Annotated in this window: 106 protein-coding genes (1 of these 106 only partly in view); 40 read left to right on the top strand and 66 right to left on the bottom strand. The window is 61.9% G+C overall.

The window, feature by feature from the left end:
- Positions 1 to 125: 125 nt before the first annotated feature.
- The gene (locus tag DMY87_RS20790; RefSeq protein WP_110793529.1) at positions 126 to 620 is read right to left on the bottom strand and encodes a GFA family protein; all 495 of its coding nucleotides are present in this window, start codon (positions 618 to 620) and stop codon (positions 126 to 128) included.
- Between the two features lies 1 nt (position 621).
- Positions 622 to 2,106, bottom strand: coding sequence for a cysteine--tRNA ligase (gene cysS, locus DMY87_RS20785; protein ID WP_110793528.1), 1,485 nt, complete (start codon positions 2,104 to 2,106; stop codon positions 622 to 624).
- Positions 2,107 to 2,412: 306 nt separating this feature from the next.
- On the opposite strand from cysS, the gene DMY87_RS20780 reads away from it, so the two are divergent.
- The gene (locus tag DMY87_RS20780) at positions 2,413 to 3,660 is read left to right on the top strand and encodes a GGDEF domain-containing protein (protein WP_165826380.1); all 1,248 of its coding nucleotides are present in this window, start codon (positions 2,413 to 2,415) and stop codon (positions 3,658 to 3,660) included.
- On the opposite strand, the gene DMY87_RS20775 is transcribed toward DMY87_RS20780, so the two are convergent.
- The 10 genes from DMY87_RS20775 to alr all read right to left on the bottom strand — a co-directional run bounded on the left by DMY87_RS20775 (position 3,661) and on the right by alr (position 11,840).
- Positions 3,661 to 4,539: a DMT family transporter gene (locus DMY87_RS20775; RefSeq protein ID WP_110793526.1), complete on the bottom strand. Its 879-nt coding sequence runs from the start codon at positions 4,537 to 4,539 to the stop codon at positions 3,661 to 3,663. It abuts the gene before it with no gap.
- A gap of 68 nt (positions 4,540 to 4,607) precedes the next feature.
- Complete coding sequence (locus DMY87_RS20770; protein WP_110793525.1) at positions 4,608 to 5,225, bottom strand: hypothetical protein; 618 nt, start codon at positions 5,223 to 5,225, stop codon at positions 4,608 to 4,610.
- 11 nt (positions 5,226 to 5,236) lie between these two features.
- Entirely contained in the window at positions 5,237 to 5,464 is a 228-nt protein-coding gene (locus tag DMY87_RS20765; RefSeq protein ID WP_110793524.1) for a DUF2188 domain-containing protein, read from the bottom strand.
- A 60-nt stretch (positions 5,465 to 5,524) separates the two neighbouring features.
- The gene (locus tag DMY87_RS20760; protein ID WP_110793523.1) at positions 5,525 to 6,265 is read right to left on the bottom strand and encodes an SDR family NAD(P)-dependent oxidoreductase; all 741 of its coding nucleotides are present in this window, start codon (positions 6,263 to 6,265) and stop codon (positions 5,525 to 5,527) included.
- 35 nt (positions 6,266 to 6,300) lie between these two features.
- Positions 6,301 to 7,791, bottom strand: coding sequence for an amidophosphoribosyltransferase (purF, locus tag DMY87_RS20755; protein WP_110793522.1), 1,491 nt, complete (start codon positions 7,789 to 7,791; stop codon positions 6,301 to 6,303).
- 140 nt (positions 7,792 to 7,931) lie between these two features.
- Positions 7,932 to 8,549: a CvpA family protein gene (locus DMY87_RS20750; protein ID WP_110793521.1), complete on the bottom strand. Its 618-nt coding sequence runs from the start codon at positions 8,547 to 8,549 to the stop codon at positions 7,932 to 7,934.
- Positions 8,550 to 8,640: 91 nt separating this feature from the next.
- Positions 8,641 to 10,044: a DNA repair protein RadA gene (gene radA / locus DMY87_RS20745; protein ID WP_110793520.1), complete on the bottom strand. Its 1,404-nt coding sequence runs from the start codon at positions 10,042 to 10,044 to the stop codon at positions 8,641 to 8,643.
- Between the two features lie 3 nt (positions 10,045 to 10,047).
- Positions 10,048 to 10,362 carry a type II toxin-antitoxin system RelE/ParE family toxin gene (locus DMY87_RS20740; protein ID WP_110793519.1) on the bottom strand — a complete coding sequence of 105 codons (315 nt, stop codon included), beginning with the start codon at positions 10,360 to 10,362 and terminating at the stop codon, positions 10,048 to 10,050.
- The gene (locus DMY87_RS20735) at positions 10,346 to 10,585 is read right to left on the bottom strand and encodes a type II toxin-antitoxin system ParD family antitoxin (RefSeq protein WP_342588665.1); all 240 of its coding nucleotides are present in this window, start codon (positions 10,583 to 10,585) and stop codon (positions 10,346 to 10,348) included. Before DMY87_RS20735 ends, DMY87_RS20740 begins: the two co-directional genes overlap by 17 nt.
- Before the next feature lie 88 nt (positions 10,586 to 10,673).
- Complete coding sequence (gene alr, locus DMY87_RS20730; protein ID WP_110793517.1) at positions 10,674 to 11,840, bottom strand: alanine racemase; 1,167 nt, start codon at positions 11,838 to 11,840, stop codon at positions 10,674 to 10,676.
- Positions 11,841 to 11,926: 86 nt separating this feature from the next.
- Here alr and DMY87_RS20725 point away from each other — a divergent pair, with 86 nt between their 5' ends.
- The 3 genes from DMY87_RS20725 (at position 11,927) to DMY87_RS20715 (ending at position 13,858) form a co-directional block, all read left to right on the top strand.
- Positions 11,927 to 12,790, top strand: a complete 864-nt coding sequence (locus DMY87_RS20725; protein WP_110793516.1) for an AraC family transcriptional regulator — start codon at positions 11,927 to 11,929, stop codon at positions 12,788 to 12,790.
- Between the two features lie 67 nt (positions 12,791 to 12,857).
- Positions 12,858 to 13,559, top strand: coding sequence for an AzlC family ABC transporter permease (locus DMY87_RS20720; protein WP_110793515.1), 702 nt, complete (start codon positions 12,858 to 12,860; stop codon positions 13,557 to 13,559).
- Positions 13,556 to 13,858 (top strand): AzlD family protein, encoded by a 303-nt coding sequence (locus DMY87_RS20715; protein ID WP_110793514.1) that lies wholly within the window; start codon positions 13,556 to 13,558, stop codon positions 13,856 to 13,858. Before DMY87_RS20720 ends, DMY87_RS20715 begins: the two co-directional genes overlap by 4 nt.
- Before the next feature lie 44 nt (positions 13,859 to 13,902).
- Here DMY87_RS20715 and DMY87_RS20710 read toward each other — a convergent pair whose 3' ends face one another.
- Positions 13,903 to 15,408, bottom strand: a complete 1,506-nt coding sequence (locus tag DMY87_RS20710; RefSeq protein ID WP_110793513.1) for a replicative DNA helicase — start codon at positions 15,406 to 15,408, stop codon at positions 13,903 to 13,905.
- 302 nt (positions 15,409 to 15,710) lie between these two features.
- Here DMY87_RS20710 and DMY87_RS20705 point away from each other — a divergent pair, with 302 nt between their 5' ends.
- From DMY87_RS20705 to DMY87_RS20695, 3 genes are read left to right on the top strand one after another with little or no spacing between them, the layout of a single operon-like run.
- Entirely contained in the window at positions 15,711 to 16,166 is a 456-nt protein-coding gene (locus tag DMY87_RS20705) for a MarR family winged helix-turn-helix transcriptional regulator (protein ID WP_110793512.1), read from the top strand.
- Complete coding sequence (locus tag DMY87_RS20700) at positions 16,163 to 17,821, top strand: MFS transporter (RefSeq protein WP_110793511.1); 1,659 nt, start codon at positions 16,163 to 16,165, stop codon at positions 17,819 to 17,821. Before DMY87_RS20705 ends, DMY87_RS20700 begins: the two co-directional genes overlap by 4 nt.
- 20 nt (positions 17,822 to 17,841) lie before the next feature.
- On the top strand, positions 17,842 to 18,888 hold the full coding sequence (locus DMY87_RS20695) for an HlyD family secretion protein (RefSeq protein ID WP_110793510.1): 1,047 nt from the start codon (positions 17,842 to 17,844) through the stop codon (positions 18,886 to 18,888).
- 87 nt (positions 18,889 to 18,975) lie between these two features.
- Here the strand turns inward: DMY87_RS20695 and rplI are convergent, their stop codons facing one another.
- The 4 genes from rplI to rpsF all read right to left on the bottom strand — a co-directional run bounded on the left by rplI (position 18,976) and on the right by rpsF (position 21,469).
- Positions 18,976 to 19,554 (bottom strand): 50S ribosomal protein L9, encoded by a 579-nt coding sequence (rplI, locus tag DMY87_RS20690; RefSeq protein ID WP_110793509.1) that lies wholly within the window; start codon positions 19,552 to 19,554, stop codon positions 18,976 to 18,978.
- 20 nt (positions 19,555 to 19,574) lie between these two features.
- Complete coding sequence (locus DMY87_RS20685; RefSeq protein WP_110793508.1) at positions 19,575 to 20,552, bottom strand: DUF2232 domain-containing protein; 978 nt, start codon at positions 20,550 to 20,552, stop codon at positions 19,575 to 19,577.
- A 183-nt stretch (positions 20,553 to 20,735) separates the two neighbouring features.
- Entirely contained in the window at positions 20,736 to 20,984 is a 249-nt protein-coding gene (gene rpsR / locus DMY87_RS20680) for a 30S ribosomal protein S18 (RefSeq protein WP_003502063.1), read from the bottom strand.
- A gap of 23 nt (positions 20,985 to 21,007) precedes the next feature.
- Positions 21,008 to 21,469 carry a 30S ribosomal protein S6 gene (rpsF, locus tag DMY87_RS20675; protein ID WP_110793507.1) on the bottom strand — a complete coding sequence of 154 codons (462 nt, stop codon included), beginning with the start codon at positions 21,467 to 21,469 and terminating at the stop codon, positions 21,008 to 21,010.
- Between the two features lie 453 nt (positions 21,470 to 21,922).
- Here rpsF and DMY87_RS20665 point away from each other — a divergent pair, with 453 nt between their 5' ends.
- Entirely contained in the window at positions 21,923 to 22,831 is a 909-nt protein-coding gene (locus DMY87_RS20665; RefSeq protein WP_110793506.1) for an RTX toxin, read from the top strand.
- 61 nt (positions 22,832 to 22,892) lie between these two features.
- Here DMY87_RS20665 and DMY87_RS20660 read toward each other — a convergent pair whose 3' ends face one another.
- Positions 22,893 to 23,936 (bottom strand): aldo/keto reductase, encoded by a 1,044-nt coding sequence (locus DMY87_RS20660; protein WP_110793505.1) that lies wholly within the window; start codon positions 23,934 to 23,936, stop codon positions 22,893 to 22,895.
- A 208-nt stretch (positions 23,937 to 24,144) separates the two neighbouring features.
- Here DMY87_RS20660 and fabD point away from each other — a divergent pair, with 208 nt between their 5' ends.
- The 8 genes from fabD to DMY87_RS20620 all read left to right on the top strand — a co-directional run bounded on the left by fabD (position 24,145) and on the right by DMY87_RS20620 (position 33,038).
- Complete coding sequence (fabD, locus tag DMY87_RS20655; protein ID WP_110793504.1) at positions 24,145 to 25,089, top strand: ACP S-malonyltransferase; 945 nt, start codon at positions 24,145 to 24,147, stop codon at positions 25,087 to 25,089.
- Between the two features lie 32 nt (positions 25,090 to 25,121).
- Positions 25,122 to 25,859, top strand: coding sequence for a 3-oxoacyl-[acyl-carrier-protein] reductase (gene fabG, locus DMY87_RS20650; protein WP_110793503.1), 738 nt, complete (start codon positions 25,122 to 25,124; stop codon positions 25,857 to 25,859).
- A gap of 278 nt (positions 25,860 to 26,137) precedes the next feature.
- Complete coding sequence (locus tag DMY87_RS20645; RefSeq protein WP_027507378.1) at positions 26,138 to 26,374, top strand: acyl carrier protein; 237 nt, start codon at positions 26,138 to 26,140, stop codon at positions 26,372 to 26,374.
- A gap of 133 nt (positions 26,375 to 26,507) precedes the next feature.
- Complete coding sequence (gene fabF, locus DMY87_RS20640) at positions 26,508 to 27,764, top strand: beta-ketoacyl-ACP synthase II (RefSeq protein ID WP_110793502.1); 1,257 nt, start codon at positions 26,508 to 26,510, stop codon at positions 27,762 to 27,764.
- 189 nt (positions 27,765 to 27,953) lie between these two features.
- Positions 27,954 to 29,177 (top strand): endolytic transglycosylase MltG, encoded by a 1,224-nt coding sequence (mltG, locus tag DMY87_RS20635; protein ID WP_165826377.1) that lies wholly within the window; start codon positions 27,954 to 27,956, stop codon positions 29,175 to 29,177.
- Positions 29,178 to 29,199: 22 nt separating this feature from the next.
- On the top strand, positions 29,200 to 30,090 hold the full coding sequence (locus DMY87_RS20630; RefSeq protein ID WP_110793501.1) for a YicC/YloC family endoribonuclease: 891 nt from the start codon (positions 29,200 to 29,202) through the stop codon (positions 30,088 to 30,090).
- Between the two features lie 3 nt (positions 30,091 to 30,093).
- Entirely contained in the window at positions 30,094 to 30,741 is a 648-nt protein-coding gene (gene gmk / locus DMY87_RS20625; protein ID WP_110793500.1) for a guanylate kinase, read from the top strand.
- A 116-nt stretch (positions 30,742 to 30,857) separates the two neighbouring features.
- On the top strand, positions 30,858 to 33,038 hold the full coding sequence (locus DMY87_RS20620; protein ID WP_110793499.1) for a methyl-accepting chemotaxis protein: 2,181 nt from the start codon (positions 30,858 to 30,860) through the stop codon (positions 33,036 to 33,038).
- A 70-nt stretch (positions 33,039 to 33,108) separates the two neighbouring features.
- Here the strand turns inward: DMY87_RS20620 and betC are convergent, their stop codons facing one another.
- Entirely contained in the window at positions 33,109 to 34,626 is a 1,518-nt protein-coding gene (gene betC / locus DMY87_RS20615; protein WP_110793498.1) for a choline-sulfatase, read from the bottom strand.
- A gap of 99 nt (positions 34,627 to 34,725) precedes the next feature.
- On the opposite strand from betC, the gene DMY87_RS20610 reads away from it, so the two are divergent.
- Both DMY87_RS20610 and DMY87_RS20605 read left to right on the top strand, forming a co-directional pair.
- On the top strand, positions 34,726 to 35,637 hold the full coding sequence (locus DMY87_RS20610; RefSeq protein ID WP_110793497.1) for a LysR family transcriptional regulator: 912 nt from the start codon (positions 34,726 to 34,728) through the stop codon (positions 35,635 to 35,637).
- Between the two features lie 142 nt (positions 35,638 to 35,779).
- Positions 35,780 to 37,972 carry a methyl-accepting chemotaxis protein gene (locus DMY87_RS20605; RefSeq protein ID WP_110793496.1) on the top strand — a complete coding sequence of 731 codons (2,193 nt, stop codon included), beginning with the start codon at positions 35,780 to 35,782 and terminating at the stop codon, positions 37,970 to 37,972.
- Positions 37,973 to 37,980: 8 nt separating this feature from the next.
- On the opposite strand, the gene rsmA is transcribed toward DMY87_RS20605, so the two are convergent.
- From rsmA to lptF, 6 genes are all read right to left on the bottom strand, one after another.
- Positions 37,981 to 38,808, bottom strand: coding sequence for a 16S rRNA (adenine(1518)-N(6)/adenine(1519)-N(6))-dimethyltransferase RsmA (gene rsmA, locus DMY87_RS20600; protein WP_110793495.1), 828 nt, complete (start codon positions 38,806 to 38,808; stop codon positions 37,981 to 37,983).
- Positions 38,808 to 39,830, bottom strand: coding sequence for a 4-hydroxythreonine-4-phosphate dehydrogenase PdxA (pdxA, locus tag DMY87_RS20595; protein ID WP_110793494.1), 1,023 nt, complete (start codon positions 39,828 to 39,830; stop codon positions 38,808 to 38,810). The genes rsmA and pdxA overlap by 1 nt, the downstream gene beginning before the upstream one ends.
- 17 nt (positions 39,831 to 39,847) lie before the next feature.
- Positions 39,848 to 40,798, bottom strand: coding sequence for a SurA N-terminal domain-containing protein (locus DMY87_RS20590; RefSeq protein WP_110793493.1), 951 nt, complete (start codon positions 40,796 to 40,798; stop codon positions 39,848 to 39,850).
- Positions 40,799 to 40,926: 128 nt separating this feature from the next.
- Positions 40,927 to 43,257: an LPS-assembly protein LptD gene (locus DMY87_RS20585; protein WP_425353518.1), complete on the bottom strand. Its 2,331-nt coding sequence runs from the start codon at positions 43,255 to 43,257 to the stop codon at positions 40,927 to 40,929.
- Positions 43,257 to 44,339 carry an LPS export ABC transporter permease LptG gene (gene lptG / locus DMY87_RS20580; RefSeq protein ID WP_110793492.1) on the bottom strand — a complete coding sequence of 361 codons (1,083 nt, stop codon included), beginning with the start codon at positions 44,337 to 44,339 and terminating at the stop codon, positions 43,257 to 43,259. The genes DMY87_RS20585 and lptG overlap by 1 nt, the downstream gene beginning before the upstream one ends.
- Positions 44,336 to 45,502 carry an LPS export ABC transporter permease LptF gene (lptF, locus tag DMY87_RS20575; protein WP_110793491.1) on the bottom strand — a complete coding sequence of 389 codons (1,167 nt, stop codon included), beginning with the start codon at positions 45,500 to 45,502 and terminating at the stop codon, positions 44,336 to 44,338. The genes lptG and lptF overlap by 4 nt, the downstream gene beginning before the upstream one ends.
- 316 nt (positions 45,503 to 45,818) lie before the next feature.
- On the opposite strand from lptF, the gene DMY87_RS20570 reads away from it, so the two are divergent.
- Positions 45,819 to 47,315, top strand: coding sequence for a leucyl aminopeptidase (locus DMY87_RS20570; protein ID WP_110793490.1), 1,497 nt, complete (start codon positions 45,819 to 45,821; stop codon positions 47,313 to 47,315).
- Positions 47,316 to 47,335: 20 nt separating this feature from the next.
- Positions 47,336 to 47,785 carry a DNA polymerase III subunit chi gene (locus tag DMY87_RS20565; protein ID WP_110793489.1) on the top strand — a complete coding sequence of 150 codons (450 nt, stop codon included), beginning with the start codon at positions 47,336 to 47,338 and terminating at the stop codon, positions 47,783 to 47,785.
- Between the two features lie 36 nt (positions 47,786 to 47,821).
- Here the strand turns inward: DMY87_RS20565 and DMY87_RS20560 are convergent, their stop codons facing one another.
- From DMY87_RS20560 to DMY87_RS20535, 6 genes are all read right to left on the bottom strand, one after another.
- Positions 47,822 to 49,885 (bottom strand): prolyl oligopeptidase family serine peptidase, encoded by a 2,064-nt coding sequence (locus DMY87_RS20560; protein ID WP_110793488.1) that lies wholly within the window; start codon positions 49,883 to 49,885, stop codon positions 47,822 to 47,824.
- A 34-nt stretch (positions 49,886 to 49,919) separates the two neighbouring features.
- Positions 49,920 to 50,312, bottom strand: coding sequence for a type II toxin-antitoxin system VapC family toxin (locus DMY87_RS20555; protein ID WP_165826375.1), 393 nt, complete (start codon positions 50,310 to 50,312; stop codon positions 49,920 to 49,922).
- Positions 50,299 to 50,559, bottom strand: a complete 261-nt coding sequence (locus tag DMY87_RS20550; RefSeq protein ID WP_110793486.1) for a type II toxin-antitoxin system VapB family antitoxin — start codon at positions 50,557 to 50,559, stop codon at positions 50,299 to 50,301. Before DMY87_RS20550 ends, DMY87_RS20555 begins: the two co-directional genes overlap by 14 nt.
- A 67-nt stretch (positions 50,560 to 50,626) precedes the next feature.
- Entirely contained in the window at positions 50,627 to 52,519 is a 1,893-nt protein-coding gene (gene abc-f, locus DMY87_RS20545) for a ribosomal protection-like ABC-F family protein (protein ID WP_110793485.1), read from the bottom strand.
- Positions 52,520 to 52,591: 72 nt separating this feature from the next.
- Positions 52,592 to 53,650 (bottom strand): GGDEF domain-containing protein, encoded by a 1,059-nt coding sequence (locus tag DMY87_RS20540; RefSeq protein WP_110793484.1) that lies wholly within the window; start codon positions 53,648 to 53,650, stop codon positions 52,592 to 52,594.
- Positions 53,651 to 53,770: 120 nt separating this feature from the next.
- Complete coding sequence (locus DMY87_RS20535; protein WP_165826388.1) at positions 53,771 to 54,280, bottom strand: DinB family protein; 510 nt, start codon at positions 54,278 to 54,280, stop codon at positions 53,771 to 53,773.
- Between the two features lie 149 nt (positions 54,281 to 54,429).
- Here DMY87_RS20535 and DMY87_RS20530 point away from each other — a divergent pair, with 149 nt between their 5' ends.
- Positions 54,430 to 55,113, top strand: a complete 684-nt coding sequence (locus tag DMY87_RS20530) for a glutathione S-transferase family protein (RefSeq protein WP_110793482.1) — start codon at positions 54,430 to 54,432, stop codon at positions 55,111 to 55,113.
- Between the two features lie 14 nt (positions 55,114 to 55,127).
- Here DMY87_RS20530 and DMY87_RS20525 read toward each other — a convergent pair whose 3' ends face one another.
- Together DMY87_RS20525 and DMY87_RS20520 are read right to left on the bottom strand one after the other, a co-directional pair.
- Entirely contained in the window at positions 55,128 to 55,676 is a 549-nt protein-coding gene (locus tag DMY87_RS20525) for a YbhB/YbcL family Raf kinase inhibitor-like protein (protein ID WP_110793481.1), read from the bottom strand.
- Positions 55,677 to 55,719: 43 nt separating this feature from the next.
- Positions 55,720 to 56,586, bottom strand: coding sequence for a helix-turn-helix transcriptional regulator (locus DMY87_RS20520; RefSeq protein WP_165826373.1), 867 nt, complete (start codon positions 56,584 to 56,586; stop codon positions 55,720 to 55,722).
- Positions 56,587 to 56,737: 151 nt separating this feature from the next.
- Here DMY87_RS20520 and ndk point away from each other — a divergent pair, with 151 nt between their 5' ends.
- Together ndk and DMY87_RS20510 are read left to right on the top strand one after the other, a co-directional pair.
- The gene (gene ndk / locus DMY87_RS20515) at positions 56,738 to 57,160 is read left to right on the top strand and encodes a nucleoside-diphosphate kinase (protein WP_062274915.1); all 423 of its coding nucleotides are present in this window, start codon (positions 56,738 to 56,740) and stop codon (positions 57,158 to 57,160) included.
- Between the two features lie 175 nt (positions 57,161 to 57,335).
- Positions 57,336 to 57,830 carry an RICIN domain-containing protein gene (locus DMY87_RS20510; RefSeq protein WP_110793479.1) on the top strand — a complete coding sequence of 165 codons (495 nt, stop codon included), beginning with the start codon at positions 57,336 to 57,338 and terminating at the stop codon, positions 57,828 to 57,830.
- On the opposite strand, the gene DMY87_RS20505 is transcribed toward DMY87_RS20510, so the two are convergent.
- Together DMY87_RS20505 and DMY87_RS20500 are read right to left on the bottom strand one after the other, a co-directional pair.
- The gene (locus DMY87_RS20505) at positions 57,823 to 58,365 is read right to left on the bottom strand and encodes a hypothetical protein (protein WP_342588664.1); all 543 of its coding nucleotides are present in this window, start codon (positions 58,363 to 58,365) and stop codon (positions 57,823 to 57,825) included. The genes DMY87_RS20510 and DMY87_RS20505 overlap by 8 nt on opposite strands.
- Entirely contained in the window at positions 58,362 to 58,913 is a 552-nt protein-coding gene (locus tag DMY87_RS20500) for a CGNR zinc finger domain-containing protein (RefSeq protein ID WP_110793478.1), read from the bottom strand. Before DMY87_RS20500 ends, DMY87_RS20505 begins: the two co-directional genes overlap by 4 nt.
- 58 nt (positions 58,914 to 58,971) lie before the next feature.
- Between DMY87_RS20500 and DMY87_RS20495 the strand changes: the two genes are divergently transcribed.
- The gene (locus tag DMY87_RS20495; RefSeq protein ID WP_110793477.1) at positions 58,972 to 59,868 is read left to right on the top strand and encodes a branched-chain amino acid ABC transporter permease; all 897 of its coding nucleotides are present in this window, start codon (positions 58,972 to 58,974) and stop codon (positions 59,866 to 59,868) included.
- On the opposite strand, the gene DMY87_RS20490 is transcribed toward DMY87_RS20495, so the two are convergent.
- From DMY87_RS20490 to DMY87_RS20470, 5 genes are all read right to left on the bottom strand, one after another.
- Positions 59,858 to 60,337, bottom strand: a complete 480-nt coding sequence (locus DMY87_RS20490) for a molybdenum cofactor biosynthesis protein MoaE (protein WP_110793476.1) — start codon at positions 60,335 to 60,337, stop codon at positions 59,858 to 59,860. The two genes, DMY87_RS20495 and DMY87_RS20490, sit on opposite strands and share 11 nt — an antisense overlap.
- 37 nt (positions 60,338 to 60,374) lie before the next feature.
- A complete protein-coding gene (gene moaD / locus DMY87_RS20485) occupies positions 60,375 to 60,629 on the bottom strand; it encodes a molybdopterin converting factor subunit 1 (protein ID WP_110793475.1) in 255 nt (84 codons plus the stop codon).
- A 1-nt stretch (position 60,630) separates the two neighbouring features.
- Complete coding sequence (pgsA, locus tag DMY87_RS20480; protein ID WP_110793474.1) at positions 60,631 to 61,212, bottom strand: CDP-diacylglycerol--glycerol-3-phosphate 3-phosphatidyltransferase; 582 nt, start codon at positions 61,210 to 61,212, stop codon at positions 60,631 to 60,633.
- A gap of 118 nt (positions 61,213 to 61,330) precedes the next feature.
- A complete protein-coding gene (gene uvrC / locus DMY87_RS20475; RefSeq protein WP_110793473.1) occupies positions 61,331 to 63,358 on the bottom strand; it encodes an excinuclease ABC subunit UvrC in 2,028 nt (675 codons plus the stop codon).
- Complete coding sequence (locus DMY87_RS20470) at positions 63,355 to 64,113, bottom strand: SDR family oxidoreductase (RefSeq protein ID WP_110793472.1); 759 nt, start codon at positions 64,111 to 64,113, stop codon at positions 63,355 to 63,357. The genes uvrC and DMY87_RS20470 overlap by 4 nt, the downstream gene beginning before the upstream one ends.
- 366 nt (positions 64,114 to 64,479) lie before the next feature.
- On the opposite strand from DMY87_RS20470, the gene DMY87_RS20465 reads away from it, so the two are divergent.
- Positions 64,480 to 65,142: an outer membrane protein gene (locus tag DMY87_RS20465; protein ID WP_110793471.1), complete on the top strand. Its 663-nt coding sequence runs from the start codon at positions 64,480 to 64,482 to the stop codon at positions 65,140 to 65,142.
- A 73-nt stretch (positions 65,143 to 65,215) separates the two neighbouring features.
- Here the strand turns inward: DMY87_RS20465 and DMY87_RS20460 are convergent, their stop codons facing one another.
- Both DMY87_RS20460 and DMY87_RS20455 read right to left on the bottom strand, forming a co-directional pair.
- Positions 65,216 to 65,812 carry a glutathione S-transferase gene (locus DMY87_RS20460; RefSeq protein ID WP_110793470.1) on the bottom strand — a complete coding sequence of 199 codons (597 nt, stop codon included), beginning with the start codon at positions 65,810 to 65,812 and terminating at the stop codon, positions 65,216 to 65,218.
- 28 nt (positions 65,813 to 65,840) lie between these two features.
- The gene (locus DMY87_RS20455) at positions 65,841 to 66,596 is read right to left on the bottom strand and encodes a ribonuclease T2 family protein (protein ID WP_110793469.1); all 756 of its coding nucleotides are present in this window, start codon (positions 66,594 to 66,596) and stop codon (positions 65,841 to 65,843) included.
- Positions 66,597 to 66,837: 241 nt separating this feature from the next.
- On the opposite strand from DMY87_RS20455, the gene DMY87_RS20450 reads away from it, so the two are divergent.
- Positions 66,838 to 67,779, top strand: coding sequence for a lysylphosphatidylglycerol synthase domain-containing protein (locus DMY87_RS20450; RefSeq protein ID WP_110793468.1), 942 nt, complete (start codon positions 66,838 to 66,840; stop codon positions 67,777 to 67,779).
- Between the two features lie 29 nt (positions 67,780 to 67,808).
- On the opposite strand, the gene DMY87_RS20445 is transcribed toward DMY87_RS20450, so the two are convergent.
- Positions 67,809 to 68,672 carry a 23S rRNA (adenine(2030)-N(6))-methyltransferase RlmJ gene (locus DMY87_RS20445; RefSeq protein ID WP_110793467.1) on the bottom strand — a complete coding sequence of 288 codons (864 nt, stop codon included), beginning with the start codon at positions 68,670 to 68,672 and terminating at the stop codon, positions 67,809 to 67,811.
- A gap of 75 nt (positions 68,673 to 68,747) precedes the next feature.
- Here DMY87_RS20445 and DMY87_RS20440 point away from each other — a divergent pair, with 75 nt between their 5' ends.
- Together DMY87_RS20440 and DMY87_RS20435 are read left to right on the top strand one after the other, a co-directional pair.
- Entirely contained in the window at positions 68,748 to 70,862 is a 2,115-nt protein-coding gene (locus tag DMY87_RS20440) for a molybdopterin-containing oxidoreductase family protein (RefSeq protein WP_245408992.1), read from the top strand.
- A gap of 2 nt (positions 70,863 to 70,864) precedes the next feature.
- Complete coding sequence (locus DMY87_RS20435) at positions 70,865 to 71,464, top strand: NUDIX domain-containing protein (RefSeq protein WP_110793465.1); 600 nt, start codon at positions 70,865 to 70,867, stop codon at positions 71,462 to 71,464.
- Here DMY87_RS20435 and DMY87_RS20430 read toward each other — a convergent pair.
- The 3 genes from DMY87_RS20430 to purM form a co-directional block, all read right to left on the bottom strand.
- Positions 71,461 to 72,402 carry an omptin family outer membrane protease gene (locus DMY87_RS20430; protein WP_110793592.1) on the bottom strand — a complete coding sequence of 314 codons (942 nt, stop codon included), beginning with the start codon at positions 72,400 to 72,402 and terminating at the stop codon, positions 71,461 to 71,463. The two genes, DMY87_RS20435 and DMY87_RS20430, sit on opposite strands and share 4 nt — an antisense overlap.
- 95 nt (positions 72,403 to 72,497) lie before the next feature.
- Complete coding sequence (gene purN, locus DMY87_RS20425) at positions 72,498 to 73,154, bottom strand: phosphoribosylglycinamide formyltransferase (protein ID WP_110793464.1); 657 nt, start codon at positions 73,152 to 73,154, stop codon at positions 72,498 to 72,500.
- On the bottom strand, positions 73,151 to 74,224 hold the full coding sequence (gene purM / locus DMY87_RS20420) for a phosphoribosylformylglycinamidine cyclo-ligase (RefSeq protein ID WP_110793463.1): 1,074 nt from the start codon (positions 74,222 to 74,224) through the stop codon (positions 73,151 to 73,153). The genes purN and purM overlap by 4 nt, the downstream gene beginning before the upstream one ends.
- 239 nt (positions 74,225 to 74,463) lie before the next feature.
- Between purM and DMY87_RS20415 the strand changes: the two genes are divergently transcribed.
- From DMY87_RS20415 to DMY87_RS20395, 5 genes are all read left to right on the top strand, one after another.
- Positions 74,464 to 75,621, top strand: a complete 1,158-nt coding sequence (locus tag DMY87_RS20415) for an AI-2E family transporter (RefSeq protein ID WP_165826372.1) — start codon at positions 74,464 to 74,466, stop codon at positions 75,619 to 75,621.
- Complete coding sequence (gene hdaA, locus DMY87_RS20410; protein WP_110793462.1) at positions 75,622 to 76,329, top strand: DnaA regulatory inactivator HdaA; 708 nt, start codon at positions 75,622 to 75,624, stop codon at positions 76,327 to 76,329. It abuts the gene before it with no gap.
- Positions 76,330 to 76,391: 62 nt separating this feature from the next.
- Complete coding sequence (locus DMY87_RS20405; RefSeq protein ID WP_110793461.1) at positions 76,392 to 78,584, top strand: RNA degradosome polyphosphate kinase; 2,193 nt, start codon at positions 76,392 to 76,394, stop codon at positions 78,582 to 78,584.
- 12 nt (positions 78,585 to 78,596) lie between these two features.
- The gene (gene ppx / locus DMY87_RS20400) at positions 78,597 to 80,117 is read left to right on the top strand and encodes an exopolyphosphatase (protein WP_110793460.1); all 1,521 of its coding nucleotides are present in this window, start codon (positions 78,597 to 78,599) and stop codon (positions 80,115 to 80,117) included.
- A 216-nt stretch (positions 80,118 to 80,333) separates the two neighbouring features.
- Entirely contained in the window at positions 80,334 to 80,855 is a 522-nt protein-coding gene (locus DMY87_RS20395) for a ClbS/DfsB family four-helix bundle protein (protein WP_110793459.1), read from the top strand.
- A 189-nt stretch (positions 80,856 to 81,044) separates the two neighbouring features.
- Here DMY87_RS20395 and DMY87_RS20390 read toward each other — a convergent pair whose 3' ends face one another.
- The 11 genes from DMY87_RS20390 to DMY87_RS20340 form a co-directional block, all read right to left on the bottom strand.
- Positions 81,045 to 82,403: an esterase-like activity of phytase family protein gene (locus DMY87_RS20390; RefSeq protein WP_110793458.1), complete on the bottom strand. Its 1,359-nt coding sequence runs from the start codon at positions 82,401 to 82,403 to the stop codon at positions 81,045 to 81,047.
- An 89-nt stretch (positions 82,404 to 82,492) separates the two neighbouring features.
- The gene (lhpI, locus tag DMY87_RS20385) at positions 82,493 to 84,196 is read right to left on the bottom strand and encodes a cis-3-hydroxy-L-proline dehydratase (RefSeq protein WP_110793457.1); all 1,704 of its coding nucleotides are present in this window, start codon (positions 84,194 to 84,196) and stop codon (positions 82,493 to 82,495) included.
- On the bottom strand, positions 84,196 to 85,206 hold the full coding sequence (locus tag DMY87_RS20380; protein ID WP_110793456.1) for a DUF2891 domain-containing protein: 1,011 nt from the start codon (positions 85,204 to 85,206) through the stop codon (positions 84,196 to 84,198). The genes lhpI and DMY87_RS20380 overlap by 1 nt, the downstream gene beginning before the upstream one ends.
- On the bottom strand, positions 85,203 to 86,180 hold the full coding sequence (locus DMY87_RS20375) for a small ribosomal subunit Rsm22 family protein (RefSeq protein ID WP_110793455.1): 978 nt from the start codon (positions 86,178 to 86,180) through the stop codon (positions 85,203 to 85,205). Before DMY87_RS20375 ends, DMY87_RS20380 begins: the two co-directional genes overlap by 4 nt.
- Before the next feature lie 9 nt (positions 86,181 to 86,189).
- The gene (locus tag DMY87_RS20370) at positions 86,190 to 86,672 is read right to left on the bottom strand and encodes a GNAT family N-acetyltransferase (protein ID WP_110793454.1); all 483 of its coding nucleotides are present in this window, start codon (positions 86,670 to 86,672) and stop codon (positions 86,190 to 86,192) included.
- Positions 86,673 to 86,675: 3 nt separating this feature from the next.
- The gene (rnd, locus tag DMY87_RS20365) at positions 86,676 to 87,821 is read right to left on the bottom strand and encodes a ribonuclease D (RefSeq protein ID WP_110793453.1); all 1,146 of its coding nucleotides are present in this window, start codon (positions 87,819 to 87,821) and stop codon (positions 86,676 to 86,678) included.
- 117 nt (positions 87,822 to 87,938) lie between these two features.
- Complete coding sequence (locus tag DMY87_RS20360) at positions 87,939 to 88,826, bottom strand: MBL fold metallo-hydrolase (RefSeq protein ID WP_110793452.1); 888 nt, start codon at positions 88,824 to 88,826, stop codon at positions 87,939 to 87,941.
- Between the two features lies 1 nt (position 88,827).
- A complete protein-coding gene (locus tag DMY87_RS20355) occupies positions 88,828 to 90,237 on the bottom strand; it encodes a multicopper oxidase family protein (RefSeq protein ID WP_110793451.1) in 1,410 nt (469 codons plus the stop codon).
- Positions 90,238 to 90,335: 98 nt separating this feature from the next.
- Positions 90,336 to 91,574, bottom strand: coding sequence for an MFS transporter (locus DMY87_RS20350; protein ID WP_110793450.1), 1,239 nt, complete (start codon positions 91,572 to 91,574; stop codon positions 90,336 to 90,338).
- Between the two features lie 123 nt (positions 91,575 to 91,697).
- Positions 91,698 to 92,546 (bottom strand): hypothetical protein, encoded by an 849-nt coding sequence (locus DMY87_RS20345; RefSeq protein WP_110793449.1) that lies wholly within the window; start codon positions 92,544 to 92,546, stop codon positions 91,698 to 91,700.
- Positions 92,547 to 92,549: 3 nt separating this feature from the next.
- Complete coding sequence (locus DMY87_RS20340) at positions 92,550 to 92,981, bottom strand: ABA4-like family protein (RefSeq protein WP_110793448.1); 432 nt, start codon at positions 92,979 to 92,981, stop codon at positions 92,550 to 92,552.
- A gap of 104 nt (positions 92,982 to 93,085) precedes the next feature.
- On the opposite strand from DMY87_RS20340, the gene DMY87_RS20335 reads away from it, so the two are divergent.
- Positions 93,086 to 93,688, top strand: coding sequence for a TetR/AcrR family transcriptional regulator (locus tag DMY87_RS20335; protein WP_110793447.1), 603 nt, complete (start codon positions 93,086 to 93,088; stop codon positions 93,686 to 93,688).
- Between the two features lie 91 nt (positions 93,689 to 93,779).
- Here the strand turns inward: DMY87_RS20335 and DMY87_RS20330 are convergent, their stop codons facing one another.
- Positions 93,780 to 94,118 (bottom strand): type II toxin-antitoxin system PemK/MazF family toxin, encoded by a 339-nt coding sequence (locus DMY87_RS20330; protein ID WP_342588663.1) that lies wholly within the window; start codon positions 94,116 to 94,118, stop codon positions 93,780 to 93,782.
- Positions 94,103 to 94,327: an antitoxin MazE-like protein gene (locus DMY87_RS20325; protein WP_110793446.1), complete on the bottom strand. Its 225-nt coding sequence runs from the start codon at positions 94,325 to 94,327 to the stop codon at positions 94,103 to 94,105. Before DMY87_RS20325 ends, DMY87_RS20330 begins: the two co-directional genes overlap by 16 nt.
- A gap of 85 nt (positions 94,328 to 94,412) precedes the next feature.
- Between DMY87_RS20325 and DMY87_RS20320 the strand changes: the two genes are divergently transcribed.
- Complete coding sequence (locus DMY87_RS20320; RefSeq protein ID WP_110793445.1) at positions 94,413 to 94,649, top strand: hypothetical protein; 237 nt, start codon at positions 94,413 to 94,415, stop codon at positions 94,647 to 94,649.
- Positions 94,650 to 94,773: 124 nt separating this feature from the next.
- Here the strand turns inward: DMY87_RS20320 and DMY87_RS20315 are convergent, their stop codons facing one another.
- On the bottom strand, positions 94,774 to 96,654 hold the full coding sequence (locus tag DMY87_RS20315; protein ID WP_165826370.1) for a DUF4209 domain-containing protein: 1,881 nt from the start codon (positions 96,652 to 96,654) through the stop codon (positions 94,774 to 94,776).
- A 403-nt stretch (positions 96,655 to 97,057) separates the two neighbouring features.
- On the opposite strand from DMY87_RS20315, the gene aspS reads away from it, so the two are divergent.
- Complete coding sequence (aspS, locus tag DMY87_RS20305; RefSeq protein WP_110793442.1) at positions 97,058 to 98,848, top strand: aspartate--tRNA ligase; 1,791 nt, start codon at positions 97,058 to 97,060, stop codon at positions 98,846 to 98,848.
- Between the two features lie 287 nt (positions 98,849 to 99,135).
- Complete coding sequence (locus tag DMY87_RS20300; RefSeq protein ID WP_205908200.1) at positions 99,136 to 101,169, top strand: methyl-accepting chemotaxis protein; 2,034 nt, start codon at positions 99,136 to 99,138, stop codon at positions 101,167 to 101,169.
- Between the two features lie 63 nt (positions 101,170 to 101,232).
- On the opposite strand, the gene DMY87_RS20295 is transcribed toward DMY87_RS20300, so the two are convergent.
- Complete coding sequence (locus DMY87_RS20295) at positions 101,233 to 102,426, bottom strand: hypothetical protein (RefSeq protein WP_110793590.1); 1,194 nt, start codon at positions 102,424 to 102,426, stop codon at positions 101,233 to 101,235.
- 210 nt (positions 102,427 to 102,636) lie between these two features.
- Between DMY87_RS20295 and parC the strand changes: the two genes are divergently transcribed.
- On the top strand, positions 102,637 to 104,913 hold the full coding sequence (parC, locus tag DMY87_RS20290; protein WP_110793440.1) for a DNA topoisomerase IV subunit A: 2,277 nt from the start codon (positions 102,637 to 102,639) through the stop codon (positions 104,911 to 104,913).
- A 65-nt stretch (positions 104,914 to 104,978) separates the two neighbouring features.
- Here parC and DMY87_RS20285 read toward each other — a convergent pair whose 3' ends face one another.
- Positions 104,979 to 106,121 (bottom strand): cyclic nucleotide-binding domain-containing protein, encoded by a 1,143-nt coding sequence (locus tag DMY87_RS20285; RefSeq protein WP_165826368.1) that lies wholly within the window; start codon positions 106,119 to 106,121, stop codon positions 104,979 to 104,981.
- A gap of 107 nt (positions 106,122 to 106,228) precedes the next feature.
- Complete coding sequence (locus tag DMY87_RS20280; RefSeq protein WP_245408991.1) at positions 106,229 to 108,289, bottom strand: putative bifunctional diguanylate cyclase/phosphodiesterase; 2,061 nt, start codon at positions 108,287 to 108,289, stop codon at positions 106,229 to 106,231.
- A 169-nt stretch (positions 108,290 to 108,458) separates the two neighbouring features.
- Between DMY87_RS20280 and DMY87_RS20275 the strand changes: the two genes are divergently transcribed.
- Positions 108,459 to 109,502 carry a class I SAM-dependent methyltransferase gene (locus DMY87_RS20275; RefSeq protein WP_110793588.1) on the top strand — a complete coding sequence of 348 codons (1,044 nt, stop codon included), beginning with the start codon at positions 108,459 to 108,461 and terminating at the stop codon, positions 109,500 to 109,502.
- 86 nt (positions 109,503 to 109,588) lie between these two features.
- On the opposite strand, the gene DMY87_RS20270 is transcribed toward DMY87_RS20275, so the two are convergent.
- The 3 genes from DMY87_RS20270 to hemB all read right to left on the bottom strand — a co-directional run bounded on the left by DMY87_RS20270 (position 109,589) and on the right by hemB (position 112,019).
- The gene (locus DMY87_RS20270; protein WP_110793438.1) at positions 109,589 to 110,350 is read right to left on the bottom strand and encodes an arginyltransferase; all 762 of its coding nucleotides are present in this window, start codon (positions 110,348 to 110,350) and stop codon (positions 109,589 to 109,591) included.
- A 124-nt stretch (positions 110,351 to 110,474) separates the two neighbouring features.
- On the bottom strand, positions 110,475 to 110,933 hold the full coding sequence (locus DMY87_RS20265) for an RDD family protein (RefSeq protein WP_110793437.1): 459 nt from the start codon (positions 110,931 to 110,933) through the stop codon (positions 110,475 to 110,477).
- Between the two features lie 69 nt (positions 110,934 to 111,002).
- The gene (gene hemB, locus DMY87_RS20260; protein WP_110793436.1) at positions 111,003 to 112,019 is read right to left on the bottom strand and encodes a porphobilinogen synthase; all 1,017 of its coding nucleotides are present in this window, start codon (positions 112,017 to 112,019) and stop codon (positions 111,003 to 111,005) included.
- A gap of 159 nt (positions 112,020 to 112,178) precedes the next feature.
- On the opposite strand from hemB, the gene DMY87_RS20255 reads away from it, so the two are divergent.
- Positions 112,179 to 112,592: the 5' portion of a DUF6163 family protein gene (locus DMY87_RS20255; protein ID WP_110793435.1), read on the top strand. The gene runs 24 nt beyond the window's last position; only the first 414 of its 438 coding nucleotides appear in the window; it begins with the start codon at positions 112,179 to 112,181; the stop codon falls past the right edge of the window.

The following is a 112,592-nucleotide window of genomic DNA, read 5'->3' as shown; positions in this document are numbered from 1 at the left end:
CTACTCTCCTTATCGCATCGTCATGTAAAGGGTGACGCCGATGATGACGGCGGCAATCAACACGCCCTTGGCGATCAGCCCGTAGAGCAGCCATTTTGGCATCTTCGTATTGGGGTTCGGCTGGGTCATGGCGTGGGCTCCGGCCACTGCTGCGTGTCCCGGTCCGGATGCTGGTAGGACACGACGTCGGTCAGAAAGGGCGCGTCTTCGAGATCATCCAGCGTCGCGCGTTCCGGCAGGGCAGGGATGGCGTCGACGAAGGACAGCTTGCACTCGACGCCGAACTGGATAGTCGGCGGCATCTGCGAGGGATCGTCGAAGGCGCCGGCCGCCAGCGACAGCCCGTCGGGTGCCTCATAGGTCAGCGGTGTGCCGCAATCGCCGCAAAAGCCGCGTTGCACGAAGTTGGACGAGGCAAAGCGCTTCGGCGCGCCCCGCGTCCAGGTGACCTCGGCGTCGCCGACGGCAACGAGCGGCGCGTAATAGGCACCGAACGCCTTCTGGCACATGCGGCAGTGACAGACGGAGACATCCTTCGGCGCCCCCTGCATGCGGAAGCGCACGGCGCCACACTGGCAGCCGCCGGTATGCACTGATCTCTGCACCGCAGCCGAAACCATCTTACCGCTTGACCTCCCAGGTCGTCACCCGCTCGCCGGTCTCCTTGTCCTTGCCGTCCTTGAGCTGGATGCTTTTGGCGGCAAGCTCGTCACGGATACGGTCGGCCTCGGCGAAGTTCTTCGCCTTCAGCATTTCGAGGCGCAGATCGACCAAGGCTTGCACGGCGGCAGTGAGGTCGTCGCTGACTTCGGCCTTCTTGGGAGCAACACCCAGGAGAGCCGCGGACGCAACAAACAACGGCAGCTTCGATGGATCGGCGTTTGCCGCCTGGGCAAGCGCATGCACTGCCTGCACGGCGGCCACCGTGTTGAGGTCGTCGGAGAGCGCTACGAGCACAGAGGCATCCGGGGCCGCATCGCTGGCATCGCCCGCCGGCCATTTCGCCAGCAGACGCTCCGCCTCTTCCAGCCGCTTCACCGAAAAATCAATCGGTTCGCGGTAATGCGTCATCAGCATGGCAAGCCGCAGCACTTCGCCCGGCCAAATCCGTCCACCGAATGTCTCCGTCGCGAGCAACTCGTTGATCGTGACAAAGTTGCCTTCCGACTTCGACATCTTGCGGCCTTCGACCTGCAGGAAGCCGTTATGCATCCACACGGTTGCCATCAGGTCGTTGTCGAAGGCGCAGCAGGACTGGGCGATCTCGTTTTCGTGGTGCGGGAAGATCAGGTCGAGGCCACCGCCATGAATGTCGAACTGGTGCGGCTTGGCCTTGGCTTTCGGCGACAGCCGGTCCTTGATCTCTTCCCAGAGATAGCGGTCGGACATGGCAGAGCATTCGATATGCCAGCCGGGGCGCCCGTAGATCGCATGGGTCTTGCCCTCGAAGCTGTAGCTTGCCGGCCAGCCGGGTTCAGTGTCTTCAGACTGTTTCCACAGCACGAAATCGGCGGGGTTCATCTTGTGGTTTTCGACGGCCACGCGCGCGCCCGCCTGCTGGTCTTCAAGCTTGCGCTTCGACAGCATGCCGTAATCCGCCATGGAGGCGGTCGAAAACAGCACTTCATGCCCTTCCGAACCGGTCGCCACATAGGCATGGCCCATGTCGAGCAACCGCTGGATGATGGTGATCATCTGGGCAATGTTGTCGGTCGCGCGCGGCTCCACGGTGGGCTTCAGGCAGCCGAGAGCGGCAACGTCCTCGTGGAACTGGCTCTCCGTCTTGCCGGTTACGGCCCGGATCGCCTCGTTGAGGCTCATCGAGCCATCGGCGATCTGCGATCCGAAATCGCGCAGGGCGCGCGCGTTGATCTTGTCGTCGACGTCCGTGATGTTGCGCACATAGGTGACGTTGTCTGCGCCATAGGTGTGGCGCAGCAGCCGGAAGAGCACGTCGAAGACGATGACGGGCCGCGCATTGCCGATATGGGCAAAGTCGTAGACGGTCGGGCCGCAGGCATACAGGCGCACATTATCGGGGTCGATCGGTTCGAAATCGACCTTGTCGCGTGTGAGCGTGTTGTAAAGCTTGAGGCCGCCGGCCATGTGAAACTCCCAGAACGAATGATACCCGGCTGGACCGGGTCGTTTGTCATCTGGGTCTATGCAGGAGACGAAAACGGCCAGGCCAGCGAAGCGCTAGCGAATAATGGTCCCGCAAATGATGCAGAGGCGCGTTTTCATGGGCGCTGTTATGGCGCGGGTCCGGGTTTTGGTCAAGGGCGGTTGCGCGCTCAAGGCGAAGCGGCAAGAGGGGGCTGTCCACATTAACACCATATACGGGTAAGCCTTTGTCAATCATGCAGCTCTTATGGTGTGAGGGATATATCACCTGCGGAGATGACCTTCGACATGGAACTGACCCTGCACCTGCCGACGATCCTCGTCGTCCATGGAATGGCGACGCTGATCTCGACGCTTTTGTGTGCCTATATGTGGGCGCGCGAGCGTCCCAATGTGGTGCTTGCCATGCTCGTCCTGGCAGGGGCGTCCACCTGTGCCGGCATGGCCTTGCACGGGTGCCGCACGATCCTGCCATTGCCGCTCGCCTCCGGCGTCGGCCTGGGACTGGCTATCCTGGGGGCGGGGCTCTATTGGCAGGCCGTTGCGGCCTTCGAGGGCAGGGACCTGTCCAAGCTCAAGTCTGGCGCGGGTGGGGTCATCTGGCTCTTCTGCTGGCTTGTGCCGGCATTCCAGGACTCGGTTGCGCTCCGCGGAGCCGTTCTGGGGCTGCTGATCGCACCCTACTGTCTACTCACAGCCCGTGACATCTGGCGGGGACGCATCGCCGAGCCTCTGCCGTCTCGCACGCTTGCGGTGGTCGCCAATGCGCTCAGGGGTCTGGTCTGGTTCCTCGTTCTGCCGCTTTCCCTGTTGATTGCGCCGCCTTATGCGGCGGACGGTGGCAATGCCCACTGGTTTGCGCTCGTTGCGCTGATCAACTCGCTGCTCATCGTCCTGTCCCTGATCTCGCTGCTGATTCTTGCCAAGGAGCGCGACGAGCGGCGCTACCGGCTGGCTTCGGAGCGCGATCCACTCACCAATCTCGCCAACCGGCGCACTTTCGTCATGACAGCGCAGTCCATTCTGGCGCGCGAAGAGGGCAAGGCCGCCCTCCTGTTATTCGATCTCGACCACTTCAAGCATATCAATGATACCCATGGTCATGCCACCGGCGATCAGGTGCTTCGGGCCTTCTCTCGTGCCATCGAGAAGCGCATGCCCAAGAGCTGGATCTTTGCACGGATCGGCGGCGAGGAGTTTGCCTGTCTGCTGCCGAGGGCAAGCGGCCAGCAAGGCTTGGCGATCGCGGAGAATTTCAGGCAAGCGATTGCCGGCATGCATGAAGGCGGCGCGACCCATATCCCCATCACCGTCAGCATCGGCGTCTCGACCTCCTCCGATCCGAGCGTTCAGCTGGACACGCTGCTCGCCGAAGCCGATGCCGCGCTCTACAAGGCCAAGGCGGATGGCCGAAACTGTGTGCGCCTGCATGATCCTGTCGTCATGGTCGAAAGGGCGAGCCTTCAGCTCGAACCGTTCAAGGTCGCGATGCACGGCCACCCTGTGGCCCGCACGCGGCGACGCGGCTCAGTGTGATCAGCGCGCGGACTGCGGACGGCGAAACAGCCCGAGAACCAGCGCGCAGCCGATGATGATCACGACCCCGCCGCAGAGCTGCATCAGCGTAAGCGGCTCGTCGAGCACCAGTGCACCCACCAGAACTGCCACGACCGTCACGACGAATTCCACGCTGATCGCAGCCGTGGCCCCGATGCTTTTGACGAGGCCGAAGTAGAGCACGTAGGTGAGTGCGCTCATCAGCGCCGCCAAGGCGACAAGGTAGAGATAATCGATGGCGGCCGGATGCGCGGGCACGGGCACGAACCAGAGGAGCGGCAGCGTCAGCAGGCCGCCCGCAATGAAGGAGCCGATCGTCACCTCCCACGGCCCGGTGCCCGACAGATGCCGGCTGGCATAATTGCTGCCGAATGCGGCGGAAAAGGTCGAGCCGACCATGGCCGCGCACCCCAGCAGGAAGGCACCCGTGACGGGGACCGCCGGAAAGCCTACGAGCATGACGATGCCGATCGTCCCGAGAGCCAGCCCGACAATTCGCGCCGGCGTTATCCGCTCCAGGCCCCATAGCTGTGCAATGACCATGGAGAAGAGCGGGATGGAGGCAACAAAGATGGCAGCCATGGCCGTGCCGATGAGGGGCGTCGCATAGGAGAGGCCAACCAACTGCCCGGCAACCGTCGTGGCACCCACCATGACAAAGGGCAGCCAGCCGGCGCTGAAATCCAGCCGGCGACGCATCAGCCGCGCGATCACATAGAGAAGTGCGCCGGCAATGAAGCAGCGAAACGTCACCGCCCCGATCCAGCCGAAGGCATCGACGACATGCAGCAGCAAAAGGAAGGAAAGTCCCCACGCCAGAGACAGATAGGCATAGGCGGCAAAATCTCTGGGGGTCATGGGAGGCAATCGATGACTATGGGGGCTGGGCTGGAGTCTTAACGACAGAATCTCCCACCACAAAGCGATCAGTCAGGCTGGCCGACTTCCATCCACTGTTGCATGGCATCGACGACATCGACTGTAGGGTACTCACGAATGTCATCTTCGGACGCGCCTGCATCAAGTTCTCGCGCCCAATACCATTGCTGGAAAACCGCATATCGGCTTTCGATCAGTGTCGCGCCCTTTGGCGGAGCTGCTGCCTGTCGCACGAGCCATCCCCGCACCTTCCGAATGGCGGCCTGGTAATTGCCCCCGTGTGCCTCAATGTCCCAACCCGCGATGTCTGACAGGCATTTCTGATAGTCGTAGCGCTTTTCCTCGAGAACCAGAATGCACTTGGTGGGCAGAGGCGCCGCGCCAAATGTTTTGCAGCCATAGTCGATACCCAGCTCGAATGGCATGTTCATCCGCGCGAATTCGCCTTCGAGCTTAGCCCTGTTCCGACTGAGATCGTGAATTCCGTACTTCGACGTTCTGACGATGTCGTCGATGCGATTCAGTCGATTGATCGCATTGTCGCCATTCTGCGGGGCCAGGCGCGGCTGAAATCCGAGAAAGGTGACACAGAAGGCAATGGCTTGGAGAAGGGGAGCGTAATCGTCGTCGAACGGGCAGTTGATGAACACTGAACGTTCGAACATGGCCTCGTCCGTTAGCCCTTGGGAGGAACCGGATCGTTGCCGAAACTGCTTCGTTCGCGAATGCGACCGTCTTTCCCATGGATGTAAAGCTCGGTACGATTGCTTCGCGCGATTTCACGGGCGGTCTCGATGGCTTCGCCCTGGGTCGGATGAAGGCTAGTGGCGCGGGTCGCGCCTGCGCTTAAAACGCCCCATTTGCCGGACCTCGGAACCACATGCTGTGCTTTTGTCCTTGCCATCGCTCTCATTCGCTCCAACACGCTTCAATATAGTGGAAACGCGTTAGAACTGCCAGTGGCTTACTCCGGCATACGGTAGTCGAGCACCTTGTCTTCGCGCACCACGTAGAGCTTGCCTGTTTCCGTCTGCTCCGGTCCGACCAGTGGCAACAGCTTGGCTGCGACTTCCGAGGGATGCGGCAGCGTGTCCGGATCTTCTCCGGGCATCGCCTGGGCGCGCATGGCCGTGCGCGTGGCACCCGGATCGACGGAGAGGATGCGCAGCGGCAGGCGCTGGGTTTCGGCAGCCCAGGTGCGGGCGAGCGCCTCGACGGCGGCCTTGGAGGCGGAGTAGGGCCCCCAGAAGGGCTTGCACTTGTGCGCAGCACCGGACGACAGGATCAGAACGCGGCCCTGATCGGACTTGATCAGCAGCGGTTCCAGCGAACGGATCAGGCGCCAGGTGGCGTTGACGTTGATCGTCATGACCTTGTCGAAGACCTTCGCCTCGACATGACCGATCGGCGAGATGACGCCGAGCACGCCGGCGTTCAGCACGGCAATATCAAGCTTGCCCCAGCGCTCAAAGATATGACCGCCGAGCTGATCGATGGCCGCCATATCGGCGAGGTCGAAGGGGACCAGTGTCGCCGACCCGCCGACGGCCTTGATTGCATCGTCAAGATCTTCCAGGCCACCGACGGTGCGGGCGCAGGCAATGACATGCGCGCCGGCTTTGGCCAGTTCGATCGCGGTGAAATAGCCGATGCCGCGCGAGGCGCCGGTGACGAGCGCGATCCGGCCCTTGAGGTCGATGGTCATGGAAATTCCTGTCGTATGATCTTTGGTCGTGTGGCTCAGCCGTTGGCGGCGAGCATGGATTCCTTGCGGCCCGGCTTCTCGCTTTCCTTGTCGAGCAGGCGGGTCGGATAGTCGCCGGTGAAATAGTGGTCGGTGAACTGCGGGTTGGCCGGATCACGCGGCTTGCCGCCGACCGCCTTGTAGAGCCCGTCGATCGACAGGAAGGCGAGGGAGTCCGCGCCAATGTATTTCGCCATGGCCTCGATGCCGAGATACTGGTTGGCGAGCAGCTTTTCCGCATCCGGCGTGTCGATGCCGTAGAAATCCGGATGGAAGATCATCGGGCTTGCAACGCGAATATGCACTTCCTTGGCGCCGGCATCGCGGATCATCTGCACGATCTTGAGCGATGTCGTGCCGCGCACGATGGAATCGTCGACCAGAACCACCCGCTTGCCCTCGATCATTGCCCGGTTGGCGGAATGCTTGAGCTTGACGCCGAAGGCGCGGATCTGCTGGGTCGGCTCGATGAAGGTACGCCCGACATAATGGTTGCGGATGATGCCGTATTCGAAGGGGATGCCACTCTGCTGCGCATAACCGAGCGCTGCCGGCGTGCCGCCATCGGGAACCGGTACCACGACATCGGCTTCGACAGGCGCTTCGAGCGCGAGGTTCATGCCGGCCTTCTTGCGCGTGGTGTAGACGTTGCGACCGGCGACGACCGAATCGGGACGGGCGAAATAGACATATTCGAACAGGCAGACGCGTTCCGGCTGCGGCCGTGCCGGCATGCGGGATTCGATGGTGACAGAGCCATCAGGCTGCGTTTCGCAGATGATCACTTCGCCGTTCTTCACGTCGCGCACGAACTTGGCGCCGATGATGTCGAGCGCACAGGTCTCCGAACAGAAGATCGGCTTGCCGTCGAGATCACCCATCACGAGCGGTCGGATGCCGATCGGGTCGCGGGCGGCGATTAGCTTGGTGCGGGTGAGCGCGATCATCGCATAGCCGCCTTCCATCTGCCGGATAGCATCGATGAAGCGGTCGGTGGTCGAGGCATGGCGCGAGCGGGCGATGAGATGCAGCACGACTTCGGTATCGGATGTCGACTGGCAGATCGCGCCGGTGGCGATGATCTGGCGACGCAGCGTCAGGCCATTGGTGAAGTTGCCGTTATGGGCAATGGCGATGCCGCCCTCTTCGAGTTCGGCAAACAGCGGCTGCACGTTGCGCAGCGCCACTTCGCCTGTCGTCGAATAGCGGGTGTGGCCGATCGCCTGCGGGCCGGGCAGCTTCGCCAGCGTCACCGGATTGGTGTAGTGGTCGCCGACCAGGCCCATGTGTTTTTCGGTGTAGAACTGTCGGCCGTCGAAGGAGACGATACCGGCCGCTTCCTGGCCGCGATGCTGGAGCGCGTGAAGTCCAAGCGCCGTCAGCGTCGAGGCATCCGGATGCCCGAGGATCCCGAAGACCCCGCATTCCTCGTGATACTTGTCGTCATGGCTGCCATACACGACATAAGAAGGGCTGAACTGCTTCATGGCGAGGGCCTTTGCTCCGGGGACAGATGCAAGGATGCTGGGCTTCTAACGGCTAAGCCGCCGGTCTGTCCCGATCCGGCGGCGTTGATATGGGAGCTGGTTCGCGCGGCGCCAAGGCCGCGCGCCCATCAGTATTCGTCTCAGGGTGTCGCCGGCTGGGCCGGGGTGTCGTCGGACGGCGTCTGTTCGGCAGGCGCCTGTTCGGCCGGTGCATTGTCGCCCGTGCCGTCGGCCTGCGGCGCTTCGCGGCCCAGAATGCGTTCGCGGATCTGCGGTTCGATGTCCTGCGGGAGAACGGCTTCCAACTTCAGCACGAGCGAATCCAGGAAGGGCTTCGACTTGGCATTGTTCACCCAGTCAGGGCGCTGGCGCACGTCGATCAGCCAGTTCCAGAAAGCGACCGCAACGACCAGCAGCAGCAGGCCGCGCGCCGCGCCGAACAGGAAGCCGAGGGTGCGGTCGAGCGCGCCGATACGGCTGTCGATGATGAAATCGGCGATGCGCGACGTGATGAAGGAGATCACGATCAGCGCGACGATGAAGATGATACCGGCGGAACCTGCAAGTGCGATGCGGTCATCGCTGGTATAGTTCTTCACGTAAGGCACGAGCATCGGATAGAGGTAATAGGCAGCGGCCACGGATCCGGCCCAGCTCGCAATGGACAGCACCTCGCGCGAAAAGCCGCGCACCATCGCCAGCACCGCCGAAAACAGCACGACGCCGATGACGATACCGTCGAAAATCGTAATGGGCATAGACACCAACTCCAAGACTTAGCCGATCGGAACCGGCCTGATTGTCACCGCGATTCCGCCGGAACGCGTGCGTGTCACGCGTCGGACCGGATCAACCATCCTCCTGATCAACTGGCGCTTTCAGCCGGGAGCCGGCGATGCGCGCCACGAGATCGGGCAGGCTGTCCACTTCCCTCCATTTGCCCTTCGAACCCTTGGGAAGGTCCGGTGAGGCAGCCGGCAGGACCGCAGCGGAGAAACCGAGCTTTTCCGCCTCTTTCAGCCTCTGGGCCGTATGCGACACCGGCCGCACCGCCCCTGACAGGCTGACTTCGCCGAAATAGACGCAATCGGCCGGAAGGGCAAGACCGGCAAGCGATGAAACCAAAGCCGAGACAATGGCCATATCCGCTGCAGGTTCGCTGATCCGGTAACCACCGGCGACGTTGAGGTAGACGTCATGCTGCCCCAGCCGCACCCCGCAATGCGCCTCCAATACCGCCAAAATCATGGCAAGCCGTGACGAATCCCAGCCGACCACCGCGCGCCGCGGTGTTCCGAGCGAGGTCGCGGCGACCAACGCCTGCACTTCGACGAGCACGGGGCGGGTGCCCTCCATGCCGGCAAAGACGGCAGCGCCCGGCGCCTTTTCATTGCGCTCGCCGAGGAAAAGCTCTGAAGGGTTGGCAACCTCGCGCAGACCCTTGTCGGACATTTCGAAGACGCCGATCTCGTCTGTCGGCCCAAAGCGGTTCTTGACGGTGCGCAGGATGCGGTAGTGATGGCCACGATCGCCTTCGAAATAGAGGACCGCATCGACCATGTGCTCGACGACGCGGGGACCGGCGATCTGGCCCTCCTTCGTGACATGGCCGACCAGCACCATGGTCGCGCCCGTCTGCTTGGCATAGCGGATCATCGCCTGCACGCCGGTGCGCACCTGGGTGACGGTACCCGGCGCGCTGTCGGCGGTATCGCTCCACAGCGTCTGGATGGAATCGATGATCACGAGATCCGGCCGTTTGCCCTCCGATATGGTGGCGAGAATGTCCTCGACATTCGTCTCGGCGGCGAGCAGCACATCGGTATCGGCAGCCCCCAGCCGCTGTGCCCGAAGCCTGACCTGCGCGACCGCCTCTTCGCCCGAGACATAGATGACGCGATGACCGCGCCTTGCAAGCGCTGCCGCCGCCTGCATCAGCAGCGTCGATTTGCCAATCCCGGGATCGCCGCCGATCAGCACCGCCGATCCGCGCACGAAACCGCCGCCGGTGGCCCGGTCCAGTTCGCCCATGCCGGTCGGAATGCGCGGCGCTTCCTCGATTTCGCCGGAGAGGGATGTCAGCGTGACGGGACGCCCCTTCTTCGGCACCTTGCCGGGGCCGGAGCCAATCCCGCCCATGGGATCTTCCTCGACGATGGTGTTCCACTCGCCACAGCCATCGCATTTGCCCGCCCAGCGGGAGTGAACCGTGCCACAGTTCTGGCAGATGAATTGGGTCTTGGCTTTGGCCATGAATTACGGATCGCTTTCGGGGAAGTCGTTGGGAGATATGTCTTGGCGGCCGTGCATGACGCGCAGCACGGTCAGCGATTGATCGGAGACCCGGACAAAGAAGCGGCGGTCTCGATAGGTGAAAACGCGAATGACATTGCCCAAACCAGGAGGTCGGATGCCAGTGAGCCCGAGTTCGGCAAGGGATTCAATTTTGCGATATAGATCGAGTGTGAAGGTGTCTGCAGATGAAGGGCTGAACTGCGCAATGTGGAAGTAGATCCTTTGCATGTCACGCCGCGCTGCGCTGGACCAGATGACATTACGGCTCGCGGGCATCTTCGAACATACGCTTCATGTCGGCTAAGAAAGCCTCGGCATTTTCATAGGTGTGGACGCGTCCCGCTTCAACGTCATCGATCCCCTCCTGGATGAGCATGCGAAGAGTGGCCTTCTCCTGCTCTCGCAGCAGCGCAAGGCCGGCCGTGATCACCGCGTCAGCGCTCTCGTAGAGGCCAGAATTCATCTGTTCCTCGACAAATTCGGCGTCTTGTTGGCTCAACTGGATGCTCGGCACGGTGGACTCCGTACAGTGACGTAAATGGGATCGCGGGGGAACAATAGCAGAACAAATCGGTCCGCGCCAGTCCTCAGTCGTCGCCCTCGATATAGAGCCGTTCGTAGCGCAGACCCAGTCCTGTCAGCATTTCGTAGCCGATCGTGCCGGCTGCCCGCGCCACATCGTCGAGCGGCATGGAGGGGCCGACCAGCTCGATATAATCGCCGCCGCGCACGGCATTCGGTGCAAGATCGGTCACGTCAAAGATCGTCTGGTCCATCGTCACACGGCCGACGACGGGCACCGGCTTGCCGCCGATCACGCCGTGCGCGCCGGCAAGGCCGGTCTGCCGAAGTGGGATACCGGCGCCGGAGAGATTGCGCAGATAGCCGTCCGCATAGCCGACGGAGGCGATCGCCAGCCGGCTGTCGCGGGAAAGCGTATGGCTGGCGCCATAGCTCACCGTCTCTCCGGCCTTGGCCTCGCGCACCTGCAGGATGCGCGCTTCCGCCTTAATGACGCTGCGCATCGGGTTCTTCACCCCATTGACCGCTTCGCCGCCATAAAGCGCGATGCCGGGACGGGTGAGATCGAAGTGGTAGTCCGAACCGAGGAAGGTGCCGGCAGACGCTGAAAGGCTTGAATCAACGCCTTCGAAAGCCGCGCTAACCTGCCGGAAAGACTCAAGCTGCTGCCGGTTCATCGGCGACGATGGATCGTCGCCGCAGGCGAGGTGGCTCATGACCAGAACGGGATCAAGGCTCGCCGGGCGCGAGACGTCGTCGGTCAGCGCAATCGCTTCTGCCATCGGCAGGCCGAGCCGGTTGAAGCCGGTATCGACATGCAGCGCGCAAGGGTAGGGGCCGCGCTCCGACAGAAGCGCCATCCAGAAGGCCAGCTGCTCCTCCGATGCGATGACCGGCACGAGATCGTTGTCGAAGAACACCTCTTCCTGGCCCGGCCAGATGCCGGAGAGAACGAAGATCCGCGCCTCCGGCGCGTACGGCCTGAGGGTTACGCCCTCGGCCGGCACGGCGACGAAGAAGTCCCGCGCGCCGGCATGGTAGAGCACCTGTCCGACATCCTCGATCCCGAGGCCATAGGCATCGGCCTTGACCACGGCCGCCGTCCGCGCCTTGCCCGAGCGCTTTGCCATGTCGCGCCAGTTGTCGGCGATGGCGGAAAGGTCCACCGTCAGGCGGAGCGGAGCGGCCAGGAAATCGTCCGGCGCGTCGATGATGTCAAATCTGTCGGTCATGATAACTTTGCGTCTTTAGGGCGGGATCGAGCGACCCTAGCACTTTTCTTCAAGACGAAAATGCGGCCGCCGGATATTATGCTGCTATGCACAGTGTTTCGCAGCAGCAGGCGGCCGAAGCCTATCCGGTCTCTAGGATCGAGCGGACGCGCTTCTGGCGTGATGGGCGTTTCCGCGCGATGGAATGCCTGACGGCCTCTTTCATCACCCACGAATTCTCGCCCCATTCACACGACACCTTTTCGATCGGCGCGATCGAGAAGGGCTGCCAGGTGGCGAGCATCCGGGGCACCCGCGAGTTTACCGGGCCAGGTGCTCTCTACCTGATCAATCCCGGCGAAGTGCATGACGGCCAGCCGGGCGAGCCTGATGGATACCGGTACCGGATGATCTATCCGGATACTGAACTGCTGGTGGAGATCATCGAGGACGTCACCGGCAAGGCCTTTCACGGCAGCCCCAGTTTCGGGCGGCAGTTGCTCACCGATCCGGAACTGGCCCGCGCCTTCAACGTGGCGCACCGACGGTTGGAGGATGGGGACACGAGCGCGCTGGAGGGCGAGGAGAGCATGTACTCCGTGCTCGCCACCATGTTTGCCCGCCACGGCAGCGAAATCATTCGCGCGCCCGATTACGGCGAGCCGCTCGCCATGCGCCGCGTGCGCGATTACATCGCCGAACATTTCGCCGAGGAACTGGGCCTGGAAACCCTGGCCAGGGTCGCCGGTCTCAGCCGCGCTCACATGATCCGCGCCTTTCGCAAGCACTATTTCATCACGCCGCATGCCTTCCAGACGGACCTGCGCATCCGCCATGCGCGACATCTGCTGCGTTGCGGCGCAACGCCGTCCGACACCGCCCAGGCCTGCGGCTTTGCCGATCAGGCGCATCTGACGCGTCAGTTCAAGGCGCGCACGGGCCTAACGCCCGCCGTCTTTCGCGCCGGTTGACTTCGGTCACTTTCGTTCAAGACCACGCCGACCAAGCCGGCTAGATCCTCCGCCAACAGGAGGTCCCATGACAGAACATGCATTCCGCCGCGAAGCCATCGACGGCTTTCGCGCCATTCTTCCCTTGATCATCGCTGCGGCCCCCATCGGCTTCGTCTTCGGCGCGGTGGCGACCGGCAATGGCTTGTCGCCGCTGGAGACGGTGCTGATGAGCGCGCTCGTCTTTGCCGGCGGTTCGCAGTTCGTCGCCATGGATCTGTGGAGCCACCCGGCCTCCTGGACGGCGCTCGGCTTCGCGGCCCTGCTTGTCAATCTCCGCCACATCCTGATGGGGGCCTCGCTGGAGCGCAGCCTTGGCCTCTTTCGCCCCTGGCAGAAGCTGCCGACGCTCTTCGTCATGGCCGATGAGAACTGGGCCCTGGCGGAGGCGCGGGCGAGGACGACGGTCTTGACCCCCGCCTTTTACCTGGGGCTTGCCTTGCCCTTCTATCTCGGCTGGGTGGCCTCGAGCCTGGCCGGCGCACTCTTCGGAGCGCTGATCGGCGACATCGCCGTCTATGGCCTGGATTTCGCCTTCCCGGCGGTCTTCATCGTACTGCTGACGGGATTCTGGAAGGGCAGGGAGACCGGGCTGGTGCTGGCCGCAAGTGGTGTTGCGGCACTGACCGTCCACGCACTGGTGCCCGGCGCCTGGTACATCGCCGCTGGCGCGCTCGCCGGCCTCGGGGCTGCCTTTATCCCGCTTACGCAGAAGGAGCAGGTGGCATGACGCTTGATCCGGCAACCCTCGCCACCATCCTCGGCATGATGGCCGCCACCGTCTTCACCCGCTTCTCCGGCGCGTTCCTCGTGCGTCGCCTCAAACTCGGTGCGGGCGCCGAAAAAGCGCTGGCCACCGTGCCGCCCGCCGTGCTGATGGCCGTCGTCGCACCAACGGCCTTTGCCACCGGCTGGCCGGAGACGATTGGATGCGTGATCGTGGTCGTGGCGGCACTCCGCCTGTCCCTGTTGCCGGCAGCAGCGCTCGGCGTCGTCTCGGTGGCGCTTCTGCGCGCTGCCGGCCTCTGACGCAGATGCAGATGCAGAAAGGGCGCCTCGCGGCGCCCTCGATCTCACGGCTCTTCGTATTGAATGAAGCTCGGATCGGCCAGATCCGCAAAGCGGGTGAATTCCGACTGGAAGGCGAGCTTGACGGTGCCGGTCGGTCCGTGACGCTGCTTGGCGATGATGACGTCGGCTGTGCCCTTCACCTTGTCCATCAGCGCTTCCCATTCCGGATATTTGGGATCGGCGAGATCGCGCGGTTCGAGGTTCTTCACGTAATATTCTTCGCGGAACACGAAGAGCACGACGTCGGCGTCCTGCTCGATCGAGCCCGATTCGCGAAGGTCGGAGAGCTGGGGGCGCTTGTCTTCGCGGCTTTCCACCTGACGCGACAGCTGCGACAGCGCAATGATCGGCACGGCCAGTTCCTTGCCGAGCGATTTCAGGCCCGTGGTGATCTGGGTGATTTCCTGCACGCGGTTTTCACCCGCCTTGCCGGCACCCGTCATCAGCTGGATATAGTCCACCACCAGGCAATCGAGGCCGCGCTGGCGCTTCAGGCGGCGCGCACGGGCTGAAAGCTGGGCGATCGAGATGCCACCGGTCTGGTCGATGAACAGCGGCACCTTCTGCATGGTCTGGGAAAAGCCGACCAGCTTTTCGAATTCGTGTTCGGTGATCTCACCACGACGGATCTTCGACGAGGAGACTTCCGTCTGCTCGGACATGATACGGGTGGCAAGCTGTTCGGACGACATTTCGAGCGAGTAGAAGCCGACGACGCCGCCGTTCTTCGCCTTGAAGGAGCCATCCGGCAGAACTTCCGGCTCATAGGCTGCCGCGATGTTCCAGGCGATGTTCGTGGCAAGCGAGGTCTTACCCATACCCGGACGTCCGGCAAGCACGATCAAGTCGGAGCGCTGCAACCCGCCCATCTTCGAATCGAGCGAGCTGATGCCGGTCGAGATACCCGAGAGGTTACCGTCGCGCTCGAAGGCGGCACCCGCCATGTCGACGGCCTGGGCAACAGCATCTGAGAAGGACTGGAAGCCGCCGTCGTAGCGGCCGTTTTCGGCGAGCGCGAAGAGCCGGCGCTCGGTGTCTTCGATCTGCGCCTGCGGCGGCATGTCGAGCGGCGCGTCATAGGCGATGTTGACGACGTCCTCGCCAATCTGGATCAGCGAGCGGCGCAGCGCCAGATCATAGATAGCGCGACCATAATCTTCCGCATTGATGATTGTGACGGCTTCGGACGCCAGCCGCGCAAGATATTGCGCAACCGTGAGATCACCGACCTTCTGGTCGGCCGGCAGGAAGGTCTTGATGGTGACGGGGTTTGCCGTCTTGCCCATGCGGATGATTTCGGACGCCACCTCGAAGATCTTCCGGTGCAGCGGCTCGTAAAGATGTTCGGCTTTCAGAAAGTCCGAGACCCGGTAATAGGCATCGTTGTTGACCAGCAGCGCGCCGAGCAGCGCCTGCTCGGCTTCGATATTGTTCGGCGCTTCCCGGTAGAGCGGTTCGGGGGCCTGAGGCGCCTGCGGGCGCGCAATGTTGCGAACGGCATCGATCATGGTGTCACAAATTTCTTCGTCGTTGGGAGCGTGGCATCAGGGTTTGGCGACCCGCGTCGCCACAGTCAACAAGCGTCTCCCGCCCACTCACGTTTTTCGGGTTGTCCCCAGTTATCAACAGGTGGTTCGGGCGGCACTTGTCGAACGTCCCGGCGAAGCACTTGACGGCTCGCCGACGAATCGCTGCGGCACCCATGATTGTACGACATGGCTGCCATGGCTTCAAAAGACTTGAAAAAACTGGGCCGGCTATTAATTAGGGTGAATATAGATAGCAGCCTAATTAATTTGAGGTACATTCGATGTCCCGTGCATCCCAGAACGAGCAGCTCTTTGACGAGATGTCGGCCTTCAATCGCAAGCTTCGCGCCTTCTTTGATGCGGTCGTGCGCGAGGAGGGGCTGACCTTGGCGCGGGCACGCACCTTGTTCGCAATCAGCCGTCGTGGCCCGCTGACACAGAAAGAACTCGCCGAGGAACTGGAAATCGAAACGCCCACACTCGCGCGTGTGCTGGATGGCATGGAAAAACAGGGTCTCATCGTGCGCAGCGAGGACGCCAGCGACCGGCGCGCCAAGCGCATCGACATGACCCCCGGCGGACGTGAGACGTCGAAGGGCATGCATGCGCTGGCCAGCGATCTGCGCGGACAAATCGCCGAAGACATTTCCGCAGAAGACATCGAGATCGCCCTGTCTGTCGTTCGCCGCCTCGTCCGCAACCTCCAGCGACTGGATGTCGGAAAGGTCCGGTCATGAGCACGGTTGTCGAGCAATCGGGCGGTACAGCCCCCACCGAAGCGGAGCAGGCTCCCGCATCGCCACCGGCGCCGCCACCAGCCAAGCCTCTGTGGCTTGCTGCAATCTACGTCGCTTCCGGGCTCTTGATGTTCATCACCCAGGGCCTGGGTATGAACATCGTCAACGCCAATCTCTATCAGCTGCAGGGTCAGTTCTCCGCAACGGCGGCGGAGGCTGCCTGGTTGTCGGCGGCCTATGTGGCGCCCTATGCAACCCTGTCGCTGGCTCTGTTCAAGGTGAGGGCGCAGTACGGACTGCGGCCTTTCGCCGAATGGAGCATCCTGATCTTCGTGCTCGCCTCGCTGCTCAACCTGTTTGTCAGCGATCTCCATTCCGCCCTTGTCGTGCGCTTCATCAGCGGCTGTGCCGGAGCCCCGATCTCCTCGCTCGGCTTTCTCTACGTCCTTGAGGCCTTCCCGGCGCATCGCAAGCTCAGCCAGGGTCTGAACGCCGCCCTGATGGGCACGCTCCTGGCCGCGCCGATCGCAAGGATGATTTCGCCTGGTCTGCTTGAAATCGACGGCTGGCATGCCCTCTACACGCTGGAAGTCGGTCTGGCTCTCGTCTCCATGGCAATCATCTTCGCCCTTCCGGTGACAGCACCGCCGCGCGCGAAGGTGATCGAGCGGATGGACATCGTCTCCTACTTGCTGATGGCCGTGGGCATCGGCTGCCTTGCGGTGTTTCTCACTCTCGGTCGTCTGTATTGGTGGTTTGAAACCTGGTGGCTGGGCGTGCTTCTCATCTGCGCCATCGGCTTCATCGCCGTCACCGCCCTGATCGAGTCTCGCCGGACCAATCCCATGCTCGATTTCCGCTGGATCTTCTCGCGTGACAATCTGCATATGGCCGCCGTGCTCCTGGTCTTCCGAGCCGTGTCCTCGGAGCAGTCCTCGACCGCCGTCAGCTTCTTCCAGCAGATCGGCTTGCTGAATGATCAGCAATTCGTCCTCTGGTCGCTGGTCCTTCTTGCCTCCATTGGCGGTGCGCTCTTCTGCATGGCGCTGATGTCGTCGCGTTATGTCGAGACGGCCCATGTCATCGCGCTCGCGCTGATCGCCGGTGGCGCCTATCTCGACAGCCAGGCAACCAACCTCACGCGGCCGGAACAGATGTATCTGAGCCAGGGCATGATTGCCTTCGGAGCTGCGATGTTCCTGCCGCCGGTCATGGCCAAGGGGTTCGGCAGCGCGATGCAGAAGGGCTTGCCCTATGTCGTCAACTTCATCGCCATCTTCCTGTTCACCCAGATCACCGGCTCTATGCTGATGACATCGCTGCTCGGCAGCTTCGTCACCATCCGCGAGAAGTTTCACTCGAACGTTCTGGTGGAGAACATCCTTCTGACCCGGCCGGAAGTGGCCCAGCGTGTGAGCCAGCTTGCTGCGGCCTATCGCAAGGTGATCACCGATCCGGCCATCCTCAATGCAGAAGGCCTGACGCTCCTGTCCCAGCAGGTGACGCGTGAAGCCTATGTCCTCGCCTATACAGACACCTTTCTGTTGATCTCCGTCGTCACGACCGCAGCGCTCGCCGTGCTGCTCGTGCATCTCGCCTGGCGCTGGTTGCGGACATCCCGCCGCGCCGCGGGCGAGCTTTCCCCCCAATCCTGATGCCGAACGGACCCTCCGCCATGTTGAAGAAGATATTCACCCCCGCCACCATCCTGATCATCCTTGGCGCCGTGCTTGGCACCTCTCTGGTGCTGTATGCCTGGCGCCTGCCGCCCTTTGCGAGTTCGGTCGAGATGACCGACAATGCCTATGTCCGGGGCTATGTCACCATGCTCAGCCCTCAGGTGAGCGGTTATGTCGTGGAGGTCCCGGTCAAGGATTATGAGACCGTCGACAAGGGACAGCTGCTCGCCCGGATCGACGACCGTACCTATCGCCAGAAGCTCGCCCAGGCCGAAGCGGCGCTCGCCACGCAGAGAGCATCCCTCGACAATTCCCGCCAACAGGAGATGGCAGCCAAGGCTCGCATCGCCTCCAGCGAAGCCGCTGTCGACGCGGTCAATGCTGATCTCCAGCAGGCGCAACAGCAGGCGGAACGGCAGGACAGCCTGATCCGCAGCGGTGTTGTGGCCACGAGCGCGCAGGAACAGGCCCATGCGGCACTCGACCGGGCACGTGCCGGAATGGCGCAGGCCAAGGCTGCGGTCGAGGTAAGTCGTCAGGACCTGCAGACGATCATCGTCAACCGCAGTTCGCTGGAAGCCGCCGTGGCCAATGCGGAAGCCGCAGTGGAATTGGCCAGGATCGACCTTTCCAACACGGAAATTCGCGCGCCGCGCGAAGGCAAGCTGGGTGAAGTCGGCGTGCGCGTCGGCCAGTATGTGGCTGCCGGCACGCAATTGATGGCGGTCGTTCCGCCCGATGTCTGGATCATTGCCAACTTCAAGGAAACACAGCTCGCCGGCATGAAGGTTGGCCAGCCTGTGGAGATCACGGTCGATGCGCTCGAGCGCCAGGTGCTGCAGGGCAAGGTCGAGCGCTTCTCGCCAGCGACCGGCTCGGAGTTTTCGGTGATCAAGGCCGACAATGCCAGCGGCAACTTCGTCAAGATCGCCCAACGGGTCGGCGTGCGGGTGGCGATCGACAAGAGCCAGGGTGCGGCCGCGAGCCTGACGCCTGGCATGTCGGTGGTCGTTCGGATCGACAAGAGCTTCGATCCGGCCTGACTTCAGCGAACGTGTGAGCAAAGAAAAAGCCCGGTCCTGCGCGAGCAGGGCCGGGCTTCTTTCGTCCGCCTTTGAGGGCGGAAAATATTAGCGGTCGTCGTCGCCGTCGATGTCGGCTTCCGGATCGAAGAAGTCTTCCGGACGCAGCGCATCTTCGTCGATGCCGTAGATGGCGTCGGCCGAGGTCAGGCTTTCGCCCTTCAGCTGGCGCTCAGCTTCTTCAGCCGAACGGGCAACGTTCAGCTCGACCGAGATTTCGACTTCGGCATGCAGGTGGATGACAACCTGATGCAGGCCGATGGCCTTGATCGGGGTGTTCAGCTCGACCTGGTTGCGGCCGATGTTGAAGCCTTCGGCAGCCAGGATTTCAACGACGTCACGGGCAGCAACCGAACCGTAGAGCTGGCCGGTTTCGCCAGCCGAACGGACGACGATGAAGGACTTGCCGTTGAGAACGTCGGCAACCTTCTGGGCTTCCGACTTGCGCTCGAGGTTGCGGGCTTCGAGCGTGGCGCGCTCGGATTCGAAACGAGCCTTGTTGGCAGCGTTGGCGCGCAGCGCCTTGCCCTGCGGCAGCAGGAAGTTACGAGCGAAGCCGTCGCGAACCTTGACGGTTTCGCCCATCTGGCCGAGCTTGGCGATGCGTTCAAGCAGAATGACGTCCATGATTTTGGTCCTTTCAGTGGTCAATCAGTGTTGTCTGGAGTGTCGGTTTTGGCCTTGGCGGCCGGGGTCAGGGCAACGGTCCGGCGGGTATCCGACAGGCCGATGATGAGGGGTATGATCAACGGCAGCAGCATGACCGTCGACAGGTAAGCGAGCACGAGGGCCGGCAGGCGCCAGTCCTTGCCGCGCGTGCGAAGATGCATGGAGGCGAAACCTGCCATCAGGAAGCCGGCGCCGAAGGTGCCACAGACGGTGGCGCCAATCATCGCGGGAACGCCGCCGATGAAGCAGCCGATGATGCCGGCGAGGAAGAGGAATACGGCATTGCGGTTCAGGCGCAGCGAAGAGGGGATGTCTTCGCGCGGGCGCTTGCCCCGGCCCGATGCGGAAACGATGCGCTGCGCCACGTAATACATCAGGAACAGCAGCAACACCCAGGTGCCGCCCTGGATGATCGGCAAAAGCACGACCATGGTGCGTTTCAGCTGCTCGAGCGCGGCCGGATCGGGCAGCATGGCCGGATCCTGGCTGTTCATCGCCTGGGTCATCGCTTCGACCAGCTGGTCGGTGAATTCAGGGCCGAAGCCGATGATCACGCCGAGCGCGATGACGGCAAAGGTGACGAAGGCGCAGAGCTGCAGCAGGATGTCCGACAGCGGATACCAGGCCATCAGGTGGTCGGGTCCGCCGATCTCGGATGCCGGACGCGCAAGGCTCGACAGATGGGCGAGCCAGCCGGCGGGCGCAAGCGTGAAGATCGCCATGCCGAAGGCGAACATCGGCGACATGCTGATCATGCCGAGGAAGGCAGCCGTCAGGATGGCGGTGATCGAGGCGGTATTGCCCCAGCCGAGGCCGACAATGAGAACGGGAAGCGCGGAGGCTGCATAGAGGATGGAGGCAAGCGTCGGCTGTGCCGCAGCACCCAGCACGAGCAGGGCGGCGGTAATACCGGCCAAGAGGCCGATCATCAGCAATTTCGCATCCAGTTTATTCAACGTCGCTGTCCTGCTGGTTGAGCAGTTAGGGGAAGGTCTTCATGCCATCCGGCAGGAAAGTCCCCAACATGGGTTTTTGCCTGACGTCGCGGAAGCGCGCCATCTGGCAGTGGTTCCGATCCGCGCCCAACGCGGAAGGGATAACGGCCCGCTGACTCTTAATCAGCGGGCCGTCGGATCAGATTACGCTACGACGTAAGGCAGCAGGCCGAGGAAACGGGCGCGCTTGATGGCCTGGGCCAGTTCGCGCTGCTTCTTCTGGGAAACTGCGGTGATACGGGACGGAACGATCTTGCCGCGCTCGGAAATGTAGCGCTGCAGGAGACGGACGTCCTTGTAGTCGATCTTCGGAGCATTGGCGCCCGAGAAGGGGCAGGTCTTGCGACGACGATGGAAGGGACGACGTGCCTGAGAAGAGGATGCATCAGCCATTGTAATTTCTCCTGTTCTACAGATTACGCGCGGTCTTCGCGCGGACGACGCTCGAAGCCGCCTTCACGCGGGCCACGGTCCGGACGCGGACCACGGTCGCCGAAGCCACCTTCGCGGCGCGGGCCACGGTCATCGCCGTCACGACGCGGACGGTCGTCACGGTCGCGCTTCTGCATCATGGCAGACGGGCCTTCTTCGTGGGCTTCCACGGCGATGGTCATGTAACGAAGAACGTCTTCGTTGATGCGCATCTGGCGTTCCATTTCGTGGATCGCTGCACCCGGAGCTTCGATGTCCATCAGGGCGTAGTGCGCCTTGCGGTTCTTCTTGATGCGGTAGGTCAGGGACTTGAGGCCCCAGTTTTCTACGCGCCCGACCTTGCCACCGTTAGCTTCGATGACACCCTTGTACTGTTCGACGAGGGCATCAACCTGCTGGGCGGACATATCCTGCCGGGCAAGGAATACATGTTCGTAAAGAGCCATGACAGCTTTGCCTTTCTTGCGGTTGTCGTCACCCGGATCCGGCGCTAAGCCTCACAGACTGCTCCTGTGCGGCATGTGCCGCGGCAAGAAAAGCGTTGTGTTCGAGACGGTCGAGAGCGGAGACACGGGAGACCGGAAACCCTTGTGGTTCCTGCTGCAAGCCTTATCAGCCTGCCAGCCCTCCGTTCAGCCACCAGCCAGAGGACCGGGTGTTGTGAACGGCGCGCTTATACGCGTATTCAGGCGAAAAGCAAGGGCAGGGCCGGATTTTCCGCTCCTTGAACCTCGAATGGCACAGCACCGAGAATGCCCGCCGTCTTCTTTACCGGATGCTTACCGCGTTCGACAGACCTGTTTCCCGTGCCGAAACGGCTCCTGTAAGCTTTTCTCAATGGGCGAATGTTAGCTTCGTGTGGAATTCAGCCGCATACGCGGCTTTGGGGGCGAGACCTGATGACGGTCATCAACAGTTTCTATCGCAATCCGAACGCGCTCGTTTACGCGACGCAGCTCTTTTCTGCGACCTCCACTGCCCAAGCGCGGTCTGATGCAGCACCCACATGGTCCCGAAAGGACGACGACATTCCCTTCAGTGAGTCGGCGGGACAGAAGGCGCTCGCCCGCATCGCCGAGATTCTCGCCTTGCGCGATGCACCATCGGGAGAGGAAGCCTCGGTCGACGAAACGCTCGGTTATATCACGGGCGGGCAGGGAACGGTGGGCGATGACAAGCTCACCTTCGACGCCAAGGCCGTCTACAACATCGACTCGGGCGGTGGCGACGACACGGTGACTGCAAAAGCCTCAGCGCTGGTCTCCGTATCCACGGGCGTCGGCAAGGACAGCCTGTTCGCCAGTGCCCGCTATATCGGCGAGATCGATACAGGCGAGGGCGATGATACCCTGAAGCTCTCCGGCGATCTGGTGGTGGACGTGACGGGCGGTGACGGTAACGACACGCTGACAGTGGCCGGCGAGGCCCTGATCGGCATCGACGGTGGTGCCGGCGACGATACCATGACGCTGGAAGGCACCCGCATCTTCGCCTCCGGCGGCACCGGCAATGACACGGTTAGCATCAAGCGCACGGATATGAAGGCCGACAATGCCATTGCCGAATACGGCTTCGCCCGTGGAGACGGTCAGGACACGATCAACACGAATGGCAGCTTGGTCCTGCGCTTCAGCGGATATGATGAGAAGGACGTGAGCATCAGCGTGGATGGAAACACGGTGACCGCGACATTCGCCGGGACGGCGGATCGCATCACGGTGACGCTCGACGGGCCCGCCATGTCCGGTCAGGGCCTGACCTATGGCTTTTCCTTCGATCACGGCCGTACCGTGCTGACGATCGGCTGATACGGCGTGAAAGGCCGGCACCGTGTTGCGCCGGCTCTTTCGGATTGAGCGGAAGACGATCTCAGATCGGCATCGGGTACTCGCGGTGGATCTTGGCGATCTCCTTGAGGATCTCCTCCGACATAGTCACATCCGCCGCATCGATATTCACCTTCAACTGTTCCATGGTGGTTGCGCCGATAATGGCGGATGCCATGAACGGACGCGTCAGGCAGAAGGCGACGGCAAGCGTCGAGGGATCGATGCCATGTTTCTTCGCGAGTTCCACATAAGCCCGCGTCGGCGCTTCCTGCTGCGGCACGAGCCGGCCGCCGATATCGCCATTGATCGAACCGCGTGAGCCTGCCGGCTTCTGGCCGCCGAGATATTTGCCCGACAGAATGCCGCCGGCGAGCGGCGAATAAGCGAGCAGCCCGACATCCTCGTGATGCGACAATTCCGCGAGATCCAGATCATAATGCCGGTAGAGCAGATTGTACTCGTTCTGGATTGAAGCGACGCGCGGGAGGCCCTTCTGCTCGGCCAGCGTCAGAAAAGTCTGCGTGCCCCAGGTCGTCTCGTTCGACAGTCCGATCGCCCGGATCTTGCCGGCCTTGACGCAGTCGCTGATCGCCTCAAGGATTTCGGCGATGTCGTGCTGCGCCTGGGCGCGGTCCTGCTTGTAAGGATTGTAGCTCCAGGCGCCACGGAAGTGGAAATGCCCGCGGTTCGGCCAGTGGATCTGGTAGAGATCGACATAGTCGGTCTTCAGTCGCGACAGGCTGGCATCAAGCGCTTCGCGCAATGACGCGCCGGTGATCGGGCCGCCTTCGCGGATATAGGGGCGGCCGGGGCCGGCAACCTTGGTGGCGAGCACCACCTCGTCACGCTTGCCCGTAGACTTCAGCCAGTTGCCGATGATCTCCTCGGTATTGCCGTAGGTTTCCTTCGACAGCGGCGTCGTCGGATAGAGTTCGGCCGTGTCGAAGAAATTGACGCCACGCTCCAGCGCATAGTCCATCTGTTGAAAGGCTTCGGCTTCCGAATTCTGCGAGCCCCAGGTCATGGTGCCCAGGCAGATCTCGGAAACATGGATATCGGTTCGGCCGAGCCGGTTCATCTTCATGGGGGAATGCCTCAAATAGGAAATGGCCCGGGACGGGCTGGGGGAGATGCTGGAACAAAATAAGGGGAAATTGCCGCACTGCAAGATGGCGAAGCGGTCGAACAGTCTGTGACTTGCCGGGCTGCCGGCAGGGCTCAGGGGCCTGAAAGGCTTGACTCGCATGAGCGTATTGTGAATTGGAGGGTAAAAACCCAAGGGAGAAACGCCCATGACAGTCGCATTCACCTTCCCCGGCCAGGGCAGTCAGGCCGTCGGCATGGGCAAGGACCTTGCCGACAATTTCGCGGAAGCCCGCGCCGTCTTCCAGGAAGTCGATGATGCGCTCGGCCAGAAACTGTCCGACATCATGTGGAATGGCCCCGAGGAAACGCTGACGCTCACCGCCAATGCCCAGCCGGCCCTGATGGCCGTTTCCATGGCTGTCATCCGTGTTCTCGAAGCCAAGGGCCTGGATCTGAAGTCGAAGGTCGCCTTCGTCGCCGGCCATTCGCTCGGCGAATATTCGGCGCTCGCCGCTGCCGGCACCTTCTCCATTGCCGACACCGCGCGCCTTCTGCGCATTCGCGGCAATGCCATGCAGGCCGCAGTGCCTGTCGGTGCCGGTGCCATGGCCGCGATCATCGGCCTGGAGCATGGCGACGTGCAGGCGATCTGCGAGGCCGCAGCCGCTGAAGGTCCCTGCCAGATCGCCAATGACAATGGCGGCGGACAGCTGGTCATCTCCGGCGGCAAGGCCGCCGTGGAGAAGGCCGCAGCGCTCGCCACCGAAAAGGGCGCCAAGCGCGCCATCATGCTGCCGGTCTCCGCACCCTTCCATTCCGCATTGATGGCTCCTGCTGCCGACGCCATGCGCGAAGCGCTGTCGACCGTCGAAAAGCGCGATCCCTCTGTCCCGCTCATCGCCAACGTGCTCGCCGCTCCGGTGACATCCGCCACGGAGATCGCCGATCTGCTCGTGCAGCAGGTGACCGGCCAGGTTCGCTGGCGCGAGACGGTGGAATGGTTCGGCGCCAATGGCGTCACCACGCTTTATGAAATCGGCGCCGGCAAAGTCCTCACGGGTCTCGCTCGCCGTATCGACAAGAACATCAACGGCATTGCCGTCAACGGCCCGGCCGACATCGATGCGGCGCTTGCCGCGCTCAACGGCTGACCGACCCTAAACGATCAACAAGGAACGCGATCATGTTTGACCTGACCGGCCGCAAGGCCCTCGTCACCGGCGCAACCGGTGGCATCGGCGAAGAAATCGCCCGCATGCTGCATGCTCAAGGCGCGACCGTCGGCCTGCACGGCACCCGCGTCGAAAAGCTGGAAGCGCTGGCTGCCGAACTCGGCGACCGGGTCAAGATCTTCCCGGCCAACCTGTCGGATCGCGACGAGGTGAAGGCGCTTGGCGAAAAGGCTGAAGCCGAACTCGAAGGCGTCGACATCCTGGTCAACAATGCCGGCATCACCAAGGACGGCCTGTTCGTGCGCATGTCCGATGCCGATTGGGACAGCGTACTCGAAGTCAACCTGACGGCCGTCTTCCGCCTGACGCGCGAACTGACCCATCCGATGATGCGCCGTCGTTACGGCCGCATCATCAACATCACCTCAATCGTCGGCGTCACCGGCAATCCGGGCCAGGCCAATTACTGCGCCTCCAAGGCCGGCATGATCGGCTTTTCGAAGTCGCTCGCCCAGGAAATCGCCACCCGCAACGTGACGGTCAACTGCGTGGCGCCAGGCTTTATCGAAAGCGCGATGACCGGCAAGTTGAACGACAAGCAGAAAGACGCCATCATGGGCGCCATTCCGATGAAGCGCATGGGCACTGGCGCGGAAGTCGCCTCCGCAGTGCTTTACCTGGCATCTTCGGAAGCGGCCTACATGACCGGCCAGACATTGCACGTCAACGGCGGCATGGCGATGATCTGAGCAGGAAGCCCGGTTCGCCCTTTCCGCCAAAGGCTGTTGACCAAGGTGAGGGGGCGAATTTCTGGCTTTGCGGCGCGCTGAAACCATGTTAAGCGGGCCATGACTGTGAGCAGTCGCTCCGTCTCATGAGCCGAAGTTTATGCTTTTATTTGCATAAACCGCTCTGGGTCAGGGCCGAACGGGTTTGCTGGTGACGCCATGCGCGCTTCACCAGTTGAAGACAGGGCAGGGTGGCCACTACGGCTCCCTCTGATATTAAGAAGGTCGAGGAAACCGACATGAGCGATATCGCAGAACGCGTGAAGAAAATTGTAATTGATCATCTCGGCGTTGACGCTGAAAAGGTTGTCGAAGGCGCCAGCTTCATCGACGATCTGGGCGCTGACTCGCTCGACACGGTCGAACTCGTCATGGCCTTCGAAGAAGAATTCGGCGTTGAAATTCCTGACGACGCTGCTGACTCGATCCTGACGGTCGGCGACGCCGTCAAGTTCATCGAGAAGGCTCAGGCCTGATCGATCACGAGACTGCGGAAGGCGGGTGTTACAGCCCGGACTATCCGCTTGGGCCCGCGTGAAGCGGGCCTTGTTGTATCAAGAGCTTTGTTCAGACTGACTTCGGTCATAACCGTAGGGTGGGCTTGGGACGATGAGACGTGTCGTTATCACCGGTACCGGCATGGTATCTCCTCTGGGATGTGGAACGGAATTGACCTGGCAGCGCCTCCTGGCCAGCCAGAGCGGTGCGCGCCTCGTCACGGAATTCGAGGTCGAGGATCTTCCGGCCAAGATCGCCTGCCGTATCCCCACCGAAGGTGAAGGCGCCTGGAACCCTGACGACTGGATGGAGGTCAAGGAGCAGCGCAAGGTTGATCATTTCATCATCTATGCGATTGCGGCGGCTGACATGGCCCTCAAGGATGCCGGCTGGGAGCCGGAAACCTATGAAGACCAGTGCCAGACGGGCGTTCTGATCGGCTCCGGCATCGGCGGCCTCGAAGGCATCGTCGAAGCCGGCCATATCCTGCGTGACAAGGGCCCGCGCCGCCTTTCGCCCTTCTTCATCCCCGGCCGCCTGATCAATCTCGCCTCCGGCCAGGTTTCGATCCGCCACAAGCTGCGTGGCCCCAACCACTCCGTCGTCACCGCCTGCTCGACCGGCGCACATGCGATCGGCGACGCCGCCCGTCTCGTGGCGCTGGGCGATGCCGACGTCATGGTCGCCGGTGGTACGGAATCGCCGATCAGCCGTATTTCGCTGGCTGGCTTTGCCGCTTGCAGGGCACTGTCGACGGCCCGCAACGATGACCCGACCGCTGCCTCGCGCCCTTACGACAAGGATCGTGATGGCTTCGTCATGGGCGAGGGCGCTGGCATCGTGGTTCTCGAAGAACTCGAACACGCCAAGGCACGCGGCGCCAAGATCTATGCGGAAGTGGTCGGCTATGGTCTCTCGGGCGACGCTTTCCACATTACCGCCCCGTCGGAAGATGGCGACGGTGCCTTCCGCTGCATGACCATGGCGCTGAAGCGCGCTGGCCTCACCGCAGCCGATATCGACTACATCAACGCCCACGGCACGTCGACCATGGCCGATACGATCGAACTCGGCGCTGTCGAGCGCCTGGTTGGCGAACATGCCGAGAAGATCTCGATGTCCTCCACCAAGTCGGCGATCGGTCACCTCCTGGGAGCTGCCGGCGCCGTCGAGGCGATCTTCTCGGCGCTTGCCATCCGCGACAATATCGCGCCGCCGACGCTCAACCTCGACAATCCCGATGTCGAGACCAAGATCGACCTCGTTCCCCACAAGGCGAGGAAGCGTGAGATCAACGTTGCCCTGTCGAACTCCTTCGGCTTCGGCGGCACGAACGCCTCGCTGGTGCTCAAGCGCTACGAGGCCTGATGATAGCGGTGCCGGGACGCGCTCTGCGGCCCGGTGCGCATCAGGTGGATGACGGTGTGGGCGCTCTTGCCCGCAGTGATGTTCTACGGATAGAAATCATGGTGCACGCCCGGCGCTTCGCGTCGGGCGATGACACGGATTTTTGCCGCATTGCTGGCTGAAACAGCCGCGACAGAAAACAAAGAAGGATTGCCGGTGACCGACAACAGCCAGAATGGCGGTAGCCAGAACAACGGTGTTCCCTTTGGTCGCGATGCCGACACGAGCACCGGCAAGGGACCTTTCATTCCGAAGTCCCCGAATGACGCACTGCGCCCGGAGCGCGTGCCGCAGCCGCCGCGTCGTTCGCGCAAGGCACGCAGTCAGCTGGTGATCTTTCTGAACTTCCTGATGACCATGGTGGTCTTTGTCGGCGTGGTCGCCGTCGCCGGCTTCTACTACGTGATGGACGCCTACCAGAAGCCGGGGCCGCTGTCCGCCAACACCAATTTCGTCGTGCGCAGCGGCGCAGGCCTCGCCGAGATCGCCAACAATCTCGAGCGCAACGGCGTCGTCACCGATGCCCGGATCTATCGCTACGTCACCGCCACCTATCTCGACGAAGGCCAGACGCTAAAAGCCGGCGAATACGAGATCAAGGCGGGCTCCTCGATGAAGGACGTCACTGAATTGCTCGAATCCGGCAAGTCGATCCTCTATTCGGTGTCGATGCCAGAAGGCCTGACCGTCAAGCAGATGTTCCAGCGCTTGGCTGACGACACGGTTCTGGAAGGCGATCTGCCCTCCGATCTGCCGCCCGAGGGTTCACTGCGCCCTGACACCTACAAGTTCACCCGCGGCACCAAGCGCGCCGAGATCGTCACCCAGATGGCCGCGGCGCAAGAAAAGCTGATCGACCAGATCTGGGAACGCCGCGATCCGGACCTTCCGGTCAAGACCCGCGACGAATTCGTCACGCTCGCCTCGATCGTCGAGAAGGAAACCGGCAAGGACGACGAGCGCGCCCATGTCGCCTCCGTCTTCATCAATCGTCTCGCCAAGGGCATGCGCCTGCAGTCCGATCCGACGATCATCTACGGCCTCTTCGGTGGCGATGGAAAGCCGGCCGACCGGCCGATCTTCCAGTCCGACATCAAGAAGGAAACGCCGTACAATACGTATGTGATCAAGGGCCTGCCGCCGGGACCGATCGCCAATCCCGGTCGCGCCGCCCTTGAAGCCGTCGCCCATCCGTGGAAGACAGACGATCTCTATTTCGTGGCCGACGGATCAGGCGGCCATGTCTTCGCCGCGACGCTCGCAGAGCACAACGCGAACGTGAAGCGCTGGCGCAAGATGGAAGCCGAGCGCGCCCAGACGCCGCCCGCCACGCTCGACGCGGCGCCGGAAGTCGATCCGGGCGCCGGCAATTGATATAGGCCGAGGGGGCCGGGTTATGACACTGCAATCCATGACGGGCTTCGCCCGGGTCGAAGGCACGTCCGGGCGCTACCGATGGGCCTGGGAACTGCGCTCGGTGAACGGCAAGGGCCTCGACATCCGCTCGCGTCTGCCCCAGGGCCAGGAATACCTGGAAACCGACCTTCGACGTCTCGTCGGCGAGCGCCTGGCGCGCGGCAACCTCCAGGTCGGCCTCTCGCTGTCCGTCAGCGAGAACCGGGTCGAGGCGGTGCTCAACCACGATGCCCTGAATGCCGTGCTGGCGCTGCGCGACCAGCTCGGTCCCGATGTGCTCGACCCGGCGCCGCTCAGGCTCGATACGCTGCTCTCGATCCGTGGTCTCGTCGACATGCGCGAGGCAGTGGACGACGAAGATGCGGTGACCCGACGCGACGCCGATATCCTGGCCGGCCTCGGCGAGGCCGTGACGGCGCTTGCGACCATGCGCGAGACGGAAGGGGCGGCGTTGCGCGCCATCCTCGAAGATCAGATTACCCGCATCGAGACGCTGGCCCTGCAGATCGAGGCCGACCCCTCCCGCTCGCCGGAAGAGATCGCCCGCCGGCTGGAAGCGCAGCTCGCCGGCCTGATGGATACGACGTCAGGCCTCGACCGCGACCGCTTGCATCAGGAGATCGCGTTGATCGCCACCAAGGCGGACCTGCGCGAGGAAATCGACCGGCTGAAGGCGCATGTGACGGCCGCCCGCGAATTGTTGTCGGTCGGCGGTCCCGTCGGCCGCAAACTCGATTTCCTGGCGCAGGAATTTAACCGCGAATCAAATACTATCTGTTCCAAATCCAATGCCGTCGCGGTCACTGCCGCCGGCATCGAGTTGAAGGTCGTCATCGACCAGTTCCGCGAACAGGTACAGAATCTGGAGTAGTCCATGGCCCCTTCGGCACCCGCACTGGTAAAGATCCCGAGGCGTGGCCTGATGCTGGTGATTTCCTCACCCTCCGGCGCAGGCAAGTCGACGATCGCCCGCACCCTGATGGACAAGGACCAGCAGATCGGTCTGTCGGTCAGCGTCACGACGCGTCCGCGTCGCCAGAGCGAGATCGAAGGTGTGCACTACAAATTCGTCTCGCAGCGCGAATTCGAACGCCTGCGCGACAGCGATAGCCTGCTTGAATGGGCGCAGGTGCATGGCAACTACTACGGCACCCCGCGCGAGGCAGTCGAGACCGCCATGGGCGAAGGCCGCGACATGCTCTTCGACATCGACTGGCAGGGCGCCCAGCAGCTGCAGGAAAAGATGTCGGCCGACGTGGTCTCGATCTTCATCCTGCCGCCGACCATGGCCGAACTGCAGTCACGGCTGCATCGCCGTGCGGAAGACTCCGAAGAGGTCATCCAGACCCGCCTCAACAATTCCCGCGCCGAGATTGCCCATTGGCGCGAATATGACTATGTCATCGTCAACGACGACCTGAACGCCGCCTTCGATGCGGTTCAGTCGATCGTCAAGGCCGAGCGCCTGCGCCGCGACCGCCGCCACGGGCTGTTCGATTTCGTTGAGGGGCTGATCGCCTAATTTTTACGCGCCCGGGAAAGCAATTTATTGGCGAGTAAGCTTTAGCTAAAATTAACGACAACCTTTTAGGGTGTTGCGTTGAAAAGTGTTTTTTCGCGCGAGCTGAAAGGTTGGACATGCGGGTCATCGATGTTTCAATAAAGTGGCGTCTTCTGGCCGCACTGGCGGTTCCCCTTGTCGCAACTGCTACATTGGCAGGCGTTGAGGTCCTCAGTGCCATCAGGGATTACTCCCAGGCCGACAATATGGTGTCGGTCGCTGCAGAGATTGGCCACATCGGTGATCTCGTCCATGATCTCCAGGTCGAGCGAGGGCTGACGGCGGGTTTCCTTGGCTCCAAGGGCACCAAGAACAAGGATGCGTTGCAGGCTGCGCGGACCAATACCACGCAGGAAACGCAGGCAGTCGTGGATGTGCTGGCGCAGATCAAGGTGACGGATACCGTGCTTGCGGTTGAGGCCGAGGCGGTGTCTGCCGATCTGGAAAAGCTGGCGCAGAACCGCGCCGGCATCGACGGTCTGGCGCTGACCGGTCCGGAAGCCTTTGCCTACTACACCGCATCGATTGCCGATCTCATGACCCTGGCACAGGATTATTCGCTCCCGCATTCGCCAGAGGGGACCGCCAATGCATTGGTCGCGCATGGCCTGATCATAAATGCCAAGGAACTGGCCGGCCAGGAGCGCGGAATGGGCAATGGCTTCATCACGGCCGGCGCCTTCGACCCGAAGCGCTTCATGGCGTTTGTCGGTCTGGGCGGAGCCCAGCGTGAGCTCATCGCCAAGTTCCTGAAACTCATGCCGCCCGAACAGCGCGACAGCTACCAGAAGACACTGGCAGGAGATGGGCTTTCACAGCTCGAAGAATTCCGCCAGCAACTCATCGCAGGCGGAATTTCCAGTTCTTTGTCCGGTCTGGATGCCGGCGCCTGGTTCGCTCTCGCAACCAAGCAGATCGACCTGATGAAGCAGGTGGAGACGGCGGTTGTTGAGGCGATCGCGGCCGATGCTGCAACACGGGCTGATGCAGCCTGGTGGCGTCTGATGACAGTCGGCGGGTCGGTTCTTGCCGGTTTCGTCCTGACGATCTCGTTTGCCAGCTCCTTGTCCTACACGGTCATCCGGCCGATCGGTATGCTCACCGAAGCGGTCGAGCGCCTGTCGCGCGACGAGATCGATGTCCATCTGATCCACAGCGAAGGCAATGATGAGGTCGGGCGCATGGGGCAAGCCATCCGTCATTGCGTGGCCAACAGCAAGGCGAAGGCTGAGCGGGAGCGTGATGAACAGGAAAAGATCGAGGCGGATAAGCGTGCCCGCGAACGGGCCGCAGAACAGGAACGCGCCGAGCGAGCGGCGGAAATTGCCTATGCGGTTGGCGAACTGGCGGCCGGTTTGGCAGCCTTGGCGCGCGGCGAGACTAACTACCGTGCCCAGCATCCTTTCGCAGGCGAACTGGAGCGTCTGAGGACCGATTTCAACAACTCGATGAGCACGCTGCACTCGGTCGTTGAAACGATTGCCCAGAGTTCCGATACCATCAAGAGCGGATCGGATGAACTGCGTAGCTCTGCGGATGAACTCGCTCAACGTACAGAGCGTCAGGCCGCAGCTCTGGAGCAGGCCTCAGCGTCTCTCAGCGAGGTGACGTCGAACTTGGCCCAATCGAGCAAGAGAGCCGAATCGGTTGGCAATCTGGTGCAGACCACAGCGGCCGATGCCATGCAGTCGGGCACGGTCGTCGCCAACACGGTGGAGGCCATTTCTCAGATCGAACAGTCTTCGGGGCAGATCGGGCAGATCATCAGCGTCATCGACGAGATCGCTTTCCAGACCAACCTTCTGGCACTCAATGCGGGTGTTGAGGCGGCCCGGGCCGGAGAGGCCGGAAAGGGCTTCGCCGTCGTCGCCCAGGAAGTCCGCGAACTCGCGCAAAGGTCGGCGACAGCTGCGAGGGAGATCAAGGCATTGATCCAGAGATCGAGCAAGGAAGTGCAACTCGGCGTCGAACTGGTTGGTGAAACGGGTCGGGCCCTGCGGCAGATCGAGGCGAATGTCTCGCGGATCAATCAGGACGTCGTGGAAATAGTCCGTGCATCGCGTGAACAGTCGGCCTCGATCAGTGAAATCAATGCCGCGATGAACCAGATGGATCAGGTGACGCAGCAAAATGCGGCAATGGTCGAGGAGGCGACCGCTGCCACCCATTCGCTCGGAACGGAAGCCCATCGTCTCAGTGAACAGGTCGACATCTTCCGCGGTGGCGGCCGTAAAGAGCACGGCCGGCGGGCGGCCTGAGGGCCGCCGCAGCCTCTACATCGGCTCACCGTATCTGGCGCTCGCGACCGACTGCCAGATACGGTGACCTTCACTCCCCCCTCGGAAAACGCTGACTCTCTTCCAGGATGTTGAGATCCATATGGTTGCGCATATAGCGCTCGGACGCCTTCTGCAGCGGCTGGTAGTCCCAGGGGAAATAGGCACCGTTGCGCAGCGCCTGATAAACCACATGCCGGCGCGCCTGGCTTTCGCGCACGGCCGCGTCGAATTTCGTCAGATCCCAGCGTGACCGCGCCTCGTCGGCAAGCCGATTGAACACCGATTGGGCGGAAGGCGCGTCGGCCAGGTTTTCGAGTTCATAAGGGTCTGCCTCCAGATCGACCAGGATCGGCGCGTCTGCCTGGCAGAGCGTCAGCTTGTAGCGGGCGTCGCGCAGGCCGACCATGGGGCTGACCGTGCCCTCGGCCGCATATTCCATCGGCACCATTCCGCGAGTGCCAGTCCCCTTGGCCAGCGGCATCAGGTCTTCGCCATCGGTCCAATCGGCAAGCGTCGAGATGTCGATGCCGGCGAGGCCAGCGACCGTCGGCGTCACGTCGAGCGTCGAGACCGGCGTCGTCACCAGCCGTCCCTCGATGCCGGGAACCGAGATCATCAGCGGCACGCGGGCCGATCCCTCGAAGAAATTCATCTTGAACCACAGACCGCGCTCGCCCAGCATGTCGCCATGGTCGGAGACGAAGAGGATGACGGTATTGTCCGCCATGCGCGTCCGCTCCAGCACGTCGAGGATCTCGCCGATTTTGTCGTCGACATAGGAGATATTGGCGAAATAGCCCTGCCGCGCCCGGCGGATCTGTTCGTCGGTGATGTCGAAAGCGGTGTGGTCGCAGGCGTCCATCAGGCGCTGTGAATGCGTATCCTGCTCGTCATAGGGAATCGCCGGCACCGTCGGATCAAGCGCCGGGCAGTCTTCATAGAGATCCCAGTACTTGCGCCGCGCCACATAAGGGTCGTGCGGATGGGTGAAACTCACTGTCAGGCACCACGGCCGTTCGTCATGGCCGCGTGACAGGTCGTAGAGCCGGCGGGTGGCGTTGTAGGCAACCTCGTCGTCATACTCCATCTGGTTGGTGATCTCGGCGACACCGGCGCCGGTCACGGAGCCAAGATTGTGATACCACCAGTCGATCCGCTCGCCGGGTTTGCGATAGTCCGGCGTCCAGCCGAAATCGGCGGGGTAGATGTCCGTCGTCAACCGTTCCTCGAAGCCGTGCAACTGGTCTGGCCCGACGAAATGCATTTTGCCGGACAGGCTGGTCTGATAGCCCGCCGCGCGCAGATGGTGCGCAAAAGTCGGGATATCCGAGGCGAATTCCGCCGCATTGTCATAGACCCGCGTGCGGCTCGGCAATTGCCCCGACATGAAGGAGGCGCGCGCCGGTGCGCAGAGCGGGCTCGCCGTATAGGCATTGGCAAAGCGGACGGACCGGTCAGCCAGCGATTTCAGATGCGGTGCATGGAGAAAATCCGCCGGTCCGTCGGGAAAGAAGGTGCCGTTGAACTGGTCCACCATCAGGATCAGGATGTTCGGGCGTTCAGTCATGGATTTCCCCTTTGCCTTGATATTGTCTGGGCTTATTGAAGAGGGAGAGCCAATGGCTGTGTAGTCGTAGTTTTTTGATGCATGGTATAAGGAATTTGGATGGCTGAGGCGCCGGTGTATCTGGGCTGGATGAGACTTCTGGTCGAAGTCGCACGACGAGGTTCCCTCTCGGCCGCAGCAGAAGCCATGGGGCTGAGCCAGCCGGCAGTCAGCTATCAGGTCCGCTTGCTTGAACAGCGCTTCGGTGTTCCCTTGCTCAAGCGTCTGCATCGGGGTGTGAGCCTCACGGACGAGGGGCGCCGGCTGCTCCAGATTGCCGAGCGGACGGTGCGTGATGTCGACACGCTCGAGCGTGACATCCGCCGGGGCCGCCGTCGCCCGGTGATCCGTCTTGTCACCGACTATGCCTTTTCGAGCCTCTGGCTGATTCCCAGAATGCCAGGCTTTCGCCAGGCGCATCCGCAGATCGACCTGCAGATTGTCGCCTCCCAACGCCTCGCATCCGACTGGCAGGAGGAAGGTGATCTCGCGGTGGCCTTTGGCGCTCGTGCAGATTTCGCCGGCGCTGCCATGCTGCTCATGCCGGAACGCGTCGTGCCTGTCTGCGCACCGGCGCTGCTGGCGCGATGGACGCAGGACGACGGCTCTGCCGTGGCTGATGCCCCCCGCATTCATCTCGAAGCGGAGCCAGGGTCGCCCTGGCTGGATTGGAGATCCTATGCCGCCGCCGCTGGAACCTCTCTGGAGCCGGGAAGCGTACCCGGCGACCTGCGCTTCAACACCTATGCCATGGTCGTGCAGGCCGCTCTGGGTGGGCAGGGCATGGCGCTGGGCTGGCTCGGCGTCATCGATCAATTCCTGGAGGCAGGTCTGCTCGTACCGGCCGGTGAATGCGTCGAGGTTCCGGACAGAGGTTACTGGTTGCTGGGCGGATCGGAGCAAGGCGCCGTCATGCAGCTCCGTGCGTGGTTGCAGGATGAGACGGGTGCCGCAGAACGTCAGTCGTCCTGACACGGGTGAATGGCTGAAATTTAGCATTGTATAAGTTGCATAAGTTATTCGTAGCTAATATTTAACCGCTTCTGTCTCATTCTCCAGCTGCCGTTAAAGTTGCGTGTCGCACCGACATGCACAGGCTGATCTGGAGACAGAAATGCGCTTGACCGACATCTCGGTAACCTGGCGTCTTGCTTTCGCCCTCGCCGTTCCACTGCTCGCCTTGGCAGGCCTTGCCTATGTCGAGATCAACAGCACCTATCTTGCCTACATGAACGCCCGCGAACTGGGCGTGGTGAGCGAAGATCTCGGAATTCTCGGGGATCTGGTCCACTCGCTCCAGTCCGAACGTGCCGAAGCTGTTGGCGTGCTGGCGACCAAGGGGACGCAGCATCGCACCGAGCTGGCAAATGCGCGCACTGCCGTTGATGCGGGCGTGGGCCATGTGGCGAAGATCAGGTCGGACATTCTCGCAGAGGGCGATCCAACGTTGACGCGCCACGAGCAGGGGCTGGAGCAGATACTCGCCGAGCTCACCGCGATCCGCTCGAAGGTCGATACCCTCGGCATCTCCCAGACAGAAACGTTCACCTACTACACCGTGCTCGTGCGCAACCTGATGAAGATCTCCCAGGAGTTTTCGCTGGAAGCCGGCGCCAAGGGCGTCGTGGGCAAGATGATGGCCTACAGCCTGCTGATGAATGCCAAGGAAGTGGCGGGGCAGGAGCGCAATCTCGGCCACAGCTTCCTTGCCGAGGGCAGGTTCGACGAAGCCCACTACCTCGATTTCATCGGCATGTTCGGGTCGCAGAAGACCCTTATCGATCAGTATCTCGATCTCATCCCAGACGGCGACCGCGAGCACTATGCCGCGTCGCTGCATACCCCTGATGCCGATGCGGTTGAAAAGATCCGTTCTGCGATGATGAAGGCAGGCCTGACAGCGGATTTCACCGGCTTCAACGATCAGGAATGGCTCGAACGTTCGGCCAGACGGATCGAGCGCCTGAAGGAGCTGGAAAACGAGACCCTGGCGGCAATCGTTGCAGACAGCCAGGCGATCGCCGACGGTGAATACCATCATCTGCTCAAGGTTGGCGGCATCACCGGTGGTGTCCTCGCAATCGCCTGCTTCTTCGCGATTTCGCTCTCGCTGACCGTCGTGCGCCCTTTGCGTCTGCTCACCCGGACCATGCACAAACTGGCGGCAGGCGAGATCGAGGTGGATCTCATTCGCTCCGACAGCAAGGACGAGATTGGCCAGATGGGGTCGGCGGTCGGCCGTTACATTGCCCTTGCCAGGGAACGGATGCTGAAGGACATTGCCGAACAGGAGGAGGCTGCAAGGATCAAGCGTCTTGCCGAAATGGCAGCCGAGCAGGAGCGCGCTGAGCGTGCCGCGGAGATCGCCTATGCCGTCGAACAGCTCGCCGAGGGTCTGGATGCGCTATCGAGCGGCGAAATCGGCTTCCGTCTCGAACGCCCGTTTGCCGAGAGCCTGGATGCCCTCAGAACCAATTTCAATGGTTCCATGGAGCGGCTCTGCGGAATCATGGCGACCATTCGCCAGAGCACCGGTCATCTGCATGGAGGCTCGCAAGAGCTGCAACTGGCTGCAGATGATCTCGCGCGCCGGACCGAGCGTCAGGCGGCGGCGCTTGAGGAGGCGGCCGCCTCCATCAACGAAATCACCACCGCAATCGGCAGCGCTGCCCAACGGGCAGACGAGGCCGGTAACCTGGTGCGTGAGGCGACCCAGACGGCACAGCGCTCCGGTGCCGTTGTCAGCGACACGGTGAAGGCCATGCATCATATCGAGCACTCGTCGGGTCAGATCGGCCAGATCATCGGTGTTATCGACGAGATTGCCTTCCAGACCAACCTTCTCGCCCTGAATGCCGGCGTTGAGGCGGCAAGGGCAGGGGAAAGCGGTCGAGGTTTTGCGGTCGTCGCCCAGGAGGTTCGCGAACTCGCCCAGCGTTCCGCCACGGCAGCACGCGAGATCAAGGCACTGATCTCCCGTTCCGCGCAGGAAGTGGAGGCCGGCGTCCGTCTCGTTCGGGAAACCGGCGAGACACTACGGGGTATCGAGGACCACGTGCTGAAGATCAACGATCGCGTGGCGGCCATCGTCTCGTCCGCGCACCAGCAGAAGGCAGCGCTTGAGGAGATCAGTCAGGCGGTGAGCCAGATGGACCAGGTGACGCAACAGAATGCCGCCATGGTCGAGGAGGCGAGCGCGGCAACCTCAAGCGTCGCGACGGAAGCTGACCGGCTCAACGCCCAGATTGCACTGTTCCGGCTGCCGAACGAAAAGGCGGGCGGTAGAGCTGCCCGTCAGGCAGCCTGAACGGCTTCTCACAGCAGGTTGGCGAGCCGGCAGAATTCCTCGACGCTGAGCGTTTCGGCGCGGCGTTGAGGGGCGATATCGGCCCGGGCGAGCAGAGCCTCGCCGCCGATCGACTTGACACTCTGCCGCAGCATCTTGCGCCTCTGGCCGAAGGCTGCAGTCGTCACGCGCTCGAGCTTTGCGGGATCGCAGGGGAGCGGTGTCAGACGCGGTTCGAGATGAACGACTGTTGAGGTGACTTTCGGTGGCGGCGTAAATGCCTGCGGCGGAATGTCGAAGGCCATATGCGCTTCCGTGCGCCAGCCACACAAGACACCGAGCCGGCCGTAATGGTTGTCGTCCTCCTGGGCGACGATCCGCTGGCCGACCTCTTTCTGGAACATCAGAGTGAGCGACGACCAGAAGGGGGGCCATTGACGTGGCAAGAGCCAGTTCACCAGCAGTTGCGTGCCGACGTTGTAGGGCAGGTTGGCGATGATCTTGACCGGCTTGCCATCGGCAAGCGCTTCGAAATCGGTCTTCAGCGCGTCGCCTTCGATCACCTCGAGTCGGCCCGGATAATGTGCCTGGACCTCCGCCAGAGCGGCAAGGCAGCGGGCGTCGCGCTCCACGGCGACAACCTTGGCTGCACCAAGCGCCAGGATCGCCCGCGTCAGGCCGCCAGGCCCCGGTCCGATCTCGAACACCGTGGCGCCTTCCAGTGACCCGGCAGTGCGGGCGACCTTCTGGGTCAGGTTGAGGTCGAGAATGAAATTCTGGCCGAGCGATTTCTTCGCATCCAGCCCATGCCGCGCGATCACGTCCCGCAGCGGCGGCAATCCGTCAAGGGCAGCCATCAGGTTCTGTCTTTCGAGAAACGGCTCATGGCGTCCGCCATTTTGAGTGCCGCCACGAGGCTCTGCTCGCGGGCAAGCCCGGTGCCGGCCAGGCCGAAGGCCGTGCCGTGGTCGGGCGACGTGCGGATGAAGGGGAGGCCGAGCGTAACATTCACGCTATCGTCGAACCCAAGCGCCTTGGCGGGGATCAGGGCCTGATCATGATACATGCAGATCGCCACATCATAGCGTGTTCGCGCTTCGTCATGGAACATGGTATCGGCCGGCAAAGGGCCGAAAGCATCGATCCCGGCATCGCGCAGGCGACGGAGCGCCGGACGGATGAGATCCTCGTCCTCGGTGCCGATCGCGCCACCTTCGCCCGCATGCGGATTGAGACCGGCCACGGCCAGGCGCGGATGTGCGAGGCCGAAACGGCTGGTCAGATCCGCAGCGACGATCCGGCAGGTCTCGACGATCGAGTCTTCCGTCAGTGCCCCCGGCACGTCCTTGATCGGGATGTGAATGGTCACAGGTACGGCGCGGAGCTTCGGTCCGGCCAGCATCATGACAGGAACAAACGGCTGCCCCGTTGCCCTTGCCGCAAGATCGGCCAGAAATTCGGTGTGACCGGGAAAGCCGAAACCCGCTTCGTAGAGCACGGACTTGGCAATCGGATTGGTAACAACGGCGCGCGTCTTGCCGGAGAGGGTGAGTTGCACCGCCGTCTCGATCGCGGCGATCGTGCCGCGCGCATTCGCGACATGCGGCTTGCCGGCAAGTACGTCGCTCCCGGTCGGCAGAGGGAGGACGGGCAGCGCGTCCGCGAACAGGGCGGTCGCGCCCTCGCAATCGGTTTCAGCGATGGAGACGCTCATGTCGAGCTGACGGGCGCGAACCTTCAGGACCTCCGGATCGCCGATATAGAGAAAGGCCGGCAGATCAAGCGCCGCCCGATGCGCAAACGCTTGCAAGGCAATATCGGGACCAATACCCGAGGGATCGCCCTGGCTCAGCGCAAGCGGAAGAACGGCATCGGTCATGTCTCGGCCTTCCGCCGTCACTGCATTACGATCTGGGCCTTGGAGCGCAGTTCTTCCAGATACTTGGCGGAGTTCGGGTTTTCGCCTTCCTTCTTTTCCTTGCCGAGATCTTCGGCACGGAACACGATTTCGGCTGCAACGTCATCCGACACCTGGCGCTGGTTGCAGATCGCCAGATATTCGACGCCACGGTCGGTCACGCGGGTTGCCGTCGTTCCGCCCTTCGCCTTCTCGATCAGGGGCTTCCATTCGGGCGGAAGCTCAGGCTCCATCACGCGGCCGAGATTGCGGACGGAAACGTCGAGATAGTTCTTGGCAAACTGCATCGCCTGATCGCAACCCGGGAAGGACGCACGGGACTTCTCGGCTTCTGCCTTGCGCTTGCCGACGATCCCCTTTTTCGAGGCAGGCACGACGAAGATCACCTGCTTCAGCATGTATTCGGTGGTTACCGGCTTTTGCTTGTTCTCGAGCAGACGTGTGACCAGTTCCTGGTTCGACAGCCTGCTGCTGGCACCGCCGGCATAACGGGCGTTGACGAGGCGAGGCCAGCTCATGGAAACGGCAATGAATGCCTTGAAATGCGCAGCGGTGACGCCGGCGCGATCAAGGATCGAGTTGAGCTGTTCGACCGACATCTTGTTGGATGCGGCAAAGCGGGCAAACGAAGCATCCACGTCGGCCGTGCTGACCGACATGCCGACGCGCGCGATTTCCTCACGCTTCAGGGCTTCTTCGATCAACTCTTCCTTGGCGAGCTTCTGCAGATTCCCGCTCTTGCGCTGCAGGCGCAGGAACGCCGCGCGACGAGACACGTCGCCGCTCGTGATCGCGGTCTTGTTGACCACCGCGACGACCGATGTCGCTGCGATCGCCTGGTCGCCGCCGAACGGCGCCGGGGACACGCTCAGCGACAGCGCAATAACGCCGGCGAGCAGAAGCCTGATGCCGTTTTTCGCTGTAGCCATCTCATATCCTTTCTCCGGACAAACAAGGATTTGCCGGACGTTCTTCGTCATGCGGATCTTAAAACTGCCGCATGGTTTGTACAATCCATGCGGCAAAACAAAGGCTCAGAACGCGGCCTTCGACCTCACTAGAGCGAAACGTCGCTAAGCTTGACTTCACCCAGCGTACGGAACACCAGCCTGCCGCCGATGGTCCAGTCGTTCGCTGTCGAATCGTCGGGGTCTGTTTTGTCCGCATAATAGACGGAGAAGGTCGTGCATTCGTCAGCGTAAGAGACGCCGACGCTGCGCCGGTTGAACGCATTCGAGTCGATGTCGTAGTTGGCGGAGCCGAAGACAGACCACGACTCGTTCACCTTAACCGAGGCGTTGGCAGAAACCGTCTGGTTGTCTTCCTTGAAGCTGTATTCCGGGCGCGCGGCCACCTGCGAGAAGGTCACGCTCGTCGACAGCCGGTCATTGGCATAGGTTGCGTTCACGTCCGTACGCCGCAGCTCAAGCGTCTTCTCGTCGAGTCGGACGCCCGTGCTCACCGAGAGGCCCATGGGCAATTCGATACCGGCCGAAGCAACGAAGTCCGACACGTCCGTTTCCAGGCCCGAATCGGAGCCTACCGCGAGCAGATCATCCGTCGCATAGGAGTTCAGGCCGGCGAGGTGATAGGACTGGCCCATGACGGCACGCAGTCCGATGCCATTGTCGAGGCTGCCGGTATAACGAAGGCCGACATTGGCGCGTGTGCCGCCCTCGACCCGGTCAAAGCCGGAGAACTTGTTGCGCGAGAACAGGTTGCTGGCATCGAAGACCAGGCTCTGCGAGTCTTCATTCGGAAGGGCGCCGGCCAGTTGCTCGTCATTCCGGGCATAGATCTGCGCAATCGGCTCGATGATATGGGTGCTATTGCCCATCGTGACCAGCCACGGATAGCGCAGCTCGACCCCAGCCGTCACCATCAAGCGTGTCGGCGCATCTTCCGACGTGTAGCCGGCGTAGTCTGCCGGCTCATCCATGGCGAGCCCGTAAGCATCGCCACGTGCTGCCAGAAGCGGCGTGATCTGCAGACCGCCCGGCCCGTCGAATGTCCGTTCCCATTCGAGGTCGCCCGACAGGCGGTTCATATTGCCCTTCAGGCCGCGATACAGATCGTTGCCGGGCAGACCGTCGATGTTCGCAGCCTCTTCCGAGAAGCGGGACAGGGACGTGAAGTTCATCGTTCCCGACAATTGGCCACCCGCGACAAGTTCCGGCGCATAATAGCTGTAGTCGAGTGTCGGCAGGACGGTTGCCTGCTTCTTCTCCGCCGTATTGTTGATGTCGGCGTCCTGCACGTCGAAATAGTAGCCGCGCATGTCGAAGAAATTCCGGTCACCTTGGCCGGTCAGATAGACCGTATTGGTGTTGGTGGAATTGTTGAGTCCCTGGACGGAATAGGTGCGCGCAAAATTGTTGTCCGATTGGAACATGACATCCCAACCGAAGCTCCAGCGTGGGTTGATCTTGAAATCACCCTTGGAGGCCACGAGGCCGCGCAAGTCGTGCGCTGCGTCGCTGGTATTGGCAGAAAAGCTCTCGCTGTCCATCTGGCTGATGCCGGCAATCCGCAGATTGGCTTGCCCCTTTTCGAAGCGCTGACGGATCTCGCCTTCGATGAGGACACCCTGCTTGGTAAAGCCGGTCGTCGTGATTGTCGCGTCGCGATCCGGAGCAATCGCGATATAGTAGGGGACCGAGATGCCGAAGCCGACATTTTCGCCAGAGCGGAATTCCGGGAACAAGAAGCCGGACTTACGTTTTACGGTATTGTCAGGGACTTCGATGAACGGAAGCGTCGCAAGCGAATGGCCGAAGAGTTCGAAGCGGGCTCTTTCAAGCCGAACCGTATGCTTCTTCCCGTCCTGAATGACGCGTTCCGCCTTCACCTGCCAGATCGGCGGGCGAGTGGGGTTTTCGGCACAGGGCAGGCAGGCCGTGTAGACACCCTTGTGAAGGATCATCTGCGTGCCGCCGACGCGTTCCGCAGTCTCGGCAACCAGACGGGTGTTGTCGCTCGTTTCGACGCGCAGCGTGCGAAGGAAACCGTCGGCGAAGTTGTCGGTGACGTCGAGGGATTCCGCGTAGACGCGGTTACCGGTCGGCTCCACCAGTTCGATGTTGCCGGCCGCCGTGACTCGTCCCGTCTTCTGGTCATAGACCACCTGACGAGCGACCATCTGGTAGCCGTTGTAATTGATCTGCACCGCACCGCTTGCCACGACGCGCTCGGCGTCACGGTCATAAAGCAGTTCATTGGCTGCGAGGAGGAGTTTCGCGTCTTCAGGCATTGCTGCGGAACCGGAGGCCGGTGCCGAGAGGCTTTGTGCATGCACGACAGGCGCGGGGAGCGACAAAGCGCACACAGCGACACCGGTCAGCAGGGCTACAGTGAGCCTCCTGATATTCGCGCGGTCTTTTACCGCCACTAACCATCCTCCTTATGAAGCAGAATCGTTGCCCCCAATGCCATCGCTACGACAACTGGTACCCAGGCCGCAACATACGGCGGCATGACGCCGCTGCTTCCAAATGCCCTGACGAGCACTGTCACAACATAAAGCACGAAGCCTGACAAGATTCCACCGAGAATCACCGATCTCGATTGGTTGATCCGGCTGAATTTGAGCGACACGGTTGCAGCAATCAACGTCATTGCAATCATGAGAAACGGCAATGACAGAAGCGAGTGAAACTGGGTTTCCAGGGCATGGGGGGAGATGCCAAACGACTTGGTGACCTCAATTTTTCTAAAAAGATCATAAAAAGCAACGCTATCCGGCTGGACGAGGCGCTGCTGCACAAATTCCGCATTCAGGTTCGTCGGAACCCGAGCCTCTGCCAGTCGCTTCTGGATCTCGCCGGGACGGGTCTCCGTCACGTCGGTAAGGATCCAGTAACCATCTTGCAACTTCGCTGTGCGGGAATCCTGCCGAAGGACGATCCGCCCGTCCTTGTCGAAGTGCAGAAGCACGGCATCGATCAGCAGCGTTCCGTCCTCGAGCACGGTCTGTGCACCGATGGCGACGTCGGAATTGCCACTGCTCTGGCGAAGCCACGGAACCGGCTGAGGCTTGGCCTGTGCAGCCGACTCGCGCCAGTCGGATTGGATCTGCGTGCCCTGTCGCTGGCCCCAGGCTGCGAGCGGATTGATCACCAGCGTCGTGGCCAACCCGATGAGGGCGGCTCCGATCAGGAACGGCGCCATGAACTGCCAGACCGAGATCCCGGCCGCGCGGGCGACAACGAGTTCAGACTTCCGATTGAAGCTGATCAGGGTCGCCATCCCGACGAAGAGGCCGATAAACGGCACGGTCTGCTGCAGGATGAGCGGCAGGCGCAGCGCCGTAAGGTACAGCACGCCGGCGACCGAATAGCCTGGGAGGTTGTCGAACCGGCCGGATGTCTCGGTGAAGTCGATGAGGAATGTGATGCTGATGACGCCGAGGAAGAACCAAAGCGTCGTCATCATATAGCGGCGGAAGAAATAGAGGCCGAGGGTCCGGATCATGCCGCACTCCCCGCATCCTGGCCCAGGCGCTTGCGCGCCGATGCCACCGCGAGGCCAATCAGCCTGGAGGCGAAACGCGGCAGTTTCGGCCGTGTGTCGGTCATGAGGTAGATCAGGGACAGGCCGCCAGCAAGGAGCGGAATGGCGTAGAGAAGAACGGCAAATCCGCCATCCTGCTCGGTGAGTGACGTTGCATAACTGTGCATCCAGAACACCGTCAGAGCCGCAATCAGCGCGGACACCATGGGATGCAGGTGTGCTTCGCGATGCGAGCGGGCATCGCCGCACAGCATCAGGGAAATCAGCGTGAACGCAATCGGGAAGAGGGCGGAGCTGATGCGGCGATGCAGTTCCGCGACGTAGTCGCCGGGATTGCGCTGGTATGACGGGTCCATCGGGTCGGGATCGAACAGCTCCGTAAGCGACTTGTCTTTTGCCCCCAGTCGCGTCTGGCCGCGTTCCTGGGACAGATCGGAGAGGTCGAAGGCATAACGATCGAAGCGGATCACGGTCACGTCGCCCGTTGGTGCTTTCCGCTGCACTTCGCCGTCCTGCATGATCAAGGTCTTCCCGCTCTCGTCAACGGCACCTTCCCGGGCGTAGTAGATCATCTGCGAGGCCGGGTCGCGGGAATCGGCGATCAGCAGGCCCTTGAGGCCACGCCCGGCCTGCCGTTGTGAAACCTGGACATACAGGCCTTCCTCGATCTTGCGGAAGGTCTTCTCTTCGATGACGGAAGACAGGAGATCGGCATAAGCAGTCGAAATCATCGTGCGCACATTCACCCGCATCGCCGGCTCGACGAAGCTGACCATCACCAGTGAGAACAGGGTCAGTCCGACACCGAGCAGCACGAGCGGTCGCCGGATCGTCGAACGCGATGCGCCGGCGGCGTCGACCACGGCCAGTTCGGAATCATTGTTCATCGTGGTCAGCGTCTGCGTAATGCCGATGACGAGGGCAAAGGGCAGGACCGTGGAAATGAGAGTCGGCAGGATCATCGTCGCCAGCTTCATGAAGGAGCCGACCGACTGCCCGCTGTCCGTCACGAGATTGATACGCTGCAATACCTGGGTGGTCCAGATGATCGCCAGCACCGGCAAAAGGGCCGTGAGGAACATCAGGACGACGCGTCGCAGGATATATTGTTCGAGTATCTTCATGCGGTTCCCTGACGCCCCTGCGAAAAAGCACGAAGGGCCGATGTCGAGCCTTCTCTACGATGCTTGCGGCGATTTGGCGACCGATGTGGCAAATTTTCCCCGGCTTCATGTTCCGCTTTTTTGCCCGACCGCGACAAAACGGACACGCTTCGCCAGATGGGCGGCATAAGCGGCCGGGAGATGGGATGAGCAAGTGCCGGGACGGCGACGCATTCGGGGGACTGCGTCAACAAAGACGCGCCCGCGTCTTGCCATCGCGAGCGAAAAGACCATGATCGGCGCACCATTTGATCAAAGACGCCAGGATTGAAATTTCATGTCGACTAAACTCGCCATCTCCTTCGCCAAGTCGCATGCCGTGACTTCGGGCCTTGCCATCGTTTTGAAGACAACCGAGGCGGAAACGCCTTCGGGACTGGCCGAGGCGGATCCGGCTGGCGTCTACGCGCGGGCGGCCAAAGTGGCCAAGTTTTCCGGCAAATCGTCCTCGGTGCTCGACATCGTCGCGCCGCATGGTTCCGAAGCAGACCGCTTGGTGGTGCTGGGTCTCGGCAAGGCGGAGCAACTGACGGCGCATGACTGGCTGAAAGCCGGCGGCAGCGCGACGGCCAACCTGAAGGGCGCTGAATCGGCGACCGTATTCCTGGACGTGCCCAATCTTGACGTCTCGCCCAAAGCCGCTGCCGACTTTGCGCTGGGCATGCTGCTGCGCGCCTACAAGTTCGATGCCTACAAGACGAAGAAGAAGGGCGACGACGACGAAGCGAAGGCCGACAAGACAGTGAAGGTCACCATCGTCACCGCTGACGCATCCGGCGCCAAGAAGGCCTTCGCCGAGGCCCGCGCCATCGCCGACGGTGTCGTGCTTGCGCGCGATCTCGTCAACGAACCGGCCAATGTGCTGGGCCCGCTCGAATTCGCAGCCAAGGCCAAGGAGCTGGAAGACCTCGGTGTCGAGATCGAGATCCTGACCGAAAAGGACATGAAGAAGCTCGGAATGGGCGCTCTCCTGGGGGTTGCCCAGGGTTCGGTGCGTCCGCCCCGTCTCGTGGTCATGCAGTGGAAAGGCGGCAAGGCCAAGGACAAGCCGATCGCCTTCATCGGCAAGGGCGTCGTCTTCGATACCGGCGGTATCTCGATCAAGCCCGCCGGTGGCATGGAGGAGATGAAGGGCGACATGGGCGGGGCAGCCGCCGTGACAGGGCTCATGCATGTGCTCGCCGCCCGCAAGGCCAAAGCCAATGTCGTCGGCATCATCGGCCTCGTGGAAAACATGCCTGATGGCAATGCCCAGCGCCCCGGCGACATCGTCACCTCCATGTCCGGTCAGACGATCGAGGTCATCAACACCGATGCCGAAGGCCGCCTGGTGCTCTGCGATGCGCTTTGGTATTGCAACGAGCGCTTTGAACCCGCCTTTATGATCAATCTCGCGACCCTGACCGGCGCCATTCTCGTTGCGCTCGGCAACCTGCATGCCGGCCTGTTCTCCAACGACGATGCGTTGTCAGAGAAGCTGCTGGCCGCAGGCCTCAGCACCAATGAGCGCCTGTGGCGCATGCCGCTCGGCAAGGACTACGACAAGATGATCGATTCGAAGTTCGCCGACATGAAGAATACCGGCGGCCGGCATGCGGGATCGATCACGGCGGCCCAGTTCCTCAAGCGCTTTGTCAAGGACACGCCCTGGGCCCATCTCGACATCGCCGGCACGGCGATGGGCTCGCCGAGCGACGAGATCAACCAGTCCTGGGGCTCTGGATACGGCGTGCGCCTGCTCGATGAACTCGTCCGGGCGAACTACGAAGCCTGACCGGGGCCAAGGAAACACGTGTGGCAGAAGTCCTTTTCTACCATCTGACCGAATCGAAACTGGAAGACGCGCTCCCACCGCTCCTCGAAAAGAGCGTGGAGCGCGGCTGGACAGTTGCGGTTCAGACCCGTGATCCCGAGCGGCGGGATGCCCTTGATGCGCATCTATGGGTTTACCGGGACGACAGTTTCTTGCCGCATGGAACGGATGAGGGAGCAACGCCTGCGCGCCAGCCCGTGCTTTTGACCGTGCGGCCGGACAACTTGAACGAGGCCAGCGTGCGTTTCCTGGTCGACGGCGCCGAGCCGCCTGAGACGCTCGACTATGACCGCGTGGTCTTCGTTTTCGATGGTTACGACGCGACCCAGCTGGAGGCCGCCCGCGGGCAGTGGAAGAAGCTGAAGGCCGAAGGCCACAGCCTGACCTACTGGCAGCAGACGCCGGAAGGGCGCTGGGAAAAGAAGGCCTGAGCCGGACGCCGTCACCTTCGGCGTCCCACCCGGCTGTCAGCCTTTCATGATTGTCTGGCGCAAGAAGCTGTAGCCGAGGGCGGTGCGGCGCGCCATTTCGCCCGAATTCCCAGCCCCGCCGTGACCGCCGGAGCCGAATTCATGAAAAAGGGGCGTGTGGCCGGCCTCTTCGAGCCTCAGGGCAAACCGTCTTGCATGGGATGGATGAACCCGGTCGTCATTGGTCGAGCTTTCGATATAGACCGGCGGATACGTCTTGTCAGAGGCCTGTGCGATCTGGTGCAGCGGCGAATAGCTGAGGAGATAGGCGCGGTCGGCCTCATCGTCCGGATTGCCATATTCGTCCATCCAGGCCCGCCCGGCCGGGAAGAGGTGGAAGCGGGTCATGTCGAGTACGGGCACGCGGCACCAGACGGCGCCGAAATCATCCGGATAGCGCGTCAGCATCACGCCGGTCAGCAGGCCGCCATTGCTGGCGCCCGTGCAGGCGATGCGCGATGGCTTCGAATAGCCACGCTTAACCAGATCACGGGCGATCGCGACGAAATCCTCGTAAGCCTTGTGGCGCCCGTGACGCTTGACGGGGCTATGCCATTGCGGCCCGAGCTCCGCACCACCGCGGATATAGGCCTGAACATAGGCACCGCCCTGTTCGACAAAGCGGCCAGTGGTGCCGGAGTAATGCGGCGCGAGCGATGCGGCAAAGCCGCCATAGCCATAGATCAGAACCGGCAATTCACCCATCCTCCACGCCTTCGGCAGCACCAGATGGTAAGGCACCTTGGTGCCATCTGCCGATGTGGCTTCCAGAAGTTGGCTCGTCATGCCGTCCGCATCGAAGTAAGCCGGTGACGTTTCCTGCGGCTTGAGTGCCAGCGTATGGGTGACTGGCCGACGATACTGATCGGAAAGGGAGAGTGTGTATCGGGTGGGCGGCACCAGAAAGCCGGAGCCGATGACCGACAGAGTGTCGTCGCCCAGATGCAGGTCGGCATAAAGCGGCGTGAAGTAAAGCGCTTCGATGCCGTCGGGCAGCACGATCCGCTGCGGTTCCGCATCTTCGCGTGTGAGGTCCAGCGCATAAAGGGATGGGGAAAGGTTTTCGTCGACGGAATAGACCGCCCAGTGGCGCAGCAGGGTGAAGTGATGGGCGGCACGTCCCGGTGCCGGCTCGACCAGAATGCGGCGCCGAGATGCCAGCGGCTCTTCGCCGAACGGTGTCAGCGCCTGCAGGACGAGACTGCCGCTCGCCACCTGCTCATCGTTCTTGGCAAGCCAGAGGACGTGGCTGTGGTTGATATCGAAGCCGATTTCCTGGGGCAGCGGCAGGCGGCGGGCAAAGCCCTTGGCATCTCCCACATGCAGGCTGAGCTTGCCGATCTCGTGGTTCGCCATGAATACGCGGATCTGCTGTGTGTCCGGCCCGTCGTGGCCGCCGAGCTTGGGATCAATGACGAAGCCATAGGCTGTGACGTCGCTCGGGGCAGCTTCAAAGAGGATCTCGGCCTCTGCCGGGGACTGGCCGCGCCGCAGGCGCCGTCCAACCCTTGGCCAACCGGACTCGGTGGCGGAAAACGCATCGATCGAGCCGAAATAAGCGATTTCATCACCGCTCAGCCACGTAGCCTGCGCCCGGACAGCCGGCGTATCGAAGCCGCCGTCGACGACTTGTTTGGTTTCAAGATCGAACTCCAGGAAACGTGTGAGGTCCGAGCCGCCGTCGGAAAGGCGAAACAAGACACGTGTCGGTTCGAAGGGGCAGGTGACACAGCCGCCGAAGATCCAGCGTTTGCCCTCCCGCGCGCAGAACGCGTCGACGTCGAACACCGTTTCCCAGGGGGCATCGGCAGAGGGCGCAAGTTCCGCCGGAAGCCGGCGCAGCACGCCGAGCGGGTTGTCGCGCGAGCGATTGAAATCAAAGAGCCAGTCGCCGCGCCGGGCGGGAACGATGAGCCTGTCCTGTCGCTCCATCATCGCCTGAAGTGCGGCCGCATCGGCCTCCATCTCCGGCGTCGTCAACGCCTCTTCTGAGCGCGTGTTCCGGGCGGCGACGAAGGCCAGCGTCTGCGGATCACCGTCTTTTTCGAGAAAGAGATCCATGACGCTGCTCCTCTGTATCTGTCGTGCGTTTATGTCAGGCGAGATCGGTGCGACGGAAATCCTCACCCACATAGAGGAGGACGGCACCGGATGCCTTGGCGCCTGCATAGGAAAAACAGTCGCCGAAATTGAGGCGGGCCGGATGGCGTCCCTTGCCGTAACGGGAGAACGCATCAAGGGCAGCAAGCGCCGTGTCGCGGGTGGCAGGCAGGATCTCGGCGTTCAGTTCGGCGAGAAACTCCTCCACGAGTTTGAGCGCATCCTCCACAGTCTTCTTGGTGCGCGACGCGATCACCACTGTTGTCTCATAGATGACGGTTGGCGAAGTCGAAAAACGCGTTGGAGCGGTTGCCATGCGGTCGAGAAGTTGCTGACGCTGCGGTGCATCTGTGAGAATTTCCACAAGCGCAGAACTATCGATGAACATCGTTGTCGCCCCACATTTCGTCGAGAAACGCCTTCTCGTCGAAGGGCTCGAGAGACTCATAGGTTGGCATATTGTATTTTGCCCGAAGTCTCTCCAGCCGCTCGGCAAGCGGCGGGCGCTGTTCGTCCTCCTGCACCACGCGTTCCAGCGCCTGGCGGATGGCATCCGTCTTGGTCGGGGCTTTCAGGATCTTCTGCGCCTGCTCGGCGAGCTGGTTCACCTTTTCATCGCGCACGTAAAGCGGCATGGCGTCACCTCTGAATATACGCCATCAAGATAATGTATATTCAGGGTTACAACAAGGAAGGAGCCGATCAGCCGGCCATGCCCTCTTCATATTCGGCGGAAAGCTCCAGCCATTGCTCTTCGGCATCCGAAAGCTTTGCCGCCGCTTCGCCACGCTGCTTGGCTTTTTCCGCTGCCTTGGCAGGTGCCTTCTCATAGAGAGCGGGGTCGGCCAGCTCCTTGTCCAGCGTCTGAATCAAAGTCTCCAGCTTCTTCGTCAAAGCCTCGACTTCGTTGATCTTTTTCTTCAGCGGCGCAAGGCTCGCCCGTCGGTCGGCGGCAGCCTTGCGCTGTTCCGCCTTGTTGACCTGGTCGCCGGTTGAAATGTCCGCCTTGTCCTTCTCTGCGGGCTTCTTGCCCGAGGCGATAATCAGGCCGCGATACTCCTCCATGTCGCCGTCGAAACTGGTCACGGTACCGTTGTTGACCAGCCACAGCCGGTCAACAGTCGCCTCGATCAGGTGGCGATCGTGGCTGATCAGGATGACGGCACCTTCATAGTCGTTCAGCGCCTCGATCAGCGCCTTGCGGCTGTCGATGTCGAGGTGGTTGGTCGGCTCGTCGAGGATCAACAGGTTCGGCGCGTGGAAGGCGGCAAGGCCCATCAGAAGGCGCGCTTTTTCGCCACCGGAGAGATCCTTGGCGGCCGTGTCCATCTTCTCGGTGGCAAGCCCCATCTGCGCGACGCGCGCGCGCACCTTGGCTTCCGGCTCGAGCGGCATCAGCCGGCGCACATGCGCGACAGGGCTTTCGTTCGGAATGAGGTCGTCCAGCTGGTGCTGGGCGAAGAAGCCGATTTTCAGGCTCGATGCCGTCTTCAGCTGTCCGCCCTGGGCTTCAAGACGTCCGGAGATGAACTTGGCGAAGGTCGACTTGCCGTTGCCGTTCGAGCCGAGCAGCGCGATGCGGTCATCATTGTCGATCCGAAGGTTCAGGTTCTTCAGGATCGGCTTGCCCGGTTCGTATCCGACAACGCCGCTGGAAATGGCGACGATCGGCGATGCCGGCTGTTTCTCCGGCTTCGGGAAGGTGATCGGGTGGACATGATCCTCGATCACGGCCGCCACCGTGCCCATGCGCTCAAGTGCCTTAATGCGGCTTTGCGCCTGCTTGGCCTTGGTCGCCTTGGCGCGGAAACGATCGATGAAGCTCTGCAAATGCTTGCGCGCGGCGTCGTTCTTTGCCTTGGCCTTCATCTGCAATTCGTCGTTTTCGGCCTTCTGCCGCTCGAAGCTGTCATAACCGCCGCGATAGAAGGTCAGCTTCTTCTGATCGAGATGGATGATCGAGTTGACGGCCGTGTTGAGAAGGTCGCGGTCGTGGCTGATGATGATGACCGTATGCGGATAACGCCGCACATAGTCCTCGAGCCAAAGCGTGCCTTCGAGGTCGAGATAGTTGGTCGGCTCGTCGAGCAGCAGAAGGTCCGGCTCGGCAAAAAGCACGGCCGCCAGCGCCACGCGCATGCGCCAACCGCCGGAGAAAGATGATGCCGGGCGCAGCTGTGCTTCGTGATCGAAGCCGAGACCGGATAGGATCGTCGCGGCGCGTGCCTCGGCTGAATGCGCACCGATATCGGCAAGCCGCGTCTGGATTTCGGCGATCCGGTGCGGATCGGTCGCTGTCTCCGCTTCGAGCAGTAGGGCAGCACGTTCCTTGTCGGCAGACAGCACGATCGAGATCAGCGACTCTTCCGTGCCAGGCGCTTCCTGCGCCACCTGACCGATCTTGGCATTCTTCGGGATCGAGATATTGCCGGTTTCGGCCGAGAGGTCGCCCGTGATGATCCGGAACAGGGTCGACTTGCCGGCGCCGTTCTTGCCAACGAGGCCGGCTTTGGTGCCGGCCGGCAATGCGACGGTTGCGTGGTCGATGAGAAGCCTGCCGGCGATCCGGGCGGAAATGTCGTTGATCGTGATCATGTCTGGCTTTTGGCTGATCTGCCGGTCAAAGGCAAGCTGTCCGCGCGGTCGTTTTCCGGCTTGGCAAGGGGCTCAGGCGACCTGGCGTTGCCCCGGCTTGTGCCCGATGATCGGCTGGCGCGGATTGAGGCGGGCGAGCTGAGTGGCGGTCTTGGCGAGCGAAAGCCAGTGGAGCGCATCGGTCGCCTCCTGGCCCATGACATGGCCGAGCGCCAGCGGCAATCCGCCGACCTCATGACCGGAATCGCTGGCGAAGATCAGATTGTTCTCCGCCGTGATGAAGAGCCGTTCGGCGATGATATGCGCCTCATTCGCGTCGATGTCGTCGAAGATGAAAGCGAAGGTGTCGGCTTCGATCCGGGCGATATAATCGTGTTTCTTGATTGCCTTGCGGAAGATGCCCGCCAATCCCTTGATCAGTTTGGCCGTCGCCTCGTCGCCATACTGCTGGTGCAGGTGCGGAAGGTCGCAGATCTCGATCAGCACCAGGGCGCTCGTATGCGCGGCGGTGGTGCTCGCATGGGCCTCCTCCAGTTTTTGCAGAAAGGCCGCCCGGTTCGGCAGCCCGGTCAACCGGTCGCGCAGTGTCATAATCTTGGCAGCCTGCATGGCACGGTCGGCCGTTTCCAGCGTTTGCAAGCCCTGAGTGACCTCATGCGCCAACAGCGTTTCCGCCTGGACCATTTCCCGCGCGATGGAGGCCAGAAGATCGAGTTCGCCAAGAAGTTGGTCTATCCCCACATCGGCGTCCGCGCGGACCGAGGCTGCTGCCGTTTCGACGGAGCGGGCAAAACTGCGCTTTTGGCTGAGCCCCAGCGCCAGTTTCTCCCTGATCGAAGAAAGCGCTGTCAGCGCCTCCGTCTGCAGCCTCTCGGCCGTCGCGCCGCAATGGCCGGGCAGCCTGTGTTTCAGCCCGAGCTGGTCGAGCGCTTGCTGGCTGGGGCGGGCACCGAGTGCGGCGAGTTCATGGGTAAGATCCGGATGGCCACCGCTCAGTGCTTCACAGACCAGTTCGAAATTGCGGGGCAGGGGAGCTATCTGATGCCGCGTCATCACGGCCGTGATCTTCTGCAGGGCATCCGTGCCCGGCTTCTCTGCACGATGCGACCCGCCCGTGATGTTGTCCTGCATGGGAGCCCCTCTTGCCCGTCCTGGTTCCGATGTTCAGGCGAAAAGGTCGGACAGAACCTTTGGCAAAAGGTTTATGCGCCCGCAGGAGCAACAAATGCGGTTAATCGATCGTGTCCGTCGTCACATCCAGGCCCGCCCTTGCGAGCGCAGGAAATAGATGAGGTCGATGGCAAGGGATGGCTTGCCCATCCCGGTCAATCCCGCGTGAACCTGTCCACGGTGATGGGTCTGGTGGTTGAACATATGGACGAGGGCGGGCGAGAGCCGATGCTGGATCAGACCCTGTGCCGAAAGCGGCGAATAGGAGATCTGGGCGTCCAGCTGCTCCGCCGTCAGGTTTTCCACATAGGTGATGATCCGCTCATCCTCATTTCTGCGGGCCTCCTGCAACTCGGCAAAGGTGGCGCAAGGGTGCTCGTTGAGGGCGGACGGCCGGGGGCCTTCGCCGGTGAACCGGTTCAGCCAGACACGATCTGCGGTCAGCAGGTGGCTGAGCGTGCCGAAGATCGATCCAAAGAAGGCGCCGGTATCGCGATGCAACTCGTCGTCGGACAGTTCTGCTGCGGCGTCATAGACGAGCGCGTTTGCCCATCGGTTGTAAGCCGCCATCATCTTGAGGTTGTCCATGATGTGCTCCTCTTCTGTGTCTCGCACTTCGCGCTTTTGCGTGATGTTATCAGCGCCGCGTGTAAAGGGGGCTGATGGATCCCATGAAATTTCCTGATTTGCTTCGTGGGCTCAATTGGTCTCCTCTGAAGCGAATTCAAACGAGGTCCTTCATGTCCCTGACGCTTTATTCCCTCTGCGGAACCGATCCCAACCGCCCCTTTTCCCCGCATTGCTGGAAGATCGTGATGGCGCTGCATCACAAGGGGCTGCCCTTCGAGGAGAGGCCGCTTCCCTTCACCGACATCCCGAAGGCGGAGCAAGGGTTTTCGAAGACGGTCCCGATCCTGCGGGACGGAGATCAGTTGATTTCCGACAGTTTCAAGATCGCGCTCTATCTGGAGGACGCCTATCCCGACCATCCAAGCCTGTTCGGTGGCGAGGGCGGCAAGGCCGCCGCTCGCCTGGTCGAAGGCTATTCGCAAACGATGGTTCACCCGGCCATTACCCGAATTGCCGTCTACGATATCCACCAGATGCTCGGCCCGGTTGACCAGGACTACTTCCGCACCACGCGCGAGGTGTATCTTGGCAAATCGCTGGAGGCGATGCATGCCGAACGGGAGGCGGCCATCGCTGCCCTTCCGGCACAGCTCAAGCCGCTCCGCCATATGCTCGGCTTCCAGCCCTTCATCGGTGGCCACTCGCCGCTGTTTGCCGATTATATCCTTTTCGGCGCGCTGCAATGGCTGCGTATCACCACCGGCTCCATCCATCTCCCGGATGGCGATCCGGTTCTCGGCTGGTTCGAGCGCTGCCTGGAGCTCCATGACGGTGCCGGTCGACTGGTCGCTTGATTAAAACAGAATCCCTAGCGGCCGTAGCGCACCGAGATCGAGGCCCTGGCCAGAGCATGGGCATTGGTCATGAAACCGATCAACGCCCCGCTGGCTGACGAATCGAGATCGAGTTTGTCCGTGTCGAGCGCTGTCACGGTGAACACGTAGCTGTGGGTCTGCCCTTCGGGCGGGCAGGCGCCGAGGAAGCCCGGATAGCCGGCATCGGCGCGGCTCTGGATGGCACTTCCGGGCGCGCCGCTCTCAGGCGAAATGCCGGCCGGCAGTGCGGTGACATCTGCGGGAATGTTGAACATCACCCAGTGCCAGAACCCGGAGCCTGTCGGGGCATCGGGATCGTAGAGCGAGACGGCAAAGCTCTTGGTTCCCTCCGGCACGTTGCTCCATTGGAGCGCGGGCGAGATGTTCTGGCCGCTACAGCCGAAGCTGTTGGCGACCTGTGCCTCGGCAAGCGTCCCGCCATCGCGGATGTCGGGACTGGACAGGCTGAACTCGGCCGCCTGCGCCTGGCTGGCGAGAATGGTCAGGGTCAGAAGGGCGGTTTTGAATGCAGGTCTGGTCATGATGGGCTCCTTCGATGTCTGGAGACCCAATCTAGCCGCTTCGCTATTCGGCTGCGGCTCCGATCCGATCAAGCTCGGCCCCGGTTCGTGCAATCTCCGCTGCCGGAATGCGGATGTCGCGGGGCGCCATGCCAAAACGTTCGCGAAAGCGGGCCGCGAATTTGGAGGCCGATTCGTAGCCCACTTCCAGCGCCACCTGGTTGATCGGCAACTCGGTTGCCTGGAGCAGGCCGACGGCACGCGTCATGCGGATATCGACAAGGATATCTGTGAGGCTTGTGCCTGATGATGCGAGTTTGCGGCGCAGCGTCGCCTCGCTGACGCCGAGCGCCGAGGTCACGCGGTTTGCCGTCCATTCCGCCGCGACATCGCTGCCAACAAGCGCACGGATCCGGTCCTGCAGGCTTTCACCTTCGCCGGGGCGCAGGTTCATGCCCAGCGCATCCAGCCGCACGATGATCTCGCCGAGAAGATGGCGTCGGATCGTGTCGGGCTGGTCAGCCTCCGTCAATGCGCGGCCAGCCCGTTCGAGGGCGCCCTCGAAGTCGGCATCCGGCCGAAAGGTCGCGGCTTCGCGCAGAGGCGCACGGTTAGAATCGGCATAAGCCGCAACGAGTTCGGGCGAGAACACGAACGCGTCGGCCTGGTAATCGTCACCCGCTGCAATCTCGTTGACGACAGTCCATTCTCCATTCATCGGCAGAACGATGGCAGCTCCCGGGCCTTCCTCCAAGTCGATCCGGTTGGAGGAAATACGCTTGCACCCCCGCCGCACGACGATCAGCCCCGGCTGGTCGGCGCGCAGGCGTCGGAAGGTGCCGGAGGTCGCCTGCATGATGAAGCAATGGGCGCCGATGGCCGGCACGACATGCGTGAAACGCGCGATCCGACCCGATATTCTCTCGATCACTGCGAAATCCCCTTGCGCGTCTGTGCGTCCTGCCATTCGCTGCCGACAATTATGACGTCGGCGTGAAATTCGTCCATCCCTCTTGTCTTCGTGATTCGGGCCTTGTAGATACCGCCCACTTTCCCTTCAGACACCAACAAGGATGAGACAGATGGCGATTGAACGCACCTTCTCGATGATCAAGCCGGACGCAACCAAGCGCAACCTCACGGGTGCCATCACCAAGATGCTGGAAGACGCAGGCCTGCGCGTCGTCGCCTCCAAGCGCGTCTGGATGAGCAAGCGCGAAGCCGAAGGCTTCTACGCCGTTCACAAGGAACGCCCCTTCTTCGGCGAATTGGTTGAAGGCATGACCTCCGGCCCGACCGTCGTTCAGGTTCTCGAAGGCGAAAACGCCATCCTGAAGAACCGCGAAATCATGGGCGCCACCAACCCGGCCAACGCCGACGAAGGCACCATCCGCAAGACCCACGCTCTCTCCATCGGCGAGAACTCGGTTCACGGTTCGGACGCTCCGGAAACCGCTGCCCAGGAAATCAAGTACTGGTTCTCGGACACCGAAATCGTCGGCTGAATCAGGCTTTGAGGTTTTGGCCTCAGCCCTTTGATGCGATTCATGAAACCGGGACGGAAACGTCCCGGTTTTTTCGTGCCCGCAATAGGCAAATGCCTGCAGACTTTGGTCAGGCATCGACCATTCGGTCTCGCTAGAGTGATGCCTCCATCGCTCATGACCGAGGTTCTTTGCCGTGCTCTCCATCCGCGCCTTATGCCTTCTCGTTGCGCTCGCGTTTTCAACGGCACCCGGTATTGCCCTGGCCAATGCGATCGGCCTTGCCACCGTGTTCACCGGGCAGGGGCAGCGGCTGGAGATCGTCAATGGCGGTCCATTCCAGAACCTGGCCATTATGGTCGACACAAACGAGGAATCGACGGGCCAACGCTGGCAGGTCATGTCCGAGGGCCAATGGGTGCGCATCCGCAACGAAGCCATGGGCAACACGATGTGCCTTGATGTCGTCAATGGCGGCAGTCCGGCCTACATGGTTCAGATGCGCCCATGCGGAAACTATTCCGGGCAGCTCTGGCAGATCTCCGCTTCGGGTGAACATATGCGTTTCACCACCCAGTTCCTCGGCAACGGCTACTGCCTCGATATCGTCAATGGTGGCATGCTGGACCGTTACGCGCAGATGCGGCCCTGCGAAGACGTCTCCGGTCAGCTATGGACGCTCGTCAATTGACCACAGCCTGGCCTGGCGGTGTCGCCGGACAGTCGCTCTCCTGGGCATAATCCCGTGTGCCATCGGCGTGAAAGACGTCCGGATTGGGCGTATAGATCGGCCCGACCACCAGCGGTTTTCCCGGCATGATCGTCTGATCGAGTGTCGAGGTCAGCGTCGTGTCGATCGCCTGGAGGAGGCGGCCGTCCTTGTCGACCACCTGGATCGAGATCGCGTAAGGCTTGCCCTTGACGATGCAATGGACCGGCGGGCTTTCGAGAGCCACCTTCTGCCAGAACGGAAAGATCTTTGTGCGCGTCTCGATCGGCGCGCCGCCGGCCGGGTTTTCGAACCTTGTCACGGCAAAACTCTCGTCCGGCAGCGGGCCGTTGCGGGCAAGGGTGATCACATAGGTTGCCTGCGCCACGCGGTAGTTGAAAATGAAGACCTTTCCGCTGATTTTCAGGGGCTCCTTCACGTCCTCGCGCTGGCAGGCCGGGAGGATCGACATGGCAACTGAGGCTGCGAGGCTCAGCAGTTTGCGTCGTGCCATCATGGCAACGTCTCCGTCTTCTTGCGTTTGTAGTGGCGGCTGGCTTTGACGCGGTTGCCGCAGACCGCCATGTCGCACCAGGTACGACTGCGGTTCTTGCTGCGATCGAGAAACAGCCAGCCGCAATTCCCGCAGATTTTCATGCGTTCGGGCTCGGGTTCGCAGACCAGCCGCAAGGCGGAGCGGGCCGTTGCCTGGTCAAGGCATCGCGCATCGGGTGCCATCCTCAGCGTCATGGCGATCCGTTCCAGCAGGTCGGCGAGAGCCAGCCTGTCCTCACTCCCCAGCGCCCGGCCACGAAAATAGTGATCGATCGCCTCGCGCAATTCGAGGAACTGCTCCCGTCGGTCGTGAGGAACGCGTTGCAAATCCGCAAAATCCTCCCGCTCAGCCGACAGGCGCGCCGCAGCCTCTGGGAAGGCCTGCAACTGTTCCTCCACCGCGAAACGATCGCGTCGCGCCTCGCCGCCGTGCCGAAGGATGACGCTGTTGGCGACGTCAAGCGCCAGCGCGCCGCCGACGAAACGATGGGGTGTCCAGGAAAAGGTCATAACGCGAATATAACTGGTAAAGTGGTTTTTACCAGTTATAAATGTACGGGGAGGAGCGATGGCCTATTTGCTGCAACAGCTTCTGAACGCGGTGCCGGTGGCGAGCCTCTATGCCTGCCTCGCCTTCGGCTATGCGATTGCCTTCGGTGTCACCCGTCGGCCCGATATCTCTTTCGGCGCGCTGGTTGCGCTCGCCGGCCAGATCTGCCTGCTGTTTGTCGACTATGGCTGGGGGCGTCTCTACCTCATCCTGCCGGCCGCTCTCCTGCTCGGCGTGCTTGCCGGCTTCGTCTATGCGCTGATGGTCGGTTGGACGAGCGCCCGTTACGTCATGCTGCCGCTGCACCGGCGTTCGGCCAACAGCGTCATCGTCGCCTCGCTCGGTCTGGTGATCCTGATCTCGGAAGGCGCACGGCTGGCACTCGATACCCGCAGCCTCTGGCTGCCGCCGCTCTGGCAGGGGCAGATCGTTTTGGCTGAGATGGACGGCTTCACTATCGGCTTTTCCGCGATCCAACTCATCCATTCGGCGCTGATGGTCGCGCTGGTGCTGGCCGGCCAGCTTGTCCTGACACGAAGTCGCGCCGGCCGCCTCTGGCAGTCCGTCTGCCAGGATGCCTTCGCTGCCCGGCTTTTGGGAGTGGACGCCGATCGCGTCTTCGTGGTGTCGCTCCTGGCGTCGGCCACGCTTGCGGCCCTTGCTGGCCTCTCGGCAACGCTTCTCTACGGCACCATGGATTTCGGCATGGGCCTGATGCTCGGCTTGAAGGTCGTGCTGATCGCCGCAGCGGGCGGTCATTTCCGCCCCATGTATTCCGCCATTGGCGCTGCCGGAATTGGCTTCGCCGAAACGCTGTGGAGCGCCTATGGCCCGATGATCTGGCGTGATGCAGTGATCATGGCCGCACTCGTCTTCCTGCTGGTGCTCAGCCGGCGCGAGCGGATCATTCCCTGATCGGGTTCTGCCAGCGCGCCTGCGCGGCATCGTCGGCATCCTTGGCGGCCACCCAGTCCCCGGCCTGACCGTCCTTGCCGTGCTCCTTCTTCCAGAAGGGCGCGGAGGTCTTCAGAAAATCCATGACGAAATTCGCCCCGTCGAAAGCCGCCTGGCGATGCGCAGCAGCGGCGATCACCAGTACGATCTGCCCCCCGGCCTCGATCCGTCCGTGACGATGGATGGCCGTGAGGCCGAGCAGCGCAAATCGCTCGATCGCAAGCGACGCGATCCGCGTCATCTCCGCCTCGGCCATTCCGGGGTAATGTTCGAGCTCGAGGGCCGCGAGCGTGCCGGCCTCATCACGGCACAGGCCGACGAACGACACCACCGCGCCGATATCGGCACGACCGGCCGTGATCAGGGCGCTTTCCGCAGCAGGATCGAAATCCGCGCGCTGGACCCGGATCGTCGGGGTAGGGATCTTCATCGTCGGCATCCTCCAGCCGGCACAGGGCGAGGTAGCGTCAGCCGCCGGTCATCGGCGGAAAGATGCCGATCTCGCGGGCGCCGGCGATCGATTCGTCATGCTCCACATGCTCCTGGTTCACCGCGACGCGGATCGCCTTGGGAAAACGCAGGGCCTCGGCATACTCGTCGCCAAGGGTGGCGAGGTGGGCCACCAGATCGCCCGCCGTCTTTACCGTCGCCGGCAGGTCGAGGTCTTCCTCACCCTTGCCGATCCGCTCCCGGACCCAGGCGAAATAGACGAGCGTGACCATCTCAGTCCACCATGTGCTTGGCGCCGGCGCGGAAGTAGTCGTAGCCGGTATAGATGGTCAGGATCGCGGCGATCCAAAGCAGGGTGATGCCCATTTCTGTCGTGTAAGGCAGCACTTTGTCGCCGGCGGGGCCGGCCAGCAGGAAGGCGAGCGCAAACATCTGCGCCGTCGTCTTCCACTTGGCGATCCGTGTCACCGGCACGCTGACCTTCAGGGCCGCAAGATATTCGCGAAGACCGGAAACCAGGATTTCGCGGCAGAGAATCGTGATCGCCGCCCACAGCGACCAGCCCGCGATCGTGCCGTCGGCTGCCATCAGCAGCAGCACCGAGGCGATCAGCAGCTTGTCGGCGATCGGGTCGAGCATTTTGCCGATGTTCGAGGTCTGGTTCCAGATGCGCGCCAGATAGCCGTCGAGATAGTCAGTGATCGAGGCGACGATGAAGATCGCGAGGGCCGCCCAGCGGGCGAAGTCGGAGCTTTGCAGCCGCCCTTCGATGAAGAAGAAGAGGACGATCAGCGGCACGGCCAGAATACGGGCGTAGGTCAGGAGATTGGGAATGTTGTATGCGCGCGAAGCCATGATGCCCTGTCTTTGGATGGAATTGCGTCGACAGTTGAGGGGTTTCAACGGGAGCCGTCAACTCAAGATTTCTGAACGTCTTTTATCATGAACGCGCCCCAGGGCACGTCGTTTCCACTCAATCCCCGCTGCTTTCGTGAAAATGATTGTAGACCAGCCGCGCCACCGTCTCGGAAATGCCCTCGACCGCCATCAGGTCGCTGATCGCGGCACGCGATACGGCCTTGGCGGTGCCGAAATGCTGAAGCAGCGCCCGCTTGCGGGTCGGACCGATGCCACCGATCTCGTCCAGCGGGTTCTTGACCATTTCCTTCTTGCGTCGCGCCCTGTGCGAGCCGATGGCAAAGCGGTGGGCTTCGTCGCGCATGCGCTGGATGAAGTAGAGCACAGGATCGCGCGGCGGCAGCGTGAAGTCCGGCTTGTCCTTGACGAAGAAGCGTTCGCGCCCCGCATCGCGGTCGACACCCTTGGCAACGCCGATGGCAATGACGCTCTCGGTAATGTCGAGATCCTCAAGAATCTTGCGCACCGCCGTCATCTGCCCCTGGCCACCATCGATCAGGATCACATCCGGCCAGGCGGGGAAGGGGGTGTCTCCGCTCTCTTCTGGGGACACGCTCCGGTCAGGTTTACCCTCTTCCTTGAGCAGGCGGGAGAAGCGGCGGGTCATCACTTCGCGCATCATGCCAAAATCGTCGCCGGGGGTGATGTCGGTCGATTTGATGTTGAACTTGCGATACTGGCCCTTCACGAAGCCTTCCGGCCCAGCCACCACCATGCCGCCGACGGCATTGGTGCCCATGATATGGGAGTTGTCGTAGATCTCGATGCGGCGCGGCACGTAAGGCAGCTGGAATGTCTCGGCAAGACCGGCCAGCAGCCGCGATTGAGACGCAGTCTCCGCCAGCTTGCGGCCATGCGCCTCGCGCGCATTGGCGCTCACATGGTCGAGCAGGTCCTTCTTTTCGCCCCGCTGCGGGATAGAGATCGCCACCTTGTGGCCTGCCCGCTCGGACAGGGCGGCCGCGAGCAGGTCCTGTTCCTCGATCGTCTCCGACAGGAGCACGAGACGCGGACAGGGCCGATCGTCATAGAACTGTGCCAGGAAGGAATTGAGCACTTCGGCGCTGGTGAGCTGCGGATCGGCTTTGGGGAAATAAGCCTGGTTTCCCCAGTTCTGCCCGGCGCGGAAGAAGAACACCTGGATACAGGACAGCCCGCCCTCGTGATGGATGGCAAAAATATCGGCCTCTTCCACGCCCGCCGGATTGATGCCTTGGTGGCTTTGGACGTGGCTGAGCCCGGCTAGGCGATCGCGAAACACGGCGGCACGCTCGAAGTCGAGATCTTCGGCCGCTTCGTTCATCGCCCGCGCGATCGATTCCTTGACGTTCTGGCTGCGCCCGGAGAGGAAATCCTTGGCCTCGCGCACGAGTTCGGCATAGCCCGTATCGCTGATCTCATGGGTACACGGCCCCGAACAGCGCTTGATTTGATAAAGCAGGCACGGCCGCGTGCGGCTTTCGAAGACGCTGTCAGTGCAGGTGCGCAGAAGAAAGGCCCGCTGCAGCGAATTGATCGTCCGCCCGACGGCGCTTGCCGAGGCAAAGGGGCCGAAATAGTCGCCCTTGCGGGCCCGCGCGCCGCGATGTTTGTAGAGCGCCGGTGCCCGGCTGTCGCCTGTGATGAGAATATAGGGAAAGCTCTTGTCGTCGCGCAGCAACACGTTGAAGCGTGGCCGCAAGCGCTTGATAAGGTTGGCTTCAAGCAGAAGCGCCTCGACCTCGGTGCGGGTTGTGACGAACTCCATATGCACGGTTTCGCGCACCATGCGGGTCAACCGGTTGGAATGCAGGCGGCCTTGCGCATAATTGCTGACGCGCTTCTTCAGGCTGCGCGCCTTGCCGACATACATGACCTCACCGTCCTTGTTCAGCATGCGGTAGACGCCGGGAGAATTGGGCAGGCGCTTGACGAATTCGCCGATCAGATCGGCGCCGGTCAGCCCCGTCTCGTCCAGCCCGTCGACATGCCAGTCGATCTCGACCCCGGCGCGCGCAGGTTCCGCTTCGACGACGATGTCCTCGTCGTCGTCTTCCGTTCCGTCATAGAGAACGCCGCCGTCCGGCAGCTTTCCTCCATTCATTCATTGATCTCCGTGCCGTGCCAAATCAGATGTTGGCCTCCATCCAGGGCGATCATTTGGCCGGTGATCGATGGCGTGTCAAAAAGAAAGCGGATGGTGCGGCCGAATTCCTCAAGCGAAGGGCCTTTCTTCAGCGGCAGGCTATCCACCTGCGCCTGAAAATCCTCCGGCTTCTGCCGCTCCGAGATCAGGGTGGGGCCGGGGCCTATGGCGTTGACACGGACCCTCGGGGCAAAGGCCTGCGCCAGGGTCTGCGTCGCCGTCCAGAGCGTCGCCTTCGACAGCGTATAAGAGAAGAAGGTGGGTTTCAGTGCCAACACCCGCTGGTCGATGATATTGACGACGAGCCCGCTCAGGTGCTCGGGCAGCGCCTTGACCATGGTGCCGCTCAGGATGGCCGGTGCGCGGACATGGATATCGAAATGCCGGTCAAAGATCTGGGCGTCGAAGTCGGTGGCGCTGTCATCCTCGAAGACGGACGCGTTGTTGACGAGAACCCCGACTGGCCCAAATTCGGCTTCCGCCCGGCTGATCAGGCTGCCGATCTCGGAAATGTTACCGAGATTGGCTTTCAGCGCGATCGCCTGTTTTCCTTCGGCGCGAAGGGATGCGGCCACGGCCTCCGCTTCGGCCGGCGAACCGTTGGCATGCAAAGCGACGGCAAAGCCGTGGGCCGCCAAGTCTTCCGCAATCGCCCGGCCAAGTCGTTTGGCCGATCCGGTCACGAGAGCAGTCTTCGGGATGCCCGTTTGCATGGGTCTAACCTTGTTCGTTCAGGAGTTCGCGCTGCATATATGGCGTCATTGCGATATTTAAACCGTCCAACGCGAATTCATCGTGGTCAGTATTCTGACGTCAATTTCAGTAAAGTTTCGATATGAATTTAGTTATACTATGCCTTTGTGCGTAAATGATTTGTTAGGGTTAACGAAACGTTTGTGTCATTCAAGCAACATCCCATTTATGCCGTCGCGATGCCACAATGAATTCACATTTCGGCTCTTTCAATTCCTCAATTGACCGCCATTTGTACATTCGGAACGGGCAGGGAATACCCAATAACGTTCAGGCCGCCGTTGGTTCTGAGTGAAGTGCGGCCCGGAACTGTAAAGGAGATTAGTATGCGTAACCTCAAGATTATCCTTCTGGCATCCGCCACCACCTTCGGTGCTTTCCAGGCCGCCCAGGCCGCCGATGCGATCTACCAGGCACCGGAAGCTCCGCCGATGGCAAACGATGTTGCCGCTCCGACGGGCAACTGGTCGGGCGCTTACCTCGGTGGCGCTGCAACTTACGACTTCGGTAAGTTCTCCAGCTCGACCAACGGCCGTGATGCCAAGGGCCTCGGCGGTTCGATCTACGGCGGCTACAACATGCAGAGCGGCTCGATCGTTTACGGTGCAGAAGCTGACCTCAGCTACGCCGGTGAAGACGGTTCTGCTGGCAGCCAGGCTCCGGTCGGCACGCTCAAGGGCACCCAGGGCGTCAACGGCTCTGTTCGTGGCCGCGTCGGTTACGACCTGAACCCCTTCATGGTCTATGGTACGGCCGGTGTGGCTGTCGCCAACCACGAGCTCAAGGGCGGCGGCAACAGCGACGAGAAGCTGGCAGCTGGTTACACGGTCGGCGCCGGTGTCGAAACCTTCGTCACCGACAACATCACGGCTCGCGTCGAATACCGCTACAGCGACTACCAGAAGCGCGACTTCGATCTGGGTGGCTCGACCGTTTCGCGCGGCTTCGACGATCACTCCGTCAAGGTCGGCATGGGCGTGAAGTTCTGATCCACCGGTCAGTAGAGACAAGAAAAGCCGGGCTCGCCCGGCTTTTTTTATTGTGCCGCTTTGACGCGAAAAATCAGGCCTTGGGGCGCAGCGCCGGGTAGGGCTCGAAGTGTTTTGCGAAAATGGCAGGCCATTCGGCCAGCGCCGCACGTCCATTTTCCCATTCGCCCGGGAAGCGCAGCATCAGATAGCCGAGCATCGCTGCCAGCGCGAAATGACCGCCATGCAGTTTCTTGCCGGTCTTCGGCAGGCTCTTGTCCAGATGGTCAAGGCTCCGGTTGATCTTGGCCCATTGCCGGTCGATCACGTCCTGGCTCACCAGTTCCGGCGGCCGATAGCGCCGCTCATAGACGATGGCGAGCAGGCAGTCACTGATCCCGTCGCAGAGCGCCTCCAGCACTTCAGCCTCCGTCCGCTTCTCCTTGTCCTTGGGATAAAGCCGCTTGTCGGCGGACCGGTGCAGGAAATGCATGATGGCACGGCTGTCGAAGACCGCGTCACCCTTGTCGGTGATCAAAGTCGGGATCTTGCCGAGCGGATTGTTGTCGATGAGTTCGGCTGGATTGTCCGCCGTGTTCACCCTCACGTCTTCGAGTGCGATGCCGAGATAGCGGGCAGCCATGCGGACCTTGGAGGAATAGGGCGAGGCGGGCGCGAAGAGCAGCTTCATGACGGTTTCCTGTGGCTCTTGTTGCGGGTCAGGGCTGGGGCGGGAGGACGAGATCGGATCGCTTGCACGATCGTTGGTCCATCTCGGAGCAGGTGCGGAACGCCAGCGACGTGTCGAGGCAGATCCGCACTTCATCGACTCTCTGACTATCACAGGTCACCGCCACTGCCGAGCGGGTCAGTCCGGGATTGCTGCGGATAAATGCCTGCTCGATCGTCGCAGGAGACGTCTGTAGCGGTTCGCGAACCGATGAAAACTGCGGCGGTATCAGGATCTTGTCATGCACCTGGCGGACCAGCGCAAAATAGTCCGCCATGGGAAGCCCCGAGCAGCTGCCATGCTTGCGCCATTGGTGGCCGATCAGGCCGATGCCGGGCATGATGTCGATAATCCCGCGCGCCATCGCATCCGGCACACGGCTGCCTTCGGCGCTCTCGCAGTCCTGCGGATAGCCGCGTTCGTACTGCGGCCAGAGGCCGTGCACGACCCAGCCGAAACGTTTCCCGGTGCCGCATTGCGCACGGTTGTTGCGACCGGCATCGCTGTCGCAATAGGTCGGCGACCAGGAAAGGGAGAGAACGTAAAAGTCGAATCCCTTGCCTGCCATAGGGCGGGAAGCCTGGATGGCCGGCTTGGTGGCCGGCGTCACCGGCTCATCCGTGCTGCCGCTCGGCGTGCCAGCCTCAAGTCCGCGCGACAGCGAACCTTGTCCGTCCATGAACCAGGCGCCGATCGCTATGGCGAGCGGGACCAGAACCGCGAAGAGAGGAGCCAGCCTCCCCATCTCAGGCGCGAAATCTCGGTCGCCGGATTGGCAGAGGTGCCGACCGCGACATGGAACCGGATCGTCTTGACGCGAATTTGATCATCATCGCTTCCTTGAGCATCGCTTAAGGCTCACACTGGCGATAATCCTGTCGGGCAGTCAAGACGGGTTAACGCCTATCCGGCATCCTATGTCGGTCGACACGGTGATGCGCCGCGCGCATCGGAAACGGGAGGGGAAGCGACCGGGATATGGCGCTATGAAATTGAAAAGACTTATCTGGCCGCTCGTCGGTCTGACCACGATTGCATTTTCCATTTGGTTGTTGCTCGGCGAAGTGCGCGGGCTTTCCTTTGACGAGATCGGCGACAGCCTGTCGCGGATCGGTCCCATCAGTTGGCTGCTGGCCGTGCTGTCCACGTTGCTCGCCTATGCCGCCCTTGCCGGTTACGACCGGATTGCGCTGCAAAATATTGGCCGGTCCGTCAGCTGGCTGTTTATCACCGTCACCTCGTTTACCGCCTATGCGCTCTCCCACAATGTCGGGGCTTCGGTGTTTTCGGGCGCCGTGGTGCGCTACCGCGCCTATTCCTCGCGCGGCTTGACCGGTGCGGAGGTCGGCAGTCTCGTCGCGATCTGCTCGTTCACATTCATGCTCGGCACGGTCTTCCTGATGGGGATGGTGCTAGTCCTGCAGCCCGACATCACCGAACGTTTTGTCGATGTCCTGCCGGTGGCAGCGTCGAGGACGACGGGCGTGGTGCTTCTGGCGCTGGTCGGTCTCTACGCACTCGGAAGCCTGTTGCGGCTGCGGCCGCTGAGGATCCGTTCCTTCGTGCTCGCTTATCCTCGGCCCGTTCTGGTGATCCAGCAACTGATCATCGGGCCACTGGAGCTGATCGGCGCCGCCGGCATCATTTATTTCGCCCTGCCGGATGTCGGCAATCCGGGCTTCCTGGTGGTGCTCGGCATCTTCCTGGTGTCATTCTCCGCAGCGCTAATTTCCCATGCTCCGGGTGGGCTGGGGGTCCTGGAACTGCTCTTCGTCACGAGCATGCCGGACGTCGATCCGGCTGATGTTATCGCCGCACTCCTGGTGTTCCGCCTCTTTTACCTGATCATACCCTTCGCGCTGGCACTGGTGGTGATCCTGCTGTTCGAGCGGTCCCAGCTGTCACAGGCGGATCCGCCAGCAGCCTGAGGACCGCCTCCGTCGGTGGCGGTGTGGCGTCACTCTTCGCCGCGCAGCCAGAAGCAGCGATGCGAGGCGTAACGATCCTGCGCCATCAGCCTCTTGAGTTCGGGAAGTGCCAGATGCATCTCGTCCTTCAGCGTGAAGGGCGGGTTGACGATCACGAGGCCGGTGCCGGACAGGCCTGTCTGGTCGCGGTCGCTCTTCACATGCAGTTCGGCGCACAGCATCTTGGGGATTTCAAGCGCCTGCAGGGCCTCGTGGAATTCCTTGATCGGCGCGCCCTTCTTGATCGGATACCAGAGGCAATAGACGCCATTGGCAAAGCGGCGATGCGCCTTGGCGAGACCGTCCACCAGCCGCTCGTATTCGCCCTCTTCCTCGAAGGGCGGATCGACCAGAACGATGCCGCGCTTCTCCTTCGGCGGCAGATGCGCATTGAGCGTCAGCCAGCCATCGAGCTCGGTCACGCGCACCTGGAAATCGCCTTCGAACAGGCGGGAAAGCACGCGCGAGTCCTCCGGATGCAGTTCCATCGCCGAGAGCCGATCCTGCGGGCGGAAAAGGTCGCGGGCGAGTTTCGGCGATCCCGGATATTTCTGCAGCGGGCCGCCGGTCTCACGGCCCGGATTGAGCGCTTTCACCACGTCGAGATAGGGCGCCATGATCTCAGCCACCTTCTCCGGCAGCTCGGCATCGATCACCTTGCCGATGCCTTCAAGCCATTCGCCGGTCTTCTGCGCCTCTTCGGAGGAGAGATCGTAGAGCCCAATCCCGGCGTGGGTGTCGAGCACGCGAAACGCCTTGTCCTTCTGCTGCAGATAGACAATCAGCCGCGACAGCACGAGATGCTTCAAGACATCGGCGAAATTGCCCGCGTGATAGATATGGCGATAATTCATTGACGGTTCCGATGGGAGCGATGATTTGTTCGAATGGGGCTTTTGAGCATTCCGGCCATGGCCTATAACCGGCCCATGAACATTCAGAGCCCCATCCGAAACCGGTCGCTCGGTCATACGGCCTGTCCGCATGACTGTCCATCCACCTGCGCGCTTGACGTCGAACTGACGGAGGACGGCCGCATCGGCCGCATGCGTGGGGCGACCGAGAACACCTACACGGCCGGCGTGATCTGCGCCAAGGTCGCGCGTTATGCCGAGCGGCTCTATCATCCCGATCGCCTGATGAAGCCGGTGCGCAGGGCAGGGGCGAAGGGCGCCGGCCAGTGGCAGGATGTTACCTGGGAAGCGGCCCTCGACGAGATCGCCGATGCCTTCGTCAAGGCCGAGCAGCGCCACGGCTCCGAGGCCGTCTGGCCTTACTTCTACGCCGGCACCATGGGCCTCGTGCAGCGCGATTCGATCGAGCGCCTGCGCCATGCCAAGAAATATTCCGGCTTCTTCGGCACGATCTGCACCAACATGGCCTGGACCGGCTATGTCATGGGCACCGGCACGCTGCGCGGTCCCGACCCGCGTGAGATGGCCGTCTCCGATTGCGTTGTCATCTGGGGCACCAATGCGGTCGCGACCCAGGTCAACGTCATGACCCATGCGATCAAGGCGCGCAAAGACCGTGGCGCCAAGATCGTCGTTGTCGACATCTATGACAATCCGACGATGAAGCAGGCCGACATGGCCCTCATCCTGAAGCCCGGCACCGATGCAGCGCTTGCCTGCGCCGCCATGCATATCGCCTTCCGTGACGGTTATGCGGACCGTGCCTATATGGCGAAATTCGCCGATGATCCGGCAGGGCTGGAAGCGCATTTGAAGGACAAGACGCCGGAATGGGCCTCTGATATCACCGGCCTTTCCGTCGAGGAGATCGAAGCCTTCGCCCGCCTCGTCGGCCAGACGAAAAAGAGTTTCTTCCGCCTCGGTTACGGCTTCACCCGCAGCCGCAATGGTGCGGTCTCCATGCATGCGGCTCTGTCGCTCGCAACCGTGCTCGGCGCCTGGCAATACGAGGGTGGTGGCGCCTTCCACTCGAACAGCGACATCTTCCAGCTGAACAAGGCTGAGCTGATGGGCACGGCCATGGTCGATCCAGACATCCGCATGCTCGACCAGTCGCAGATCGGCCGCGTGCTGACCGGCGATACCGAAGCATTACGCTATGGCGGCCCGGTCACTGCGATGCTCATCCAGAACACCAACCCGGTGAATGTCGCGCCCGAACAGCGGCTGGTGAAGCAGGGCTTCTTGCGCGATGGCCTCTTCGTCGCCGTGCACGAGCAGTTCATGACCGAAACCGCGGAACTGGCCGATATCGTGCTCCCCGCCACCATGTTCGTCGAACACGACGACATCTATCGCGGCGGCGGCCAGAGCCATATCCTGCTCGGACCCAAGCTCGTCGACGCGCCGACCATGGTGCGCACCAATCTCTTCGTCATCGAGGAATTGGCCAAACGCCTCGGCGTTGCCGATCGCCCCGGTTTCGGCAAGACGGAGCGCGAGCATATCGAGCGCATGCTCTATGTCAGCGGCAAGCCGGATTTCGACACGCTGATCGAAGACAAGTGGCTCGATTGCCAGCCGGCTTTCGATGAAGCACATTATCTGAACGGCTTTGCCCATCTGGACGGCAAGTTCCGCTTCAAGCCGGACTGGGAAAATACGCCAGCCCCGAACAAGCCGCCGGCAAAACTCGGTTCGCTCGGTCCCGTCAAGTCGCTGCCCGTCTACCCCGACCAGGTGGACCTGATCGAAGTGGCCGATGCTGAACATCCCTTCCGGCTCGCCACGTCTCCGGCGCGCAACTTCCTGAACTCCACCTTCGCCGAGACGAAAACCTCGCGCGACAAGGAAGGCCGTCCTGAGGTCATGGTCAATCCGACCGACGCCGCAGCACTTGGCGTCATGGATGGCGATGTCGTTCGCCTGGGCAATGTCAGAGGGGATTTGCGCATCCACGCCAAGATCACCGAGGCCGTGAAATCGGGCGTGCTGGTGGCGGAAGGCCTTTGGCCGAACAAGGCCCATCTCGACGGTGAAGGCATCAATGTCCTGACCGGCGGCGATCCCGCAGCCCCCCATGGCGGTGCCGCTTTCCACGACAACAAGGTCTGGATGAGAAAAGCATAAATATGAGCATATTTGACAAGGCCCGGATCGCCATCCTGGAAGACAAGACGCTATGGAAGGGTTGGAGCCACCTGCGTGGCATCACCTTCGATTTCTTCCGCGAGGGTAGGGCGCCGCATCGCCTTTCCTGGGAAGTCTTCGAGCGCCGCAATGCCTCGGCCATACTCCTGCACAATGTCGAGCGCGACACGGTGACCCTGGTGCGCCAGCTGCGGATTGCCGCCCATCTGAGCGGCGACCATGCCTATCTGCTCGAAGTGCCGGCCGGCTTCATCGATGAAGGCGAGACGGCGATGCAGGCGGCTTTGCGGGAGGCGCTTGAGGAAACCGGCTACAAGATCGCCAAGGCGACACCCGCGTTCGCTGCTTATATGTCTCCGGGGTCTGTCACCGAAAAGCTCCATGGGTTCTACGCCGCAGTGACGGACAGTGACCGTGTCGCCGAAGGCGGCGGCCTGCTGGACGAGCAGGAAGATCTCGAAGTGATCGAGCTTGCTTTCGCCGAAGCGCTCGACATGGTCGAGGCCGGCGAGATCGTCGACGCGAAGACGATCATGCTGCTGCAATGGGCGGCGCTCAGGGGGAGCGGCAAGAGCGCCTAGAATGTGCCTTTGACGCCGGTCGATATCGTCAGCGACTGATAGGATGCGGATGCGGAATCATCGAAGCTGGACGTTGCACCGGTAACGGTGTTGCGCTGGTCCATGTCACCGCGGGTATTGAAGATTTTCTGGAAATCGCCGGCAACATAAATCGCTGCGGATGGCAGGAACTGATAGTCAGCGCTGATTGCTGCGCCCAGCATTGGTGCGAAGCCCATCTCTTCCTTGAAACGAAGATCCCGCATCCAGTGATCGTCGACATCCTTGTAGTCGAAGCTTCCGCCGCCGCGAACGGTGCCGGACAGCTTGAACTTTCCGATCTGCTGTTCGGCATTGGCGCTGAGGAAAAGGGTCGGAATGCGCTGTTCGTAGGTGATGCCTTTTTCACCGTCGGTAAAATTGCCAACAGTGTCGTGGAGCGTCACGTTGGAATAGATGTAGCTGCCGCCCCGCGAAGTCCATTTGACATTGGCATAGCCGAAGCCGCCGCCCAGTCCGACGCGGGTCGTCCCGGTGTCGATCACCGCCCGGTCGGCTTCGATCAGCAGGTTGATGTAGCGATCCAGCTTGGTGTCGGGGTGGATAGACTGATCCGTCCAGCCCGAATAGCTCGGAACGACCCAGTCACGGTCCTCCATGTGTCCGTCGCCGCCAAGCCCGACATCGATCTGCCCCTTGATCCGCCAGTTGTCGCCAAGCTCCATCTGAGCGCCAATTGTGCCGGTCTTGACGCCCTTGCTTTCCCAGTCGAGCTGGCTGAGTTTGTGGTCGCCATCATAGACATATTCGCCGGCTTTGATGTTGGCGATGCCGACACCGGCGAAATAGGTGATATCGCCAGATCCGCCGGAGACGAAACCATCCTGGGCGGACAGGGGCACTGCGGAAATCAGAATTCCGCCGAGAGAGAGGCTGAAAAATTTCTTTGAGATAAGCATGAGACCAACCATGACGCTGAAGTAAGTCAAGGTTGCATATTTATGGTTAAGAGAATGCTAGCGGTTGGCCTCGAGGAGACGAATTTGCCTGCGTCTCAGGCGCTGATCAGCGTCGCCGATGCATCCGTTTCAGAGCCGAGCCGCTCGACTGTGCCATCGGCGCGCATGGAAACATTGCCTGAAGCGACCAGTTTCAACGCTGCCGCATAGGTCTTGTGCTCGACGGTGAGCACCCGTGCCGCAAGCGTCTCTGCTGTGTCGTCGATCAGCACAGGCACCACGGATTGCGCGATCACAGGACCCTCGTCCATGCCTTCGGTCACGAAGTGCACGGTGCAGCCCGCGACCTTCATGCCGGCATCAAGCGCACGCTGATGGGTGTGAAGACCCGGGAAAAGGGGCAGGAGGGAAGGGTGGATGTTGAGAATTCGGCCCTCATAGGCGCGGATGAATTCGCCTGAGAGCAGGCGCATATAACCGGCGAGGCAGGTGAGATCCGGCCCGATCTCGGCGAGCGCGGCAAGGATAGCCGCCTCATGCTCGGCCTTGGAGCCATAGGCCTTGCGCTCGAACACGCGTGTCGGAAGGCCGAGCGCTTGCGCCTTGGCAAGCCCGCCGGCTTCCGGCTTGTCGGAGAACACGGCGACGATCTCGGCCGGGTATTCGCCGGCTTCACAGGCTTTCGCCAGCGCCAGCATGTTCGAGCCGCCGCCGGAAATGAAGGCAACGACGCGTTTGCGACCTCCGCTCATAGGGCGAGCGCACCCTTGTAGGTCACGCCATGGGCACCCTCTTCGCGGGCGATCATGCGACCGAGGCGGGCGACGGTCTCACCTTCGGCTTCCAGCACCTTGGTCACCTCATCCACCTTGTCGGCGGAGACGACGACGACCATGCCGATGCCGCAGTTGAAGGTGCGCAGCATTTCGTTCTGGGCAACGCCGCCGGTCTTGGCGAGCCAGGAGAAGACGGCGGGAACCTGGAAGGACGTGAGGTCGATCTCGGCGGCAAGATGTTTCGGCAGAACGCGCGGAATGTTTTCCGGGAAACCGCCGCCGGTGATGTGGGCAAGCGCCTTCAGAGCCTTGGTTTCCTTGATCGCCTTCAGAAGCGGCTTCACATAGATGCGGGTCGGGGTGAGAAGGGCCGCACCCAGCGACTGTCCCTCGGCGAAGGGCGACGGTGCATCCCAGGCAAGGCCCGAGAGTTCGACGATCTTGCGCACCAGCGAAAAGCCGTTGGAATGCACGCCGGAGGAGGAGAGGCCGAGGATCACGTCGCCTTCGGCAATGTCGCCCGCCGGCAGCAGCTCGCCACGCTCGGCAGCACCGACGGCAAAGCCCGCGAGGTCGTAGTCGCCCTTGGAATACATGCCGGGCATTTCAGCGGTCTCGCCGCCGATCAGCGCGCAACCCGCCTCGCGGCAGCCGGCGGCAATGCCCTGGACGATCGCCGCACCCTGGTCCGGGTCCAGCTTGCCGGTGGCGAAATAGTCGAGGAAGAGCAGGGGCTCGGCGCCCTGGACGACGAGATCGTTGACGCACATGGCGACGAGGTCGATGCCCACGGTGCCGTGGATATTGGCGTCGATCGCAATCTTCAGCTTGGTGCCGACGCCGTCGTTTGCTGCGACCAGGATCGGATCCTTGAAGCCGGCAGCCTTTAGGTCGAAGAGCCCGCCGAAGCCACCAATTTCGCCATCCGCGCCGGGACGCCGGGTCGACTTGACCGCCGGCTTGATCTTCTCGACCATCAGGTTGCCCGCGTCGATATCGACCCCTGCATCGCTATAGGTCAACCCGTTCTTGCCAGCCTGGCTCATGCCTGCCTCCGATCCTGCGAGAATTTGGGCTGGCCATGGCATGAAGAGGCCCGATATGCAAGCCGGGAGCCGGACAAGTGCACGATTTCCCGGCCAAACTGGCCGCAGGGTTGCGGATATGGAACTTGCTCCTCCGCGAGTTCTTGACCTTTGGTTCGGGGGTGACCTATCTCCTAGGGACGAATTGCCTCGCATGCGCAGCATGGAGGCCGACCACGAATTCCAGACGGAGACAGGATATGGCTCGCAACATCAGCGCAATCGGCCTCCGCCGCCAGGCCCTGTTCTGGCTGTTGGCGCTGGCCGTCTTCGTCGTCTTCCTGATGATGTTCTCCTCGATCCTGCTGCCCTTCATCGCCGGCATGGCGCTCGCCTATTTCCTTGATCCGGTGGCCGACCGCCTGGAGCGGATCGGGCTCAGCCGGTTGATGGCGACGGTCGTCATCCTGATCTCCTTCGTCATCGTCTTCGTGCTGTCGCTGATGATCATCATCCCTGTGCTGGCGAGCCAGTTGAACGACTTCATCCAGCGCGTGCCTGAATATGTCTCGCAGCTCCAGAGCTTCATCGCGACCTCAAATGCCTCCTGGCTGCCCGACTGGGTGGATGGCCAGATGGAAACGATCCGCCAGAACTTCTCCCGCTATCTGAGCGAGGGCGTCGGCTTTATCGGCACTTTGATCGAGCAGATCTGGAACTCCGGCAAGGCTTTGCTCGACATCGTCTCCCTGCTCGTCGTGACCCCGGTCGTCGCCTTTTACCTGCTGCTCGACTGGGACCGCATGATCGCCAAGGTCGACAGCTGGGTGCCGCGCAACCAGCTCGCCACGGTGCGCCAGTTGGCGACGGAACTCGACAACACGATCGCCGGATTCGTGCGCGGTCAGGGCTCGCTCTGCCTCATTCTCGGCATTTTTTATGCCGTCGGCCTGTCGCTCGCCGGGCTCAACTTCGGCCTCCTCATCGGCTTCTTCACCGGTCTGATCAGCTTCATCCCCTATGTTGGCTCCACCGTCGGGCTATTGCTGGCAGTCGGCGTTGCGCTGGTCCAGTTCTGGCCGGACTTCATCTGGATCGGCGTCATCGCCGGCATCTTCTTCCTCGGCCAGTTCATCGAGGGCAATATCCTGCAGCCCAAGCTGGTGGGCAAAAGCGTCGGCCTGCACCCGGTCTGGCTGATGTTTGCCCTCTTTGCCTTTGGCGCGCTGTTCGGCTTTGTCGGCGTGCTCGTGGCGGTCCCGGCGGCTGCCGCCATCGGCGTGCTTGTCCGCTTTGCAATCTCGCGATATCTTGACAGCGATCTCTATTATGGTTCGGCGCTCGATCTTTCGCTCGCTGCAACCCCCACCGTCAGTGAAATCGGCGGCGAGAGCGCGTCCCAGGCCACAGAGAAGTGAATGACTGACGTCAAACGGGCTCCCGAGCGGCCCGGCGAACAGCTGCCGCTCGTCTTCGATCATGGATCCGCCACGGGGCGTGACGACCTTCTGGTGTCCGAGCGTCTGGCGGCCGCTGTGTCGCTGGTCGATGCCTGGCCGGCCTGGCCGTCGCCGGTGGTGATCCTCCAGGGACCGGAAGGCTCCGGCAAATCGCATCTGGCGCAGATTTTTCGCGATGTCAGCGGCGCCGCCGATATCCAGGCGAAAGCCGGGCAGGGGGCATCAAGCCTCGCGGCCGCCGGACCCGTCGTGCTGGAGGATGCCGATCGCAACGGCTTCGACGAGGTCGAGCTTTTCCATGTCATCAATGCCGTGCGCCAGCATGGCACCTCGCTGCTGATCACCTCGCGCAGCTTCCCGCCCTCGTGGAATGTCGCTTTGCCGGACCTTGCGTCACGATTGAAGGCGGCCACCGTGGTCGAGATCGGCGCCCCGGATGAAGAGCTTCTGGGCCAGTTGATCATGAAGCTGTTTGCCGATCGCCAGCTTTACATTGATGACAAGATCGTTGGGTATATCGTGAAGCGGATGGAACGATCCTTCACCGCCGCCCAGCAGGTCGTCGACCGCCTGGACAAGGTGGCGCTCTCGCGCCGCACCCGCATCAGCCGCAGCCTTGCCGCAGAAGTGCTGGAGACGCTCGAACAGCCGGTGGGCGGGGACTAGGCGTCACAGAACTGTCGTCATACTGTAATACGTGGCCCAAGGGTCAATAGAGGGACGAAGACATGGACAGCGCGGTAAACGAGACGGTTGGGACAAACGGCGAGGATGCGGCCGCAGCGGAAGATATCCGCACCAGCCCGCTACGCTTCGTCAACCGCGAGTTTTCCTGGCTGCAGTTCAATCGCCGCGTCCTCGAGGAAACGTTGAACACCGCCCATCCGCTTCTCGAGCGGGTCCGATTCCTGTCGATCTCTGCGGCCAACCTCGATGAGTTCTTCATGGTTCGCGTCGCCGGCCTCGAAGGTCAGGTGCGCCAGGGCATCGTGGTGCGCAGCCCCGATGGCAAGACGCCGGCCGAGCAGCTGGACGACATCCTGAAGGAAATCGACAACCTGCAGATGGAGCAGCAGGCGTCGCTGGCCGTTCTGCAGCAGTATCTCGCCAATGAGGAGATCCTGATCGTCCGTCCGGCAGCCCTCTCCGACGACGACCGCCGCTGGCTGGAAAATACCTTCGAGGATTCGATCTTCCCGGTCCTGACGCCGCTGTCCATCGATCCGGCCCATCCGTTCCCCTTCATTCCCAATCTCGGCTTCTCCATGGGCCTGCAGCTGTGCTCCAGCCGGACGGGCGAGCCGATGACGGCGCTTCTGCGTCTGCCGCCGACGCTCGACCGCTTCATCCGCCTGCAGGATATCGGCCAGACCATCCGCTACATCACGCTGGAGGATGTCGTCGGCCTGTTCATCAACCGGCTTTATCCGGGTTACGAGGTCAAGGGCTTCGGCACCTTCCGCATCATCCGAGACAGCGATATCGAAGTGGAAGAAGAGGCCGAGGATCTCGTGCGCTTCTTCGAGACGGCGCTCAAGCGCCGCCGTCGCGGCTCGGTCATCCGCATCGAGGTCGATTCCGAAATGCCGGTGGCGCTCCGCCAGTTCGTTGTCCACGAACTGAACGTCCCGGACAATCGCGTCGCCGTCCTGCCGGGCCTGCTGGCCCTCAACACCATCTCCGAGATCTGCAAGGCCCCGCGCGACGACTTGCGCTTCGAGCCCTACAATGCCCGTTTCCCCGAGCGTGTGCGCGAACATGCCGGCGACTGCCTGGCCGCGATCCGCGAAAAGGACATGATCGTCCACCACCCCTATGAAAGCTTCGACGTCGTCGTGCAGTTCCTGCTGCAGGCCGCGCGCGATCCGGACGTGCTGGCGATCAAGCAGACCCTCTATCGTACCTCGAACGACAGCCCGATTGTCCGCGCCCTGATCGATGCCGCCGAAGCCGGCAAGTCGGTGACGGCGCTCGTCGAACTCAAGGCCCGCTTCGACGAAGAGGCGAACATCCGCTGGGCGCGCGACCTGGAGCGCGCGGGCGTGCAGGTCGTCTTCGGCTTCATCGAACTCAAGACCCATGCCAAGATGTCGATGGTCGTACGTCGTGAAGACGGCAAGCTCCGCACCTATTGCCATCTCGGCACCGGCAACTACCATCCGGTGACGGCGAAGATCTACACGGACCTGTCCTTCTTCACCTGCAACCCGAAGATCGCCCACGATATGGCGAATGTCTTCAACTTCATTACCGGTTATGGCGAGCCGGAAGAGGGCATGAAGCTGGCGGTGTCGCCCTATACACTGCGCCCGCGTATCCTCAAGCACATCAACGAAGAGATCGAGCACGCCAAGGCCGGGCGCCCGGCGCAGATCTGGATGAAGATGAATTCGCTGGTCGACCCCGAGATCATCGATGCGCTCTATGCCGCAAGCCAGGCCGGTGTCGAGATCGACCTTGTCATCCGCGGCATCTGCTGCCTGCGCCCCCGTGTTGCCGGCCTCTCGGACAATATCCGGGTGAAGTCCATCGTCGGCCGTTTCCTTGAACACAGCCGCATCTTCTGCTTCGGCAACGGCCATCGTCTGCCGTCGGAAAAGGCACTCGTCTATATCGGCTCGGCCGACATGATGCCGCGCAATCTCGACCGCCGCGTCGAAACGCTGGTGCCGCTGATCAACCCGACGGTGCATGAGCAGGTGCTGTCCCAGATCATGCTGGGCAACCTGATTGACAACCAGCAGAGCTACGAGATATTGGCCGACGGAACGTCACGCCGTATCGAGGTGCGACAGGGTGAGGAACCTTTCAACGCCCAGCACTATTTCATGACCAATCCCAGCCTGTCGGGCCGGGGCGAAGCCTTGAAATCGAGTGCACCGAAACTGATCGCCGGCCTGATTTCCGGCAGGAAACGCTAACACTGGTACCTCATGACAAGATCTGAAGCGCAGGGGCGTCTTCCCGGGATTGCCCCTGTCTCCGTCGTTGACATCGGCTCGAACTCGATCCGTCTGGTGATCTATGAGGGGCTCTCCCGCGCACCGACGGTCTTGTTCAACGAGAAGGTTCTGTGTGGTCTCGGCAAGGGGGTCGCAACGACCGGTCGCATGGACGAGCAGGGCGTCGAGCGTGCGCTTGCGGCTCTCAGGCGCTTTCGTGCACTCTCCGAACAGGCTCAGGCGACCCGCATGTATGTGCTGGCAACCGCCGCTGCCCGCGAGGCCTCGAACGGTCCTGATTTCATCGCCCGCGCCGAAGAGATTCTTGGCCACGAGATCGTCGTGCTGACAGGCGAGGAAGAAGCAAAATATTCGGCGCTCGGCATCATCAGCGGCTTCCATGACGCCGATGGCATCGCCGGAGACCTCGGCGGCGGTTCGCTGGAACTGATCGACATCAGCGGCAAGACCTTCGGCAAGGGCATCACCCTGCCGCTCGGCGGTCTGCGTCTTTCGGAGGCCGTGGAGGGATCGCTGCCCAAGGCGCGCGCCATGGCGAAAAAGCTGATTTCAGGCGCCAATTTTCTGTCCAAGGGCATGGGCCGCACCTTCTATGCGGTCGGCGGCACCTGGCGTAACATCGCCAAGCTGCACATGGAGATCCGCAAATATCCGCTGCACATGATGCAAGGTTATGAGCTGCCCTATGACGAGATCGCCTTCTTTCTCGACGAGATCATTTCCGGCGCCAACAGCCGCGATCCGGCCTGGGCTTCGATCTCCAAGAACCGCCGCAATCTGATCCCCTTCGGCGCCATTGCGCTGCGGGAAGTGATCGAGGTGATGAAGCCGCGCACCGTCTGCTTCTCCGCCCAGGGTGTGCGCGAAGGCTATCTGTATTCACTGCTGCTGGATGAAGAGCAGGCGCTCGACCCGCTCCTGGAAGCGGCCGACGAACTGGCGATCCTGCGCGCCCGCTCACCGGAACACGCCCGCGAACTTGCGGACTGGACCGGTCGCATGATGCCTTTCTTCGATATCGAGGAAACGGAAGAGGAAAGCCGCTACCGCCAGGCCGCCTGCCTGCTGGCCGACATCAGCTGGCGCGCCCATCCTGATTATCGCGGCCTGCAGGCCCTGAACGTGATTGCCCACTCCTCCTTCGTCGGCATCACCCATCCGGGCCGCGCCTTCATCGCGCTCACCAACTATTACCGCTTCGAAGGCCTGCATGACGACGGCCAGACCGGTCCTTTGGCGGCAATCGCCACGGAACGCCTGCTCGATAGAGCAAAGCTTGTCGGCGGCATGCTGCGCGTGGTCTATCTGTTTTCAGCCTCGATGCCCGGCATCGTCCACGACCTGACCTTCCGCCGCTCCGACAATCCCGAGCTCGATCTCGAATTCGTCGTGCCGAAGGCTTACGAGGTCTTTTCCGGCGAACGGCTGGATGGCCGCCTGACGCAGCTCGCCAAGCTCACCGGCAAGCGGCTGGCGTTTGTGTTCGAGTAAGTCGAAACGCCAGATGCAGTGGACAGAAGACCGAGCTGGCTCGACGTAGCCATCGGCTTTTCCTCCGCATGGGTATCATGCCTCGTCTCCCTTGCCTTGCATCTCAGCGTGCAACAATTTGTCCTCTCGCCTTCTGCGGGTTTGGCCTGTTTTGGTGGTTGAGAGTTGAAATGTAAATTGTCGCGTCGGTCGGCGAGGCGACGAAGGTAGAAGAGCGTGGCGGTTCCCCAAAACAAAGACGAGTTGCTGGCAGCGATCGAATCGAGCTTCGACAAACTTGATAGAGAGCTGCGCGGCGTTCCGGTTTCCTTGGTCCATGAACAAAGCCTGGAGGGTCACAGGAAGGGAACGAAGATGAGCGTTGCCAATCTTGCAGCATATCTGGTGGGGTGGAACGAGCTGGTTCTGAAATGGCTTGACCGGGACGCGGCAGGTCAGCCGGTCGATTTTCCAGAAACAGGATTCAAGTGGAACGAGTTGGGGCAGCTCGCTCAAAAATTCTACGAAGATTACGAGGGCATCCCATATCCGCAGGTTCTTGAGCGCTTGGCACAGGCGAAGGGGCGGATTGTTTCCGAGATCGACGCGCGCAGCAACGAGGAGCTCTATGGCAGTCCCTGGTATGAGAAGTGGCCGATGGGGCGTATGATCCAGTTCAACACCTCGTCACCTTACGAGAATGCGCGCGGTCGAGTGCGGACGTGGCTCAAGTCAAAGAGAGGGGCGCCCGGTGCTTGAGGCATACAAAGACCACCATGGCCCACGAAACACGTAGTCGTGCTCGAACTTCCGGTCTCCATAGCGGAGCGCCGCCACGCAAGGGGAAAGATATCTGCCGCAAACTCAGCCGATGAGGCTCAGTTGTGCGGCAGAACGTTGTTGAATTGCCGGGGACGGCTCTAGGCCGCACAATCCCCGGCGTCGCGCTTACTTCGCCGCGAGGAATTCCCCGACTTCCAGCAGGACGAACTCGCTGTCGTCAGCCTTGTCCAGCGCACGGCCGGCCGAAAACGGCAGGTTGTTGTCGTTGCCGACGATGATATGGGTCGGGTCGACCACGTCGACATTCTCGATGGTGACGAAGGGCATGTCGTAGAAACCTTCGCCGCCGCCCTGGCGCTTCTTGTTGTCGGGGTCTTCGATCTTCATCAGATCGATATAGCCGATCTTGCGCACGGCCTTGCCGGCATTCTCTTCCGTCATCTCGATCTTGTAGATGCGCTTGTGCTTGGCCGGGACGGCGAAGCAGTCGGCAGCCGGTGCCTTCGGATCGGCGCAGGCCTTTTCCGCCACACCCGCACCATTGTCGCGCTCGATCACGAGAGCGGTGGTCGCGTCGATCATGTTGAAGTCGCCGATTGCTTCGCCGCCTTCGGACAGCGGGTAAAGCCAGGTCTTGCCGGTCCAGGCCTTGGAGGCGGCGTCGAGTTCGATGATGCGCAGGGCGGTGAGGCCATCCGCCTTTTCAACCGAGCCGTCTTCGAGATAGAGCGGACCTTCGAGCAGGCCATAGAGCTTCGTGCCGTCCTTCGACAGGGCAAGGCCCTCATAGCCGCCGGAGCGCTTCAGGTTGAAGGCCGGCATCTTGGCGGCCGGGTTGGCCGGGACGACGATGGTCGGATTGTCGGGCGACTTCACGTCGATCTCGCCGGCCTTTGTCGCGATGACGTCGGTCAGCACGCCCTCAGTCGAGAACTTCAGGATGTAGGGGCCGAGTTCTTCGCCGACCCAGAAGCCATCCGCCACCGGCTGGATGGATTCGACGTCGAAATCCGCCCCGGTCAGATAACGCTTGTCCGAGCCTTCCATGGTGATCGGGAAGGGTGCCTTCTTGTCGGGATCGGTGAGGAACAGGGTCTTTTCGACCTTTACCGTGCCGGCATCCCAGTCGAAGGTCAGGTGATGCAGCATCAGCATGGCATCGGTGGAATTCGTCTTCGAACCGAAGCCGTTGTCCGACAGGCTCCAGAAGCTGCCGTCGGGCATGGCCTTGATGCCGGAAAAACCCTGTACGGGCTGGCCGTCGAAGGGAAGCGACAGGCCGGTCGGACGCACGCCATCCTTGCCGGGAACGGAGCCGATGGCCTCGGCGCGCTTGCGGTCGGCGGTCGAGAACTTGCCGGAGGTCTTGAGATAGGCAGGCGCATCAGCCGGGGCGGCAATGATGGTGTTGGCCGGCAGGATCGCCTGGTTCACCAGCTTGGCGGGGAATACCTTCTCCTCGGCCGAAGCCTGGGAGACGAAGAGAATGAAGAGAGCAGCAGACGTCAGAAGAGCTTTGGTCATGGCGTCACCTTGTTGGAAGGGAGGAAACGCCAAAGTGCTAGAGAGGCTTCATGTCGCACCGATTGCGATCAGGTGAAGTTTCGGTGACGTCAGCACTTACCCACAGGCGCACCGAGCCATGGAGGCAAAACGCCGCGATCTTCACCCGTCACGGCGGCCTCCACGCAGGCGGCTAGACTGCCAAACCGCATGGTCCGCCCGGTGAGACCTGGGCCGTAATGGGCATATTTGCCGGAATTGGTCATGATGACCTTGGCATCGACGGGAATGACAGGCTCGGTCACCATGCACCAGCAGGTATCATTGACGAGGGTGACGCCGAAGGCCGTGAGCGCGGCGACATCGCCCGAGGACTCCGCCTTCGCCATTTCGGCGCGCCCGCAGGTGACGACCAGGGGTACGTGCGGATGACGGGTCTTCCCACGGCAGAGGGCGGCAAGCGCGGCCAGTTCGGTGGCGGAGAAATGTGGATTGCCGAGCGAGACCAATTGCACGGAACCCGCCTCTGCGCCGTTCAGTTCGTGCCAGGCGCGAAGCAGGTCTTCGTCGGTGAGGGAGATGGTCGGAAGGTCGAGTGCCGCGAAGGTCTCGGCATCGGCGGCCTCCGGCGTCACACCTGAGATATGAAACATCGGCGCGGCAGATGTCGTGGCAAAGGCGGCCCCGAAAGCCTTCAGGGCGTCCGTATCCGGGTGGTGCTGGGACAGCCCCTCGACCAGTGGTATCTGATCGGGCGAAACGGTCCCAATGAGATATCCAAGCAACGGCCAGAGACTGTCGTCCACATCCTCAAGCGGTGGCACGGTGACCCGGACCTGCGGTGCGCGCTCCTCCGGCAGATGACAGCCCGCCTTGGGGGCCCGGCCCGTCAGCGCGATCGCGATGTCGAGATAGTCAGGATATTTCATCGTCCGGGCGCCAAGCACGCTGTTGGCATAGACGACGGCATTCGATTCCGCCCAGACGATCTGCTCGTCACGTGCGGGCCGGTCATCGAGCAGATAGGGCGCGCAGGTAAAGGTGGCTTGAGCCCCCATCGCCACATAGGCATCGGCCACATCAGTTGCCGGGCGCCCGAGTGCCTCCGAGACACCCTGCGCCTGCCAGCGCCGGTGATCGACCGAAATCGCATTCAGTGTCGTCGGCACCACGACGCGACCGCCGAGATCGCGCAGCTTCTCGGCAAAGGCGAGGCCGCCAGGACCGGTATAGATGCAGCCGTCGATATGGGAGCGGGTGATGTCGATCAGATCTTTGGCGCCTTCAAGCGCCGCCATCCGCAGCACGATCCGCATCGCAACGGCAGCCGCTTCGCCCCGCTCTCCACAGCGAATGGCCTGGTCCTGATCCGTGAGCGCGATGTCCGAACCGATGCCTGCAACGGCATTGCTGATCCGGATGCGTCTAGCTGTCTTCAATGTGGCAAACTTCTCCTTGCCGACTGCAATCACCGGAATGGACCGCCCGAACACCTCCTCCGCGACGATGACGCCCAGCGTGATGATCGCCTCGGGGTGTTCGAGCACGATAGCGGCCGGACCTTGTCCGTTGAGGATCAGTTCGAGGATCACGCCGCTGCCGGTGCAGGAGCCACGGCTGGTAGGCAGCGCCAAGACGCGGCCCGTCAGCCGCTCGCCGCTCAGCGGGTGATGCCGGTCGATGATCTCGCCGGTCACGGCATCCGCACCACCCCAGAAGCTGAGCGCGGTGTCGGTGAACAGCACCTCTCCCTCGGCGGAGCCTGAAACCAGCACGCGGCCCGAGATGTCGATGGTGTCATGGAGGCTGCCCATCATTTCGTCTCCGTCAGGTCCAGGACTGCAAAACTCGCCAGCCAATGTTCCCCCATATAGTCGCCAGCCACATGCGCGATCCCTGCTGCGAGATGCCGATGCACGGCATCGCGCATCACGGGTCGGCGCGGGTCCGTGTCCGTCAGCGTGTTCGCCAGAGACGACCAGCACCAGGCGCGACTGATGTTCAAACCATCGAGATGGGCAATCTTGCCGTCAGAGCGATCGGACACAGAGGCGGGCGCAAAAAGGGTGCGCGGCTGGCCGGCTGCGATCTCAGGCAGGAAACCATCGAACCAATGGGCAAACTCGGTGGCGGGCAGGAGCCGGCGCATGCATTCCGCCTCTATCAGCGCTGGCGACAGGAAGTCGTCGCCCGAGGGCTCGCCCCAGGCGGGGCAGGCAGTGTCAGAGCCGTACCAGCGCAGCGCTGTGGAGCGCAGCAGATCGAAGAAGGTATCGTCTCCGACGGTGTCGGCGAAGTCGGCAGCGAGCCTCAGCGCAAAGGCGGTGTTGTAATGTGTGCCTGTACGGACAGGATAGGTGGCGAGCGGCAGAAAATCCCGGAAACGCTTGACGATCCGCTCTGTCAGCGGCGACAACGCCTCGGCCCAGGCAGGATCTTCGTGGCCGTGCAACTCGGCGCCAAGCTTCAGCAACCAGCCCCAGCCATAGGGACGCTCGTAACCGCGCGCCATCGGCCGGTCGAAATAGGCGCATTCGCCGCCGATCTTGTCGGGCACCAGCATCGTGGCGAAGAGATCGCGGATTGCTTGCGCTTCCGGCATTTCCGGATGGAGGTGCAGCAGCCGTGCCAGCATCCAGTAGCCATGCACGCAGGAATGCCAGTCATAGCTGCCGTAGAAGACCGGATGAAGCTCGGATGGCGTCTTCGCATCCTGAGGTCCTTCGAGCCCATGCAGGATATGATTGGGATATTCGCGAGTGACATGGCCGAGCGCGACCTTCGCGAGACGAGAGGCAAACTCGGATGTCAGCCGCGAAGTCATCCCTTATTCCCCAGTTCTAGCCGGTCGCCCCAGTCGGCCCGGCGGATCTCCTTGAAGGCATCGCCGTCGCGTTTGCTGAGCGTCAGCTCGGCGGTCGTGCCATCGGTGCGACAGAGCTTGACCCGCCCGACACCGCCATTGACGCGCGGGGGCGCCAGCACCCGGTCGCCACTGATCGCGACCGGTTCGCGCGAGGCAGCGATGAAGATGTATTTCTCGTCCTCCCACGGCACCTCGGCGCCTTTGGCGAGCCGATGCACCCGCGAGCGTGCCACCCGGCGCGAAAAGTGGCACCAGTCGGGCGCCACGATCGGACAGGTTTCAGAATGCATGCAGGGGGCGACGAGATGGGCGCCCGCACCCCGCAGCGTCTCGCGGGCGGCAAGGATGCGCTGCCATCCGGCCGGCGTGCCCGGCTCGATGATCACGAGCATGCCCGTGGTCAGCGACCAGAGCTTTTGCGTGACGCTGGCGATGGTGGTCGGCGGCAATTCGTCCAGGACATAGGCGAGCGTCACGAGATCCGCCGGGGCAAGTGTCGGGATCTTTGCTGTGACATCCCCCGCCTGCCAGCGGCTGGCGACCTGCGAACTGCGGGAAAGCTTTTCTCCGACACCGCGAATGGCCTCGGATGCCTCGACCATCTCGGCGGCCTGAATCGTCGACCAGGTGTCGGCGGCCGCCCAAAGCGCGGTGCCCGGCCCACAGCCGAGATCGATCAGCGAGGTCGGCGCAAAATCCGGCGCGACCTCTTCGATCATCCCGAACGCTGCCCGCACGGCGGCAAAGGTGGCGGGCAGGCGGGTGGCGAGATAGGCCTTGGCGGCGAGCGCGTCGTCGATGTGGAAACGCCCGTCGCGCACCTCGCGGCGATAGCGATCGGAGAGAATGGCGCTGGCCTTGGCGAGTTTCTCCAGCGGCTCGCCAGAGAGCATCTGGTCGACGGCGGAGCGCAGGGCGGCGGGCAGTTCCATGAAAGCTCCTCAGCCGCGGCGCGATGCCCATTCCGGGCGGAGTAGGGAGAGATTGACGAGGTCGAAGCGGCTTCCGTCGGGGCGAAGGCCAGCTTCCCGCTCGATGCCTTCGTGCAGGAAACCAAACCGTGCGTAAAGCTTTGCAGCCTTGGTGTTTTCCTTGACGTGGTGCAGCCACAGCCGATGGGTAGCGGTCTCCTCGAACACGTGGCTGAGGACCAATGGCAGCAAGACGCTTCCATACCCGCTAGACGTCTTCGTCACGATGAAGCGCCGAAGACAGAGATTGCCGTCCCGGCTGCCGATCCCGTGCAGCAACGCCAGCCCCATCTCCGGATGGACGAGGTAGCGCCATGCCGGATCGGCGAGATAGGCGCGGTGTTCGTCTTCCTCGAAGCGTCCGACCGTTCGTTCATAACCCGGCAGACGCTCCGTCTCCATGATGAAGGCGATGTCGTCTTCCGTCGCACGGCGCAGGGTCGGCGCCGGCACGGCTCAGAACTCCACGGCTTCGACGCGCTTGTCGACGAAGCGCAGGCCGACGCCGCCGGAAATCAGCTTCAAAGCCAGATCGCCGAACAGTTCGCGGCGCCAGCCCTGCAGGGCGGCGACGTCTGCCTTTTCGCCTTCGGCCGCAATCTTTTCCAGATCGTCGCTGTTGGCGATCACCTTGGAGGCGACCCCGTGTTTTTCCGAAGTCAGGCGCAGCAGAACCTTGAGCAGTTCGACGGCCGATTGTGTGCCTTCTGGCGCATGCGTGTGGCGCTGCAGGTGCGGCATCTCAGACTTCGGCAGGGCGAGTGCGATGTTCACCTGTTCGATGATGGCTGCCCCCGATGTCGAGCGCTCCCAGCCCTTGGGGATGGTCCGCAGCCGCCCGAGCGATTCCACATCCTTCGGCTGCTGTTGGGCGATTTCGTAGATCGCATCGTCCTTCAGGACGCGCGAGCGCGGCACGTTGCGCGACCGCGCCTCGCGTTCACGCCAGGCCGTCACATATTGCATGACGGCGAGTTCCGTCGGCTTGCGCAGCCGCATCTTCAGCCGCTGCCAGGCCTGGTCCGGATGCAGGTCATAGGTGTCGCGCGATTCGAGGATCGCCATTTCTTCGGTCAGCCATTCGGCGCGACCTTCTGCTTCCAGCTGACCTTTCAATTTCAGATAGACGTCGCGCAGATGGGTGACGTCGGCCAGCGCGTAATCGAGCTGCTTTTCCGACAGCGGCCGCCGGCTCCAGTCGGTGAAGCGCGAGGTCTTGTCGATATGGACGTTCTTCACCTTCTGCACGAGCTGGTCGTAGGAGACCGAATCGCCGAAGCCGCAGACCATCGCCGCGACCTGCGTGTCGAAGATCGGATGCGGGATCAGATTGCCGAGGTGGAAGATGATTTCGATGTCCTGGCGCGCGGCGTGAAAGACCTTCACGACGGCGGAATTGGCCATCAGTTCGAAGAAGGGGGCCAAGTCCAGGCCCTTGGCCATCGGGTCGACGATATATTCGTGATCCGGACTCGCCATCTGGATCAGGCAGAGTTCGGGCCAGAAGGTCGTTTCGCGGAGGAATTCCGTGTCGATCGTGATGAAATCGGATTGGGCAAGGAGACGGCAGGCCTCCTCGAGCGCGGCAGTGGTATCGATCATTTCGGCTCGGTCATGGAAAACTACAGGATCAACCTTAGTTTCCCTTCTGGACTTGGATGTCAATATGAACGGCCGGCAAAGGGCCGTGAACGGCCCGATTGCGCCCGTCGTCCAGCACTATTCGTCGACGGGCGCGCCGCGCAGCACCGCGATGTTCTGAAGATGGACCTCTTCATAGGGGGCGAAATAGAGCGCCGAACCATTGGCGAGTTCCGGTGCGAGGAAGGTCTCCAGGCTTTCGGCATCAAGCGTGGGATCGTCGATGCGCGCCGTCAGCCGCGTGAGATAGTCGCGGTTCGAGGTGATCAGCGACGGCGGATAGCCGCCGGCGGCGATCACCTCTTCTGCGCCGTGATTGGGCAGGATACGGCGGATCGGCAGCGTTGCCAGCCGGTCGAGTTCGGCGATGTGGCGAGCCACATTATCCGGCTCTGAAATATAGGTAACGCTGTCTTCCAGCGTGTCGCCGGCAAACAGCAGGCCGAGCGAGGGCAGGAAAAGCACGGTGCCATCGGCGCTGTGGATATCGAACTGCATCAGCCGCACCTCGATCTCGCCGACATGCAAAACCGTCTCACCTTCGAAGGTTTCTGTCGGCATGACGACCGGATTGATCGGCGGGTTCTTGGCGGCAAGAACCTTGCGTTTGTCGATCAGCGTGTCTTTCGTCAGCCTGTTGGACAGGATCGGACAGTCGAGGAAGCCGGCATTTCCGGCGACGTGATCGGTGTGCCAGTGGCTCATGACGACTTGAATATCAGTCACGCCAAGCGATTTGAGATGCGCTCGGATCGCCGCTGCGTGGTCGAAGGAGATATGTGTGTCATAGACCAGCGCCTGTGCGCCCGAGACGATCGCGAAGCTCGCGACGCCGAGGGTGTAGGCGCCGTCATCGAGCCAGTTCGGTTCCGGCGAATGCAGCCGTTTGCCCGCAATCCGCCCGTCGTAATAGGCGAAGATGCCAGGATAGGGCTCGTGGATGCGCATCGTCTCGGCAAGGCTCATGTCATGTCACTCTGAAATAGCCGGTCATGCCGGTCTTCTGATGTTCGATGATGTGGCAATGGAAGACCCAGTCACCCGGATTGTCGGCCACGAGCGCAAGCTGGACCTTCTCATCCGGCAAGACAAGATAGGTGTCGGACACCTGCTGCTGAACAGCTTGCTTGCTCGAACTGATCGCCTTGAAATTCATGCCATGCAGATGGATGGGATGCGCATGCGGCGTGACGTTCTCGACATTGAGGATGTAACTCTGGCCAAGCTTCAGTTCCGCGATCGGGGCCGTCGGATCGGCCGTATCGCCAGGATAAGGAACCTTGTTGATCGCCCAGAAGGAATAGCCGAGCGTCCCGCAAATGGAATCTTTTGCGGCATTCTCCGCTGTAGCGCTCAGCAAAAGGGGGATCGGCGTGGCATTCGCCAGATCGGCCTCGACGCCGGCGTTTTCGGAAAGCGGCCCGAGATCGCCGAGATTGCGCTTCAGCGACGCACCGACCGCGCGGAACTGCGCAACCACTTTCGGCGTCGAGGGCCGGATGTCTTCCAGCGAGACCATGGCACCTTCGCTGTCGGGCACCCGGAGCGCGAGGTCGAGCCGCTGGCCGGGCGAGACGACCGCCATGTCGAGGGCCACGCGGACCGGCACCGGATGGCCGTCGATCGCGATGATCATGGCGTCCGCCCCATCGAGCCGCAGATTGTAGATGCGGGTCACATCCGAAGCGAGGATGCGCAGCCGCACCAGTCCGCCGGCCGGCACGTCATAAACAGGCTCCGGCTGCCAGTTGGCGGTGCGGACCGTGCCGAAGGTGCCGGTCTTCGCCGCATCGCGCGGCTTGAACTGGGCGATAAATTGGCTGTCGCTTCCGAGCCGGAAGTCGCGCAGGTTGAGTGCCACTTCGCCATCAAAGACAGGGTCACGGTCATCCTCGACAACCAGCATGCCGGTCAGGCCGCGGCCCATCTGGGTCAGCGTGTTGCAATGCGGATGATACCAATAGGTACCGGCATCGGGCGGCGTGAAGGCGTAGTCGAAGGTATCGCCGGTGTAGACGTAAGGCTGGGTAACGAACGGCACGCCGTCCTGGGCGTTTGGAATGCGCAGGCCGTGCCAGTGGATGGTGGTCGGTTCGTCGAGCCGATTGGTCAGCCGCGCCGCAAACGGCTTTCCCCGCTGCATGCGCAGGACCGGCGGCGAGGGATCCGATGACGGTGCGCCGGCAAGGCCGTAGCTCATGACATTGCGCGTCGACGTCTTTCCGTCGAGGACTGCCTCGATCACATGCGCCTCGATCTCGGCGGGTGAGGGGGCGGCGAGTGCCTGGGACAGGCGCGGCAGGACGGCAACACCGGCGCCATAGGCACCGGCGACGGCTGCGGATTTGAGAAGGGTGCGGCGGGACAGGTGAAACACGCGAAGGGCTCCGTTGGATAACCCGTTTTAAAGTTGACGATTGAATTCAGCAATAGCGCCGCCCCGACCATCCTGTCGCAGGCAGGCTCTGTCCGCGCTCAGCCGCCATCCTTTTCCGAAGGGGGTGTCGCAAGCTTGCTGAAGAAGGTCGAGGTGCGCAGCAGGCTGCGGAACCGCATGCGCCGCCGCTCTGTCGGGACAGCGCCGCGCGCAAAGATGCGGGCAACCGTATAGGCGACGAAGAAGGTCAGCACGACGATCATGTAGGCGAAGAGCGCATGCGGCCCGAACACATCGATCAGGAAGGAGGCAAACAGCGGACCGATAACCGCGCCGACCGACCAGAAGAACAGTGTTCCGGCTGAAATCAGCGCATGCTGGCCGGGTGCCGCGTGGTCGTTGGCATGGGCCGAACACAGAGAATAGAGCGGCATGGCGAAGGCACCGAAGGCGAAGATGCCGATGAAGTTGGCGAGTTCTCCGTTGCCGGCGAAAAAGGCGAGATAGGTGCAGGCGAGCAGTGCCCCGATGCCGGAGACGAGGATGATGACGCGGCGGTCGAGTTTGTCGGAATAGTGCCCAAGCGGATATTGCAGCACGATGCCCGCAAAGATACCGACGCTCATGAAGGTGGCGATCGAGGTGACTGACATGCCGATGCCGTCGGCATAGATCGGTCCAAGCGAACGGAAGCTGGAATTGGTGAGCCCGATCACGATGCAGCCGACGGTCGCGAGCGGCGAGACCGACCACAGCACCTTGATGTCGAACTTCACATCTTCAGGCGGGGCGGGGCTCGATCGGTCGGCAAAGGAAATCGGCACGAGCGACAGCGTCAGCGCCATGGAGATGATGGCGAAGAGATCGAAACCGCTGACGCCGAAAAGGGGAATGAGATATTGCGCGGCAGTGACCGATCCGAGGTCGACGAAACGGTAGACAGACAGTGTCCGGGCGCGGGTGGCATTGGTGACTCGGGCATTCAGCCAGCTTTCCACCACGGCGAACAGCCCGGCAAAACAGATGCCCTGCACAAGGCGCATCAGGAACCACGAGATGGGATCGATGACGAGGACCATCATGATCGAGGCGGCCGAGGCGATCGCTGCGAGCGCCGAGAAGGCACGGATATGGCCAATGGCACGCATGACCTTGGTCACGTAGACGCAGCCGATCACGAAGCCGATGAAATAGCCGGTGCCGACCATGCCGACCACCGAGGCGCTGAAGCCTTCTTCGATGCCGCGCAGCGAGATGAAGGTTCCCTGCAGCCCGTTGCCGCCGATCAGGATGCCGGCGGTCGCGAGAAGAGGAATGAGGGGGCGGATATCATGCATGGGTGGCCTGCAGGCCGCGACGGAGGGGGCGAGTCGGTGTCGTGGCAGGGCAGAATTACTAGACCCGTTTTGCCGATGGCGACAGGTCAAAAAGTGGGACCGTCGCCACCGACAGGATTTTTGTCAGAGGAAGGGCTGTCCCAACACGGCCTGTGCGAAGGTGGCGACGACCACGGCGAGCGAGACGAAGGCGCCGATGAGGATGCCGGCCCGGGCAAGGCGTGGCGCGAGGCGATCGAGCAGCAGGCCGAGGATCGGCAGCGCCTGCATGATATGGGTGGCGAAGAAATGCGGCACGCGCAGGTCGCCGCCGGTCCGTGACCAGCCGAACAGCGGCAGGCCGCCAAGATCGGTCCTCACGCCGCCCACCCAGTGGCCGGGGCCGCCGATCTCGCCGCTTCCGAGCGCAAACGCGGTGAAAAGCGTGGCAATGCTGCCGAGCACCAGCCCCCAGCCACCACCGAGGCGCAAGCCCTGTGGGGCATCGGCGCGGGGCCGCAGCAGGATGGAAACGCCGATCGCCAGGCTCGACAGGACCAGCAGCGCGGCCCCGACGCCCATCACGCTATAGGCAACCGCTTCCACAGGCGTGTCCAAGTTGAAGTGCGACGCCCGTCCGCGGGCGGCTTGCAGCGTGATGTAGAGGATTTCGCCGGTGGCCGTGATCACGGCGATAAGGCAGGCCAGCCACACAGCTCGGCCCGCCCGTGTCCGCGCTTCGATCACCGGCAGGAGCAGGAGAATGGTGGCAAGCATCATCAACAGCGACGCCTGAAATTTGATCGGCTTGATCCACACGCTGACGTCGTTCAGCAGGCGGTCGTCGATCCCGAGTGCGATAAGGCTCGGGATGGCGAGCGCCACCTGCAGCCCCATGCCGACGACCAGCAGTCGCCGGGCCCTTTGCTCGGTTGCCAAGAGACCCTCTTGTGCCTGGGCTGAAACGAAGCGGTCATCGAAGAACAGGGTCATCGGTCAGGCCTTTCTGATCGCGAGCGTGGTTTCGGTCGCGCGGGTAACGAGGAAGATCAGGAGGCCGAGCGGTCCGAACAGGAAGGTGGCGGCCAGCATGGGCACCTGCAGCAACCGGTCATAGCCGCGCTTGTCGGCCTCCATGGCAATCCAGGTGCCGATGAAGAGATCAAAGGCCAGATAGTGGATCCAGCCCGCAACATGCACCGGGTCGCTCATGAAGAGCGCGCGCACCTCGGCGATCGAGCCGAAACCTCCGCCCTCGACGCGGAAGAAGGAGACGAAGATCAATACGGCATAGGTGAGCGACAGCGCCCCGATCAGCCCCAGGCGCAAGGTCTGGATGACGAGTGGGCGGCGCGGGGCAAGCATCAGCACCAGCCATCCCAGCATGGCCGCTGAGCTTGCGACCGAAAACATCTGCGCGAAATCCATCTCATCCTCTTGATCTTGGCAATGACAAGATAGAGATGTCGGATTAACTTGTCACTGTCAAGATGGCTTTGACAGAGACCCGCAGGCGGGGTTAGACAGGGGGCATGGCACGGCAAAAATCCTATCACCACGGCGACCTGCGCCAGGCATTGATCGACACGGGGCTGACGATGCTGGAGGAGGCGGGCCTGGAAGGCCTGACGCTGCGCAAGCTCGCCGCCCGCGTCGGCGTCTCCCATGCCGCCCCCGAACATCACTTTCCGACCCTGAAGCACCTGATGACCGCCTTTGCTGTCGAGGGCTTCAGGCTGTTTGCCGCCTCGATGCGCAGCGCCATGGCGACGGCACCGGATGATCCGGCCGAACAACTGCGCGCCGCCTCACGCGGCTACCTCGCCTTTGCGACGAGCCGTCCGCATCTCTTCCGCCTGATGTTCACCGCCAACCGCCTCGACTGGGACGACCCGGCCCTCGGGCCCCCGGCAAGCGCGGCCCACGCCGTGCTCGAGGAAATTTCGGCGCCGGTGGCAAAACGCATGAAACTCGACACGCCGGAGGGCAGGGCGGCCGTCGAGCAGCTCGTCTGGTCGCAGATCCATGGCCACGCGCATCTGATGATCGACGGCAAGCTGCAACGGGAGGATGGCACGGGGTGTGAACCGTTTGTGGCGCCGCTGGATTTGGCGCGTGTGCTTTTGCCGGAGTGAGGGGGCGCCAACAGGAGGCGTTGTGGCTGCCGCAAAACTCCCAATTTTTGTGACGTCGCAAAAATCCTAACATTCGCGACAAATATGGCCGTCAGTCGGCAAGGCCGATCATCACCGAGAGCATGGTGTTGAGAGCGAGCATATCGGCACCGGAAAGATGACCGCTGACCGGGCCGCATTTGGCGCGCGGATAGGCCATAACCTTATCCACCATGACCTGTGAAACGACCTTGAGACCGTTCCCCGCCGTTGGCTCGACCGTGAGTCGATAAAGCGGGGCATCAGCCATCGCGCTGGTGAGCAAAACGACCAGCACGCTGTCTGCCGCATTGAGAATATCAGATTGAATGACAATTGCCGGGCGGGGTTTTCCATAATCGCCCTGCGCCGAAACCGTGACGAGATCACCTCTTTTCACGGTTCTGGCCATTCCGTAGCCGCCGCGATGAAATCCAGTACTTCGGCCTCCTCGGAGCGACCGCGCAAGAGAAGACCTTGCCGCTCGGCTTCGGCGGCAAATTCGGGCCTGTGAGGATCCGGCACCCAAATGCGCAGTTGCTTCATGCCCCGGTGCTGCTGCTGTTGCCGGTAGCGTTGAAACTTGGTCAGGCCGTCATCGGCGCTCTTGGGTCTCGGCATAGCATCCTCCATCAGGTCGCGCGCTACCTTAGCACATTGGTTGCGCGCACCCTAATGATTTTGGCTCTGGTGACGAACAGCGCGAATGTCGGGATTTTTCGCGATCATGTCGTCGACGGTCAATGACCACAATGGGCCGGTGGCGAAACGCCTGAAGCGCGACACGCCGGAGGGCAGGGCCGCCGTCGAACAGCTCGTCTGGTCCCAGATGCACAGCCATGCGCATTTGATGATCGACGGCAAACTGCAGCGCGAGGGCGGCACGGGTCACGAGCCGTTTGCGGCGCCGCTGGATCTGGCGAGTGTGTTGTTGCCGGGGTGATGGGGGCGTTACCATTCACGCCCAAAATCTCGGTAATTCTTACTGCTCGCCCCGGGGCCTGGAAGCCCACGCACCGCAAAAGGACAAATTGAAGCTACAAAAGTTTACCGATTGGCGCCGCTGGCTAACCTTGGGTATCGCCATCGTCCACCGGTTCGCCGGTGGGCATTTCAGCGTCATCGGTGTCGTCGCCAGCTTCTGCGTTTTCAACGGCTGCCTCCCCGCGCCGCGCGGCTATGTCGCGAACATGCTGGTAGACTCCCATAACTATTAGAGAGTGAACGATTAAGTCGCAGACCTGCCAATTCGCATATGACGATGAGGCCAGTCCGTGTGCCACAAGGTTTCTCAAGTTTGTACCGCGCGCGTCTGCGAAGATCGATTTGATTTGCAGGATGATATCGGGGCCCATAGCCTTTTGTATCGATTCCATGGCGAGGAAATCACCAAGGTTGGAGGATACCTCCCAACCGGGGGTGCCGCGCTTGCTCTTGGTTGTCACCTCTCCCAGTTGTTTCGCTAACGTCCGGAAGCCTGCCTCGATAAGAGGTACAAGCGTGAACAGCGCTTTGATATAGTCACCGTGCATCCAAGCCCTGATGCCTTCTCGCATTAGGTGGAAATCATCGAATAGCTCGGACTGGAAAATGAAACTTGCTATTTCCTCCGGCGACAAACGATGGAGATCTACTGCTTCGTCAAGCGCACACCGAAGAAACCTTCTGTTGAGTTGTTGGGCCGTATTCAAACGACGAATGAGGTTTCCCTCCTTGTCGTCTTCAGTCGACCCCACGGTCGCGGCCTTATGATCGTCGGCGATTATAGACGACGAAATCATCGCCATGAGCGGCGCGACCCTCGCTTCGCGTTGTAGCGAAATCCAGAGCTGCTCCCTAGGTTCGGTGAATTCTGCTGCAATGTTGAATAGACTCTGCTGCCAACTATCCTTGTCGACGACAAGAGCGATGAATTCGTCCATGTCCTCCTTCGTGACCGTCATGGTTGTTGTGAAAGACTGCATTTCCCCATGACTGTCGCGGATAGCTTGCTCACGTTCGAGCCTTAGCGCCTTGGTTTGGTCCTTGTCTCCGGCAGTTGACATGTATTCAGCGGCAGTCTCGAGCCACCCCATCGCCTGCATGGCGCTCCCAGCGCGCGAAATGCATATGAAGGCGCCGGCTATCGCTTTGGCGACACGCTCAACCTCTGAAGACGCCCCCTCCTTGCGGTAAAGATCGATGAGACGATCGCCAACGCTCGCGGCCTGATGGGGATCAAAGCCGTCAACGCCCGCTGCAGTGTATCCAGCCAACAGGGTTTCCCAACCCACTCGCAAGCGCTCTCGGTCGTCTTCGCTCAACGCGAGCTTTCGATTCTCCAACAGTTCATCGGAGACCGCCCACCACCATGTCTTCTCAGTTACCGCCTTATCGAAGGCAATAAAAAGCTGCTCCTTTGTGCGATTAATGCGTGTAACGTCGTTGATAAGGGCCGCAAGGCGGGCGGCGCGCTTAAGGACGACTATATTGTCGTATTGATCCGGCCTCATGTCGTGCGCAACCGAGTCTAGATAGCTGTCGATGGCGATGCGAGCATATTCAGGATCTGCGCGCTTATTCGAAACGGGCCTGCTGAACTCCCATACAAGATCTGCGTAGCGGCCTCTTAGAACTGGGTGGCATAAGGTTTTCGCTCGGTGTTTCCAGTGCTCAATTACATCTGGCGTCAGTTCCCGAACATCAGGTCCATACCAATCTGAGCCATCTTCCTTAGTGCCTGAGCTCCACGCACCAAAATAGGTGTTCCATGGCCCCATGTTGTTGGCTTCCCGCTGGAGAGCGAACGCCATGGCATCGGGCCATGCGTCACGAAACGCATCAGCGTTGCCCGCAAGTTTCATCCTTGCAGGGTTTAGGGCAGCCGAAATCGTGTTGGCTGCTAGTTTTTCTCCGGACTGATCAAAGTCATGGATAATAGACTCAATCTCCGTTGGCACTTTGATCACTCGTCGACCCTCCATCTATCGTTGTTCAGGCTACCATGCCAGGGTATTGGACTTTAGGTATTCGTTATTTTTTTTCTTGATTCGTAAGAATTCGCCCAAATCAATTCTCCGAAAAACTGCCAGGTTATCAGATGCAATTGTTTCACTCAGGTTTTCATGGATTGTTTGCGGAGAGTTAGGGGGCGTGAATGAAAGGTCGTGGCAAAGAGCCGTCTTTTCCGCAAGCTGCCCCGTTCAGCAAAACGGTAGCCTCTACATCCCGCAAAAGCCGCCCACGCCACGCCCCAACACCACCCAGCCTTGACAAATCAGCCACACCATGCGCTTTTCCGCCCGATTTTCTATCGGTCGCGCGCCTCGTCTGTTGGTGCCTTTTCGACCGTCACATTCGGGATACCTGATCATGCATCGTTACCGCAGCCACACCTGTGCCGCTCTTCGCAAGTCCGACGTCGGGTCGACCGTTCGCCTGTCGGGCTGGGTCCATCGCGTCCGCGACCATGGCGGCGTGCTCTTCATCGACCTGCGTGATCACTATGGCATTACCCAGGTCGTCGCCGATCCGGATAGCCCGGCCTTCAAGCTGGCCGAAACCGTGCGTGGCGAATGGGTCATCCGCATCGACGGCCTGGTCAAGGCGCGCACCGACGAAACGGTCAACAAGACCATGCCGACCGGCGAGATCGAGCTCTATGCGCAGGAGATCGAGGTTCTCTCGGCCGCCAAGGAACTGCCGTTGCCGGTCTTCGGCGAGCCTGAGTATCCGGAAGACGTGCGCCTGAAGTACCGCTTCCTCGATCTGCGCCGCGACACGCTGCACAAGAACATCGTCAAGCGCACCCAGATCATCTCCGCGATGCGCAATGGTATGGCCGCTGCCGGCTTTGCCGAATATTCGACCCCGATCCTGACGGCGTCGTCGCCGGAAGGCGCGCGCGACTTCCTGGTGCCGAGCCGCATCCACGAGGGCAAGTTCTTCGCACTGCCCCAGGCGCCGCAGCAGTACAAGCAGCTGTTGATGGTCGCTGGCTTCGACCGTTATTTCCAGATCGCGCCCTGCTTCCGCGATGAAGACCCGCGTGCCGACCGCCTGCCCGGCGAATTCTACCAGCTCGACGTCGAAATGAGCTTCGTCACCCAGGAAGATGTCTGGGGCACGATGGAGCCGATGATGACGAAGGTCTTCGAGCAGTTTGCCGAAGGCAAGCCGGTGACCAAGCAGTGGCCGCGCATCCCGTATGACGAGGCGATCCGCAAATACGGTTCAGACAAGCCGGACTTGCGCAACCCGATCGTCATGCAAGACGTCACCGACCATTTCCGCGATTCCGGCTTCAAGGTTTTCGCCGGCATGATCGCGTCCAACCCGAAGGTCGAGATCTGGGCAATCCCGGCCAAGACCGGCGGCTCCAGAGCCTTCTGCGACCGCATGAATGCCTGGGCGCAATCGACCGGTCAGCCGGGCCTCGGCTATATCTTCTGGAAGGAAGAAGACGGCAAGATCGCCGGCTCCGGCCCGCTTGCCAAGAACATCGGCGAAGAGCGCACGGAAGCAATCCGCGCTCAGCTCGGCCTCGAAGCCGGCGACGCCGCCTTCTTCGTCGCTGGTGACCCGGCAAAATTCTACAAGTTTGCCGGCGAAGCCCGCACCCGCGCCGGCGAGGAGTTGAACCTCGTCGACCGCGACCGTTTCGAAATGTGCTGGATCGTCGACTTCCCCTTCTACGAATGGAGCGAGGAAGAAAAGAAGATCGACTTCGCCCACAACCCCTTCTCGATGCCGCAGGGTGGTCTGGAAGCGCTTGAAAGCCAGGACCCGCTCTCGCTCAAGGCCTATCAGTATGACGCCGTCTGCAACGGCTTCGAAATCGCCTCGGGTTCGATCCGCAACCAGTCGCCGGAACTGATGGTCAAGGCCTTCGAAAAGGTCGGTCTGTCCCAGGCGGATGTGGAAGAACGCTTCGGCGGCATGTACCGCGCCTTCCAGTATGGCGCGCCTCCGCATGGCGGCTGTGCTTTCGGCATCGACCGTGTGGTCATGCTGCTCGTCGGTGCAAAGAATCTGCGCGAGATCACTCTCTTCCCGATGAACCAGCAGGCCCAGGATCTTCTGATGAATGCGCCGTCGCCGGCCACCCCGCAGCAGCTCCGGGAACTTGCGCTGCGCGTCGTGCCGCAGCCCAAGAAGGACTGAGTGCGTTCATCCGAAAATGCTTTAAAATCAAAGGCGCTGCGGCAACGCGGCGCCTTTTTGTTGTGGCTTTCCGGTCGCGTTCACACGGCATTTCGCAGCTTGCGGACAGCCGTGGGCTGATTTCATTGTAGTGTCATATAACCTTTAGCTTCTGTTAAGATTCCGCCGCCCATCAAGATCGCGCCTGCGTGTTTTGAGGGGTTTTTTCAATGTATCTCATTCAACGATTGCATATTGCGCACCGCGTCTTCGTATTGGGGCTCCTGGCTTTAACGGGAATGGTCGTCATGGGATGCCTCTATGTCGGCCAGATGCGGGCTGATCAGGTTTTCCGCAACAACGAGGCGCAGTACCGGGACCTGCGCCGTGCGATCGACGACGTCGATGTCGAGATCCAGCATGCGGCGATCTCCGTCGAGCGGTTCCTCGCATCGCCATCCGACGAAAATGCCAGGTCCTTCCGAACGGCGATCAGTGCCGCATCCGATGGACTGCAGGCGATCGACCCGTCTCTGGCGAACGGTGCCCTGCAGGGCCATGATGCGCTCGCGGGACGTATAGCGACTTATTCCGCAGCCTTCGACGCGATGTTCGCGGCGAGCCAGGAGCTTGGTTTTACGCCGGACCAGGGGCTCAGAGGCGCCATGCAGTCTGCGGTCGACAAGGTGGAGAAACTCACCCTCGACGTCGAGAATGCCGACCTGAAGGTCAGCATGCTCACGCTGCGCAAATACGAGAAGGATTACATGCTGTGGGGCGACACGGCGGTGCTGGAGGCGTTCCGGACTGAGCTTCCGACATTCAAGGCGAGCCTGAAAAAGCTCTATCCGCCAGGGGCGGCCCGCATGAAGGTTGCCGAGGCGCTGGACATGTATGTCGCCGCCTTCCGTCTCTTCGCCGAGGGAAATCTGCAGGATGTGAAAGCACGCGGGCAGCTCGCGGCTGCGTCCGGCGAAGTCGATGCCGGTTTGCGCCAGATGACGATGCAGGTGAACGGAGCCCTGGAGGCGGCGCAGGCCGACATGGAACGGGTTCGAACAGGCAACGAACAATTGGCGATCGCAGTCGCGGCGATCGTGGCAACGGGCATCCTGCTGACCGTCTGGCTCGTGGGCCGCTCGATCAGTCGTCCCATTTCGCAGATCACCGCAGCCATGCGCCGTCTGGCAGAGGGCGAGACCGAGCATTCCATTGCCCATCTGGATCAGCCGAACGAGATCGGCTCCATGGTTCAGGCCATGGAAGTTTTTCGTCAGTCGGCAGTCGAGCGTCTCCGTCTTGAGGCCGAGGCTGAAGCAAGCCGCGCAGCCGCTGCGGCCGAGCGCAGCCGCTTGCAGCAGCAGGCAGAAGACCAGGCGCGCGAGCGTCTGGAACAGGCAACGGCAGGCCTGGCAGAGGGTCTGCGGCGCCTGGCTGATGGTGACCTGACAGTGTCGCTGGATGCCGCCTTTTCGGTCGAGTTCGAGGGGCTGCGGGAAGATCTCAACCTGACCGTGGCAGGCCTGCGCGACCTGATGAGCGGGATCGACGCGGTCAGCCGTGCCATTGACCAGGGCAGCCGCGACATCAATGCCGAGGCGGTCGAACTGGCCGAGCGCAGCACGGCCCAGGCGGCGTCGCTGGAGGAATCGGCTGCCGCACTCGACCAGATCGCGCAGAATGTCCGGCATTCGGCCGAGCTGAGCCTTGAGGCCCGAACCGCAGTCCGTTCCGTCAACGACCGGATGGCGAAGACCGGCGAACTCGTGGCAAAGGCTGTCGAAGCCATGGCGCGCATCGAACTCTCGTCCACCAGCATTGCCAGCATCATCGGCGTGATCGACGAGATTGCCTTCCAGACCAACCTCCTGGCGCTGAACGCCGGCGTCGAGGCGGCCCGCGCGGGAGAGGCGGGCAAGGGCTTCGCCGTCGTTGCCCACGAGGTGCGCGAATTGGCGCAGCGTTCAGCCAATGCCGCCAAGGAAATCAAGGGCCTCATCAAAAGCTCCGGTGATGAAGTGGCGGGCGGTGCCCGCTTTGTCCGCGAGACGGGGGCAGCCCTCGGAGACATCGACCGGGAGGTTCAGACCATCCGGCAGCACATGGAGGCCATCGCCTCTGCCGCCAGCGAGCAGCGGGCAGCCATCGGAAGCGTCAATGACGCCGTGGCGTCCATGGACCGCGTCACCCAGCAGAATGCCGCGCTTGTCGACCGGAACCAGGTCGCGGTCGCCGGCCTGGAAGACCAGGCCTCGCGCCTGCGCGCGCTGGTTGGCATGTTCCATCTGGGAGATGACAATGTGTCGGCAGGCAAGGGTGGATATCGCGACCGCGCGGCCTGATAATGGCGTTAAGGCAATGCAGAATTGAAAAGGCCGCCCGGAGGCGGCCTTTCCTTGTGGGGGTCAGTCGTTCGCCGTCACCTTGACGCCGATCAGCGCCGGGATGGTTTCCGGGGCGCCCATGGCGGCACCCATGATCATCGGGAAGGCGACCGGATTGGCAGGGGCGGCGACAATCGTCAGGGCCTTCGGATTGTCGATATAGGTGTTGACCGCCGTCGACACCTCGTTCTGCAGGGCGCCGAGCTTGGCCTGGGCCAGCAGCAGCGGCACCATGCCCTTCACCATCTGGCCCATCTGTGCGCCATCGGTGCCCTGGCTCTTGCCGGCATAGTCGAGGCCGCGCTTGGTGATGCCGGCATCCTCGAAACGGATCTTGGCATCGATCAGAGAAAGCTGCTGCACCAGCCCGAGCATTGCAAGGCCAGCGGCCTGCTGCGCCTGCTGGTTCTCCGGCTGCGCCTGCATCGTGCGGGCCTGCTCCTGCATCTGCTTGACGAGATCGAGCGTGTAGCCGGAAATGCCGAAGGACATGGACAGCTTGCCGACATTGGCGAAATCGATCGAGTAGTCCTCGACATCGATCGTGCCCGTCTCCACTTCCCAGCTGCCCGACATGTTGAGATTGCCGTCGAGCGTCTTGAGGCCAAGCGCCTCGATCGCTTCCTTGCTCTTCGGGTCTTCGACGGTCGAGAGGTCGGCATTGACGCCGGTGGCCGATCCTTCGAACGAAATCGTCTTCTCGTCGTCCGACAGGCTCATGGTGCCGGTCGCCTCACCCATCGAGAACACCGGCTTGCCGTCGACCGTGACCTTCACCGGACCGCTATGGGCTTCTTCATAGAACATCAGGGAATTGATGCCCTCGGCCTTTTCACTGCCGGGAACATAGATGCCTGCGAGATAGAGGTCGCTCACGGAGAAGGTCGACTTTTCCTCGGTGACGTTCACTTCCGGAAAGTCGACGCGCTCGATGTAATAAGCGCCACCGTCTTCCTCCGTCACGCCCTGCAGCGTCAGTTCATCGAGCTTGAGCGGCGTTTCCGCCTCCTTCGCCATGCCGAACTTGACGCCCTTCAGCACGACGTCTTCGCCGTTCACCTCGATCGTGTCGGCGGTGATCGCAGCGCCGCCGGCCGCGTAGGAAGCGTTGATCTTCTTCAGCAAATCCGCGCCATCAAGCGCAAAGGCCTGGGCGGAAAGGCCGCAAAGGGCTGCCCCTGCGAGAAGGATCCGGGTGGAGTGATGCAAGCTCATGACGTCGTCCTTTGTGGCTGGTCCGCGCATATCGACGCGGGTCCTCGAATGGCAGTTACATATAAGGGGGATTGAAACCGGCTTCCACCGCTTTTCGACGTTCTGGCGCGCATGTATTTTCGTTGGTGATGGCTGTCACAACCGCATAATCCACAGGCTGAATCCCCGGATTCCTTGCCGTTCCGATCCATCTCCGATAGGCAGGGTCGCATGGGGACAAATCAGCTTCCGCCCGATGAGGGTGGCGACAATATTCTGCCGGTCGATCTGAAGGCGGCGCTCGAAGAGCGCTATCTCGCCTATGCGCTCTCGACCATCATGCATCGCGCATTGCCGGACGTCCGTGACGGACTGAAGCCGGTGCATCGTCGCATCATCCACGCGATGAGCGAAATGGGCATCCGGCCGAATTCGGCCTTCAAGAAATGCGCCCGTATCGTCGGTGACGTCATCGGTAAATTCCACCCGCATGGCGACCAGTCGGTCTATGATGCGCTGGTGCGCCTCGCGCAGGATTTCTCCCAGCGTTATCCGGTCGTGGACGGGCAGGGGAACTTCGGCAATATCGACGGCGACAGCGCTGCCGCCTATCGTTACACCGAAGCCCGCATGACCGATGTCGCAGCTTTGCTGCTCGAAGGCATCGACCAGGACGCGGTCGACTTCCGTCCCACCTATAACGAGGAAGACGACGAACCGACGGTTCTGCCAGGTGCTTTCCCGAACCTGCTCGCCAATGGTGCATCGGGTATCGCAGTCGGCATGGCGACCTCGATTCCGCCGCACAATGCGCATGAACTCTGCGACGCGGCGCTGTATCTGATCAAGAACCCGGGCGCACCCGTCGAGGATCTGCTGGCCGATCCCGCCCATCCGGAGCGCGGTGGCATCGAAGGCCCCGACTTCCCGACCGGCGGCGTGATCGTCGAGAGCCGTGCCTCGATGCTCGAGACCTACCGGACGGGTCGTGGCGGCTTCAAGGTCCGCGCCAAGTGGGAAACCGAAGACCTCGGCCGCGGTGGATACCAGATCATCGTCACGCAGATCCCGTTCCAGGTGCAGAAGTCGCGCCTGATCGAGAAGATTGCCGAACTGCTGATCGCCCGTCGCCTGCCTCTGCTTGAAGATGTGCGCGACGAGAGCGCCGAGGACATCCGCCTCGTGCTGGTCCCGAAGAGCCGTACGGTCGATGCGACGCTGTTGATGGAATCGCTCTTCAAGCTCACCGAGCTCGAAAGCCGCATTCCGCTCAACATGAACGTGCTGTCCCAGGGCAAGGTGCCGAAGGTCATGGCCCTCAACGAGGTGCTGACCGAGTGGCTGGAGCATCGCAAGGACGTGCTCGTTCGCCGTTCGAAGTTCCGTCTCGCCGCCATTGACCGGCGTCTGGAGATCCTGGGCGGCCTGCTGATTGCCTATCTCAACCTCGACGAGGTGATCCGCATCATCCGCGAAGAGGATGAGCCCAAGCCGGTGATGATCGCCAAATGGGATCTGACCGACATCCAGGCGGAAGCCATCCTCAACATGCGCCTGAGAAATCTGCGCAAGCTCGAGGAATTCGAGATCCGCAAGGAGCATGATGAGCTCTCGGCCGAGAAGGCCGAGATCGAATCGCTGCTCGCCTCCGATGACAAGCAGTGGCAGACCGTCGCCTGGGAAATCGGCGAGGTGAAGAAGAAATATGCCAAGGCGACCGAACTCGGCCGTCGTCGGACCGTCTTCTCAGATGCGCCGGAAGCCGATGTCGAGGCGATCCAGCAGGCGATGATCGAGAAGGAACCGATCACCGTCGTCATCTCGGACAAGGGCTGGATCCGTGCGTTGAAGGGCCACATCTCCGACACGTCCTCGCTGACCTTCAAGGAAGGCGACGGGCTGAAGGTGGCCTTCCCGGCGCAGACGACGGACAAGATCCTGCTCGTGACGACAGGCGGCAAGGTCTACACGCTGGGCGGCGACAAGCTGCCGGGCGGCCGTGGCCATGGCGAGCCGTTGCGCATCATCGTCGACATGGAAAACGACCAGGACGTGCTGACCGCCTTCGTGCATGACTCGACCCGCAAACTGCTCCTCGTCTCGACCGCCGGCAACGGCTTCGTCGTGCCGGAAGGGGAGGTGGTTGCCAACACCCGCAAGGGCAAGCAGGTGATGAATGTCGGCATGCCGGATGAGGCGAAGCTCGTGGTGCCCGTCAGCGGCGACCATGTCGCAGTCGTCGGCGAAAACCGCAAGATGCTGGCCTTCCCGCTTGCCCAGATCCCGGAAATGACCCGTGGCAAGGGCGTGCGTCTGCAGCGCTACAAGGACGGCGGCATTTCCGACGTGAAGTGTTTCGCGATCGCCGATGGTCTGACCTGGGCCGATTCGGCCGGCCGCACCTTTACGAAGACCAAGGACGAACTGATCGAGTGGCTGGGTGACCGCGCGACCGCCGGCCGCGCAGTCCCGAAGGGTTTCCCCCGCAGCGGCAAATTTGCCGGCTGAGCCAGGATCGACGGAATCGATAGGAAGAGCCGGCCGCATATGCTGCCGGCTTTTTCGTGCGCGGTTCAGCCGCCTTGCCAGATCGCCCAGATGCCCATCAGCGTCGCGGCATTGCCCAGAATGAAATGCGAGACAACAGGGCCGGCGAGGTTGCGATAGGCGAGGAAGAGCGCGCCCCAGACGATGCCGGTCACCAGCGCGACGACAGCAAGCGACGACGAGTAGTGCAGGTGAAGCGTCGAGAAGACCAGCGACGAAATCACAACGGCGGCAGCCGGCCGCATGCGGCCCGGCATCAGCTTGGCGATTGAGGTGAGGAACACGCCCCGGCAGATCCACTCCTGCAGCGCCGCAACGAGAATATAGGTGTAAACGCTGAGCGTAAGCTGTGCCGGATCGACAAGCGGTGTTCCCGCCAACTGCGGATAAAGCTGCGTGCGAAAATGGGCCATGGCCGCCAGCGCCGGAAGGCTGATCAGCACACCCATTGCAATGGACCGGCCGAGATTGGCCCGGCGGATACCCATGTCGTGGCGTGTGAGGCCGCAGCGTACCGTGAGCCCCCAGAGGATGAAGCCGCCCCAAAGCTCCATCGCCCGCGAGGTCCAGAAGATCATCGCATCCTGGTGGTTGGCCTTGAGGCTGCCGAGGATCATCCCGTTTACCAGGGCATAGACGTTGACCATCAAAACGATCGTCACGAACATGAAGGCAAGCGCGTGGTAGCGCCGGTCGGCGTCCTCCAGCGCAACATACTGCTCCCTGAGCTTTCCGTAGCTGGCCGACAGCTGCGCATAGATCTTGCGGAAGAAGAGCGTGGCAAGTTCCGGACGATCGCTGAGGAACTCCCGATAGTCGCTCCGTTCGATGACCCAGCCACGCACCGGCGAGAGCGCACGGGCCGACGCACTACGCGGATCGCCGCTGATCATGCCGAGCTCGCCGATCAGCGCCCCGTCTCCGGCAACAGACAGCGTGTCGCCGCTGTCAGGCGCAAACACCTCGATCTCGCCGGAGGCGATGAGCACAGCGAAACTGCTGTCATCGCCTTGGTTGAAGATGGTCTCGCCAGCACTGTAGCGCACGGTGCCGACATGTTGGCGGAAGTCTTCGAGATAGGTTTCGCTGACGCGGATGGTGGTGTGCTTGAGCAGCTTTTCCGAGAACTCCTGGCTTTCCCGCAGGAGATCGGTTTGCGCGATGGTCATGTATGGCCCCCGAACCAGTATCGATGCCGATATCATATCGGCTTCAGCATTGGAGAGGGGGCTGGCCCATCGGCCAAGTTTGGCAGCAGTTCAGGCGCGCTCGGCGCTCAGAGGCTGACGACAGTCGCAAGTCGCGGCACGGCCTTGATCCGCACTTCCTCGATCGGAACCGGCCGGCCGAGATAATAGCCCTGGCCGAGTTCGATGCCGAGTTCGTGCATCAGGTCGACATGGTCTGCCGTTTCGAGGCCCTCGATCAGGATCTTGAGGCCACGGTTGCGGATCAGCCGGATGATGTCTTCGAGCATCGCGCGACCGGCGGGACGACGGGCGTCCTGCAGGAAGGAGCGGTCGATCTTGACCGTGTCGAAGGGGAAGAGGCGGAGCCAGGAGAGGCCGGCAAAACCGGTGCCGAAATCGTCGAGCCAGATGCGGATACCGAGCGCCTGCAGGTCGGTGATGCAACGGATGACGTCGGACTGGCCTTCCATGTCGATGCCTTCGGTGATTTCGAAGGCAAGCTGCGAGCCGGGAACGCCGGTCTCTTCCAGGATGGTCGAGACGGCGAGCGCGAAACCGCGCGACTTCAGCTGGATGGCGGAGACGTTGACGCTGGCAAGCGGCGCAAGACCCGGGGCGAGCACTTCCGTGCAGGCGCGGCGGATCGCCCACAGGCCGAGTTCCAGGATGGCGCCGGTGCGCTCGGCAACGGGGATGAACTGCGCCGGCGACAGCGGTGTTCCGTCCACCATCTTGAGGCGCATCAGGGATTCCACGCCCTCGACACGGCCGGTGCGCATGTTCTGGATCGGTTGATAGACGAGATGCACGAGATCGTTTCGCACGGCCATGCGCAGCGTCGCGGCGATGTTTTCGTTGTCGTCGCTGCTCAAGGGGTCGTTCGGGTCGAACAGACGGACGCAGTTGCGGCCATTGGCCTTGGCGGAATAGAGCGCGCGGTCGGCTTCGTTGATGATGCGTTCCAGCTTCGGGCCGGTCTGGGCGCGCGTATAGGCGGCGCCCACACTGACGGTGACGACGGCCTGGCCGTCCCGACGCTGGTCGTGCACGATGGCAAGATCCTCGACGGTGGCGCGGATGACTTCAGCCAGCGCCATGACCTGTTCGCGCCCGGTGACACGCGACAGCACGATGAACTCTTCGCCGCCATAGCGCCCAACGGTTGCATGAAGCGGCTTCAGCATATCGCTCAGCGCAGAGGCCACCATCACGAGGCATCGGTCCCCGGCCTGGTGCCCGTAGAAGTCGTTGTATTTTTTGAAGAAGTCCACATCGACAAGCATCACGGCAAAGCTCGTGCCGGCATCCTGCCAATTGCTCCAGTATTCCCGTAAGCGTTTGTCGACCGCACGACGGTTGTCGACGCCGGTCAGGTAGTCGGTGTTGGACAGACGTTCGAGTGCCGCGCCGCGCTTTTCCGATTCCTCGTGCTGATGTGCGGCCTCGCGGGCGTTGAGGAAGACATTGTAGCGTTCTTCGTTCAGCTTCCAGTTTACATAGGACGTGAAAGCAAAGCAGGAAATGTAGAACAGGATCAGCACCAGACGCTGGTTCTGTTCCAAAGCCGGGACAAAGGCCAGGCTGGTGAAGAAGATCATCAGGATTGTCGCGGAAGTCGCGACAGACAGCCGGAAAAAGAGATTGAAGAACAGATTGGCACTCATCATGAAGATCGTGCCGAACAGCATGTAGAAGCGGAATGTCTCGACAGCGGTCGTTTCCATCGCCGGGATCAACCAGCCGATGTAACCTGCCACGACGGTGACGGCGCAGGTGATATCGGACCATTTTGACGGCGCGCGGGTGGCGACGAGGATTTCCATCACGGTCATGACCGATATGGCGACGACGAAACGCGCCGCGATGGCTTGCATGGCCACATCGGGGATGAGGATCGCGTCGGAGATCCCGAACAGCAGATACACGATCACCGCAAGCCAGAGGCCGCGCCGGGTCTCGCGGACCTGCGCCTCGCCGCGTTCACTCATGTAGAGGCGCTTGAGGGCGGTTGCGGAAAGGGACCCGCCGACTGTGCCCGAAGCATTCGGAGTGCGCGTCTCAACGGTGTCGGCGGCGAAGGTCGCCGCGCGGTCGGCATGTGGCGAGCCAGCCCGAGCCCGTGCAGGGTAGTCATTGCCCTGTTGCATCATCTGCTCCCAACTTCCGCGCAATACACACCGGCGCGCGGACTGATCTTAACTGGGACAGGCGTTAACTACGTTTTAAGATCTGGAGAAAATTGGGGTGTACGTCGGTGAAATTCCCACTATGGTTTACCAAGTATTAATATCAAGATTGACTAAAATGGAGCGCAAGATGAGCGAGTTGGACATTGCATTCGATGGCGAAAGCCTCATCACCCCAGACTCTATTGCATCCCAGGTCTTTTCTTCCACAAACCCCGTTCGTGATGGTGAATTTGAAGAGGCACGGGCGGAGCTGGCGCTGCATCTGCGGGTGGCCGAACAGCAGTTCCAAAGTGAAACAGATGTCGGGCAGATCATGCTGCGCCTGCTCACGGGCTTGCACCATGTCCGCAATCGCTTTTCCCCCAAGGTCTGGGAGCAGCTGATCCCGATCGCTCAGAACCATGCGATCGCCCGTCATTTCCACGAGGACCCGTTCACGCGCTGGTCGTTCGAGAAGCCGCGCGGCTATTCCGGCGATGCGGGCCTGCTTGATTTCATCTACCGGCACCCGAGCAAGCAGGCGATGCTCGATGCTGCGAGCCCCATGGGCAAGGCCGTCAACGCCTTCACGAGCGAATCCCCGGCCTGCGTCGCGGTGCGCGAACGGCGCGACCTTCTCGCCCAATATGTCGATGACGTCGCATCGTCGCGCGGCGGCGAGGCGGAAATCCTGACGATCGCTGCCGGCCATCTGCGTGAAGGCAAGATGTCCCAGGAATTGAAGAACGGCAACATCAAGCGTTGGCTCGCCCTCGATCAGGACCCCTTGAGCGTCGGTGCGGTCGCCAGCGAGTATGAAGGCACGGCGGTGGAGGCCGTCGACGGTTCGGTCCGTACGGTTCTGATGCGCTCGCAGACGCTCGGCAAGTTCGACTTCGTCTATGCCGCCGGCCTCTACGACTATCTGGCCGACGAAGTCGCCATCAAGCTGTCACAGCGCTGCCTGCAGATGCTGAAGCCGCATGGCACCTTCCTCTTCGCCAATTTTGCCGACGAGATCCCGGATGACGGCTACATGGAAACCTTCATGAACTGGGCGCTGCTGTTGCGCTCGGAAGAGGACATGTGGCGGATCATGCGTGCGACGACCGAAGGGCTCGATGTCGAATGCAGCCTTCGCTACGGCGCCAACAAGAACATCGTCTACGGCATCATCCGCAAGCTGTCGTAACAGCAGTCAGCTCTTCCCGCCTTCATCCGGAGGCGGGGAGGGGGCAGCACTAATATTTAGCTGAAGGTGACGCGACGTCGGTCGCGTCATTCGTCCATATCGGGCGTAAACCGCATCCACCCCTGGTTCATCAGGTGTTCCTGCGGCTGGAAGCGGGTCTTGTAGCCCATCTTTTGCGAACCACGCACCCAATAACCGAGATAGACATGCGGCAGGCCGAGCGCCTGCGCCCGTCGGATATGGTCGAGCACCATCATGGTGCCGAGCGAGCGTCTTTCCATCTCCGGATTGTAGAACGAATAGACCATAGAGAGCCCGTCGCTCATCAGGTCCGAAAGCGCTACCGCAACGAGGTCTCCCCGTGGCTGCTGCAAGACGCCATCGCCGGGAACTCTGAGCCTGTATTCGATGATCCGTGTCTGCACATGGCTGTCCTCGACCATGATCGCATAATCGAGTGCCGACATATCCGACATGCCGCCCTGCTGATGCCGGGCATCGAGATAACGCCGGAAGAGGGAAAACTGCTCGGTCGATGGCTGCGCCGGAAAGACGGTCGAAACGAGATCGCGATTGCTCGCTTCCACCCTTCGAAAGGCGCGACTGGCTTCGAACTCTTTGGTCAGCACCCGGACGGAGACACAGGCACGGCAGGATTCACAGGCCGGCCGATAGGCAATGTTCTGCGAGCGGCGAAACCCGCCCTGGGTGAGGAGATCGTTCATCTCCGTCGCCCGCGGGCCGACCATATGGGTAAAGACCTTCCGTTCCAATTCGTTCGGCAGATAGGGACACGGCGCGGCGGCCGTCAGGTAGAACTGGGGGGAGGGAGAGGTCTGGGTATTCATCTGTCGCTGAAGAGAATCCTCTGTCACGTCATCTCATCGACTAGGATGGCGCAAGAATGCGAAACGTCAACACTCCGGGACGTCCCCGGAGTGCTTTCTTCATGTCTCGCAGCGGAGAACGGTTTCAATATGTCCGGACGGTGGCCGTGCCGACGAGCAGGTCATGCACGAGGCGCGAGCGCTCGATGAACAGGCCGGCCAGCAGGACAAGTGGTGTCAGCACCGAGTTCAGGATCCAGAACAGTGCGAGATGGGCGATCGCGGTAATGAAGTCGAGCTTGCGGCCATCGAGGCGGACCATGGCGATCCCCATCATGCGCATGCCGGGCGTAGCCTGCGAAGGGCCTGCGAGCGACATGCCGAAATAGAGACCGGCGACGACGAAGAACAGGATGGGATAAAGCAGCCAGCCCAGCCCCAGCGTCAGGATGCCGAGGAAGAACACGACGACCGCTGCCGGGATCCACAAAAGCCCGATGAACAGATAGTCGACGATGAAGGCAAAGACCCGGCGCGACAGCACGCCGCTATAGGCGCGCCAGTCTTCGGGGGCGGCATAGGACGGATTGCTGTCGAGGCTCATGGGCGAAACTCCTGTGGTTGTTTCTCAGATATGGGAACTCGCCGCACGAATACAATAATCCGTGAGGCGTCATCCCTTTTGCGCGAGGTGGCGGGCCACCTCGACGGCAAAATAGGTCAGAATGCCATCGCAGCCGGCGCGCTTGAACGAGAGGAGCGTCTCCAGCATCGCCCGTTCGCCATCGATCCAGCCATTGGCGGCAGCCGCCTTGATCTGGCTGTATTCGCCCGAGACCTGATAGGCGAAGACCGGAAGCCCGAAGGCTTCCTTCATGCGCCAGCAGATGTCGAGATAGGGCAGGCCCGGCTTGACCATCAGCATATCGGCGCCTTCCTCGACGTCGAGGGCTGCATCACGGATCGCCTCGGTGCCGTTGGCAGGGTCGATGTAATAGGTCTTCTTGTCGCCCTTCAGCAGCCCGCTCGTGGAAATCGCCTCGCGATATGGACCGTAGTAGCAGGATGCGAACTTGGTGGCATAGGCCATGATGCCGACACTCTGGTGTCCGGCGGCGTCGAGGCCGCGGCGGATGGCGCCGATCCGGCCGTCCATCATGTCCGACGGTGCGATGATGTCGGCGCCGGCATCGGCCTGGGCGACGGCTGCCCGCACCAGCTGGTCGACCGTCTCGTCGTTGACGATTTCGCCCTCGCGCAGGATGCCGTCATGGCCATGGCTGGTGAACGGATCGAGCGCAACGTCGGTGATGATGCCGATATTGGGCACGGCCTTCTTGATGGCAGCGGTCGTCTGGTTGATCAGGTTGTCGGCCACGAGAATATGCGAACCCGTCTCGTCGCGCAGGCCCATGTCGACATTCGGGAAGGTGGCAATGGCGGGGATGCCGAGATCGGCTGCTTCCTTCGCGGCTTCTACGGCCTTGTCCACGCTCATCCGGAAGACGCCGGGCATGGCGGCGATCGGGTCGAGGATGCCGGTGCCGGGCACGACGAAGATCGGCCAGATCAGGTCGTCCACGGTCAGCCGGTTTTCCAGCACCATGCGCCGCTGCCAGTCCGCCTTGCGCAGGCGCCGCATGCGCCGATGGCCGGTCACGTCATCCACGGAATGGGTCTTGTCCGTCATCGTCTCGTCCTTGTTCTCGTCTGCGTCTTTTGCCGTCTTTGGTCGCTGCTGATACCATGCCGCCTGCCGCTTGCAAAACGACGCTATGTCGCAAGCGGTCAGGGGAGGGCGGGTTGCCACTGCTGGCGGTCGCCAGAGCGAGGCCCTATCGTGGATACCATGGAAGCTGATTCGCCGACCACGCCGCTCCGCAGTCTGACGGAGTTCATCTATGTGCTGTTCCTGCGTCTGGTTGCGCTCGGCTGCCTGTGGTTCGGGCTGCAATACTGGGCCATGCTGGTCGGCTACAGCCATGGTGGCCTCGGCCGTTTCGATCTTCTGTCTCTGCCTTGGCGAGTTGCCGCAGCCGGGCTCGCCGTCGTCTTTCCGGTGGCAGCCCTCGGCCTGTGGCTCGCCGGCTCCTGGGGGCCGGTGATGTGGATGATCGCAGCCGGCGGCCAGGTTCTCATGTTCTCCGTCTGGCCCGAGATCTTCGGCCACAACATGCTGGCCATCGTCATGCATGTCTCCGTCGCGGTGCTGTACCTGGTGTTCCGCCTGGCGTTGTGGCTCGAAAGCAGACACAAGCGGGAG

Source organism: Peteryoungia wuzhouensis (genome assembly GCF_003205195.1).
Classification (GTDB): domain Bacteria; phylum Pseudomonadota; class Alphaproteobacteria; order Rhizobiales; family Rhizobiaceae; genus Allorhizobium; species Allorhizobium wuzhouense.
This window is presented reverse-complemented; position numbering and strand designations above follow the sequence as displayed.

What these genes read in the sequence shown, in the direction of transcription:
- DMY87_RS20790 (WP_110793529.1), bottom strand. Translation starts at nt 620, where the DNA reads ATGGTTTCGGCTGCGGTGCAGAGATCAGTGCATACCGGCGGCTGCCAG.
- cysS (WP_110793528.1), bottom strand. Translation starts at nt 2,106, where the DNA reads ATGGCCGGCGGCCTCAAGCTTTACAACACGCTCACACGCGACAAGGTC.
- DMY87_RS20780 (WP_165826380.1), top strand. Translation starts at nt 2,413, where the DNA reads ATGGAACTGACCCTGCACCTGCCGACGATCCTCGTCGTCCATGGAATG.
- DMY87_RS20775 (WP_110793526.1), bottom strand. Translation starts at nt 4,539, where the DNA reads ATGACCCCCAGAGATTTTGCCGCCTATGCCTATCTGTCTCTGGCGTGG.
- DMY87_RS20770 (WP_110793525.1), bottom strand. Translation starts at nt 5,225, where the DNA reads ATGTTCGAACGTTCAGTGTTCATCAACTGCCCGTTCGACGACGATTAC.
- DMY87_RS20765 (WP_110793524.1), bottom strand. Translation starts at nt 5,464, where the DNA reads ATGGCAAGGACAAAAGCACAGCATGTGGTTCCGAGGTCCGGCAAATGG.
- DMY87_RS20760 (WP_110793523.1), bottom strand. Translation starts at nt 6,265, where the DNA reads ATGACCATCGACCTCAAGGGCCGGATCGCGCTCGTCACCGGCGCCTCG.
- purF (WP_110793522.1), bottom strand. Translation starts at nt 7,791, where the DNA reads ATGAAGCAGTTCAGCCCTTCTTATGTCGTGTATGGCAGCCATGACGAC.
- DMY87_RS20750 (WP_110793521.1), bottom strand. Translation starts at nt 8,549, where the DNA reads ATGCCCATTACGATTTTCGACGGTATCGTCATCGGCGTCGTGCTGTTT.
- radA (WP_110793520.1), bottom strand. Translation starts at nt 10,044, where the DNA reads ATGGCCAAAGCCAAGACCCAATTCATCTGCCAGAACTGTGGCACGGTT.
- DMY87_RS20740 (WP_110793519.1), bottom strand. Translation starts at nt 10,362, where the DNA reads ATGCCCGCGAGCCGTAATGTCATCTGGTCCAGCGCAGCGCGGCGTGAC.
- alr (WP_110793517.1), bottom strand. Translation starts at nt 11,840, where the DNA reads ATGACCGACAGATTTGACATCATCGACGCGCCGGACGATTTCCTGGCC.
- DMY87_RS20725 (WP_110793516.1), top strand. Translation starts at nt 11,927, where the DNA reads ATGCACAGTGTTTCGCAGCAGCAGGCGGCCGAAGCCTATCCGGTCTCT.
- DMY87_RS20720 (WP_110793515.1), top strand. Translation starts at nt 12,858, where the DNA reads ATGACAGAACATGCATTCCGCCGCGAAGCCATCGACGGCTTTCGCGCC.
- DMY87_RS20715 (WP_110793514.1), top strand. Translation starts at nt 13,556, where the DNA reads ATGACGCTTGATCCGGCAACCCTCGCCACCATCCTCGGCATGATGGCC.
- DMY87_RS20710 (WP_110793513.1), bottom strand. Translation starts at nt 15,408, where the DNA reads ATGATCGATGCCGTTCGCAACATTGCGCGCCCGCAGGCGCCTCAGGCC.
- DMY87_RS20705 (WP_110793512.1), top strand. Translation starts at nt 15,711, where the DNA reads ATGTCCCGTGCATCCCAGAACGAGCAGCTCTTTGACGAGATGTCGGCC.
- DMY87_RS20700 (WP_110793511.1), top strand. Translation starts at nt 16,163, where the DNA reads ATGAGCACGGTTGTCGAGCAATCGGGCGGTACAGCCCCCACCGAAGCG.
- DMY87_RS20695 (WP_110793510.1), top strand. Translation starts at nt 17,842, where the DNA reads ATGTTGAAGAAGATATTCACCCCCGCCACCATCCTGATCATCCTTGGC.
- rplI (WP_110793509.1), bottom strand. Translation starts at nt 19,554, where the DNA reads ATGGACGTCATTCTGCTTGAACGCATCGCCAAGCTCGGCCAGATGGGC.
- rpsR (WP_003502063.1), bottom strand. Translation starts at nt 20,984, where the DNA reads ATGGCTGATGCATCCTCTTCTCAGGCACGTCGTCCCTTCCATCGTCGT.
- rpsF (WP_110793507.1), bottom strand. Translation starts at nt 21,469, where the DNA reads ATGGCTCTTTACGAACATGTATTCCTTGCCCGGCAGGATATGTCCGCC.
- DMY87_RS20665 (WP_110793506.1), top strand. Translation starts at nt 21,923, where the DNA reads ATGACGGTCATCAACAGTTTCTATCGCAATCCGAACGCGCTCGTTTAC.
- DMY87_RS20660 (WP_110793505.1), bottom strand. Translation starts at nt 23,936, where the DNA reads ATGAAGATGAACCGGCTCGGCCGAACCGATATCCATGTTTCCGAGATC.
- fabD (WP_110793504.1), top strand. Translation starts at nt 24,145, where the DNA reads ATGACAGTCGCATTCACCTTCCCCGGCCAGGGCAGTCAGGCCGTCGGC.
- fabG (WP_110793503.1), top strand. Translation starts at nt 25,122, where the DNA reads ATGTTTGACCTGACCGGCCGCAAGGCCCTCGTCACCGGCGCAACCGGT.
- DMY87_RS20645 (WP_027507378.1), top strand. Translation starts at nt 26,138, where the DNA reads ATGAGCGATATCGCAGAACGCGTGAAGAAAATTGTAATTGATCATCTC.
- fabF (WP_110793502.1), top strand. Translation starts at nt 26,508, where the DNA reads ATGAGACGTGTCGTTATCACCGGTACCGGCATGGTATCTCCTCTGGGA.
- DMY87_RS20630 (WP_110793501.1), top strand. Translation starts at nt 29,200, where the DNA reads ATGACACTGCAATCCATGACGGGCTTCGCCCGGGTCGAAGGCACGTCC.
- gmk (WP_110793500.1), top strand. Translation starts at nt 30,094, where the DNA reads ATGGCCCCTTCGGCACCCGCACTGGTAAAGATCCCGAGGCGTGGCCTG.
- DMY87_RS20620 (WP_110793499.1), top strand. Translation starts at nt 30,858, where the DNA reads ATGCGGGTCATCGATGTTTCAATAAAGTGGCGTCTTCTGGCCGCACTG.
- betC (WP_110793498.1), bottom strand. Translation starts at nt 34,626, where the DNA reads ATGACTGAACGCCCGAACATCCTGATCCTGATGGTGGACCAGTTCAAC.
- DMY87_RS20610 (WP_110793497.1), top strand. Translation starts at nt 34,726, where the DNA reads ATGGCTGAGGCGCCGGTGTATCTGGGCTGGATGAGACTTCTGGTCGAA.
- DMY87_RS20605 (WP_110793496.1), top strand. Translation starts at nt 35,780, where the DNA reads ATGCGCTTGACCGACATCTCGGTAACCTGGCGTCTTGCTTTCGCCCTC.
- rsmA (WP_110793495.1), bottom strand. Translation starts at nt 38,808, where the DNA reads ATGGCTGCCCTTGACGGATTGCCGCCGCTGCGGGACGTGATCGCGCGG.
- pdxA (WP_110793494.1), bottom strand. Translation starts at nt 39,830, where the DNA reads ATGACCGATGCCGTTCTTCCGCTTGCGCTGAGCCAGGGCGATCCCTCG.
- DMY87_RS20590 (WP_110793493.1), bottom strand. Translation starts at nt 40,798, where the DNA reads ATGGCTACAGCGAAAAACGGCATCAGGCTTCTGCTCGCCGGCGTTATT.
- lptG (WP_110793492.1), bottom strand. Translation starts at nt 44,339, where the DNA reads ATGATCCGGACCCTCGGCCTCTATTTCTTCCGCCGCTATATGATGACG.
- lptF (WP_110793491.1), bottom strand. Translation starts at nt 45,502, where the DNA reads ATGAAGATACTCGAACAATATATCCTGCGACGCGTCGTCCTGATGTTC.
- DMY87_RS20570 (WP_110793490.1), top strand. Translation starts at nt 45,819, where the DNA reads ATGTCGACTAAACTCGCCATCTCCTTCGCCAAGTCGCATGCCGTGACT.
- DMY87_RS20560 (WP_110793488.1), bottom strand. Translation starts at nt 49,885, where the DNA reads ATGGATCTCTTTCTCGAAAAAGACGGTGATCCGCAGACGCTGGCCTTC.
- DMY87_RS20555 (WP_165826375.1), bottom strand. Translation starts at nt 50,312, where the DNA reads ATGTTCATCGATAGTTCTGCGCTTGTGGAAATTCTCACAGATGCACCG.
- DMY87_RS20550 (WP_110793486.1), bottom strand. Translation starts at nt 50,559, where the DNA reads ATGCCGCTTTACGTGCGCGATGAAAAGGTGAACCAGCTCGCCGAGCAG.
- abc-f (WP_110793485.1), bottom strand. Translation starts at nt 52,519, where the DNA reads ATGATCACGATCAACGACATTTCCGCCCGGATCGCCGGCAGGCTTCTC.
- DMY87_RS20540 (WP_110793484.1), bottom strand. Translation starts at nt 53,650, where the DNA reads ATGCAGGACAACATCACGGGCGGGTCGCATCGTGCAGAGAAGCCGGGC.
- DMY87_RS20530 (WP_110793482.1), top strand. Translation starts at nt 54,430, where the DNA reads ATGTCCCTGACGCTTTATTCCCTCTGCGGAACCGATCCCAACCGCCCC.
- DMY87_RS20525 (WP_110793481.1), bottom strand. Translation starts at nt 55,676, where the DNA reads ATGACCAGACCTGCATTCAAAACCGCCCTTCTGACCCTGACCATTCTC.
- ndk (WP_062274915.1), top strand. Translation starts at nt 56,738, where the DNA reads ATGGCGATTGAACGCACCTTCTCGATGATCAAGCCGGACGCAACCAAG.
- DMY87_RS20505 (WP_342588664.1), bottom strand. Translation starts at nt 58,365, where the DNA reads ATGATGGCACGACGCAAACTGCTGAGCCTCGCAGCCTCAGTTGCCATG.
- DMY87_RS20500 (WP_110793478.1), bottom strand. Translation starts at nt 58,913, where the DNA reads ATGACCTTTTCCTGGACACCCCATCGTTTCGTCGGCGGCGCGCTGGCG.
- DMY87_RS20495 (WP_110793477.1), top strand. Translation starts at nt 58,972, where the DNA reads ATGGCCTATTTGCTGCAACAGCTTCTGAACGCGGTGCCGGTGGCGAGC.
- DMY87_RS20490 (WP_110793476.1), bottom strand. Translation starts at nt 60,337, where the DNA reads ATGAAGATCCCTACCCCGACGATCCGGGTCCAGCGCGCGGATTTCGAT.
- moaD (WP_110793475.1), bottom strand. Translation starts at nt 60,629, where the DNA reads ATGGTCACGCTCGTCTATTTCGCCTGGGTCCGGGAGCGGATCGGCAAG.
- pgsA (WP_110793474.1), bottom strand. Translation starts at nt 61,212, where the DNA reads ATGGCTTCGCGCGCATACAACATTCCCAATCTCCTGACCTACGCCCGT.
- uvrC (WP_110793473.1), bottom strand. Translation starts at nt 63,358, where the DNA reads ATGAATGGAGGAAAGCTGCCGGACGGCGGCGTTCTCTATGACGGAACG.
- DMY87_RS20470 (WP_110793472.1), bottom strand. Translation starts at nt 64,113, where the DNA reads ATGCAAACGGGCATCCCGAAGACTGCTCTCGTGACCGGATCGGCCAAA.
- DMY87_RS20465 (WP_110793471.1), top strand. Translation starts at nt 64,480, where the DNA reads ATGCGTAACCTCAAGATTATCCTTCTGGCATCCGCCACCACCTTCGGT.
- DMY87_RS20460 (WP_110793470.1), bottom strand. Translation starts at nt 65,812, where the DNA reads ATGAAGCTGCTCTTCGCGCCCGCCTCGCCCTATTCCTCCAAGGTCCGC.
- DMY87_RS20455 (WP_110793469.1), bottom strand. Translation starts at nt 66,596, where the DNA reads ATGGGGAGGCTGGCTCCTCTCTTCGCGGTTCTGGTCCCGCTCGCCATA.
- DMY87_RS20450 (WP_110793468.1), top strand. Translation starts at nt 66,838, where the DNA reads ATGAAATTGAAAAGACTTATCTGGCCGCTCGTCGGTCTGACCACGATT.
- DMY87_RS20445 (WP_110793467.1), bottom strand. Translation starts at nt 68,672, where the DNA reads ATGAATTATCGCCATATCTATCACGCGGGCAATTTCGCCGATGTCTTG.
- DMY87_RS20440 (WP_245408992.1), top strand. Translation starts at nt 68,748, where the DNA reads ATGAACATTCAGAGCCCCATCCGAAACCGGTCGCTCGGTCATACGGCC.
- DMY87_RS20435 (WP_110793465.1), top strand. Translation starts at nt 70,865, where the DNA reads ATGAGCATATTTGACAAGGCCCGGATCGCCATCCTGGAAGACAAGACG.
- DMY87_RS20430 (WP_110793592.1), bottom strand. Translation starts at nt 72,402, where the DNA reads ATGCTTATCTCAAAGAAATTTTTCAGCCTCTCTCTCGGCGGAATTCTG.
- purN (WP_110793464.1), bottom strand. Translation starts at nt 73,154, where the DNA reads ATGAGCGGAGGTCGCAAACGCGTCGTTGCCTTCATTTCCGGCGGCGGC.
- purM (WP_110793463.1), bottom strand. Translation starts at nt 74,224, where the DNA reads ATGAGCCAGGCTGGCAAGAACGGGTTGACCTATAGCGATGCAGGGGTC.
- DMY87_RS20415 (WP_165826372.1), top strand. Translation starts at nt 74,464, where the DNA reads ATGGCTCGCAACATCAGCGCAATCGGCCTCCGCCGCCAGGCCCTGTTC.
- hdaA (WP_110793462.1), top strand. Translation starts at nt 75,622, where the DNA reads ATGACTGACGTCAAACGGGCTCCCGAGCGGCCCGGCGAACAGCTGCCG.
- DMY87_RS20405 (WP_110793461.1), top strand. Translation starts at nt 76,392, where the DNA reads ATGGACAGCGCGGTAAACGAGACGGTTGGGACAAACGGCGAGGATGCG.
- ppx (WP_110793460.1), top strand. Translation starts at nt 78,597, where the DNA reads ATGACAAGATCTGAAGCGCAGGGGCGTCTTCCCGGGATTGCCCCTGTC.
- DMY87_RS20390 (WP_110793458.1), bottom strand. Translation starts at nt 82,403, where the DNA reads ATGACCAAAGCTCTTCTGACGTCTGCTGCTCTCTTCATTCTCTTCGTC.
- lhpI (WP_110793457.1), bottom strand. Translation starts at nt 84,196, where the DNA reads ATGGGCAGCCTCCATGACACCATCGACATCTCGGGCCGCGTGCTGGTT.
- DMY87_RS20380 (WP_110793456.1), bottom strand. Translation starts at nt 85,206, where the DNA reads ATGACTTCGCGGCTGACATCCGAGTTTGCCTCTCGTCTCGCGAAGGTC.
- DMY87_RS20375 (WP_110793455.1), bottom strand. Translation starts at nt 86,180, where the DNA reads ATGGAACTGCCCGCCGCCCTGCGCTCCGCCGTCGACCAGATGCTCTCT.
- rnd (WP_110793453.1), bottom strand. Translation starts at nt 87,821, where the DNA reads ATGATCGATACCACTGCCGCGCTCGAGGAGGCCTGCCGTCTCCTTGCC.
- DMY87_RS20360 (WP_110793452.1), bottom strand. Translation starts at nt 88,826, where the DNA reads ATGAGCCTTGCCGAGACGATGCGCATCCACGAGCCCTATCCTGGCATC.
- DMY87_RS20350 (WP_110793450.1), bottom strand. Translation starts at nt 91,574, where the DNA reads ATGCATGATATCCGCCCCCTCATTCCTCTTCTCGCGACCGCCGGCATC.
- DMY87_RS20345 (WP_110793449.1), bottom strand. Translation starts at nt 92,546, where the DNA reads ATGACCCTGTTCTTCGATGACCGCTTCGTTTCAGCCCAGGCACAAGAG.
- DMY87_RS20340 (WP_110793448.1), bottom strand. Translation starts at nt 92,981, where the DNA reads ATGGATTTCGCGCAGATGTTTTCGGTCGCAAGCTCAGCGGCCATGCTG.
- DMY87_RS20335 (WP_110793447.1), top strand. Translation starts at nt 93,086, where the DNA reads ATGGCACGGCAAAAATCCTATCACCACGGCGACCTGCGCCAGGCATTG.
- DMY87_RS20330 (WP_342588663.1), bottom strand. Translation starts at nt 94,118, where the DNA reads ATGGCCAGAACCGTGAAAAGAGGTGATCTCGTCACGGTTTCGGCGCAG.
- DMY87_RS20325 (WP_110793446.1), bottom strand. Translation starts at nt 94,327, where the DNA reads ATGCCGAGACCCAAGAGCGCCGATGACGGCCTGACCAAGTTTCAACGC.
- DMY87_RS20320 (WP_110793445.1), top strand. Translation starts at nt 94,413, where the DNA reads ATGTCGGGATTTTTCGCGATCATGTCGTCGACGGTCAATGACCACAAT.
- aspS (WP_110793442.1), top strand. Translation starts at nt 97,058, where the DNA reads ATGCATCGTTACCGCAGCCACACCTGTGCCGCTCTTCGCAAGTCCGAC.
- DMY87_RS20300 (WP_205908200.1), top strand. Translation starts at nt 99,136, where the DNA reads ATGGGATGCCTCTATGTCGGCCAGATGCGGGCTGATCAGGTTTTCCGC.
- DMY87_RS20295 (WP_110793590.1), bottom strand. Translation starts at nt 102,426, where the DNA reads ATGAGCTTGCATCACTCCACCCGGATCCTTCTCGCAGGGGCAGCCCTT.
- parC (WP_110793440.1), top strand. Translation starts at nt 102,637, where the DNA reads ATGGGGACAAATCAGCTTCCGCCCGATGAGGGTGGCGACAATATTCTG.
- DMY87_RS20285 (WP_165826368.1), bottom strand. Translation starts at nt 106,121, where the DNA reads ATGACCATCGCGCAAACCGATCTCCTGCGGGAAAGCCAGGAGTTCTCG.
- DMY87_RS20280 (WP_245408991.1), bottom strand. Translation starts at nt 108,289, where the DNA reads ATGCAACAGGGCAATGACTACCCTGCACGGGCTCGGGCTGGCTCGCCA.
- DMY87_RS20275 (WP_110793588.1), top strand. Translation starts at nt 108,459, where the DNA reads ATGAGCGAGTTGGACATTGCATTCGATGGCGAAAGCCTCATCACCCCA.
- DMY87_RS20270 (WP_110793438.1), bottom strand. Translation starts at nt 110,350, where the DNA reads ATGAATACCCAGACCTCTCCCTCCCCCCAGTTCTACCTGACGGCCGCC.
- DMY87_RS20265 (WP_110793437.1), bottom strand. Translation starts at nt 110,933, where the DNA reads ATGAGCCTCGACAGCAATCCGTCCTATGCCGCCCCCGAAGACTGGCGC.
- hemB (WP_110793436.1), bottom strand. Translation starts at nt 112,019, where the DNA reads ATGACGGACAAGACCCATTCCGTGGATGACGTGACCGGCCATCGGCGC.